The sequence below is a fragment of the Mycobacterium sp. NPDC006124 genome (assembly GCF_040614235.1).
Lineage (GTDB): Bacteria > Actinomycetota > Actinomycetes > Mycobacteriales > Mycobacteriaceae > Mycobacterium.
In genome coordinates, this window is the sequence record NZ_JBEXUA010000004.1 from 114,198 (window position 1) to 226,463 (window position 112,266).

The window sequence follows — 112,266 nt, forward strand, 5'->3', positions numbered from 1 at the left end:
GCCTGAACCCCACCCTCGCGCAGGCCTGGGCCGTCGGCTCCCGAAGCATCCTCGGCGGACTGCTGGGTGCTTACGTCGGCGTGCTGGTCGCCAAGCGAATCATCGGGTACCGCGGCAAGACCGGTGACCTGTTCGCGCCCGCGGTCGCACTGGGCATGGCCGTCGGTCGCGTCGGCTGCCTTCTCACCGAGGCCCCCGGCCGGCCGACCGGCCTGCCGTGGGGCGTTCACGCGCCGGCCAGCACACCGCAATGCCCGGGCTGTCTGACCGGGCAGGCCATGCATCCGTCGTTCGCCTACGAGATCGCCTTCCAGCTGGCGGCATTCGGCGTGCTGCTGTGGTTGCGCTCGCGCGTGACCCATCCGGGCGAGCTGTTCGTGCTCTACGTCGCGGCGTACTCGGTGTTCCGTTTCCTGGTCGAGTTCACCCGTGCCAACGAGACGGTCTGGCTCGATCTCACCCGGCCCCAATGGTTCCTGCTCGTCAGCCTGGTCGTCGTCGGATTCCGGCTACACCGCGGCTACCGCCGCGGTTACTACGAGGGACTCACCAGAAGGCAGAGGGTTGCGACATGACCGGTCCCCCGTTCGACCCACCGCCCCCGCCCGGCTGGCGTCCACTACCACCACCACCGAATGACGGCGGCACGGTCGCCGGTCTCGCCGTCGTCGGGGTTCTGCTGTACGGGGCGGTCAACCTGGTCGTCGGATTGGTGGTACTGGTCATCGCCTCGGGCCACGGCGGCGCCGTCGTGGGGGTGGGCGCGGCGATCTTGGCGCTCATCGCCTTCGGCGGCGGTGCGGGACTCATCGCCCTACGGCGACCGTGGACCAAGGGCCTCGGAATCGGGCTGATGATCGGCTGGGCTCTGCTGTCCATCACCACCGTCGGCTACTGCACCGGTCTCAATCCCGAGATGTACACCGGAGGAATCTGAGTCATGGGCATGCCGCTGCGCGACGATCGAATCCTCCGCTACGTCACGGCGTTCTGTCCGCATTGCCATGCCGATCGACCGGACCGACCGCTGGCCGAGGTCGCCCGGCTCTCGGGGTGGCTGGCCGCACGCGACGACGGGGTCTGGCTCGAACGGGCCTGCGCCACCCACGGTCTGGTCCGGACGATGTACGACGAGGACCCGGAGATCCTCGCCTACCTCGAGGAGTGGACGGCCCCGACCAAGACCCACACCCCCGACGTGGCGGGCAACTTCGACCCCGTCCCGTCGGCGTACCTGCGTGGCTTGCCCGAGATGCAGACGCAGCACACCTGCATCCTGCTGACCGACGTCACCGAGGCCTGCAACCTGCGGTGCCCGACGTGCTTCACCGAATCGGGTCCCGAGTTGCACGGGATCGTGCCCGTGGCCGACATCCTCGCCAACGTCGACCAGAGGTTGCGCCGCGAGAACGGCAAGCTCGACGTGGTGATGCTCAGCGGCGGGGAACCCACCGTGCACCCCGGTCTCGCCGAGCTGCTCGACGGCCTGGTGCAACGCCCCGTCACGCGAATCCTGGTCAACAGCAACGGTCTTCTCATCGCGCGGGACGACGAACTGCTCGACCTGCTCACCCGTCACCGCGAACGCGTCGAGGTGTACCTGCAGTTCGACGGCACCTCAGCCGAGGCGTCGCGGCACCACCGCGGCGGCGACCTGCGCCGGCTGAAGGCACACGCCATTCGGCGGCTGTCCGAACGCGAGATCTTCACGACCCTGGTGATGACGGCGACGCTCGGCGTCAACGACGACGAGATCGGTGACGTCGTGACACTGGCCCTCGACACTCCCTACGTGAGCGGAGTGTCCGTGCAACCGCAGTTCGGTTCCGGGCGTTCGGGAGTCATCGATCCGATGAACCGACTCACCCATACCGGTGTGCTCAAGCGTCTCGGTCCGCAGACGGGTGGGTTGGTGCAGTGGCGCGACCTGACCGCGCTGCCCTGCTCACATCCGCACTGCTGCTCGGTCGGATACATGATCCGCGACGACTCCGAGCAGTGGCGTTCCTTGACCGCCCTGATGGGACACGACCGGCTCAAGGAGAACCTTGGGCTGGTGTCCAACCGCATCGCCGACGCCGAGGTGCCGCGCGAGATGCGCCTGGCCGTGCGCGAGTCGCTGCTCGGCCTGCTCTCCGAGCAGTCCTCGCTGTCGCATCCCAGCATGGGCGAGGTATGGCGAAGCATCTGCGAGAGCTGCGATCTGGGGCTGTCGACACTGCTGACGCTGGCCGCCTCGGGCTTGCCGGGCCGGCATCGGCGGCTGCGGCGCATGCTGGGTGAGCGGGTCGTGCGGATCACCGTGAAGCCGTTCATGGACGTGTCCACGATGATCGAGGAACGGCTCACCCAGTGCTGCGTGCACGTGGGCACCCGGTCCGATCAAGACCAGTGCGCGCCGTTCTGCGCGGTGCAGGCATGGAATCCGCTTGGGCGACAGCGGTTGTCGGCCGCGGTCAGATCGGGCTCGCTGAGCCCGCTGCCGTTGGTGGAGATTGGCTGACGATCAGGCCGACAAGAGGCCGGCCCGCGCCGCGTTGAGCGCCACACCGACGGCGCGGCTGATCAGGGCCTCGTCGATGGGATCACCGGTGGTGACCATCCGGTAGAACAGCGGCGCCCGGAACGCGGTGAGAAGTGCGTCGGCGTCACATGTCTCGGGGAGCTCGCCACGGTCGACGGCTCGTCGGACGATCGGGACGGCGCGCAACCCCTGGTGGTCGAAGTAGCGCCGGGTGGCCTCACTGAGCCGAGGCGATCGCAGACCGCTGGTCAGGACGAGTGCCACGACCTGGCGCCCGACACCGTCGTTGAGCACCTGCGCCAGTTCGCGACCGAGTGCCACCAGGTCGGTGTCGATGCTGCCGGTGTCGGGAACCGGCAGCGCCTCCTGGGACCAGGTGGTCAGGGCGTCCAGCAGCAGGTCGTCGAGGGTGGGCCAGCGCCGGTAGACCGTCGTCTTGTGCACGCCGGCGCGCGACGCGACGGCTTCCATGCTCAGGGCGGCGTACCCGCTTTCGGCGAGCTCGTCGAACGTCGCGGCGAGGATGGCCTGACGCACCCGGGCGCTGCGTCCACCCGTCCGCTCCCCACGGTTCACCTGCCGATTCACCTCAATCGCTCCTACTTGTTGCTTTTATTGCGCAGACCTGGCACCGTGACTTTATCGCAACACTGAGTTGCGATAAAGGAGGTTGCCGACGTGCGCGTCGTGTTCGAGACCGACGAGTCCTTCTCCTTCGAGACCCTGCGCGCCCTCGGTTACGCCGTGTACGGCGGCGCCGACGTCGGCGAGATCCTCACCGCAGCGCAACGCATCACCCCCGGTGACGGCGAGTCCTGGTACCGGGAATGGCGGGCGTTGGCCGATCGCGTCGCCGACACCGCCGACGCCTGCGCGTCGGCCGGACACCCGGTCAGCGCCAACAGCGCTTACCTGCGCGCGTCGAACTACTACCGCACCGCCGAGTTCTTCCTTCGCGACGATCCCGCGCACGACCCACGGGTCGTGGACACCTCGGCCCGCGCCATCGCGGCCTTCCGCAGTGCGCCCGACGTCCAACGACAGTGGAGACACGTGCGGATCCCCTACGAAGGCGTCGATCTCGACGGCTACTACCTCGCCGTCACCGGCGGCGAGCCCGGGCCCACCCTGGTGGCGCACGGCGGCTTCGACTCGACCGTCGAGGAGATGTTCTTCACCGTCGGGGAGGCCGCTCGACGCTACGGGTGGAATTGTCTGATCTTCGAAGGTCCCGGCCAGGGCAGCGCGCTGCGTCACCACGGCTTGACGTTCCGCCACGACTGGGAGGCCGTCGTCACCCCGGTCGTCGACTTCGCCCTCACCCTGCCGGGCGTCGAGGCCAATCGCCTGGCCCTGCTCGGCATGAGCATGGGCGGCTACCTCGCACCACGCGCTGCCGCCTTCGAGCACCGCCTCGCAGCGTGCATCGCCTACGACGGGGTGATCAGCATGGCCGACGCCATGCCCACCACCGATGCGGCGGAGATGGACGCGCTGATCGCCGGCCGAAGCCACGCGCCGACCTCCCTACGGTGGATCCTGTCGAACGCCATGTGGGTGTTCGGCGTCGCCAGCGGAGCGGAACTCCTCGACGAGGTCGCCCACTACGACCTGACCGAGGTCGCCAGCCGGATCACGTGTCCGACACTGATCTGCGAGGCGGAGAACGACCAGTTCTTCGAGGGCCAGCCCGCCCGGCTCTACGAAGCCCTCGACTGCCCGAAGACGTTCCTGGCCTTCACATCCGAGGAAGGTGCGGGTGAACATTGCCACGAAGGAGCGCTGACATCGTTCCATCAGCGAATGTTCGACTGGCTCGACGACACGGTGAGGTGACCGCGATGAAGGCGATTCGACTGCACGAATTCGGCGGCCCCGAGGCCCTGCGCTACGAGACGGTGCCGACGCCGACCGTGGCGCCGGGCGAGGTGCTGGTAGCCGTGCACGCCGTCGGCCTCAACCCGCCCGACTGGTATCTGCGCGACGGCTATCGGCAGCAACACCTGCCCGCCGACCTGGTGCCGTCGATCCCGCTGCCCGCCATTCCCGGATCGGACGTCTCGGGCGTGGTGGCGGAGGTCGGTGCCGGCGTCGACGGCTTCTCGGTCGGTGACGAGGTCTTCGGCATGATTCGCTTTCCCAGCTTCGGCGACAGCGCCGCCTATGCCGAATACGTCTGCGCCCCAGCGCCGGATCTGGCGCCAAAGCCCTCCGGCGTCGACCACGTGCAGGCCGCGGCCGCCGCGATGTCCGGGCTGACCGCATGGCAGTTCCTGGTCGACGTCGGCCACGACGCTCCGAATCCGCTTCAGGCGCAGCCGCATCGACCGGTTCCGCTCGTCGGTCGCCGGGTGTTGGTCAACGGCGCCGCCGGCGGCGTCGGACACCTCGCCGTTCAGCTGGCGAAATGGCGCGGCGCCCACGTGATCGCGGTGGCCTCCGGCGGCCACGAGTCGTTCCTACGCGACCTCGGCGCCAACGAGGTCGTCGACTACACCGCGGTGCGTCCCGAAGAGGTCGTCGGCGATCTCGACCTCGTCGTCGACGCCGTCGGCGGACCCACCACCGGGCGCTTCCTCCGGACTCTGAAACACGGCGGGGCGCTGTTTCCCGTCTTCCCCGGCTTCACCGACTACACCGCCGCCGCCGAGCGGGGAGTCACCGTCTCGATGACCCAGGTCCGTTCGGACGGAGCGCGACTCGCCGAGCTCGGCCGCCTGCTCGACGACGGCACCGTGCGCGTCGCCGTCGACTCCACCTTCCCCCTCGCCGACGCCGCGGCCGCCCACGAACGCGCCGCCGAGGGACACCTGCGGGGCAAGCTCGTCCTGACCGTGACCTAGGCGAGCCGGCCCCGCATCGCCTCGAACGTCGGCAGCCGGTCGCGCTCGATGTGGGCATAGGCCACCGATTCGGCGACCCGCTCGTTGCCGGAGGCGATCGCGTCCCGAAGCAGCACGTGGTCGTGGAACGCCTCGTCGGCGGGCAGGCCGCTGGTGAGGAAGAACAACCAGGTGATGCGGCCCGAGATGTTCTGCATCAGCGTCGTCATGAGCGCGTTGCGAGACACCTCGATGACCGCCTCGTGAAAGGCGGTGCTGGTTCGGGCGATTGCATAGGCGTCCCCGTCGGCGACCGTGCGCTGCGCCTGTTCCAGCGCCTCGTTCAGCGCGTCGAGCGGCCCGCCCATGCCGACCTCGCGCGCCGCGAGCCGGGCCGCCCCGACCTCGAGGGACAGCCGCACGTCGAACAGGTCGTCGATGGCCTTGGCGTCCCACTGGGCCACCACGGCGCCCCGGCGCGGCCGCGACTGCACGAAGCCGTCGCGCTCGAGCCAGGGCACCGCCTCCCGCAGCGGAACGCGAGATACGTTGAGCTCCTCACCGATTCGCTGCTCGGGCAGGCGGCTGCCTTGCGGATACTGCCCGAGGATGATGCGCTCCCGGACCGTGGAGTAGACCAGCCGGGACAGCGACGGCGCAGGTTCGTCGGGCTCGGTTGCAATCACCCCCCGATGCCGAGCAACGAGAAGTTCAGCTCGTTGGCTCCGATGTTCTGGCTCTGCGGCACCCCCGTGAGCCACTTCTGCGCCACCACCCAGTCCTTGTTGTGCGACAGGTTCAGGAAGCATCCGGTCTGCCCGTACAGGTCGCCCGCCTTGACGTAGGTGGCGGTGTCGCCGGTGCCCAGGGCCTGGTTCAGCAGATCGTTGACCTCCGTGGACTGGCACCCGAAGTAGTTGATGCCACCCGAGGCGTCCCAGAACACGTGACCCCACATGTACGGGTCACCGCCGTCGGGTCCGTTGTTGCCGTCGATGAAGGCGTCGGGTCCGCTGGGTGGGTTGTTGATCCAGCCGAACACCGTCGAGGTGTCATACCCCTGCGCCGTCGCGGTGATCCCGTCGGTCTGCAGGTTCGCCACCACCAGGTTGGCCATCGACTGCGCGTTGACGTTGCCGTTGGCGTAGCCGATCACCAACGTCTTCGGGGCATTGGGCGGCAGCGCGGCGACGTAGGCCTTCAGCACTCCCGCGTCGTAGCTGATCGCCTGCCGGTCGGCATCCCCCGGGATCATGCCCTTGGCGTACATCGTGGTCGCGACCTCGGATCGCTTGCCCAGCACCTGATTCACCAGCTTGGCCTGGTCGATCGACTTGAGGAAGGCCACCCTCGCCTCAGGGGTCTTGAAGAAGTCGTGGCTGGAGTTGACCGTCACCAGGGCGCCCTGCAACGTCGGCAGGAAGTAGTTGGCGACCCCGTCCTTGGACGCGTACTTGTCCAGGCTGGACGACGGCAGCGCCGCCACGATGGTGTCGACCGTACCGCTGTCGAAGGCCAGCTCGAGCGCCGATTCGTCGGTGTAGACCGGCAATTCGATCTTCTTGAACGGGGACTTCGGGCCCCAGTAGCCGTCGAACTGGGTCATCTCGTACTTGACACCGGTCTGCGCGGTGGTCAGCTGGTACGGCCCGGTGCCCAAATCGTGTGAGGACAAATAGGTTTGGGCGTCATCGGAGCCGGCATTGGCCTTGAGCCCTTCCGGTGACTCCATCTTCGGGCCGAACGGCGAGGCCAGATAGCTCAGGAAGGCGGTGTTCGGCTTGGTGAGCGTGATCACCGCGGTGTAGTCGTCCGGAGTGGCGACGCTCTTGACCGCCTCGACCATGTAGGCCGCGCCGCCCTTGACGGCGATGCGCCGCTTGAAGGCGACGTCGACCGCGGCGGAGGTGAACGGGGTGCCGTCGTGGAACTTCACCCCCTTGCGCAGGTGGAAGGTGTAGACGTCGTTGCCTGGGTTGACCTCCCACGTCTCGGCCAAGCGAGGCGCGATCTTCACGGCCTCCGTGTCGTTCTGGTACTGCACCAGACCCTCGTAGGCGTTGATCATGATGGCCGTGCCGTTGTTGGCGTAGTAGACGTCGGGGTCGGGCGGCTGCCCGATGTCGCCGAGCAGACCCACGGTCAGCGTCCCGTCGGTGGGGGCCGCCCCACCTCCGCCGCCCCCGCCGCCGGTGGGCGTACCAGAGCTACAGCCCGCCACGACGAGAGTGATCGCGGCACAGGCGGCGACGCCTCGAAAACCCGGGCGGGTGATCTTTCGGTGTTCGGACATGGCGGTGCTCCTTCTCATTCGGCGGCTATGCGGGGGTCGGCGATCGCTTGCAGCAGGTCGACGACGACGTTGGACAGGACGTAGATCGCACCCAGCACGAGCGTGACGCCGGCGATCGCCGGGAAGTCGGCGACCGGGATGGACGCAGCGAGGTAGTTGCCGATGCCGGGCCAGGAGAAGATCTGCTCGACGACGACCACGCCGGCGAACATGAATCCGAGTTGCAGTCCGGCCATCGACAGGGCCGGGCCGATCGAGTTGCGCACCACGTGGTGGATCACCACCCGGGTCTCGCTCATGCCCTTGGAGCGGGCCGTCCGGACGTAGTCGACGCCCAGTACGCCCTGCAGGGACGACCGGAACACCCGCCCGATCGCGACCGCCGGGGCGATGGCCAGCACGACCGCCGGCAGGACGAGGTGTTTCAGCGCGTCCGCGACGGCGTCGGCCTGCCCGTGAATCATGGTGTCGACCAACTGCATCCCGAACGGCCCGGGATCCTGGAAGTCGCCCACCCCGCGGGCCGGCAGCCAGCCGAGCTGTCCGAAGAACACGATGATGCCGACGAGCGCGAGCAGGAACGGCGGCGCGGTGGCCAGCAGCAGCAGGACACCGCGGCCCACCGAGGCGCCTGGCCACCGCAGCGCCCCCGACAGGGCGTAGAGCGTGGCCAACGCCAGCGCGATGAGGAACGCGATGACGACCAATTCGGCCGTCGCCGGCAGATAGGTGGCCAGGTCGGCGGTGACGGGTTGGCGGGTGCGCAGCGACCGACCGAGGTCTCCGGTGAACAGTCCGCCGACGAACCGCGTGAACTGTTGCAGCATGGGATCGTTGAGGCCAAGGCGTTGCCGCTCGGCGGCCACCATCTCGTTGGACGCGTTGGCGCCGACGTAGGCGCGGGCGGGATCGCCGGGCGACACCGACTGCAACAGGAAGATCACGAACGAGAGGATCAGCAGGATCAGCACGGCCGTCGAGAACCTGCGGACGAGGAAGGACGTCATCGCCGTTACCTCCGAACCGGAATGAGACTGCGGATGGCGTCGCCACCGAGGTTTGCGATCAACGTCAGCAGCAGTACCGCCAAACCGGGGATGCCGGGCACCCACCACTGGCTCAACAACTGCGAGAGCGTGCGGGCGGTGTCGGCGCCGAGTTCCGGTGCGGGAGCCTGCTGCCCGAGGCCCAGGAACGACAACGCCGCCAGCAGCAGCACCACGTTGCCGATGTCCAGGCTCGCGGTGATCACCGCGGTCGGGACGACGCCGGGCAGCAGATGCCGGGTGAGGATGCGCCGGCGGCCGGCCTTTGCAAGCCGGGCGGCCTCGACGTGGGGACGGGCGGCCAGGGCCTTGACCTCGCCGCGCACGATGCGGGCGTAGTACGGCCACCAGACCAGGGCCACGCCGACGAGGGTGTTGGTCAGACCCGATCCCAGGGCGGCGACGATGGCGATCGCCACCAGGGCGCCGGGCAGCGCCAGGAACAGGTCGGTGATCCGCATCAGCAGCACCGAATCCACCCAGCCGCCGGTCGCGCCGGCGATCAGACCGACGGTGCCGCCGATCAGCAGTCCGCTCGCCACCACCACCAGCGCGCTGAGCCAGCTGACCTGGATGCCGATCAGCGTGCGGGACAACAGGTCCCGACCGATGCCGTCGGTGCCCAGCAGATGGCCCGGGCTCAGCGGAGGCAGGTTGAGCGCACCGACGGGCTGAATCGGGTCGTATGGCGCCAGCGTCTTGGCGAACAACGCCACCAGCGTCACCACGACGAGCAGACCGACCACCGCCCACGCCACCGGCCGAGCCAGGTGCGCTCCCCCGATGGCGACGGGCTTGAGCCGCCAGCGCGGCACCAGCGTGGTCATGCGATCTCCGGGACCGCGGCGAGCAAGGTTTGGGTGTACGGGTCGCGCGGTTCGGAGACCACCTGTTCGGCGGGACCCAGTTCGACGACGCGACCCGACTGCATCACCGCGATGCGGTCGCCCATGAGGCGCGCGACGGCGAGGTCGTGGGTGACGAAGAGGACCGTCATGCCGAGCCGCGCGCGCAGGTCCCGGATGAGGGCGAGCACGCTCTTGGCCAGCGACGCGTCCAGCGCGCTGGTGGGTTCGTCGCACAGCAGCACCGCGGGCGGGATCATCGTCGCGCGGGCCAGTCCGACCCGCTGGCGCTGGCCGCCGGACAGCTCACCGGGTCGGGCCTTGGCGACCTCGGGTGGCAGGTCGACCGCGGCCAGCGCCTCGGTGACCCGCTGCGCGACGTCGTCGCGGGAGAGCTTGAGTTCGCGCAACCGTTCGCCGAGGGTCTCGCCGATGCTCAACCACGGGGTCAATGACGAACCCGCGTCCTGGAAGACCATCTGCGGTCCGCCGTCGCCGGCCAGTTCCACCGATCCCGACGTCGGCCGTTCCAGCCCGGCGACCATCCGCAGGAGAGTCGACTTGCCCGAACGGCTCTCCCCCACGATGGCCAGCGCCTCGCCGGAGGCGATCTCCAGATCGACCCCGCCGACTGCGGTGATCTCGTGGCGACGGCGGCCCCGGCCCACCCCGAAGGTCTTCGTCAGGCCGCGGATCGACACGGCCGATTCACCTGACGCCGTGCCGGTTTCGGACGTGGTGAACCTTTCGTCGCGCGGCGTGGTCAGAGTGAGCCTCGACGCGAGCAGCGACCGCGTGTACTCGTGCTGCGGTCGGCGCACCACGTCGGCGGCGACACCGACCTCCACCAGCTCACCGTGGTGCAGCACCGCGAGCCGGTCGGCGATCTGATCGGCCACCCCGAGGTCGTGGGTGATCAGCAGCACCGAGCAACCGAAGTCGGCGCGCAATTCACGCAGCAGATCCAGCAGCTGCGCCTGCACGGTGACGTCGAGTGCGGTGGTCGGTTCGTCGGCCACGATCAGGCGCTGACGCGCGAGCTTGCCCTCACCCTTGTCGGCCACGGCGATGGCGGCCATCACCCGCTGCCGCAGTCCGCCCGAGAGTTCGTGCGGGTAGACGCGCAAGCGCCGTTCGGCGTCGCGCACCCCCACGGTCTCCAGCAGCCTCACCGACTCCGCGTCGTCACCAGTGGCCTCACCGATCTGCCTGCCGATCCGCATCGTCGGGTTGAGCGAGGTCATCGGGTCCTGGAAGATCGCACCGAGCACGTCGCGACGCACGCGCCTCAGCTCGTCGCGGCCGGCGTGCAACAGGTCGACTCCGCCAACGGTGATCCGGCCCTCGGTGACGGGATGGGACTCCGGTGGAAGCAGTCCCAGGAGGCCGAGTGCGAGAACGCTCTTGCCCGATCCGGACTCGCCGACCAGCCCGAGGATCTCCCCCGGACGGATCTCGAGGTCGACGTGGTGCAGCACCTGGCTGCGAACGCCGTTGCGCACCAGTGACACCGAGAAGTTCGCCACCTCCGCCACCGGAGCCACCGTCGCCTCACTCACCGAAGGACTCCGGATGCTCGACGACGGCGCGATGAATCTGGCGTGGCGTGGTCAGCCACACGCCGTCGGACGCGGCGATGCGCTCCAGCGCACGGCTGACCGCGCGCAGCCGGAACGGCACCCCGCTGATGAAGGAGTGCAGGACCACGCTCATCACCAGCGGCCTGTGCTCGGCCGCGGCGTGCAGCTCGGCGAACTCGTCGTCGATCATGTCGGCGAAGTCACGGGGCAGAACACTGCGGCCCACCATGGTCGACGAGTCGTTGAGCTCTGCGGCATACGGGATGGCCAGCAGCGGACCCGATTCGGTGCGCAGCCACACGGGCTGATCGTCGAACCGGAGGTCGAGGAGATACTCGTACCCGGTGTGGGCCAACAGCTTCAGGGTGGCCGGAGTATGCGTCAGCCACGGACTGGACCATCCGCCGGGCGCTTGGCCCTCCTCGGTACGGATGCGTTCGGCGACGTCGGCGAGATAGGCCCGTTCGCCCTCAGGCGTCAGGCCCGACAGCGAGTCGGAGTTGGAGCGGCCGTGGCCGACGATCTCGGCGGAGACCTTGCGGGCCGCCTCGACCACGTCGGGTGCCTCGTCGTAGACGTCGGTGTTGAGCAACACCGTCGGCGGAATGCCAAGGCGCCCCAGCAGATCGAACAGCCGGAATGCGCCGACGCGATTGCCGTAGTCGCGCCACGCGGTGTTGACCAGGTCCGGCGCGGGCACGTCGGCGAGCACGTCCTCGGTGTGGCCGGCGCCGAACCGGTAGGACTCCACGCCGACGCAGACGACGACGGCCAGCCGAGCGCCGTTGGGCCACGCTCCGCGGGGTCGCGCCGGCAGGGGGCTGTACGCGTAACCGGCGGGGTTCACGGCACCAACCAGCGGCTGAAGCCGACGTCGGTGGCCGCGGCGCGGCGCACGACGTGTTGATAGGCGGGCATCAGCTCGGCGGCCTCGCCCCGGGCCCGCGCAATGGCGGGCAACTTCGCGGCGAAGAGCTCGCGGGCCTCGTCGAGCAGCGCGGTCTCGTCCACGCTGACGACGTGCCCGTTCTCGGCGACGACGCGGCCCGCCACCATGGTCAGTACGACTCCGCGGCCGTCCTCGCAGTGCACCAGTTGCTCCCGTAGGTCGTTGAGTGGGGTGAACGCAATCGAATGAAGGTCGACGAGCGCGAGATCGGCGAGCCGGCCAGGGGCCACCACGCCGAGGTCGTCGGGCCGCCGGGTGGCACGGGCGCCGCCGGTCCACAATGCGTCGAGAACCTCAGTGGCGGTTGGCCATTCGTCGCTGTCGAGTCCCGCGACGTTGTGGATCAGCCCGGCGGTCTTCGCGACGGTCCACACGTTGACCGAGTCGTCGCAGATGGCCTCGTCGGTACCGAGGGCGACGGGGATGCCGCGGTCGATCATCGCCCGCCACGGCAGCACCCCGCTGCCGAGCCTCAGGTTGCTGACCGGGTTGTGCACCACGGTGGAGCCGGCGGCCGCGATCACGTCGAGATCGGCGTCGTCGACCCAGACGGCGTGAATCACGTTGGTGTGCGGCTTGAGTAACCCCGCGGCGGCGGTGTAGCCGACCAGGGATCGGCCGGCGAACCGCGGCTGCTCGGTCATCAGGGTGCGCTGCACCTTGGTCTCCAGCATGTGGGCGTACAACGGAAGCCCGTGGCGCTGGGCCAGATCGTCGAGGGCGGCGAAGTACTCGAGGCTGACGCGCTGCGGCGCCGAGATGGACACCGCGGCCCGGATGCGGTCCTCCGCGGCGCCATGCCAGGTGCCGATCAGGTGGTCGTAGGCCTCGAGCAGCTGGGCCGCCGGCGCGGGGGCCGGCGCACCGAAGGCGCGTCGGGCGGCGTCGTCGAGCTCGTCGACGAAGGGAAGCTTCTCGGCCTCGGTCAGCTCGGGTTGATCCAGCGCCAGGAAGGCGCGAATTCCGCTGTCGCGGTATGCCGACGCCACCGCGTCGACGATCTCGGGATCGGGGAAGGGCATCAGGAACGCGTCGTCCTGCACGCAGGTGATGCCGCGCTGCAGCATCTCGACGGCGCCCAGCATGGTCCGCAGGTACGCCTCTCGCGGCGTCGGGGCGAGGGCGGGGTCCGACGGCGACTCGAAGAGCATGAACAGCTCGAGCGGGAGGCTCCGCACCGAGCCCTTGAGATGGTTTGCCGGCGAGTGGAAGTGGGCGTTGATCAGACCCGGCAGCAGCAGGTGCCGGCCATCGCCCTCTACGATCCGGGTGCCGGGTGCGGCCGGCAGCTCCGGGCCGATCGCCCCGATCCGGTCACCGTCGACGAGTACGTCGACGGGCCCGGTCATTCCCGTCGGGGCGTCGGCGTCGTAGACCAGCACGCGACGAAGGAGCACGCTCACGGCAGCTCCACCGGGGCGAAGGTGCTGGCACGGGAGGTGTTCAGGCCCATCGCCACCAGACCGGTGGCGATGCCGACCGCCGCCGCGACCCCGTCGACGACCGGAACCCCGAGCGCCTGGGACAGCGGACCGACCAGGTCGGCGAGCCCGGCGCAGCCGAGCACGACGGCCTCGGCGCCGTCGTCGGCCATGGCAGCGCGGGCCGCCTCGGTGAACGCGTCGAGCAGATGGGTCGAGCCGCCGACCAGGTCGGCCACCGGTACGTCCACCGCGACGACGCGGCAGCGGTGTTCGAGACCCAGCGCCCGGATCACCCGGTCGCTGTGGGCGATCGTGCGGGCCGGCAGCGTGATGACCACGAACCGATGCGCGATGAGGCACGCGGTCTGCAGCGCGGCCTCGGTCATGCCGACCACCGGACACGTCGCCACCTCGCGGGCGGCGTCCACACCGGTGTCACCGAAGCACGCGATGACGTAGGCATCGGTGTCGGCCTGGTGCTCACGCACCTGACCGAGCACGCCGACGGCGGCGATCGCCTCTTCGGCATGACTCTCCACGCTGGGCACGCCGTCGGCGGGCTGTACGCCGCGTACCGCCACGCTCGGACCGCACACCCGTTGAGCCGCAACGGCGATGGCGTCTGTCAGCTCGACGGAGGTGTTGGGGTTGACGACGGTGATCCTGGTCATCGGGGGACCCCGCTACTCTCCTCGACCGCGGCCAGCAGTGCGCTGACGCCGGGTCCGCTCACCGCGACGCGGGCCGCCGCCGCCCCGACCCGCGCGGCGGCGACGGCGTCGCCACTGCGGAGGTGCTCGACGGCGAACGCGCCGCAGAACGCGTCGCCCGCACCGGTGCTGTCCACCGGGGTGACGGCGTCGGCGGGAACGACGACGGGTTCGGGCCGCTCCCGGGTGGCGACCAGGCAACCCGCCTCGGCGCGTTTGATGACGACCACGCGTGGCCCCACCGCGAGGAAGGTCGCGGCGGCGGCCTCCAGATCCGACGTGCCGGCCAGGGCGGCGGCTTCGATCTCACTGGGCAGGAACACGTCGCAGGCCCGCACGGCCTCGGTGAGGGCGGCCTCGTTGCCGGCCACGTAGTCCTCCTGCGGGTCGAAGTAGATCGTCGCGGCGGTTCGGGTGCGCAGCCACGCGGCCAGTTCCAACTGCGGGCGCAACGCCATCGCCGACAGCAGCACTCCGTCGGCGGTCAGGGCGTGGGGCCCGACGTCGCCCGGGAACACCGAGAGAGCCTCGAAGTGCTCCTCGCCGCGGACCAGGTCCCATACCCTGCCGCCCGCGGCGTCGTAGTGAATCACGTTGCGGATCAACGGAAGATCTCGAGTCGGCAGCGACGCCGGATCGGTGCCGGCGGACCGGATGGCGGCCAGCAGCGCAGGTGGTGCGTCGGTACCCAGCGGGGCGAGCAGGATGGAGCGGCCGCCGGCCACCCTTGCGGCCAGGGCAGCGAAGAGGGCGTCCCCACCGACGGACTCGACCCGCTCCCCGGTTGGGGACACGGCTTCGTCGACGGTGAGGTTGCCGACGCACACCAGGGTCGGCGACTCAGGCATCGCGCTCCGCCGCCGCGTAGCAGCTCAGCCCCAGGTGGTAGCCGACCAGCTGGGCGACGAGCAGGTAGAGCAGCGGCGAGAGCTGCTCGGGCACCGACGGCATGGTGATCACGGTGGCGTCGAACTCGTCGAAGGCGTGCTCGCCGTCGGTGGTGGCCACGTAGAGCCGGCCACCCCAGCGCAGCGCGTCTCGGGCGGTGTCGACCGCCCGTGGCACCGACGGACCGGTCGGCGCGACGAGGAACAGCGGCTCGCCGGCCTTCTGAGAGTTGTAGTGGTGGTATTCCTCGACCTGAATCTCGGCGGCGTGCAGCGTCGTGCACTCCTTGACCTTGGCGGCGCCGACGATCGCGGTGGCCAGATTCGGCCCCGCACCGGAGAACAGCACGTTCCGAACGCCCGCGGCGACCTCGGTCTCGGCGATCTCGGCGACGAGCGGGTCGACCCGCTCGAGCACCTCGGCCATCAGGTCCGGCAGGGCGTCGAATGCCGTACGCAGGTCGGCCGCCCGCTCGGGGACCCGACGCTCCCCGATCCGGATGGCGAGTTCCAGTAGCAGAGCCAGTGCGGCGGTGGAGGATTGGGTGGGCCAGCCGACGCGGGTGGCGTGGATCATCAGCGACGTGGTGGCCTCGGATTGCAGCGTCGACCCGGCGGTATTGGTGATGGCAACGGTATACGATCCGCGATGTTGAGCCATCAGCAGCGCTTCGACGGTGCGGGTCGTCTCCCCTGAACTCGACAGGGCCACCACCGCGGTTCGATCGTCGACGAGAGTGCCCTGGTAGTAGGCGAACTCGAGGCTCTGCACTGGCTCACACGGCACCCCGAGCATGGCCTCGAGCGCCTGCCGGGCGGCCACCATCACGGCGAGCGAGTCACCGCAGCCGACCAACACCACCCGGTCGACCCCGGTGACGAGACGGTCGGCGACCATATCGAGTGCGGATGCATTGGACAGCAACGTCTCTCGGATGGCTTGGGGCTGGCCGAACAACTCCGGGCCGGTCGCCTGCACCCGGAAGCGCAACTTGGCGTCCAGTGGGTCGTTGGTGGGCAGGGCCAGGATGTGAGCGCGCTCGGCGTCGGAGACCCGCTGCACGACCGCGCGCTGACGCGGGTCCAACGGGCTGGAGGTCGATTCGAGCAGCGGGCTCACGGGGGTGCTCATGAGAGGCAAGGGCCTCCGTCCTCGGTCACGACGCAAGGCGACCATCACCCGGCGATGAACAAACGGTATACCGTTTATGTTTCTTGGGTGTGACGATCGAGAACGTTCGTGTTACCTAGTCCCGGCGCTGCGCCGCCACGGCGTCGGCACCGCGGGCGTCACCCTCGCGTCGCAGCCCCGCGACCACACCGTCGATGTCGGCGTCGGGCCGGTTTTGGCTGAGCTTGAACTTGGCCTCGATGCGGGAGATCGCCACCTCGACGCCGACGATGGCGCGCAACTGTCCCTCGACGAACCGCGCGGGCGCGTCGTCCACCGACCACGGGACCGCGCGCCGGCCCTCGTGGTGGTCGGTGAGCCGACGGACCAGATCGCCAAGCCAGTCGGCGTCGTCGTGGATCGTCACCGTGCCGTGGACGTGGGCCACGACGTAGTTCCACGTGGGGACGACTCGGCCGTGTTCGGCCTTGGACGCGTACCAGCTCGGCGTCACGTAGGAGTCGGGACCGCGGACTATGACCAACCCCGCGACCCCGTCGGCGCGGCGCCAATGGTCGTTGTTGCGCGCGAAATGACCCTGTAGGACGCCACGTTCGCGGTCATAGAGGAACGGCAGCATGGTGGCTTCCAGCCCGTCCTTGCCCGCGGTGACCAAATCCGCCGCGGCGTTGCGCGACAACAGTTCGTGGACGGCCTCGTCGTCTGCGGAGAAGTGGGCCGGAACGTACATCGATCCATCCTCCCAGAGGAATATGCTCGCGACATCGGCTCGAAACGACTCGACACGGGATGGGTGAGATGGTCGACCAGACGCAGGCGCACCGGATGACCGAGGGCCGCGGCTTCATCGCCGCGCTGGACCAGAGCGGCGGTTCGACGCCCAAGGCCCTGGCGCTCTACGGCATCGACGAGAGCGAATACCCCGGCGAGGCCGAGATGTTCGACCTGATCCACCGCATGCGCGAGCGCATCATCACCTCACCCGCGTTCGGTGGCGACCGCATCCTCGCGGCCATCCTCTTCGAGCAGACCATGGACCGCGACGTGGAGGGCACGCCGTCGGCGACCTACCTCTGGGACGTCAAGGGCGTCGTGCCGTTCCTCAAGATCGACAAGGGTCTCTCCGACGCCGCGAACGGGGTCCAGTCGATGAAGCCGATTCCGGGCCTCGACGACCTGCTCGACAGGGCGACGGCCAAGGGCATCTTCGGCACCAAGGAACGGTCGGTGATCGGCGCCGCGGACTCCGCGGGCATCGAGGCGGTCGTGGCGCAGCAGTTCGAGATCGCCGACCGGGTGCTCTCCCACGGGCTGGTGCCGATCCTGGAACCCGAGGTCACGGTGACGATCACCGACAAGGCCGACGCCGAGGCGATCCTGCTCGACCAGCTCACCGCCGGCCTCGACGCCGTTCCCGACGGCCGGCAGGTGATGCTGAAGCTCTCGCTGCCCACCGTGCCCAATCTGTACCTGCCCCTGATCGAGCACCCCAAGGTGATGCGCGTGGTCGCGCTCTCGGGCGGCTACTCCCGCGACGAGGCCGACGAACTGCTCGCCAAGAACACCGGCCTGATCGCCAGCTTCAGCCGCGCCCTGACCGAGGGGTTGTCGGCCAAGCAGTCCGACGAGGAGTTCAACGCCACCCTCGACGCGTCGATCCAGGCCATCTACGACGCCTCCGTCGCCGGCTGATGGCCGACGACGACTCGCCCTCGGCGAAGATCGACCAGCGGATCGCGGAACTGGGCGACTGGCGCGGCGCCACACTCGCCCACGTCCGAGAGCTGATCACGACGGCCGATCCCGACGTCGTCGAGGAATGGAAGTGGCGCGGGGTCCCCACCTGGTGTCACGACGGGACGCTGTGCACCGGTGAGACGTACAAGGACAAGGTCAAGGTGACCTTTGCGAAGGGCGCGTCGCTGCCGGACCCGAGCGGGGTGTTCAACGCCAGCCTCGACGGCAAGGTCCGGCGGGCGGTCGACATCGGCGAGCACGACGTGCTCGACGACGCGGCGTTCATCGCGCTGGTGCGCGCCGCGGTGGAGGCCAACGCTCGCTGACGTTCGACGAATCGGCCGAGAGCCGGTTGACCAGTACTCTTCCCCCGTGACCGAGATCGACCCGGAGAAGCTCAGGGCGTGCCTGGAGGTGCTGTCCGAGGTCAGGGCGCTGCCCCCGGAACACCCCGATGCCGTGGCCGTTCGCCGCGCGACGGCAGGTGTGTTCAAGGCGGTCAAGCAGGCCCGCCGCCACGCCAAGCGCGATGCCGTCGCCCAAGCCGACCGCGCGGTGATCGCCGCCACCGCGACCGGTGCACCCGGTCGCATCGACGACGAGACCCAGGGTCTGCCCCTGGTCTCGACCGCGGCCGGCGCCACCGCCGGCACGCTGCTGCGGTCGCGCGCCTGCTACGCCTGCAAGAACCACTACACGCAGGTCGACGCGTTCTACCATCAGCTCTGCCCTCAGTGCGCCGCGTTCAACCGGGCCAAGCGCGAGGCCCGCACGGACCTCACCGGACGACGCGCGCTGCTGACCGGGGGCCGCGCCAAGATCGGCATGTACATCGCCCTGCGGCTGCTGCGCGACGGCGCCCACACGACCATCACCACCCGCTTCCCCAACGACGCCGTCCGCCGCTTCGCCGCCATGGAGGACAGCGCCGACTGGCTGCATCGCCTGCGGGTGGTCGGCATCGACCTGCGCGACCCCGCCCAGGTGGTCGCGTTGGCCGACGCAGTCTCCGAGCAGGGCTCCCTGGACATCCTGATCAACAATGCCGCGCAGACCGTGCGCCGCTCCCCCGGGTCCTACGCCGCGTTGGTCGAGGCTGAACGCGTCAGCCGGCCCGAACTGATCTCCCGGACGGCGGGGGTCATCACGTTCGACCACGTCAGCGACGCGCACCCGGCCTCCCTCGCCGGCAGCCTCGCCGAGCACCAGACCCCGCATGCGCTGACCCAGGTCGCGCTCACCGAGATGGCCCTGACCGCTCGCAGCGCGTCCCCCGAGCGCATCGCCGCGGGCACGGCGATCGACGCCGGCGGGTTGCTGCCCGACACCGCGTCGGTCAACAGCTGGACCCAACGCGTGCACGAGGTCGACGCGATGGAACTGCTCGAGGTGCAGCTGTGCAACCAGACCGCGCCGTTCATCCTCGTCAGTCGGCTGCGCCCGGCGATGGCGGCGTCCGCTGCCCGCCGCAAGTACGTGGTCAACGTCTCGGCGATGGAGGGGCAGTTCAGCCGCGCCTACAAGGGTCCCGGGCACCCGCACACCAACATGGCCAAGGCGGCACTGAACATGCTGACCCGCACCAGCGCGGGCGAGATGCTGGAGCAGGACGGCATCTTGATGACCGCCGTCGACACGGGCTGGATCACCGACGAACGCCCGCACCCCACCAAGATGCGGCTCGCCGACGAGGGTTTTCACGCCCCGCTGGATCTGGTCGACGGCGCGGCGCGGGTCTACGACCCGATCGTGCGGGGCGAGGCCGGCGAGGACGTGCACGGCTGCTTCCTCAAGGACTATTCACCGAGCAACTGGTAACCCGGCCGTGACCGACGGGGATGCCGACGACGACCTGCCCGTGCCGTCCACCCGGCGCGGCCACGTCATCCGGCTCGGTCTGTTCGTCGCGTTCCTGCTCGCGCTCTTCTACGCGGTGGCCGTCGCCCGGGTCGTCGACGTCGGCGACGTGCGCAGGGTGGTGATGGCGGCCGGGCCCGCCGCACCGCTGGCCTACGTCGGCGTGTCGGCGGTGCTCGGCGCCATCTTCGTGCCGGGACCCATCCTCGCGGCCGGCAGCGGCGTGCTGTTCGGACCCGTCCTCGGCACGTTCGTCACGCTCGCCTCCGCCGTCGGCACCGCCTGCGTCACCAGCCTCGTCGGCCGCCGGGCCGGGCATGACGGCGCGCGATCGCTGATGGGCAGCGAGCGAGCCGACCGGCTGGACGCCCAGGTTCGGCGACGGGGGTTGTGGGCCGTCGTCGGCCAGCGCTTCGTGCCGGGAATCTCCGACGCACTCGCCTCCTACGCCTTCGGCGCCTTCGGAGTTCCGTTGTGGCAGATGGCCGCCGGCGCCTTCATCGGGTCGGCTCCGAGAGCGTTCGTCTACACCGCGCTGGGTGCGTCCATCGGCGATCTGTCGGCACCACTGGCCTACACGGCGATCGCGGTGTGGTGCGTGACGGCGGTCGTCGGCGCCTTCGCCGCCCATCGTGGCTACCGGGCGTGGCGGGGCCGCAAGCCCTAGGAGGCCTGGCGGGCGCCGGTCAGCTGCTGAATGGTCTTGATCTCGGCATCGCGATAGGGCCGGCCGTCGGGCCGCAGCAGATCGCTGAACCACGTCTTGGGCTCCGACGGGTCCGGCTTGTCCCAGGTGTCCCACGGCAGGTAGGTCTGGGTCTTGCCGGCGACCAGTCCCCAGTTGTAGGCGGCGACGTTGCGGCGCTTGGCCACCGGCAGGATGCCCTCGATCGTGCTGCCCTGCGGGCGGGCCAGGTACTCGGTGCACAGGATGGGCCGCCCCAGCGGGGCCAGCTCCTCGATGCGGGACTCGAACTCCCCGGGCGAGGCGTAGGAGTGGAAGCTCACGACGTCGGAGTTGTCGAGCTGGATGCCGGCGATCGTGCTGCGGTTGCCCGCACCCCAACTGCCCTGCCAGACGCCACTTGTCAACGGTTGGGCGGGGTTCGCCGCACGGGCCCACTGGAACACCTGCGGCAGCAGCCCCGCCACGAGGTCGGGCTTGTCGCCGCGTTCGACCTTGCGGTAGACCTTGGCCGGATTGTCGGGCTCGTTCCAGACGTCCCACGCCAAGACGCGTGGATCACCGCGAAATTGGCTCACCACGCCCGTGACGTAGTCCTGCATCGTGGCGGCGTAAGTCGGGTCTCCCAGGCGGTCGGCGCCCGGTCCCTGCACCCATCCCGAATTGTGCACCCCGACGACGGGCGCGTGCTGCGGCCCGAGCTTGGGATGCGGATCCCAGCAGGAGTCGAACAGGACGAACATGGGTTTGATGCCGCGGCTCGCGGCGATGGCCACGAACTGCGCGAGACGACGCTGGAATCCTCCACGGTCCTGAGCCCACAGCAGATCGTGCAGGAACACGCGCATCGTGTTGAACCCGAGCTGACGGGCGATGGCGAACTCGGTGTCGATGCGCTTCGGATCGTAGGTGCCCTGCTGGAACATCTCGATCTGGTTGATCGCCGTGGCCGGCACGTAATTCGCCCCCACCAGCCAACCCTGGCCCTGATACCAGGCGTTGGCGCGGTCGGCCGTCCACCGGGCCGGATCGGCCGAGGCGACGGGGATGCGGGTGAGGGCGGCACCTGCTGCCAGCATCAGCGGAAGCTTCAGGGCAGTTCTGCGGTGCACAAGGCCACCGTAGGTTCCGCGCAACCGCCGACGCCGTCTCGCCGCCGCCGTGCCACGAATCGCAATCGTTCGGGTTCGGAATCGTTATCCGCCGCGCCGGGTCTCGCCGGCGCAGGCTGCCCGATGGCGACTCACAGGTGGCCGTCGGTAGCATTGGCGGTCCTCTGACCAGTCGTACGGGAAGGCCATCCGCGTGACGAAGATCCGCATCGCCGCACTGACGTCGACGATGGGCGCGTTGGCCCTCCTGCTGGCCCCGTCTGCGGCCGCAGACTTCGACCGGGCTGGCTATCTGCGGTGCATGGTGTCCGACTCGATGTCGGTCGGTGGGCTTGGCATCGACTCCAGCACGGCGGCCAAGATCGGTGCCGAGGCCTACGACGCCCTCGGCGGTGCCACCCCGACCAAGTCGGCTCAGGAGCAGGAGGTCGCCGCGCTGTCCAAGCAGCACGGGGTGTCCGAGCCCCTGGCCACGCTGATCGTGCGGTGCGCAACCAACCCTCGGGGTTGATCGACGACGAGTTCGGTGTGCCAGGCTGGACGCATGATCGTTGCCTTCAGCATCACCCCGTCCACCGGTGACGACACCGGCGGCGTGCACGACGCAGTCGCCGAGGCCGTCCGCATCGTGCGCGAGTCCGGATTGCCCAACGAGACCAATGCGATGTTCACCAACGTCGAGGGTGAGTGGGACGAGGTGATGGCGGTGGTGAAGCGGGCCGTCGACGCCGTCGCCGCGGTCTCGCCACGGGTGGGTCTGGTGCTCAAGGCCGACATTCGGCCCGGCTACACCGGTGAGCTCACGGCGAAGGTGCAGCGGCTCGAGGACGCCCTCGACCGGCCGTGACGCCGACCTCTCAGCGAGCGGCGGCCGACGCGTAGCCCACGCGGCTAAATCGCTTGGCCCTGGCGATCATTCGCATGTCGGCGTCCTGGGCGATCAGCTCGGCTAGCTCTCGGTGCAGAGCCGCACCGACCCGCTCGCAGAACTGCTGAGCCTCCTCGGCCGCGTCCGGGCGCTCGGGGATCACCAGGTCGACGATCCCGGCCCGCCGCAAGTCCAGCGACCGGATGCCCTGGCGGTCGGCCATCTCCGGGGCGTGCGCGACGTCGCGGTGCACGATCGCGCTGGCGCCCTCCGGCGGCAGCGGCGAGAGCCAGGCGTGCTGCGCGGCGAGCACCCGGTCCGCGGGCACCAGTGCCAGTGCGCCTCCGCCGGTGCCCTGCCCCAGCAGCAGTGACACCGTGGGGGTGTCGAGGTCCACCATGTCGGCGATGCACCGCGCGATCTCGCCGGCGAGACCACCCTCCTCGGCATCCTTCGACAGCGCCGCGCCGGCGGTGTCGATGACGGTGACCAGCGGCAACTGCAGGTCCTGAGCCAGTCGCATGCCGCGGCGAGCCTCCCGCAGGGCCGCGGGTCCCAGGGGCGTGGTCGGCGTCTGACCGCGCCGGTCCTGCCCAAGCAGCACGCAGGGCACGTCCCCGAACCGCACCAGCGCCAGGATCAGTCCCGGATCCGACTCTCCCTGCCCGGTTCCGTTGAGCGCCAACACGTCTGCTGCCGCGTTGAACAGCAGTTCGCGCACGCCGGGGCGATCACTGCGGCGCGACGCCAACACCGAGGTCCACGCGGGCACGTCGTCGACGACCCACTCGGGTGGGTCGACCACCAGGCGGCGACACGCTGGCGCGTCGGTCATGATGCGCAGCGCTCGGTCGACGATCTCGCCGAGTTGCTCCGGCGGACGCACGGCGTCGATGAGACCGTGGGCCTGCAGGTTCTCCGAGGTTTGGACCCCGCGCGGGAACTGGTCGTCGTAGAGGGCCTCGTATACCCGTGGCCCCAGGAAGCCGATCAGCGCGCTGGGCTCGGCGACGGTCAGATGACCCAGGGATCCCCAGGATGCGAACACCCCGCCGGTCGTCGGGTGGCGCAGGTAGACCAGGTAGGGCAGGTGCGCCGCCTTGTGCGCGGTGATCGCGGCGGTGATCTTGACCATCTGGAGGAACGCGACGGTGCCCTCCTGCATCCGGGTTCCACCGGAGGTCGGCAGCGCCAACAGCGGAAGTCCCTCGGCGGTCGCCCGGTGAATCGCCGTCACCAGCCGCTCCCCCGCCGCCACACCGATCGATCCGCCGAGGAAGGCGAACTCGCTCAGCAGGATTGCCACCCGGCGACCGCGGATGCTCACCGCCCCGGTGATCACCGACTCGTCGAGACCGGTCTTGGCGGTGGCTTCCTCCAGTTCGTCGGCATAGGACTGGTCGACGGGATACTGAACCGCCGGGGAGTCCCAGCTCTCGAAGCTGTCCACGTCGGCGAGGACCTCGAGCAGTTCGGCCGCCGTCAACCGGGTCCTCACACCGCCTCCTCGAGCCAGGCCCGCACCAGCTCGTCGTCGCCACCCAGGACGGGAGGCGAAAGATGCCGGGTCTCGGTCACTTCGGTGCCGTCGGCGTCGAAGAAGCGCAGCGGCGGGCCGGGCAGCGTCACCCGGCCGAGCGTCGGATGGTCGACGTCGACCAGCAGACCCTGGGACTTGGTTTGCTCCCACTCGTAGACCTCTTGGACGTTGCGGACCTTGCCCGCCGGGACGCCCATCTCGTCGAGGAAGGTCAGCAGCGGCTCGGTCTGCCAGGTGCCGAAGAGTTCCGAGACCACGTCGATCACGCGAGCGCGGTTGGCCACGCGTTGCGGATTGGTGGCCATGCCGTCGCGGTCCGAGTCGATGCCGAAGCCGTCACAGAAGCGATGCCACAGACCCTCGCTGCCCACCGAGATCTGCACGGCCCCGTCGGCGGTCGGAAACAGGCCGTAGGGACAAATCGACGGGTGGTGGTTGCCCTGGGCCTGCCCGACCTCGCCCGCGACGGTCCACCTGGTGCCTTGAAAGGCGTGCACGCCGACGACACTGGCCAGCAGTGACGTGCGCACCACCCGGCCCGTGCCGGTGCGGTCGCGTTCGCGCAGGGCGGCCAGGACGCCGAATGCGCCGTACATGCCGGCCAGCAGATCGGCGATCGGAACGCCCACGCGCTGAACGTCATCGGGCCCCGAGCCCGTGAACGACATCAGGCCGGCCTCGCCCTGGGCGATCTGGTCGTAGCCCGATCGGCCACCTTCGGGTCCGTCGTGGCCGAACCCGCTGATCGACAGCACGACCAGGCGCGGGTTGAGTTCTGCGAGTCGTTCGGTGGAGAAGCCGAGGCGGTCCAGCACGCCGGTGCGGAAGTTCTCGAGCAGGACGTCGGCCCGGCACACCAATCGTTCGAGCGCTTCCCTGCCGTCGTCGGTCTTCAGATCCAGGGCGATCGACCGTTTGTTGCGATTCGCCGACAGGAAGTAGGTCGACTCCCGCTCCGCGTCGGCCGGCTGGACGAAGGGCGGACCCCAGGACCGGGTGTCGTCGCCGCCCTTGGGGCTCTCCACCTTGATCACGTCCGCGCCCAGGTCACCGAGCATCATCGCGGCGTGCGGGCCGGCGAGCGCCCGCGTGAGATCGACGACCACGGTGCCGGTGAGCGGGCCGGTTCTCCCCGAGTTGAGTGACATGACGCGATCCTCCCATTGGATTGGTGACCTAGTGGCCTATCCAATTATCGATCGGCGTAGGAGCGATGTCAATGTGCGTTCCATGAGAATGAGCAGCTCAGACGGCCTTTCCATGGCGAAGCGGCGACACGCGCGATCGCGTGCCGCCGTCGCCGGACCAGGTCAGAGCCAGCCGGGGACCACCAGGAGTGCCCAGGCGATCGCCGGGCCGACGACCACGACGAGAGCGCTGTACTTGAGGATCTGCTTGTAGAACACGTCCCGGTCGACGCCCTGCGCGTTGGCCAGCACGAGCGCCCCGTTGGTCGAGAAGGGGCTGACGTCGACGATGGTCGAGGCGATGGACAGGGCCACGATGACGCCGATCGCGCCGACCTCGCCCGCCATCAGGAACGGGACCGCGAGCGGGATCGTCACACCGAGGATGGCGGTCGAGGAGGCGAAGGCCGAGACGATGGCGCCGATGTAGCACAGCAGCAGTGCCACGAGAAGCGGAACACCAAGGCCCGCAACGCCGTTGCCGACCCATTCGATCGTGCCCGCTTCCTGCAGAACCCCGACGAAGGTGAGGACGCCGCCGATCAACAGGACCGTCGACCAGCTGATCTGGTTGATCGCCCCCTTCTGCGCCTTGGGTGACGCGAGCGCCAGGATGACCGCGACGGTCATCGAGACGAAGCCGACGTCGAGATCGAGGATCAGCGAGAACACCGCGAGGGAGGCGAGTCCGATCAGGGTCAGGATCTGCTCGAAGGTGATGGCCTTGACGGCGGTGGCCAACGGCGGTGCGTTCTCGGCCGTCACCGCCTGCGAGGGCGCCTTCGTGGTGGTCGTCCCGAACCCCCGCATGACCGTGGTGGGCGTCTTGCCGCCACCCACCGAGCCGGTGTCGTCGTCGGGGCGGGTGTCGTCCTCGTCGTGCACGCTGCGACCGATGAGCGAGCGGCCGCCGAGGAAGACGAAGAGCAGGACCCCGATGGCGGCGTTGAACACCAGACTGCCGAGGAACAGCGTGAGCGGGCTGTTCTCCAACCCCGCCTTGGCCGCGATGTTGTTGACCGTGACGCCGTAGATGCTGATCGGCGAGAACCCGCCGGCCTGGGCACCGTGGATCACCATCATGCCCATGAGCAGCGCGTTGATGCGGTACCGGGCGGCGAAGCCCAAGGCGATGGGGGCGACGATGGCGACCGCGGCGGGCCCGAGCGCCCCGATCGACGTCAGGACCCCGGTGATGCCGAACATCACCCATGGGATGAGCGCGACCCGCCCCCCGACCAGGCGCACGGCACCTCGGACCAGGAGGTCGACGGTCCCGTTGTTCTGTGCGATCGCGAAGAGATAGGTGATGCCGACCAGGGTGAGGAAGAGGCTGCTGGGAAATCCGCCGATGATCTGGTCGGCGTCCATTCCGACGGCGACGGTGCCGACGAAGAACGCCGCGACGAAGCCGAGTGCGCCCATGTTGACCGGCAACACGGTGGCCGCGATGAACATGACGGCTAGCGCCAGGATCGGTATCAGTTCGGTGGGCATGTCGGTCTCCGCGTCGTCGGGTGGCTGATTGGCCTAGCCACTGGGTCACTTGGAGTGAATCAGCGAACCAGGTCACTGTCAAGGCCCCGGTGTGTCCGCCGTCATGCCGACGGCGGGCTACCCTGTGGTCCAGAGGAACAGAGAGCGAGTGACACAGTGGCTGAGCAAATTCGACCGGTGGCGCGGCCCCGGCTGTACGAGGTCATCGTCGAGCAGTTGTGCGAACACATGGCCAATCGCGACATGCAGGCCGGTGAGCGGCTGCCACCCGAGCGCGAACTCGCCGCTCAACTCGGGGTGAGTCGCGCGTCCCTCAGCCAGGCCCTGGTGGCGCTCGAGGTACAGGGCATCCTCTCGGTGCGCCACGGCGACGGCGCCGTCCTGATCCGGCGGCCCGTCGGCGACTCCGCCATCCGCGCGCTCCGCGAGCACGCCGACCGGCTGCCCGAGGTGATCGAGGCCCGCGAGGCGCTGGAGGTCAAACTCGCCGAGCTTGCCGCCGAACGTCGTAGCGACGCCGAGATGGCCGCGATCGACGACGCCCTGGCGATCATGGACATGGAGATCACCGAGGGCGAACGTGGCGTGTCCGGCGACGAGCACTTCCACCGTGCCATCACCGCGGCCGCTCACTCCCCACTGTTGGCCCGACTCATGGGCGAGATCGCCGAACTCGTCCGGGAGACGCGGATCGAGTCGCTCTCCCAGTCACAGCGGCCGCGCGCCTCGCTCGAGGGTCACCGGCGCATCGCCGAGGCGGTACGCAGGCGCGACTCGATGGAGGCGGGCCGCGCCATGGCCGAACACATCCGCCTGGTGTCCGACGTCGCCCTGCTCCGCGACGACGACGGCCGCGGAGCCTAGGTTCGCGTCCGAACCCGTTGTGACCCTTCGCTTCTCGCACGGATGGCAATCAACCCACCACCGATCACCAACGCCATCCCGCCGTAGGTGACCAGCGTCGGCGGACGGTTCCAGATCAGCCAGTCGGCAATCGCCGTGAAGACGATGACCGAATAGATGAACGGTCCCAGCTTCTCGGCCGGGGCGTGGCGATAGGCCAGCACGATGAGCACCTGCGACGTGAGCTGCGCCAGCCCGAGCCCGATCAGCCAGGCCCAGGCGGCCGGCGCCAGTCCAGCATCGCCACGGGCACCGACAACAGCGTCGACAGCGCGAAGAAGTAGAACAGCACCCGCAGGATCGGTTCGGTCGCACCGAGCCATCGCACCGACATCATCGCCACGGCCAAGAGGAGGGCGCCTGTGAAGGCGGCCACCTCGCCGACGTCGACCCGGTGCCCCTGAGGCTGCAACACCAGGACCACGCCGGCGAAGCCGACGACCGCGCCGACCCAGGTCGCCGTGGCGACCCGTTGGCGCGTCACCGCCCAGGCGATCAACGGCATCCACAGCGGCGCGCTGTACGTCAGAAGGGTGGCGTTGGCCAACGGAATTCGCCAATGGCGAAGAACAGCGCGTACCAGCACGCGGTTTCGGCGACGGCCCGAAGGAGGTGCAGGCCGATCTTGCCGGTGCGCATCGACGACCAACCCCCGCGGATCACCACCGGCACCACGAACAGCAGACAGATCGCGTTCTGGAAGAGCAGCGGCATTCCGGTCGACGCGTACCGACCGGACACCTTCGCCACCGTGCCGACCACTGCCACGCAGAAGAAGGCCGCCGTGGTCAAACACGCTCCGAGAACCAGGTTTTCGGGTCGACGACCCACGCCGGCCCCGGCGTTGGTCACCCCCGCGCCGCCTGCAGTGCGGTCTGCACGTCGGCCTGGGTCTCACCCAGGAAGTTCTGGAAGTCATCGCCCACCATGAACGTCGTGGTGAACTGGCCGCGCTCGGCGGCGTCCTTCCACGTCGCGGTGTCCACCATCCGGGCCAGGGCCTCGCGCCAGTAGTCCACCGCGTACGCCGGCATGTCGGGCGGCCCGTACAGGCCGCGCCAATTCGACAGCGTCACGTCGAACCCCTGCTCTCCGGCGGTCGGTACGTCCAGTCCTGGCAACCGGTCCTCGGCCAGCACGCCCAACCCCTTGAGTGCCCTGGTCCTCACCTGACCGATGAACTCGCTCACCCCACCGATCGCGACGCCGACCTGCCCGCTGGCGAGCGCGGCACTCTGATCCCCGCCGCCCTCGTGGGTGACGTAGTGCACCCTGGAGGGGTCACCGCCCGCCGCGGACACCAGCAGGTCGAACGGTGCCTCGTCGTCGAGGGCGGCGCCGATCGCGACGCGCGACGGATCGGACGCGACCGCGGCCAGCAGGTCACCGAGGTTCTGGAACGGCGCGTCGGGCCGCGCGACGACCACGAAGTACTCGGTCATCAGCCGGGCGATCATCGTGACGTCGCGGTAGCCGTACTTGGACGTGCCGCCGAGTTGGTTGGTCATCATCGACAGCGACGTCACCGAGATCTGGTCGTCGGCACCGCGATACCGCTCCACCATCGTGGCGAGGAAGTCCGCCCCGCTGCCGCCCGGCCGGTTCTGCACCGGCAGCGGCACGTCGACGATGCCCTCCTTCTGCAGCGAGTCCACCACCGCCCGGATGGTCAGGTCGAACCCGCTGCCCGGCGACGCGCCCGCCGTCATCGTCACCGGGCCGGCGGGGTAGCCGTCGGCGGAGGCGGAGCCCTGACATCCCGCCAGCACCAGACAGGCGGCGAGCAGTGCGAGGCAGGCGTGTCTCATCTTCAAAGGGGTTCTCCTGGTGTGGGTGTGGCCGCCTCGGCCACGCGGGCCCTGGCGTTCATGCGCGCAGTCTCGCGCGCCAGGACGGCGTTGAGCATCCGGGGCGCGACGACGTCGAGGGCCCGAAGCGCGAGCGCCTTTCGCGGCGCGATGCGGATGGGACGGGTCTTGGCGGCGGTGACAAGCCATCGGGCGGCCTCCTCGGCCGACAGCGCGGCGACACCGTCCTAGACCCGGGTCGGGGCGATCATCGGAGTGGCCACCAGCGGGAAGTACACCGTGGTCGAGTGCACGCCGGCCTGCCCCCACTCGGTGTCGACGACCCGACTCACCGCGCTCAACGCCGCCTTGGATGCGTTGTACACCGAGAACATCGGCGAGGACTCGGGCAACACCCGCCACGTCGCGACGTTGACCACGTGACCGTCACCGCGAGCCAGCATTCCGGGCGCCAACCCGCGCATCAGTCTCAGCGGCGCATAGTAGTTGAGCGCCATCACGCGTTCGACGTCGTGCCACCGCTCCAGCGAGTCGATCAGCGGGCGGCGAATCGACCTCGCCGCGTTGTTCACCAAGACGTCCACGGGGCCAACGGCATTGGCGAGCGCGTCGACCTGGTCCAGGTCGGCCAGGTCGGCCGTCATCGCGACGGCGTCTCCGCCGTCGGCGACGATCCGGGCCACCACCTCGGCCAGCAGGTCCCCCCGGCGGGCGACGGCGATGACGGTCGCGCCCTCGGCGGCGAACATCTCGGCGGCCACCGCTCCGATACCCGACGAGGCACCGGTGAGCAGTATTCGCTTGCCGCGCAAAACGACCGGCGCGCGGGTGGGCCACCGCGGGACGGGTCGCATGCCGGCCAACCGCAGCGCCCGCGATAATTCGGAGATCACGAGGCGACGTCGAACCCGGCCGTGCGACCGACCACCCTCAGTGCCGTCATCGGGACGTCCGATCCTCGCGGTCGTTGATGCGGCAAACTCTAGAGGACGTCGGGGCGCTTATTTGCAATAGCGTCGAAACTTCCGGTCCGGGGCGCGGCGGGTGACACCAGCTCCCAGATGCCCGTTACGACAACGGCGTCCGCAACGACGACTCGCCGGCCGCCCACTGCGACGACATGTGGGCCGCGAGCCGGCTCTCCACCACGTCGAAGGCACGCATACCGAAGACGACGTCGGACTCCAGATGTGGTTCCCGCGCCACCAGATCGGCGACGACGTCGGTGCGCACGACCTGCTCGTGCACGGCGTCGGCTTCCACGTGCTCGCGGTAGAAGCGCACGCACGCCTCGGGTGCCCTCATCCGTCGCAGTGCGTCGACGAGCCGCGCCGAACCCGGCGAGGACGTGATCTCGGTGGCGGCGAAGTGACCGACGGCGGCGCCCCGGAACTCGCGGTGCAGCCCGAACAGCGACATGACGTTCACCACTGCCAGGGCCTCGGCGGGCACCGCGGACAGGTAGTGCAGGTACCCCGAGTCCAGGCCGGCGGCCGACATGAGGTCACCGAAGAGCTGTTGGTGGGCGTGATCGGCTCGGCCGCCGCCGAACTCGTCGAACTCCACCGCCACGAACGCGGCCTTCGCCGCCCCGGAGAGGCGGGGGATGGCCCAGGCGTGCGGGTCGCCCTCCTTGAGGTGGTAGATCGATCGGTGCACGAAGTACTCGAGCATCTGCTCCCAGCTGCCCTCGTCGCGCAGGTAGTACGACAGCCCGGTGCCCTCGACCGGCGTGATGGACAACTCGGCCATCTCCTCCTCGGCCGTGGCGTCGACCGCGCCGACTTCCTGCTGCACCGCCGCGAGGAAGGAGTCCTCCAGCCGCGCCCGCAGATGAAGCACGCCCGGATCCCACTCCCAGCATGGCTCGACGTCGGCGAATCCGCGGTAGTGCAGTTCGTAGCAGACGTAGAGAGCCAGCTGCAGATCGCGACCCCACGGCGCCGAGTCGCCGACCGGCGCGTCGACCGGGATGAAGCTGCGACGCGGAGCGCGGCACTTCAGGTGCGCGATGAGGGCACCGGACAGTGGTCCGGCGGCGGTTGGGAGATCGGGCTCGAGATACGTGGCAGGTGACGTCACTTTCGGCATTTACCCGGTGGTGGGGCGCATAAACGGCAGTGCCCGCACCAGGTCGGGTCGTCGTCGCGACGACCCCGGCCGGGTTGCGTACAGTCGGGTCATGACCACAGCCGACGAGGTCGACGACGCGCAGATCAGTGAGATCGTCGAGCAGGAGTTGGCCACCGCGGTGGCCGATCCCGACCCGGTCTACGTGGTCTACCTCGAGTACGAGGGTGACGAGTACACCTCGGCCCACACCTCGCAGGAGGGGGCCGAGACTCGCGTCCGGGAGACCGCCTCGCAGTGGGGTTTCGCCGACGTCCTCGGCACGGATCTGGTGACCTACCGCATCACGAAGGTTCCGCTCGAGACACCCTGACCCCACACGTGGGTCGATCTTGATTGCCAGCGAACCGGTTTCGACTTTGCTGGCCGTTTCCGAAGCGTGATGATTCCTTCATCGAATTGCTCACGCACAGGCATATCCCGAAGTGACATGGCGACTCTACGATCAATTGACAACCATGTAATTTAGAAAGTCGGGAGCCATGCGTCAGGTGTTTCGGTGTGTTCTGGCAATGATCGGAGCCAGCGCACTCGTTGCTGCAGCCCCTGCGGGCACCAGCATGGCGGCCGCCGCCGCACCCCGCGGACCAGTCGTCGCATCCGTGCTCCCCCGCCCCGGAGAGGTGGTCGGCGTGGCACATCCGGTGGTGGTCACGTTCACCTCGCCCGTGTCCGACCGGCCCGCCGCCGAACGCTCGGTCGACGTGAGGTCCTCCCCCGCGATGACCGGTAGGTACGAATGGCTGGACGCCAGGTCGGTGCAGTGGGTCCCCGACCGCTTCTGGCCGGCGCACACCACCATCTCCCTGTCGATGGGTCGCTTCAAGACCGAATTCGCTACGGGCGCTTCGGTCGTCGGCGTCGCCGACCTCTCGGCGCACACGTTCACCGTCCGCATCGACGGCGTCGACGCGGGTCCGCCCTCGACCGTGCCCACCCCGCACCACCGGCCGCACTGGGGTGAACCCGGGGTACTCCCCGCATCGATGGGCAGGCCCGAGTATCCGACGCCCGTGGGCACGTATACCGTTCTAGGCAAAGACCGTTCGGTGTACATGGACTCGAGCAGCGTCGGCATCCCGGTCAGCGCGCCCGACGGATACCAGATGGACGTCGACTTCGCCGTCCGCATCACGAGCCGGGGCTTGTTCGTGCATTCCGCTCCGTGGGCGGTGAATTCACTGGGGTATGAGAACGTCAGCCACGGCTGCATCAACCTCAGCCCCGAGGACGCGGAGTGGTACTACGACACCGTCAACGTGGGTGACCCGGTGATCATCCAGGAGAACAGCATCGAAGTCCCTCACCCGGTGACGCCGTGACGCGGTCCCGCGGTCGTGGCGCCCGCGCCGCACCGCGACGTCACCATTTGGAAACGACTCGGCGTGGACGTGTCGCCAGCCGGGCTTTGCTGCCGATAATTGACAGAGTCGTCGATCGGCGGCCGTACGGCGTATCGCCGCTTTACATCACATGTGGAATGAGTACAGAAATGAAGGAGTCGACGTCGATGACGATCTTGGATCGATTCACCATCGGGTTGGTGGGTGCCGTTGCTGGGTTGTGCGGGGTCGCCGTCGCTGTGAGCCCGGGCGCCGCAGCCGTGCCCTTCAAGACGGGTGGCTACGAATGCCTCGCTCCGGCGGCCGGGGGCTCCGCACCCGCACCCGCGGCAGGTGGTGCGGCGGCCTGCGCCCCGGTGGGCGGCATGGGAGGCATTCCGATGGGGCTGCCCGGCCCGCCGCCCCCGATCGCACCGCCGCCGGTGGTCCCGCCGATCGCGCCGCCGCCGGTGGTTCCGCCCATCGCGCCACCTCCCGTCGTCCCGCCGATCGCGCCGCCCATCGTGCCCGCGGCACCCTTGGCCCCCGCGGTTGGCGGCATGGGTGGAGTCGCGCCGGCCGGCGGTTACGGCGGCAAGGGCGATCTGATCCTTCCGGCCGACCCAGGTGCACCGGCCTCCGGGCAACCGATCCTGCCGGGCCCGGCCGCCAGAGGCGCGAGCTAGCCGCTCGTCACCGACGGGTCGTGAACGCGTGGGCGCCACCCGCGACGTTCACGACCCGTCGTGCGTGCTGCGTAGGCCCAGCGTCCGCCGCCCGGCGGCGATCAACTGGTGGCGCAGAGCCCCTTCGTCGACGTCTCCGTAGTCGACGCTCACGGCAGACGCCAGTCCCGACATCACCATGACCGCCTTGACCTGACCGCCGAGGCCGGGTTCCACCTCCGCCAGCAGGCTCATCTGGCGACGCACCACGGCCGCCCACTCCGACCGCATCCGCAGCAGTTCCAGTACACCCGGATCGCCGCTCAACAGCGGAACCAGGTCGCGGTTGGCTGCGGCGAGGGTGGCGAAGCCGACCAGGAAGTGGTCGGCCCGCGCACGCACGCCGCGGCGCGCCTCGGCGGCCTCCAGGAGATCGCCCACCTCTGCCATGAGTGGCTCGATGACCGCACCCAGCAACTCCTCGCGAGTGCGGAAGTGGTGGTAGATGGCCGATTTCGTCAACCCAAGCTCGTCGGAGATCATCTGCAGCGACGTTCCCGCGACGCTGTGCCGAGTGAACAATTCGACCGCCACGTCGACCAGACGCTGACGGGTCGGTCCGGCCTCCACCGATCGTCGTGCCACGAAACCCCCCGTCGATTGGCGACCATCGTACGTCCACCGACCATTCGTACAGACGAGTACTGTACGGTTGGTCAGTAATTGCCCATACGATTGGTCAGTAAATCGCCGACCGCACCGGTCGTCAATGCCATGAGGGGAGCACCTGTGACTACTCGCGAACTCGACTTCTTCCACGACGACGCCCTGATCGAGAATCCGTATCCGGTGCTACACCGCATGCGAGCCGTCAGCCCCGTGCTGCGCGAGCCGGTGTACGGCGTCATGGTGGTCACCGGGTACGAGGAGGTGCTCGCCGTCGTCGGCGATCCCGACACGTTCTCGTCATGTCACTCCGTGACCGGGCCGATCCCCGGCTTCCCGGTTCCCCTCGACGGTCTCGACGGCGCCGAGGTCAGCGCGTTGATCGACGCGCACCGCGACGAGTTGCCGTTCAGCGACCAACTCCCCTCCTTCGACCCGCCCAAGCACACCGCGCACCGGGCGCTGCTGTCTCGGCTCATCACGCCCAAGAGGCTCAAGGAGAACGAGGAGTTCATGTGGCGCCTCGCCGACCGCGTGCTCGACCCGTTCCTGGCCGACGGCGGGGGCGAGTTCCTCGCGACGGTGGCCACGCCGTTCGCCCTCCTCGTCGTCGCCGACCTGCTCGGCGTGCCCGAGGAGGACCACGCCGAGCTGACCGCCGCCCTGACCGGTGACCTGGCCCTGGGCAACCCCGACCAGAGTGCCGTCATGGCGCACAGCCCACTGGAGTACCTCTACGCACGCTTCACCGACTACGTCGAGGATCGCCGTCGAACGCCGCGGGGTGACGTCATGACCGAGATGGCGCTCGCCACGTTCCCCGACGGATCTGTCCCCGAGGTGATCGACGTCGTCCGGGTGGCCGCCAACCTGTTCTCCGCCGGCCAAGAGACCACCGTCCGGCTGCTCTCCTCAGCACTCAAGCTGGTGGCCGAGGACTCGGCGCTGCAAGCACGACTGCGCGCGGACCCCTCGGTCATCCCCAACGTCGTCGAGGAGGCGCTACGCTTCGAGAGCCCGATCAAGGGCGACTTCAGACTGGCCCGGTCCGCGACGACGGTTGGCGGAGTCGACGTGCCCGCCGGCACCACCATGATGGTCCACTACGGCGCGGCCAACCGCGATCCGCGCGTCTTCGACGATCCCGACACGTTCGATCCGGACCGCCCGAATGCTCGGCGGCACATCGGTTTTGGCCGGGGCGTGCACAGCTGCATCGGCGCACCGCTGGCTCGCGCGGAGGGCCGGGTCCTCCTCCAACGGCTCCTGGAACGCACCACCGAACTCACCCTCGACGACGAACGTCACGGGCCTGCCACCGACCGCCGGTTCGACTACGTGCCCACCTACATCCTGCGCGGCCTGACCCGTCTGCACGTCACCGCCGAGGCGGCTCCGACCGAGGACACCGCGCGATGAGGGTCGTCGTCGACGACGGAGCGTGCGCCGGGCACGGCGCCTGCGTCGCGATCTGCCCGGAGGTGTTCGCGCTCACCGACGACGGTTACGCCGAGGCCGTTCTGTCGGAGATCCCACCGCACCTGCAGGCCTCGGTCGACGAGGCGATCGACGCCAGCCCCGAACGAGCCATCACGACCACGAAGGACTAAACCGATGTCGACTGACTTCAGCAACAAGGACCGCACCGCACTCGACCTGTCCGGCAAGGTGGTCGTCGTCGTGGGGGGTGGCCAGCAACCCGGGCCAGGCATGGGCAACGGGCGGGCCATCTGCCTACTGGCGGCGCGCCACGGCGCGGAGGTGGTCGTGGCCGACCGGAATCTCGCCGCCGCCGACGAGACCGTCGACCTGATCTCCGCCGAGGGCGGCCGCGCCTACGCGGTGGCGGCGGACGTCTCGGTCAAGGAGGACTGCGAGCGCATCTTCGACGTCGCCCTCGCGACGAGCGGCCGGGTCGACGGCATGGTCTACAGCGTCGCGGTCAACCCGCCGTCCGACCGCGACACCAACTCCATGACCGTCGAGGACTTCGACTACGGCGTCAACGTCAACATGCTCGGGTGCTATCACTGCAATCTGCTTGCCGCCCAATGCATGGAGCGCAACGACGGCGACACCACCGGCAGCATCGTCAACATCTCGTCGATCGCGAGCGTGAAGAACGAACTGGGGCTGAACATCGGCATCATGCCCTACGCACTGGGCAAGTGCGGGCTCAACCACATCACCGAACTGACCGCCGTCCAGTTCGCCGGTCGAGGGATCCGCGCCAACACCCTGATGCTCGGTCCCATCGACTCGGTGATCTCCCACAACGACTCTCAGTCGCTGTTCGGACTCGACTCCGACGAGGTCGCGGCCGCCTACGCGAAGGTCCTCAAATTGAAGATGGGCCGGGCGACGGTGTGGGAGTCCGCGTATGCCGCGGTGTATCTGCTGGCCGACGAGTCCCGATTCATGACCGGTCAGCAGATCCGTCTCGACGGTGGGGCCACGTTGGTGCGGTGAGTCACGACCGGTCCGACCACCGGAACACCGCCAAACACCCGATCAGCCCGCCGACGGTCCACGCCGTCAGCACCAGGAAGATGCGCCAGTGCTCCCAGCTTCCGGCCGGTTCGAAGGCCACCATCTCCGGGGGCAGCAGGACCGAGCGAAAACCCTGTGCCATCCACTTGATCGGAAAGATCGAGCCGATGGTCAGCATCCAGGCCGGCAACACCACCAGGGGCACGTAGGTCCCCGAGACGAATTGCAGTGCCACCGACGGACCGTTGGTGATCACCGCGGCCGACACGGCGTTGCTGGCGTAGTTGCTGATGAAGATGCCCAGCAGCGAACAACTCGTGGTGCCCAACACGAAGACCCACGCCAGGGTGAACCACCCTGCGGGGTCGCTGGGCAGGTGCAGGCCGAAGACGACCACCCCGACCGCGAGCAGGATCACGGCCTCGGCGAAACTGACCACCGCGACCAGGACGATCTTCCCGACGAAGTACGACGTGGCGGTCGTCGGGGTCCCCCGCAGACGGCGCAGGCCGCCGGTGTCACGGTCGGCGGCGATGCTGATGCCCAGGTTGATGAATGACGTCGACAGGATCCCGTAGGCCAGCATGCTGGCCGCGATCACCGACCCCGTGCTGGTGTCGCTGTTGGGCAGTTTCGCCGTGAAGATCGAGCCCAACAGCACGCAGATCACCGCCGGCATCGAGAACGTCAGCGCGACCTGCTCGGGCCGGCGGTAGAACATCTTCAGCTCGGGAACCACCCGCGACATCCCGATCCGCAGCGCCGAGGGCAGCGGCGCCTCGGCGGCCGGAGCGCGGTGCCGGGGCGGCGCGACCACGCGGGTGCGCTCGAGCGCCATCAGGCCTGACCGATCAGGCGCAGGTAGGCGTCTTCCAACGTCGGCCGGGTGACGGTCAATTCGGCCAGCTCCCCTTCGTCGTGGCCGAGCCTCCTGATCAGATCGGTGGGCCGGTCGGTTCTCTCGACGTGTACACCGTCGGCGTCGACCCATCGGACCGTGGCCGCCGCGTCGACGTGCCCGGTGAGTCTGCCCGGTGAGTCGACGGCGACCACACTGCCCCGGACGATCACCGCGACCCGGTCGGCAAGCGCCGCGGCCTCCTCCAGGTAATGGGTCGTGAGGACGATGGTGGTGCCGTCGGCGGCCAGCAGCCGGATCAGCTCCCAGAACTGCCGCCGGGCCTCGGGGTCGAAGCCGGTCGTCGGCTCGTCGAGGAACAACAGGTCGGGCATTCCGACGATGCCGAGCGCCACGTCCAGACGGCGCCGCTGCCCGCCCGAGAGCGTGCGCACCCTCTTGCCCGCGACACCGTCGAGCCCGACGAGTTCGAGGACCTCACCCGGAACCCGAGCGGTGCCATAGCAATTGGTGAACATCCGGACGGTCTCGGCCACGGTGAGCATCCCCGCGTCGCTGGCCTCCTGCAGCACGATGCCGACCTTCGCCCGCCAGCTGCGGCCCGCCGTTCCCGGGTCCTCCCCCAGCACCCGCACCTCGCCGGCGTCACGCTTGCGATTGCCCTCGAGGATCTCGATCGTGGTCGACTTGCCCGCGCCGTTGGGCCCGAGGATGGCGAAGATCTCCCCGTAGTTCACGTCGAGGTCGAGGTCCCGCACCGCCGGCACCCGCCGATACGACTTCGAGAGACCCCGAACCCGTACTGCGAAGGCGTCGTCCGCGCGTGTCGTCAACGGCCGGGTTCCTGCTCGGCCGTCTCCGCCTCCAGCTCCGAGAGCAGTCGCCGAAGGTCGTCCTCGGAGAGCCCGTCGATGAGGTCGTCGACGCCGTCGTCGGCCGGAGTCTGCTTCTCGGTGACGGCCGCCTCGCCGTCGGCGTCGTGGATCGCCTCGACTTCGGCGAGCACGCGTGCGGCCAACGAGTTCACGCTGACACCGCGCAGGATCTCCAGCACCGGAAGGTCGATGGCGAACGTCGCGTTGATCCGAAGGCGGAAGTCCATCGCCATCATCGAGTCCAACCCGACGTCGTCGAGCACGTCGTCGGGCTCGATGTCCTCCACCGCGCAGTCGAAGACCCCGGCGACCGTGCGCCGCAGCTGATCGGTGACCGCCCCGAGCCGCTCGGATTCCGGCAGTCCGGCGAGCATCTCCACCATCGACGAATCCGAGTCACCCTGGTGCGGAGCCACTTCGGTGGCCTCGAGTTCGGCGAACATCTTGGGCAACCCGGCGCTGAACCCCACCTGACGGGCTCGGCCCCAGTCCGCGGTGATCGCGATCACCTGCGGCGCCTTCTGGTTGAGCAACCGGTCGAGGATCTTCGCGCCCGCCGACGGGGTGATCAGCTCGATGCCCCGGTGCGCGTAGACCTTCTCCAGCCGCAACTCCTCCACCATTCCCACCGACCACGGACCCCACCCGATGGTCATGGCCGGCAAGCCTTGGGACTGGCGGCGGTGGGCGAACGCGTCGAGGAAGGCGTTCGCGGCGGCATAGTTGCCCTGCCCCGGCGACGCGATCGCCGAGCCGGCCGAGCCGAACATGACGAAGAACTCCAGATCGTGCTCGGCGAAGGCATCGTGCAGCGCGCGAGTGCCAATCATCTTGGGCGCCAGCACCTTCGCGAAGTCCTCTTCGCTCATGTTCATCAGCAACTGGTCGTGCACGGTGCCGGCGGCGTGGATGACGCCGCGGACGGGCCGGCCACCCTCGCGGACGTGATCGTCCAACCACGCGCGCACTCGGGCCGCGTCGGTGACGTCGACGCTGGCCGTGCTCACCTGGGCCCCGAGTCGCTCGACGGCGCGGATGGCGTCGACGGTGGCGAATCCCGGGTCGTCCTCGGTGAGCGCCGACCACTCGTGACGTGGCGGGACGGCAGTGCGGCTCAGCAGCACGATGTGCCGTGCGCCCTGCTCGGCGAGGTAGGTCGCCACGGTGCGGCCGAGCGCGCCGACACCACCGGTGACGACGTAGGTCGCGTCGGGGGTCAACGTGGTGGGCAGGGCCTTCGTGAGGCTCGTGGCGGGGCGGATGCGCGGGACGTACGTGGTCTGGCCACGGACCGCGATCTGGTCCTCCGGATCGTCGGCGAGCACGTAGTCACACACGCGCGCGGCAGTCTCCGCGGGTTCGTCGGCGTCGTCCACGTCGACCAGGCCGCCCCACCGCTCGGCGAACTCGTGGTGGCCCAGGACCCGGCCGAGGCCCCAGATCGTGGCTTGGTCGGCGACGCAGGACGTCGTGCCCGGGGCGGGCTGGGCATTGGCCGTGACGAGGTAGAGACGAGGTATGACGGCGTCGTGCTGGGCGAGCGCCTTGATCAGTCGCACCACCGTGAAGACGCCCAGGTGCAGATTGGCGTCGGCGGCCGCGGCGTCACCGGGGTCGGCCACGACGTCGACCGGCCAGCAGTCGACCACGCCGGTGAGGTCGCCGGTGCGTTCGAGGTGTCCGGTGAGCACCTGCGCCACGTGGTCGGCGCGTTCGGGATCGACCACGTAGCCGTCGTCGGTCTCGGCCACCGCGTCGACGGGCCCGTGGGTCACGATTCGGACGCGATGCCCGCGGCTGCGAAGCCCGTCGGCCACGGCGGTGCCGACACCACCTGCGTCGGCGAAGACGAGCCACGACTGGTCCTCGGCGTCGGCGGGTTCGGCGACGACGGCATCGGGCACCGATCCCCGGTCATACCAGTGGATTTCGTAGAGCCCCTTGTCCAGGCGCTCGGGTGAGGTGCGTGACGAGGAGGTGATGGACTCCACCGTGAACCCGTCGAAGACCGCGAGCGGCTCACCAAGCTGGTTGGTGACGGTGATGTCGGCCTCGATGCGCTCCCTGGTCGCCGAGACGACCCGCACCTCGACGGTCATCTTCGCCTCCGGGGCCCCGTAGACGGCGACATGTGCGATGCGCGCGGGCAGGTACTGCTCGCCGGTGTCGCCCTGGTCCAGAAGCGTCGTGCCGAACAGGGTTTGGAACGCCCCGTCGACGAGCGCCGGGTGGAAGCGATACGGGTCGAGGTCGTCGGCGATCGCTTCCGGCACGGCGAGGCGGGCGACCGACCAGTGGTCGCCGCCGGCGATCTCGGTGACGGGACGGAATGCGTCGCCGTAGTCGAAGCCGAGAGTCGCCGTGCGGGCGTAGAACTCGTCACCGGAGGTGGGGCTCACCTCGGCGTCACCCGGGGTCTCGCGTCGACGCGGCGCTGCGGGCAGGGCGCGCAGGGCGGCGGTGGCGGTGACGGTCCACTTGACCTCACCGTCGGGCGTTGCGGTGAACGCGGCGAACTCGACGGTGCCGTCGTCCTCGTCGAGCGTGGTCCGCAGGATGGGGTCGCAGGTGTCGTCGAGGATCACCGCACGGTGGAACCGCAAGTCGTCGATGGCGAGGTCGGTGCCGTAGTGCTCGCGCGCGGCGGCCATCGCCATCTCGACGTACACCGCCCCCGGCACCACGACACTGCCCTGGACACGGTGATCGGCGAGGAACGGGAAGTGCGACGCGCTGAGTTCGGCCTCCCAGGTGGGGCGCACACCGGTGACCGGTTGCCCGAGAAGTGGGTGAACCGGGTCGTAGTGCAGGTCCTCGGCCGCCTCGGGCGTCTCGTTCCAGTACCGCTTGTTCTGCCACGGATAGGACGGCAGCTTGACCCGTCGGGCGGAACCACGCGGGTGTACCGCGGCCCACGCGACGTCGTGACCGTTGCAGTGAAGTGCACCAACGCAATTGAGCAGTGTGCGAACGTCGTCGTCGTTGCGGCGCTGGGTGGCCAGAACGAGCGCCTTCTCGGTTCCCGCGGTCTCGAAGATCGACGCCGCCAGCACGGGATGCGGACCCAGTTCGACGAAGTGGGTGTATCCGTCGTCGAGCAGCCGCCGCATCGCCGGCTCGAACAGGACGGTGGCACGGGTGTTCTGCCACCAGTAGGCGGCCCCGGCGGCGTAGCCGTCCAGCCGCTCACCGGTGACCGTCGAGTACAGCGGTGTCGTCGGTTGGCTCGAGGCCAGCCCCTCGAAGGCGGCGAACAGTTCGTCCCTCACCAGGTCCATGTAGTGCGTGTGGTACGGAACCTTCACCGCGAGATGGCGATTGAACACCTGCGCGGCGTCCAGCTGACGGGCGACGTCGTCGAGCACCTCGGCGTCACCGGCGATGGTCACCGACGACGGACTGTTGATCGCGGCGATCGACACTCGGCTCTGGAATTCGGCGCGGGTCCGGTCGTCGAGGATCCCCATGAGCGACTCGGCGTCGAGCCCGACCGCGAGCATGCGGCCCATCCCGCTGGTGCGCTGCTGCAACCGGCTCCGGTGGTAGATCACGCGCACGGCGTCGGAGAAGCCGAGCACACCGGCCAGGTAGTGGGCGGCCACCTCGCCGGCACTGTGTCCGACCACCGTGTCGGGCCGCACTCCGAAGTGTTCGAGCTGGGCCGCCAGCGCGATCTGGACGGCGAAGTTGGCCGGTTGGGCCACGTCGGTCTCGCCAAGTCGCGACGTCGTCTCGTCGCGCCGAAGCTCCTCGAGCAGTGACCAATCCGTGTACCGGGACAACTCGCGGTCAGTGCGTTCGATGCTCTCGGTGAAGACGGGAAACACGTCGAGCAGCCCGCGGCACATTCCCCACCACTGCGGGCCCATGCCGGTGCAGACGAACGCCAGCTTCGGCGTCACCGGGTTGGTGCGTCCCGCGGCGATCTGTCCGCCGTCGGCGAGCGCCTGGAGTTGGTCTCGTGCGTCGGCGATGCCGTCGGCGATCAGGGTGTGGCGGTGGTTGAGGTGGGCGCGTCGCAGTCCGAGGGTGTACGCGAGATCGTCGAGCGTGACCTCGGGATGGTCGCCGAGGTGGTCGGCGAGTTGGCGGGCCGTGGCCACCAGGGCCTCTTCGCTGCGGGCGGAGATCGGCAGGATCGTCGACGACGAAATCCCCGAACCGCTTTCGACGGTCTCGGCAGCGGCGGGCGGCTCGGCGAGCACCACGTGGGCGTTGGTCCCGCCGAATCCGAACGAGTTGACCCCGGCGACGCGACGCTCGCACGCGGGGTACGGACGGCCGGTCGTCGGAATGTCGATGCCCATCTCCGCGAGGTCGAGACCTCCACTGGGCGAATCGAAGTGAAGATTGGCGGGGACGAAGCCGTGCTTGAGCACCAGCGCCGTCTTGATCAGACCGGCCACCCCCGCACCGGCCTCGAGGTGTCCGATGTTGGTCTTGACCGACCCGATGAGCAGGGGCTCGGCGTCGGACCGACCCGAGGCCAACGCACTGGCCAGCGCCCGAATCTCGATGGGATCGCCGACCGGCGTGCCGGTTCCGTGCGCCTCGACGTAGCCGATCTCGGCGGGCTCGACGCCGGCGCGGTGCAGCGCGGTGACGATGGCGGCCTCCTGGGCCTCCTTGCGGGGCACGGTGATGCCGTCGGTGTGTCCGTCCTGCGACACCGCGGTGCCGAGGATCTGGGCGTACACCTCATCGCCGTCACGCAGGGCCTGGGCCAGGGGCTTGACGATCACGACTGCACCGCCCTCGCCGCGGGCGTAGCCGTCGGCCGACTCGTCGAAGGCCTTGCTGCGTCCGTCGGGACTGAGGAACCCACTCTTGGACTCCGCGATGGCCGTGTTGGGTCCCAGCATCACGTTCACGCCGCCGGCCAGGGCGACGTCGCATTCACCGTTCCAGATGCTCTGGGCCGCCAGGTGAACCGCGACCAGCGAACTCGAACAGGCGGTGTCGACGGTCATGCTGGGACCGCGGAAGTCGAAGGCGAACGAGATCCGGTTCGCCAGCATCGTCATCATCATTCCGGTCGACGAGTGGGTCTTGAACCGGTAGCGGCTGGTGCGCCCCTGATTTTGGAGCAGTTGATAGTCCAGGGTGAAGCCGCCGATGAAGACGCCGACCGGGGTGCCGGCCAACGAGTCGGCGGCGATACCGCCGTCCTCCAGGGCCTCCCACGTGACCTGGAGCAGGAGGCGTTGCTGCGGGTCGAGCAGGTGGGCCTCGCGCGGCGAGATCCCGAAGAATTGTGGGTCGAACTGGTCGACGTCGGCGAGGAATCCGCCTCTGCGCGTGACCATCTTGCCGACCTTGCCCGGGTGGGGGTCGTGGAAGCGCGCCGCGTTCCAGCGTGCGTCGGGCACGACGCGCGTGGCATCGGTGCCGCTGCACAACAAGTCCCAGTAGCTCTCGGGCGAACCGACGTCGCCCGGCAGGCGGCATCCGATTCCGACGATCGCCAAGGGTTCCTGACGGCTTCGTTCAGTCGGCATGTGGTGTCCTCGTCCCCCAGCATCTGTGGTCATTCATTGTCTACGTCCCCACGACCGGTCACCCTGCCGCGTGTGCGGTGCAGGGCTCACCACTGGTTCGTATTGACGGCCGCGTCGGATGGGTCGTCGTCAGGTCAGTTCAAGAGAGCTGGTGAGGATCCACTCCGAGCTGACCGGATTGACGGCCTGCTCGGTGCGGAAGACCGACCGCAGTTCGCGCAGCAGCGGGTCACGCTGCCAGGCCTGCACCTGCCGCATGACGTCGTCGTCGGCGAAGACCTTGGCCTTCTCCGCGAGGACCGTCTCCATCAGCTGGCCCGCGACCTGGCGCAGCAGCCGCGCGTTGGCGTCGAACCGCTCGGCGAACCTGGGTGCGGTTCCCATCATCGCCCGGTGCAGGGTCTCCATGAAGTTCAGCGGGACGTACAGGTCGACGAACCGGGCTGACGCCGCGGCGCCCTCCACCGCCGCCCACTCGCGGAAGAACCGTTGCACGCGGTTGCTGAGCTCGATCAGCCCCTCGAGGTACGGCACGATCTCGGGGTCGTCGGCGACGGTGACGAATCGACCGTTGGCGTAGAGGTAGCCGACGAAGCCCCAGTAGAACGCGATGTCCCAGACGACCTTCGCCGCCATGACGTTGGGGGCACCCATCAGCGTGTACTGGTCGCGGTAGATGGCCAGCCACATCTCGGTGAGCGACCGGAACAGCGAATCGGCGATGGCCCCCCGCGCGACGACGTCCTCACCGTCGAGCTCGCGGATGACCATGTCGGTGATGAGCCCGTTGCCGATGGCGACGAGATCCAGTCCCGAGGAGTACAGCGGGTCGAGGAAGATTCCGGCGTCTCCGGTGATGGCCCATCGTTCGCGGCCGTCGAAGATCTTGCTGACGCCGTGGCTGTACTTCTTCATGACCCGGAAGTCCTTGATCAGGTCGTCGAACTTGGCCAGCTCGGCCGCGCACTGCGGCTCGTGCTCGCGCAGCCATGCCTTGGCCTTCTCGAGGCTGTTGAAGCCGTCCATGTCGTGGAACGCCGGGTCCGCCACGATGCCGACGCTGGTGGCACCAGAGGCCAGCCGGATCAGCCAGACCCAATACCCTTCTCCCATGAGGTGATTGGTCGACATCGACCGGTCACCTTCGGTGAGGCGGCCCTGCCACTGCGGGTCGTCGCTCCAATTCCCCAGGTCGATCTCGGCGGCGACCCGAAACCACACCGCGTTGCAGTGGTGCTCGTTGGGGAGCCTGAGGTCGAGTTGGCGGGGCAGCTTGCGGGTGCGTCCGGACGCGTCGACCACCCAGCGCGCGGTGACCTCGGCGACGGCGTCACCGTTCTGGGTGGTGATCACGTGGGGTCGGCCCTCGGAGCCGAACTCCACCGAGCGGACCCGCCCCTGGGAGAACTGGACGCCCGCGGCCACGGCCCGGTCGGTGAGCTCGTTCTCCAGCCGGCCACGGTCGATCTGATAGGTCGGCTGCGGCACGAAGCTCGAACTGCCGACCTCCATCCGCTCGGTGATGTCGGTATTGCCGTCGTGGGTGAAGAACATGCGCAGACCCATCTTGCGGATCTGCGAGCTCTTGAGGTGGTCGGCCAGTCCAAGGCGTTCACCGAGGTACAGCGCCGACACCTCGACCGTGGACTCCCCGACGGTGTGGGTGATCTCGGGAACGGGGCGCACGGTGGGCTCGACGACGACGATGCGCGTCGCCGGCCGCGCGCGGCGGATCTCCAAAGCGAGGGTCAGCGCCGCGATGCCGCCACCGATGACGGCGACGTCGTGGTCGGCGTCATTCGCCGGCACGGCCTCGGCAGCAGTGGTGTCCGCCTCCGCCAACTGTGCTCGGATCCGGCGCGCCAGCGCGGCCCGTGTCTCGGCATTCATCTCTGAGACGTCCATGCGTTCCCCTTCCACGAGACGACGGGAATCTCACTGCGGCCGACGTTATCGGACGCTGCGGCCTCGACTGGCCCGAACGGACGCCCGGCGCGGGTGCGAGCACCGGGCCTCGACCGACCGGTCGCATCTCGATCGTGCTGCGTGCAGACCTCGGTGCGCCCACCACGGCAAGGCCGGGCGGCGTGGCCGACCGTCGGTGTCGTCAGCATTTCGTCACACCGTCGTCGGCCAACGGAGCCGCGGTGGCCGGTGGTGCGAGCACGCGGTGCCGGCCGTAGACGTATTCGAAGATGGGCGAGGCCATCAGGGTGGTGACGATCGCGACCAGCACCAGGATGGTGAACAACGTGGGGCTGATGATGCCCGCCTCCAGCCCGATGTTCAGCAGGATCAGACCGATCAGGCCGCGAGCGTTCATCAACGACCCGAGGGCGACGGCCTCGCGCAGAGGCACCTTCTTGAGCCGCGCGGCGACCGTGCAGGCGATGCCCTTGCCGGCGATCGCAACGGCCACCAGGCCCAGCGTCACCGCCCACAGCGTCGGGGTGTTCACCAGCCCGATCTGGGTGTTCAGCCCGGAGTAGACGAAGAACATGGGCAGCAGGAAGGTGGTGACGAGCGGCTCGAGCCGGGAGGTCAGGTGCCGTTCGAAGAACCCGGACGGCATGGCGACACCCAGGATGAAGGCGCCGAAGATGGCGTAGATGCCGATGACGTCGGTGAACCACGCGGCGGCCATCAGCAGGATCAGCACGACGCTCAGCATGGGCGGGGTGACGGTGCCCTGGCGTTCGGCCATCGGCCCGAGCACGCGCAGTGCCCGTCGACCGATCGTCATGACCACCACGGTGTAGACCACGCCGCCGCCGATCGCCACGACCGCCATCATGGGATCGTCGCGGTTCATGGCGAGCACCACGGCGAGGATGCACCAGGAGACGGCGTCGTCGGTGGCGCCGCAGGCCAGGGCCAACGTGCCCAGCGACGTCCCCGACAGGCCCTTCTCGAAGATGATGCGGGCCAGCATCGGGAAGGCGGTGATCGCGATCGCCGCGCCGAGGAACAGCATCGCCATCACCGGTGTGACGCCGTCTTCGAAGTACTCCCCACTGGACAGCAGCGGCACGGCGACGAGGGCGCCGAGCGCCAGCGGCGCGAGGATGCCGGCCGCGGAGACCGCCACCGCGGTGCCCGCACGATGCTTGATCAGGTCGACGTCGAAGTTGAGTCCGATGAGGAACATGTAGAGGACCAGGCCGATCTGGGCCACGGTGTAGAGCACCACGTTGGACGGCCCGGGCGGGAAGAGCGCCTGCTGGACCCCGGGAGCGATCTGGCCCAGCAGCGACGGTCCCAGCACGACTCCGGCGATCATCTCGCCCACCACCTGCGGCTGCCCGACCCGCTTGGCGACGATGCCCACCACTCGGCACGTCGCGAGGATGACGGCCAACTCCAGGAAGAAGTGGATCGCAGTGGCTGCGGGCATGTCGGGTTCCTACGGGTCGCCGGGCGTGGGCACGTCTAACGGTCCGAGCTCCGCAGGCCGCGGCACCGGTGCCGCGGTCAGTCCAACTCGGGGCTCAGGAGTCTATTCGCCGACGACGACCCTTCGGATGGGTGTCGGGGCCGACCCTCGGGCGCCGTGCTGCGCTGACCCAGCCGGTCGCCGAGCCACACCATTAGCCAGATGCCGCAGGCGACGGTGACGACGAGGAAGCTGGGCGGCACGTTGAACATCGCCGACCCGGCGAGCCCCACCCACACCGAGAACACGCTGATCACCGCCGAGATCGCCATTGCCGCCGACGGGCGCGGGGTCAGCGTGATGCCCGCGGCGGCGGGCGTGACCAACAGAGCGAACAGCAGCAACGTCCCGACGGCCTGCACCGCCATCGTCACGGCCAGCGCGAGCAAGAGCATGAACACGACCGAGAGCGCGCGCACGGGAATGCCCTTCGCCTCGGCGACCGAGGGGTTGACCGAGCCGTAGAGCAACGGCCGGTAGATCACCCCCACGCACAGCACGAGCACTGCGAACAGCGACGTGAAGCCGACCAGCTGGTCGTGGGTGATGGCGAGAAGGTTCCCGAACAAGACGTTGGTCATCGTGCTGGAGCTCTTGGTGGCCAGGGAGTTGAGGAACAACCCCAGCCCCGTGGCGAACGCCAGCGTGGTTCCGGTGACGACGTCGCGGTCGGAGGCGCGCGCGCCCAGCGCCCCGATGACGAGCGCTCCGGCGGCGCAGAACAGCCCGAGGCCGAGCACCGGAGGCAGACCGAGCAGCACCGCTCCCGTCGCACCCGGCAGGCCCATGTGGGCCAGGGCGTGCGAGGCAAAGGCGTTGCGCCGCACCACGATGAAGTACCCCATCAGCCCGGAGGCCAGCGCTACGACCGTGCCGCCGATGAGCGCGTTGCGCATGAACGGCGAGCCGAGGATCGCCCACCAGTCGTGCTGATAGCCCAGGGCCGCGGCTCCCGCCGTCACGGCACGCACCGGGTGTACAGCTCGCCCTGCGGCGTGTGCATCACGTGGATCGGGGTGCCGTAGAGGTGTGAGAGCAACGCGTCGTCGGCCACCTCGTTCATCGGTGCGTAGTGCGGGTGGCCGTCGAGCAGGTAGATCGCGCTGTCCAGCAACGGCAGTACGGGATTGAGGTCGTGGGCGACGACCAGAATGGTCACGCTCAACTCGCGGTGCAGGCGCGCCAGGAGCGTGACGATCTCGCGCTGACTACGAAGGTCCAGCGACGCCAGGGGTTCGTCCAGGATCAACATTCGCGGGCGGGAGACCAAGGCCTCGGCGACGGCGATGCGCTGCCGTTGTCCGCCGGAGAGTTGGGCGAGGCGCCGGTCGGCGAAGTCGGTGGCGTCGACCGCGGCCAGAGTCTCCCGAACCCGTTGGCGCTGAGCAGATGTCGCCCGCCCGAAGGCCCACCGACGACCGGTCAGCCCAAGCATCACCATGTCGCGGGCGCGGATCGCCTCACCCGCGGTGGCGGCGTAGTCCTGCGGCACGTAGCCGATGCCGTCGTTGTCCGCACCGGGGCGGGCGCCGAAGACGCGCACCTCTCCGGCCGCCGCCGGGATCAGCCCCAGGATCATGTGCAGCAGGGTCGTCTTGCCCGCACCGTTGGCTCCGATCAGCGCCACGATGCCACCGGCGGGCACCTCGAACGTGGCCTGCGACCAGATCAGTCGCCGACCGCGGACCGCACTGACCCCGGTGAAGGCAAGCGCGGGCGGCTCGGTGTCAGGTCGAGACACCCAGGGCCTTCGCCAGGGCGGTGAGTTGTCCGTCCTGCCATGCCTCGAATGAGCTCTGCCCGGGTGGCACGGTCTCGGTGACGTCGACCACGGGCACGCCCGCCCCTTCCGCCGCGGCCCGGATCTGTTGCGGGACGGCACCTTCGGTCTGGGTGTTGTAGATCAGAACGTCGACCTGCTTGGCGGCCAACAGGGTGGTGAACGCGTTGATGTCGGCCGGCGTCGGGTCGGATTCGTTGGCCGAGGCCCGTTGGTAGCCCTCGGGGGTCTTGTCGACCAATCCCATCGCCTGGGCCTGGTAGTCGAAGATGCCCTCGGTGGCGGCGTAGCTCTTGCCCGACGCGCCGGCCTTGATCGTGGCGATGAGGCCGTCGTAGGGCTTGAGCGCGCTGGTCAGCGCCGCGCGGCGGTCGCCGAAGAAGCCGGCCGCCTCTGGGTCGAGCTTGCTCAGCTCGGCGGTCACGGCGTCGGCGACGGCGGTCACCGCCGACGGGCTGTACCAGAGGTGCGGATTGGCGCCCTCGGTGGTCTTGGTGACCTCCGCGGCGCTGACCACTGGTGCCCCGGGCGCCGAGGACGCGGCGAGCTTGGCGGCCCAGGCGTCGTAGTCCGCGCCGTTGACGACGACCATCTTGGCGCCGGCGAAGGAGGCCGCGTCCGCGGGTGACGGTTCGTAGTCGTGGGGGTCGACCGAGGAGCTGGCGAGGATCGTCTTGACCCGAGCGCAGGCTCCGCCGAGCTCGGAGACGATGTCACCCCATTGGTCGACGCTGACCACGACGTCGACCGGTGCGGTGGGGCACGCAGCACCGGACGTCGTGGCGGCCGGTGCTGCGGCGGTGCTCGACGAGTCGGACGGAGTGGACTGCCCCGAGCCACAGGCGGACAGCGCGCCGGTCAGGGTCAGGACGAGGGCGGCGGCGAACGGGGCCGGACGGCGTAACGGATGGGTCATAACGCTAACGATAATCATTTCCATGTAGATGGCGCCACTCGGGTGGGAGTCTTCGATTTCCGCGGCCGATCAGTCCCGGACGCGGGTGCGGCGCGGCCGCCCCCGCCGTGACGAAAAGCCCGCGGCCGGAGCGCGTTTGAGGCCCTTTTGGCTAGCCTTGGTTTGCTAGCGCAAAGGCGGGCCGGTGGCTACCGTCTTCGCCATGACGACGGCACCCCATCCCGCCGAGCCCCACACCGGTTCGGTGTCATCGAAACTGAACTGGCTGCGGGCCGGTGTCCTGGGCGCCAACGACGGGATCGTCTCGACCGCAGGCATCGTCGTCGGCGTCGCCGCGGCCTCCGCGTCGTCGGGCCCGATTCTCACCGCGGGCATCGCCGGACTCGTCGCCGGTGCGGTCTCGATGGCCCTGGGCGAGTACGTGTCGGTGAGCACGCAGCGCGACACCGAGAAGGCCCTGCTGAGCAAGGAACGCCGCGAGTTGCGGGAGGACCCCGGCGCCGAACTCGACGAGCTCGCGAACATCTACCAGGCCAAGGGATTGTCCGCGGCCACCGCGCGCACGGTGGCCCAGGAACTCAGCGACCATGACGCGTTCGCCGCACATGCCGAGGTCGAGCTGGGGATCGACCCGGGTGACCTGACCAACCCGTGGCAGGCGGCGTTCTCCTCGGCGCTGTCGTTCACCGTGGGCGCACTGCTGCCGCTGATCGCAATCATGTTGCCGCCGAACGGCCTTCGCGTCCCGGTCACCGTCGTCGCCGTCCTGCTCGCGCTGGCCGTCACCGGTGCGACGTCAGCTCTGATCGGCGGCGCACCCGCGGGCCGGGCAGTGGCCCGCAACGTACTCGGAGGCGGCCTTGCCCTCGCCGTCACCTATCTGATCGGACATCTCGTCGGCACGGTCGTCTGAGCACGCCGCGCGCGGCTCAGTAACCGAAGTAGACCGCCGCCATGTCCTCGTCGCCGTGGCCGGCCTCGCTGGCCGCGTCGAACGCGGCGCGGACGCCGTCGACCAGTGCGGTGGACAGTCCCGCCGCGGCGATCGCCTCCTGGATCAGCCCGGTGTCCTTGCGAACGCCGTCGACGCTGAACTGCGGCGCGAACGACGACTCGATGATCGCCTTGCCCTTCATCTGCAGGTAGGGCGAGCCCGCCGCGGATCCGTCGAACGCGTCGAGCATCAGCTGCTGGTCCAACCCGAGCCCTTTGGCAAGGGCCATCGACTGTCCGACGGCTGCGGCCAGGGCGCCGATCCATGCGTTGCAGACCAGCTTGAGCTTGGACCCGAGACCCAGTTGGTCGCCGACCCAGACCGTCTTGGCCGACATGGCGTCGAACGCCACCTCGACCTTCTCGCGCAACGCCGGATCACCCGATGCCAACATCACCAGCTTGCCTTGCTCGGCGGGTGCCTTGGTCCCCAGTACGGGACAGTCCAGGAAGGCGACGCCGTGCTCGGCGGCGAGGGCGGCCGTCCGCTCGGCCCCGTCGACGCCGACGGTCGCGCACTGCACGAATACCGCGCCGTCCCCCATCGCGGGCAGCACCGTGGCCATCAGTTCGAGGGTCGAGGCCGCGTCGAACAGCATCGCCACCACGACGTCGGCGTCGGCGACGGCCGCGGTCGGATCCAGGGCGACCACGGCGCCGTCGTCGGCGAGGGGTTCCGACCGTTCGGTCGTGCGGTTCCACACCGTCACCTCGATGCCCTCGCGCAGCATCGACTGCGCCATTCCCGCGCCCATGGCGCCCGTACCTAGAACCGTCACTAGCATGGGGGCCATTCTGCCCGGCCCCCGCCGGGACGCCGCGTGCAGCGCGTTAACCTGTCGTCTGCGGCGCAGTGCCGCGTTTGCCAGGAGGATCACCATGCGCTCTGTCAGCGTGGCCGTACTCGCCACGATCGCCACCATCTTCGGCTCGTCGGCCGTGGCGCAGGCGGCACCGAAGGACTACTGCGCCGACCTCAAGGGCGCCAGCACCGGTAGCTCGTGCGTCATCCAGCAGTCCGATCCTGCCTACACCGTGAACATCAGCATTCCGCAGGACTACCCCGACCAGAAGTCGGTCGCCGACTACGTCTCCCAGACCCGCGACGCGTTCGTGAACACGGCCAAGTCGGGCGGCGGGCAATCCTCGCTGATCATCGCGCCGACGGAGTACACCTCGGCGGTGCCCCCGCGCGGCACGCAGGCCGTGGTGTTCAAGGTGACGCAGAACGTGGGCGGCACGCAGTCGAAGACGACGTTCAAGGCGTTCAACTGGGACCAGTCCTACCGCAAGTCGATCGTCTACACACCGGTGAAGGACGACAAGACGTTGACGCCGCTGTGGCGGGTGGACGATCCGCTGCCGACCGTGGCGCCACTGGTCCAGAGCGGACTGCAACAGCAGTTGGCACCCCCGCCCGCCGCGCCCGCGACCCCGACGGTCGCGCCCGGCCAGCCGACTCCGACCACGTCGACGACGAGCACCGCCCCGCCGCCCCCGCCGGCGCCGCTGCCGATCTCGTCGGCCGCGCTGTACAACCCGGCCAACTACCAGAACTTCGCGGTAGTGAACGACGGGGTGATCTTCTTCTTCGACCAGGGCGTGCTGCTGCCCGATTCGGCCGGGCCGCTGCAGGTGCTGGTCCCGCGGTCGGCGATCGACCCGATGATCGCCTGACGGGTCCCCGGTCCTCACGTTAGATCTCGGCCCCGGGGGCCAGTTGCCAACCGCAGGTCTATCGACGACCGTGATGCGCCCAGCTGGGATCAGTGGTCAACAACGTGGCCGCATCGGGGCGGGCGGCGAGAGCACCGTCGTCGGTCGTGCCCGGCTGCCGGAGAGCTCGTCGAATCGACGTGCGGTAGGTGCTCAGTCCACGCGGCGGCGGAGCGATGATGGTGTCTATGTCACGGTCCTTCATCACCGCGTCGTGCCGCAGTGACTCCACCAGGGGACGCACCAGATCGGGTGACATGGGTGTGAGGAACGCTATGCCGCGGGTGCTCAGCGACGGGGTGACGAGCGGGACCGGGACGAAGCGGCGGCGAGACAACCCGGCCTCTTCGGCGAAGTCACCCAGCATGTCCCGATAGCGAAGGACGTTGGGGCCGCCGACGTCCCAGGTTCGGGATCCGGGTAGATCCGCGGTTGCCGATGCCACGAGATAGTGCAGGACGTCGTCGACGGCAATGGGTTGGACCAGATGATTCGTCCACGTGGGCACCGGCAGCACCGGCAGGGCGACGGTCAGCAGGCGGATCATCTCGTAGGACGCCGACCCGGCGCCGATGACGACCCCGGCCTGAAGGACTACGGTCTCGATTCCCGAATCGATCAGGGTGTCGCCGACCGTGGTGCGCGACTTCAGGTGTGCGGACAGTTCCCCCGTCCTGGGGTGCAAGCCGCCGAGGTAGACGAACCTGCCGACGTCGGCCCGGCGGGCCGCCGTGACGGTGTGGTTGGCCGATTCCGCTTCGGCGCTGCTGAAATCGGTTGAGCTGCCCATGGAATGGACCAGGTAGTACACGACGTCGATCCCCGTGAATGCCTTGGCGAGGGAGTCAGGGTCAGTCAGGTCGGCGGTGACGACCTCGACGTCGTCCACCCATGACATCTTTTGCAGATCGTGCGGGTCGCGCGCCATCGCACGCACCCGATGGCCCGCCTCCAGAAGCCGTGGGATCAGTCGGCCGCCGATATAGCCCGTGGCCCCTGTCACCAGACAATTCAACCCATCGTCTGACACCTGATGATCCTCTCGACCGCGCTCGCAGCAGCTCGCCGGGTCGGGAGCGACTTGAAGGTGATACCCCGCCGCCGGTCTCCTCACGCCTGGTTCGGCCATGCCAGGGTTGGGCCATCTTCCTCGACACGCCGAGCGGGCTCGACGATCGCGGCGTTGGGGGGCATTGTCCTGCAATCGGTTTCACCGCGGTGATGGCGCGCACGTGTCGACTACGGCTGCTCCGCTGCCATGCGAACCGGCTTTCGACTCAACCCAGGCCCACGGGTGGCTGTTTGGCTGCCTGGCGCACGGCGATCTCGGCGACGCGTTGATACGCGGTCATGAGGAGTAGGCGGGAATGCGGCCGGTCGAGGGCGGCCTTGGACCGGGACAGGTCGACCAGATCAGCTATCACTTGCTCCGCCAGATACGTGAGTTGGACGTTGTGGTGTAGCGACTGCGTTCGCAAGACGTCGAATGCGGCATCGGCGTCGATGCCGCACACGAACATCAGGATTCCCTTGGCCTGCTCGATGGTGGCCCGTTCGGCGACGATGCGGTGTACGCGCGCTGCGATCCGCAGATCTTCGTCGACGCCGGAGGACTCGCCGCGGCTCTCGGCGTTCATCATCATGCAGCTCCTTCACGACTAGCGTCGGTTCGTTGCCGTGCTACATGCCGTGGTCTGGGACGAGTCCTGCCGGTGACTGACGCGCTGTGGACAGTGGATATGCCTACCCCGTCAATTCAACCGTGAATCACCTAAATGTGCTCGCCGTTCGACATTTCTGCAACGAGATGAGAGAAGTGTTAGCGGGGTGCGGCGGAGGTTCGGGAAACGGGCGATGTGCATGATTCTCGCGCGAGCACCAGCTTTGCTCCCCTCCCGGGCGAAGGCCACTGCGACGCCTCCGCCGGTGCAACCGCGGCCAGCACGTCAGCGGCGGCGCGGTCCGAGGTGATCGCGGTCCAGGCTTTCGGTTACCAGGTCTGCACGTCAGCTGCGATCGCCTCGGCCACCGAGGCTGCACGGGCCGGGGCGAAACGCGCAGTGATCATCAGGCCCATCTGAGCCGCACTGAGTATTTCGGCCTTGGCCTCCCCGTTCTGAATTCCTTCGACCGCGTGAAGCGCGTGAAGGAGAGCCCGGCGCAACCGCTTGCGAAAGGCTCGGACCGACTCGGTGGCCGCCGCGTCGAGAATGGCCAATTCCGAGGCGGTGTTGGCCATCAGACACCCGCGCGACGCTACCGACGCCGGCCCTCGCAGATGGTGCGCGAGGGCCCGGAAGTAGGCGACGATCTCGTTGCGGCCGGCCGTGGCGGCCTCCATCGGTTCGATGATCGGCCACATGAAGTCGTCGCAGTAGCTCTGCATCGCGCGGTCGAAGAGGCCCTGCTTGCTGCCGTAAGCCTGATAGAGACTCGAGCGGCTCAGTCCGGTCACCGTTTCCAGATCGGCCAGCGGGGTGGATGCGTATCCGCGTTCCCAAAACACGTCGCGTGCGGCGCGCACGACGTCCAGGTCGTCGAACTGTCGGCGACGCCCCATGGCCGTTCCCTCGATCCTAGTGGTCCGGTTGACAATATGAATCGCTCGGTCCACTATACAAATCAGAACTGATCAGTTCAGAAATTTGGAGAGGTCAAGGGCTATGTCGCTCATCGTCGACACCCGCCAGATACCGGCAGCAGACCGGGCAGAGGCCGTCACCCAGGTGGTGGGTGACACCCTCGTCGCAGTTGACATCGACTTCACCGAGGGGCTTCCCGTCACGGCGGCCGGCACGATCCACGAGTTGGGTGACCTGAAGAACTTCTCGGTGCAATCCAATGCGCTCACCGTGGAGCGCACCCCTTGTCAGGCCCGCGACGATTTGCGCCCAAGCCTGTTCCTCGGAGTACAGCGCTCCGGCACCAGCATCGTTGTCCAACACGGCCGCGAGGCGCTGCTTCGGCCGGGTGAGCTGGTGCTCTGGGATACGACGTCGCCGTACACGTTGTCCGACCCCGATGGGATTAGACATCATTTCTTTCGGCTGCCGATCGAGCGTTTGGCACTGCCACACGACCTGATCACGCAGCTGTGCGCGGTAACCCTGAGCCCGGCGCATCCGATGGCCGACCTCGCAGCAACCTATTTCCGGCGCCTCGCGGCTCGCTTGGATGTCTTCGACTTGCCCGACGCCGATGCGATTGCCGCACCCAGCATTGAATTGGTGCGAGCGTTGATCACCACACACGTCGATGCAACCGAGCTGGGCAAGGATGCGATGCACGCCACCCTTGCGCTACGGATTCTCGAGTACTTGCGAGCTCACCTGCACGACCCCGATCTCAACGCCTCGCAGGTGGCCTGCGAACACCACATCTCGGTGCGGCAGCTCTACAAAGTGCTCGCTGCCGCCGGGGTGACCTTGGGTGACTGGATCCGCGCTGAACGCCTGGCAGGGTGCCGGGGCGACCTGGCCAACCCCGCAACGCACGCCACCTCGATCGCCTCGATCGCACGGCGCTGGGGTTTCACCGATGCGTCGAGCTTCGCGCGGATGTTCCGCACCACGTACGGCATCTCCCCCCGCCAGTGGCGCGACACCCGAGCGGCCGCGCTCGGCTGACACCCGGCGGTATCACCAAGTCGCGACGTCGGCGGCGATGTTCTCGGCCAGCATTGCCGCAGGGATCGGGTCATATCGCGCCGAGATCATCAGCCCGATCTGAGCTGCCGCCAGCACGTCGGCCTTTTGCTCGATGTCGTCGATCCGACCGGCGAGCGGGGCGAGGCAGCCGACGAACGCGCTGTAGACGCGGTCACGAAACTCACGGACCACCTTCGCCGTCGGCTCATCGAGCACGTTGAGTTCTGAGGCGGTGTTGGCGATCATGCAGCCGCGGGCGGCCACGTCGTACGGGGAATCCCGTAAATGCCGCGCGAGTGCCAAGAAGTAGGCGACGATCTCGTCGCGTCCGGCCCCCTCGGCCTCCATGGGCACCACGATGGGCCAGATCACGTCGTCGCAGTAGCTGGACAACGCGCGGCCGAACAGGCCCTGCTTGCTGCCGTAAGCCTGGTACAGGCTGGAGCGACTCAGACCGGTAGCGGCTTGCAGGTCAGCCAGGGACGTCGAGGCGTACCCGCGTTCCCAGAACAGGTCGCGAGCGGCACGGACGACGCTGGCGTCGTCGAACTGCTTGGGGCGCCCCGCGGCCATCGCCGGGACCCTACCGTCGCCCAACTCGACCAGAAGCCATCCGACCAGGCTACACTTCCGGACCGATCGGTTCACTCCGTCCGACGCGGGCGTAGTAGGTCGGATTAGTGCCGCACCGCGTAAGGGGTCGAGGACGGTTAGAGCGTGCCCGTCCGAAGGTCCGCGCTCCCCTTGAGGATGGCCGACTCCAGCGTTTGGTTCTCGGGTTGGATCCGGTCCCAGAGAGTGCCCTTGCCGAGTTCTGCGCCGCGCTGCTCTTCTCGCCTGAACCACTGCTCGGCGGTCTTGATGCGATCAGGGTGAATCTCGTCCAGCAGTGCGTAATCACGACCGATCTTGCGGTACTTCCAGACATTCCAGAAGCCGGTGAAGTTGTCGCGGAAGCTCATGGTGCTCTTGTCGTTCGGGTCGGCGTTGTACCCGGCGGGCAGGTCGGCCAGGCCCTTTAGGGGACCGTTCCAGTAGTCCTCGAGGCTGGTGTCGACGTACTGGGCTGGGTGGCCGGTGACGGTCGTGAAGGCTTCGGCGATTTCGGTGTAGGTCAAGTCGGCGATGGCGACTTCGAGGTTGACACCGTTGGACCGTTCGGGGTGATCGAAGATCCAGCGTGCGTAGTAGCCGCAATCCTCCAGTGAGACATGGGGAACCGCGCCGTCGCCCAGCGGTACCCGCCAGGTGGCGACGCCGTCTTCGACGGTAGGGGTCATCGCGGTCAGCGGCGAGATCACCATCTCCATGTACGGGCCGGAGGTGAACACCGCGGCTCCCATCCGATCGCTATTGTCCTGGTTTTGGAACAGGATCCACTCCCCCATGCGGCCCTTGCCGTCGTAATGGCCGCTGCGAAAGGTGGAGTCATAGCCCGACTTCTTCAGGGCGTAATCCAGGTTTCCGTAGACGAAGAACTCGATGCCTTCCTCGATCGCGATCTCGTAGGTGCGGATGGCCCAGTAGGTTTCGGTCTTCTCGCCGGTGTTGAAGCCGTCGATGTTGACGTAGGCGCCGTCGCAGCCTCGAAACCCGGCCCGCAGGACGGCCTCGTCGGCGAAGGAGCCTTCCACCAGCGTCACATTGCCCAGGGCGAGCAGTGCTTGAGCCCGCGGCGAAGTCGTGTCACGGGTCAGGACGCGCACGGAGTACTTCTCGTCGGCGACGAGCGCGGCGACGATGGGCATCCCTTGGGCTCCGGTGCCGCCGATGAAGAAGATCGAGGAGGTGGTGTGGGTGGCGGTCATGGTCGTCGACTCCTGACGTTGCAGCGGTGAATGGGGTGGGCTGAGATGTCTAGGACCATCTGCCGAATGCGCTGTGCACCAATGAATTGCGGATCGCTCGCGACGAGTCCGGCGATCCGGTGGGCCTGGCGACGCATCCCGGTGGGAATGTCGAGCCGGGACACGACGTGCTCGGTGCGGGGCTCAGACACCCTTGTGCGTCAGCCACTGCAACGCGACGTCGGCGACGTCCTTCCAACCGTTGTCGATGGTCAGGGAGTGTCCCTTGCCCTCAAACTCGTGGAAGTCGGTCACCGAGGGCCCCTTCGCGTAGAGGGCGACGACTTCCTTGGTGACCTTGAGGGGCACGACGTGGTCCTCGGTGCCCGAGGTCAGCAACAGCGGGCCGCGGTCGGCGACGTGAACGTCGACGGTGGCCGCGGAGTGGCGGGACAAGTTGGCGCCGGCTTCCTCGAACAGGGGACGGCCCGCACCGGGGATGGCCCAGTTGGCGTGCAGCGCATCGGATTCCTCTTCGGTGAGGGTGTTGCCGAACGCGTAATGGAACTGCTTGGCGGTGAGCGCGACGGCACGGTGACGGTTCGCGGGGTTGCCCAGGACGGGGAACGCCGACTTCAGTTGCGCGAACGGCAGCGCCTTGGCGCCCTTGATCGCGGCTGGGTCGATGGCCACTGCTGCAGCCGCATGACCGGTGGCCAACAACTCCTGGGCGATGAGACCGCCGAACGAGTGGCCGACGATGATCGGTTTGACCTCCGGTTCGCCGATGACGGCGGCGTAGTGGTCGACGATGTCGGCGATGCCGATGTCGTTCATCGCGTCGGGGTTGGCCCGGGTCTCCGCCACGGTGGGTGAGTCACCGGGCCATCCCGGCGCCGACGCCGAGTAGCCGTTCTGGGCGAACAGGTCCAACCACGGTTGCCAGGCGCTGGAGTGGATCCACAGTCCGTGGATGAAGATGACCGAGTGGGCCTTGGTGGGTGAGGTCACGAGATGCCTTTCAGGTGAGGTGACCGGATCGGTCATGTGTTGCAGCAGAGGTCTTTCCGATGGGGGTCAGGCTGTCGTCGTGGCGGACTGGCCGGGCGCGAACTGGTCGAGGTGCAGGCGGACGAAGTCCTGGATGCTCATCGGCGCGACGCCGGTGATGTCCTGCACGGTGGTGTTGGTGGCCTCGAAGACGCCGTGGATCAGGTCATTGGCGACCGCGCCGATGTGCTGGGCGAAGAACGGCCCCAGATAGGGGATGTCGGTGACGATGGCCTGGAAGTCCGCGATCGGCATCGGGCAGTAGGCGATGGTGCGTCCCAGCACCTCGCCGACGGCCTCGGCGATGCTCTTGCCGGTCATCACCTCGGGACCGTTGAGGTAGTACACCTGACCGGCGTGCGGAGCCGGATCAGTGAGGATGGTGGCGATCACTCTGCCCTGGTCTTGGGAGGAGATGGGGGCGAATTTGCCGTCGCCGAACGGCAACGCGAGCATGCCGGCATCGACGATGCGGTCGACTTGCCCGGCGTAGAGCAGCCAGTCGGCGAAGAGGCTAGACCGCAGATGGGTGGCTGGCACCTCGGCGCGTTCGAAGACCTGCTCGCTGATCCAATGATTGAGCGAGGCATGACTCTTCGCCTCACGTCGGGCAGGGCGCTGGGACATGTTGACGATGGCACCGACGCCGGCCTCGGTGGCCGCTTGAGCGAAGTAGGCGGTGGCGTCGATGAGCCCGGGGCGCACCGGGTAGACGAAGTAAGCGGCGTCCACGCCGTCCATGGCCGCTGCGACGCTGTTCATGTCGAGGAGGTCACCGGTGACGACCTCGGCGCCCAACGCGCGCAGCGGATCCGAGCGGGCGTCGTCGCTGTGGACCAGTGCGCGCACCGGCACGTCGCCCTCGTGCAGGGATCGCACAGCGGCCAGGCCGGTCGCTCCGGTCGCGCCGGTCACCAGTACCCGCCTCACGCCCTGCTCCGATCATCGCACGCGCGGAGGTGACGGCGTGGATGCCAACCCTGGTGATTTCCGGGTAACCGCAGGACGCTACTAGACGCAAACTCGTGGCTGGCCAATGTCATTCGTTGGTCTCCCGTCAGCGGATGCGAAGCCTCCGCTGTCTGCGGGCCTCTCGCCTCGACGGTAGGTCGAGCGGGGCCCGATGACCCCGGCCGCGGTCGGGTCGTGCGCACGGCGCACGAGACCGAGCACGGGGTGAGGCACGGTGAACTCGCCTGCGCCACGGGAGTCATGGTTACGGCGCTCACGGCGAATCTCCGCTCGGAACGGGGAAACAAGACTCGACCGTCGTGGATCCCGTCGTGGGCACGGGCGGGTACACGCGGACGTACTCCTCGACGCGGCCGTTCGGTCCCGCCGGCGTATCGAAGATGCGTAGCAGCGCCGCGGCATCGGCCTGGCTGGCGTGCGCGCCGAGGGCCCGAAGTTTGTGCGTCCAGAACGCGGCGACGTCGACCGCGGTGGTGATGTCTTCGTCGGCGACCGCCATGGCCTCCGGTGGCACCCAGGTGTCCTCCCCCAGCGTGGCGCGCGCCCAGTCCGCCACACCGCGCAGCCGCGTCCGTGACAGTGCGATGTGATAGAGGTACGGGCCCCGCCCGTCGTTCGGTGGTTGCCCCGGAATCGACTCTTGGACTTCGGCGTTGGCTATGACGTTCCCGTGAGCGGCCTGCACGAGATCGTGGGTACGTATGTGATCGGGGTGTCCGGAGAGGCCGTTGGGCGGGTAGGTCACCAGCACGTCGGGTCGGTACATCCGGATCAGGCGGACGAGGCGGATCAGCATGGGTCGCGCGGGTCGTCGGCTGAACGCGGCGTCATCCGCGGCGGCTGCAGCGCCGGGAGTGGCCCCGGAGTCGGGGTACCCGAGTTTGACGACGTCGTGAACGCCCAGGGCGGCTGCGGCGAGGTCGAGTTCTCGAGAACGTGCGGCGGCGACGAGGCGCGGGTCATGGCCAGGATCACCAGGTTTCAGTCCGTCGGCGGTGTCGCCTTGCCCGCCGTCGGTACAGGTGACCAGCACGGTGCGCCAGCTGGCGGCGCTGTATCGGGCCAGGGTGCCGCCGGTGAGACTGGACTCGTCGTCGGGGTGGGCGTGCACCATCATCAGGACCGGCACCGGGTGGTGCCCGTGGGTCATCGGTGTTCGGCTAGCGACTTGATGGCCGCCAGGTTCCGTGTCATGCCCTCTCGGAAGTTGCGCAGCCGGCCGGCGACGATCGCCGCCTCTTGGTCGGGGCGCGAAGCGATCGCCATGCTCACCCCCGATCGGCCCGGTCCCATCTGCACCCACTGGCTCAACCGGGTTCCACCGCTCTCGGGTGCGAGGGTGAACCGCCAGATCGCACCGGGCTCGTCGACGTTGCCCACCGCCCAGGCGAACACCTGACCGGGGTCGTAGTCGACGACGTAGGACACGGTGCACCACTGCCCACCCTCTTGTTGGTTGTAGCCGCGGAACGCCGCGCCGACCGCAGGCCCGTTGGCGGGCTCGACCCACTCCACCGAGCACAGTTCGTCGCTGAGCGTCGGCATCAGTTCAATGTCGGCGACGAGTGACCACACCACTTCAGGAGTCGCGTCTATCCACGTCGACGCCTCGGTGGTCGGTTTGTCGGCGTAGCGCGTGCGCATCATGTTCACGGAACGTCCTCTCCAGGCGCGGTGCTGCGACGAGCAGCGCACGGCGGTGTCACGCCGGTACCCCGGTCAGGGTGAACGCGGTCCCCACCGCATTGGGGACGAAGGCCGCCGGCAGCGCGGCGGCGAGCCGGTGCTGGGCCTTCCACCCCGTGCAGTGCGCGGGCACCAAGAGGTCCGGTGCCATGGCGGTGAACGCGGTGACCGTGGGCTCGATGACGGGTTCGAAGGCGGCGCCGCTGAGATGCAAGCCTCCCAGTAGCGCGTGTAGCCGATCGATACCGGTCAGGCGCATGGCGTGGCGGGCGATGTTCACCGCACCGGCATGCCCGCATCCGGTCAGCACGACCAGTCCACGGCCCCGGACATGAACTATCAAGGCCTGTTCGTCGAGGATCAGCGGGTCGGGTTCCCAGCGCCCATCGCGCCACGCCTCGTGGCCGGGCATGCCGTGCTCGAAGTCGGTGGTGCGGTCGACCTCGCCGGTGATCAGGATCGAGTCGTCCATCAGCAGTGAGGGCTGTCGTCGCTCGATGACCTCCAGACCCTCGGCCTCCAGTCCCCGTCGGGTCAGAGTCGGCATCTGCCAATGCATGTCATGGGGCAGCAGGACACGCCGGCGGCTCCACACCAGCGGATGCACGATCAGCGGCATGCCACTGCGGCGCCGAAGCCGGGCCAGGCCCGGAAACCCGCCGGCATGGTCGAAGTGCCCGTGGCTGAGCACCACCACCTCGATCGACGCCGCGTCGAGGCCGAGACGCTCGAAGTTCGCTGCCATTCCTTCCGGGGACACCCCGGTGTCGAAGAGGATGTTGTGCAGGATCTGCGCGCGCCGGACGGTGACCAGAGCGGAGAAACCGTGTTCGGCGACCAACCCTGGAGCGGTGCATCCTTGGGTGAACTGCGGCGCCGCGACGGTCGGTGTCGCGGGGAACGTCGTCCGGTGGGCCGTGGCGGTGTCACCAAGCAGCGCGTCGTAGGCGTTGTCCATCAGGGTGGTGACGACGACCTCGTCGACCGGCTCCAACGCGATGGGGTCGACCGCGGCACCCTCTGCCGTGCGCGGCTGGGAGACGCTTGCCTCGGTGTGTGATCCGCAGCCGTCACACATCGGAGGGGTCGGGACGCAGCACGGCCGGCCCGGTGACCGTCTCCACCCGTCCGGTGGCGACGTCGTAGACCATGCCGCTGACCCGGAACGAGCCCGGGATGTGGGGGGATGCCCGCAAGGCGGCGACGTCGGCGTCGACGGCTGCGCGCGGATCACCAACATGCTTGTCGCCCAGCGAGATCGGGTCGATGTCGAAGATGTCGGCAAGCTTGTCGGGCGGATCCTGCAGGCGCAGGATGCCGCAGTCGGTGTGCTGCAACACGATTAGGTCCCAGCCCGGGCCGAGCGCGCCGCCGAGCGTCTTGGTCAACGTCACCAGCAGCGCGATCTCGGCGATGACGTCGGGGGTGACCCGGCCGCCGATGTTGCGGATCACCGCGACCTCCCCGAGCTGCACGCCGAGGACTTGCGCGGGGTCCACCCGTGGGTCGACGCAGCCGATCAGCAGCGTCTTCAGTTGCGGCACGATCTTCAACCCGGCGGTGAACTGCGTCTCGGCGAAGTGGGTGTTGCGTTCGGTCAGGTCCTCGATGGTGCTCATTGGCGTTGGCTCCCGTGAGTGGTGGTGTGTGTGCTGTGTCAGACGGTTTGCTCGTGGGCAAACTCTGCGCTGTGGGCGCGGGCGAAGTCCTGAATGCTCATCGGCGCCGTCCCGGTGAGCTGTTGCACGGTGTCGTTGGTCTCCGACAGCAGGCCGTCGTTGAGTTCGGCGACCACCGCGCCGATGTGCTGGGCGAAGAAGTCCGACAACTCGGGGATCGTCGCGGCGACGGCCTGGAAGTCCTCGATGGGGAACGGGAAGTAGGTGATCGGCCGGCCCAGCCCTTCGCCCAGAGCGGCGGCGACTCCTTCGCCGTCGAGGACGGCCGGGCCGTTGAGCAGATAGGTTTGCCCGGCGTGCGGCGCGGGATCGGACAGCACGGTGGCGATCACGCGGCCCTGGTCGTAGGCGGCGATCGGCGCGAACTTGCCGGTTCCGAACGGCAACGCCAGGGTGTCGTTGTCGGTGACGCCCTGCACGGCGAACGGGTACAGCATCCACTCGGCGAACAACGTCGGACGCAAGTGGGTGACGGGGACTCCCGACCAGTCGAAGACCCGCTCTGCCATCCAATGGTTCTGCGCCGCATGACTCTTCGAGTGCCGGTGCGAGGTCCGCTGCGACAGGTTCACGATGGCACCTACCCCCGACTCCTTGGCGGCCTGGGCGAAGTAGGCCGTCGCGTCCAATAGCCGGGGCTTGATCGGATAGACGAAGTAGGCGGCGTCGACACCCTGCATGGCCGCTTCGACGCTGTCGATGTCGAGCAGGTCGCCCACGACGATCTCGGCACCCAAGTTGCGCAGTCGGTCCGCGCGAGAGTCGTCGACGTGGACGAGAGCGCGCACCGTGTTACCCGTGCCCTGCAACGCTTCCACGGCGGCATGACCGGTCGCGCCGGTGGCGCCGGTGACCAGGAGTTGTGAAGGAGCCATGACGAGCCTTTCTGGTGGCCTGAGTCCGGCGTTCCCACCTGCTCAGGTGCATCACTGGATCGGATGACCCGATGCTGTCACCCCAACCCCGTCCCATCGATGCTCGAGACGCCGTCGTGCACGGCGGGACTACGCCTGTGCACGCCACACACACCGCAGCTCAGCTCCACACTGCGACGCGGTATGGGAATGGCCTCAAACCGTGCACACCTCTATGCCGGGCTTGCACGTCGCCGCTGCACCGCGCCATCCGGGCGTAGCTTTTGGCCGTGTCCCCTTCACACCCGAACGACGTCTGTCACAGTGGAGCGAAAACTTGCCGTTCTCAGCCGAATTGGAGGACCCGGCCATGACCGAGCGCCCGCTTCACCTCATCACCGGCGCCGCCGCCGGCTTCAGCAGCGTCAGCCGCCTGGTCGCCGATGGCCTTCTCGCCAGTGGCGAGGCGGTGCGGGTCATGGTGCACCACGACGACGGCCGCGCCGATGCGCTCCGCGACCGCGGCGCGCACATCGTGGTCGGTGACCTGACCGATCCCGCCGCAGTCACCGCGGCCTTGACCGGCGCACACCGCGTCTTCTTCAACATGGCGGTCTCCGCGGACTATCTGGAGGCCGCCGCAGTGGTCACCGCGCTGGCCACCGAACACGGCGAGTTGGACGTGCTGGTCAACATGTCGCAGATGACGGTGTCCGAGATGACTTCGACCAGCAGCGAGGAATCCAACCATCAACGGTGGCACTGGCTGGCCGAGCAGATGATGAACTGGTCGACGGTTCCCACCGTCCACGTGAGACCCACCGTCTTCCTTGACAATCCGCTGTTCACGCTGCTGTCACGACAATCGATCGGTGAACGCGGCGAACTAGTGCTGCCCTTCGGCGACGGCCGGACCTCACCGGTGGCAGCCACCGACGTCGCCCGCGTCGTGACTACCATCCTGAGGGACCCGACCGACCGAATCGGACACGTCTACGAACTGACCGGCCCACAGATCCTGGACGCGAACGGACTTGCCGACCAATACGCCGCGGCACTGCGCCGTCCCGTCACCGCCGTGGACACGTCACTGGACGACTTTCGCACCGTCATAACGTCGTTGGGTATCTCCGAGCACATCACCGACCACATCGTCACCGTCGCGCGACTACATCGCGCCAACCGATACGACCGCCTGACCACCGACGTCGAGACGGTCACCGGGCAACCCGCCGAATCCGTCGAGCACTACATCTCCGAGCACCCCGACCTCTTCCAGTAGCGCGCCAGCCACCACGCGTGGCCACGGCGACCGCCCCACCCACAAGCCGATAGGACACCAACATGACTGCCTCCCAGATCCTGGTCACCGGAGCGAGCGGATCAACCGGCCGCGAGATCGTGCGCGCACTACGACACACCGACCACGAGGTGCGGGCAATGGTGCACCGCGAAGACGCGCGCGCCGACACGCTGCGCGAACTGGGCGCCGACATCGTGATCGGCGACCTGCTCGACGTCGACGGTGTCGGCGCCGCACTGGAGGGCGTCGACGCGGCGTACTTCGTCTATCCCATCGTCCCCGGAATCATCGACGCCACTACCTACTTCGCCCAGGCCGCACACGAAGCCGGCGTCGGGGCCATCGTCAACATGTCCCAGGGCACCTGCAGGCGTGACTCGAAGAGCCATGCCTCCCAAAACCATTGGATGGCCCAGCAAGTCTTCGACTGGGCGGAGGTCCCCGTAACCCACATCCGGCCCAACCTGTTCGCCGAGTGGCTGCTCTACCCCTTCACCCTGTGGCCGCTCATCGGCAACGACATTCTCACCCTGCCCTTCGGCAATGCCCATTTCGCACCGTTGACCGCATTCGACCAAGGCCGCGTCATCGCCACCATCTTGGCCGACCCAGCCCCGCACGCCGGGAAGGCCTACCAACTCGACGGGCCCGCCGACATGGACGGCACCGCCATCGCCGAGGCCCTCACCGAGGTCCTCGGCCGCAGCATTCGCTATGCCCCCATGTCGGTCGAAGAATTCAGTGCCTTCGTCACGCCCATCCCCATCCTGGGCGAGTTCTTCGCCCAGCACATCGGCGGTGTCATCGAGGACCTCCACGACGGTCTGTGGGTCTCCAAGACCGACACCGTCGAAGAACTCACCGGCACGCCCCCCATGGACCTCACGCAGTTCATCGCCGAACACCGTGACGAATTCGCCTCGACGAAGGCGTCGACCGCGTCGACCGCGTCGACCGAATGAAGCGACCACGCCCATGACCTATGACGAACACGACGTGGCCGACCGAATCATCGCCATGCTCGACTCCGGCCGGTCCGAGGAGTTCTTCACACCCGAACAGACCGGACTCCTCGACCAGTATCACGCCGGTGGCGTCGGCGCCGTCGACGAACTCATTCCCAGTCTGGCCCTCTCACCCGGCGACCTGGTGATCGACGTCGGGTCCGGGTTCGGCGGGCCGGCGCGACGAATCGCCGAACAGACCTCTGCCACGGTAGTGGGGGTCGACATCACCGCCGGCTACGTCGAGGCTGCCCAAACGCTCTCCCTACGAATGGGTTATGGCGATCGAGTGCGCTTCCAACACGCCGCTATCACCGCCTTGTCTGCCGATCACATGATGGAACTGGGCGTCGAACGGCGATTCGACGCCGCGATCACGATGCATGTCCAAATGAACGTCGACGACAAGTACGGATGGTTCTCGGCGATCGCACGACTTCTCGTACCCGGCGCCCGCCTCGCGGTCTGGGAGGTGTGCACCACGACCGGACAGCAGCCACCGTGGCCTATGCCCTGGTCCCTCGACGGCACCGACAGCTTCCTCAGCACCCCGCACGAACTCGAACAGGCAATTCGTTCAGCAGGTTTCACGACTGTTGCGTGGGAGGACCAGACTGCATGGGTCAACGACTGGTCCGCCGCGACCCTCGGCGACGACGCGCCTCGGCCGGATCTGATCCTGCCGATGCTGATCGACGACGGAATGACCAGGGTCGTGAACTTCAGCACCGCATTGCGCGACGGAACACTCACGGTGATGCGGGGTGCCTTCGTGAAAGCGGAATTCGCCACGGCGCCAACGCCCGCCGTCCCCGCCTGAGACCGAGGAGACCCACGTGCCTCGACCGGCCGGCACCGTCCCTGGGCGTCAACGTCTTCACTGCACCCGAGAAGCCCCTTGCCGGTGCGCCGCCCTACCCGTTCGGCCCCGCGCTCAGCTGGGACCCCATCACCGCAACGCTCAGCTACGGCGAGACGGACGCCGTGCTCGTCGATGCTGGCTGGCCAACGGTGGACACGCGCTCCGTGGCCTGACGCTCATCTCACCGTGGCTCGACATCGCGCTGTGCAATCCCGACATCGACACCGTCGCGCCAAGCGACCCCTGGTTGGCGCGCGATGGCCTTCGTCTATGCGGACGTCGCTGGGCAGCCGACCTGCCCCTCGACGACCCCCGAGTCAGCCCGATCTTCGGAGATCCTTCCGGCCTGCCGCCCGTCCATCTCTACATCGGCACCGACGACATCCTCGCGCCGGACTGCCGAAGACTCCGCGACGCCATGCCGTCCAGCACTCTCACCTATCAAGAAGAGCCGGCTGCCATCCACGTCTATCCGTTGCTTCCGACCCCTGAAGGCCGCGCCGCGCGCCGTGAGCTGCTCGACGACGTGGCGGCCCGAATCTCCTGACCGGACAACCATCGACGACGAGCGCCACGGTCATGACGTATCGACGCCTGAGTGCACATTTGACTGAGGATCCAGGCGCATGTGACGATTTCGTCACTCGGAGGTGAGGTGGGAATCGTCGGCCCCGTTGGCTCGAACGTCTACGCGTCACCCTGGGACCCCGCGAAAGGTGAGCACTGATGCCTGAACACGAGCGCCCGGCCCTCATCGACGTCCACGCGCACTTCGTCACCGACGACTACGTCAGCGCAGCCCGCGCCGCCGGCATAGATCAGCCCGACGGCATGCCCATGTGGCCGTCATGGTCCGTTGACGAGCAGCTTCGATCCATGCGGGACAAGCAGATCGGTCATGCAGTTCTATCCCTGTCCTCGCCCGGGGTGACATTCGCCGGAGAAGCAGCGTCCCCCCTGGCTCGAGAGATGAACGTGTTCGCCGCCACCGCCGTCGCCGAGCACCCCCGCCGCTTCTCCTATTTCGCCACTCTCCCGCTGCCCGACGTCGATGCCGCCGTGAGCGAAGCGACTCACACCGCCGCCCGCGGCGCCGTCGGTGTCGTCGTCATGAGCAATTCTGGCGGTCAGTACCTCGGCGATGCCGCTCTCGATCCGCTGTGGGAACGCCTCAACGCTCTGCGGTCTCTGGTGTTCGTGCACCCCACCTCGCCGCCGGATGCGGAATCCGTGGCACTGGACCGACCACGACCAGTCGTCGAGTTCATGTTCGAAACCACCCGCACGATTACCGATCTCATCTTCGCCGGCGTTCTTGCCCGCTACCCCGACATCCGCTTCGTGATTCCGCACTGCGGAGCCACTCTGCCCCTACTGGCCGCACGCATCGAACTGTTCCGAAGTGTGTGGCCGGGCCCAGGCGGCGAGCCACCAGGGCCCCTCACGACGAGCGACCAGCTGCAGCGGATGTGGTTCGACCTCGCCGGGCATCCACTCCCGACCCACGCCGCCGTTCTACGGGACGTGGTCGGCGCCGGACGCATCCTCTACGGCAGCGACTCTTGCTGGACACCGGACTTCGCGGTCGGCAAGCAGATCGCCTCCCTCGACGACGATCCCACGGTTGACTGGCGGGGCGTAACGTACGAGAACGCGGTGGGTCTGATTCCCCACATCGCCGACCCCGTGTAGTCCGATCTCGTTGCGACCGCATCCGCAATCACCCGACGACGGCCAGCCGGGTTCCATCCGACGCTCACGGGTTGCGGCAGGGTCTACTCTTCCTCGGCGAACAACAGGTGATCTTCCCGCCGACCGCGGGCACCTGGCGCGCCCGAACAACGTCAACCAACAATGGCGCCAGGTGTGGCATGCCTCTGACGTAGGGCGACTGGGACTTGAACCCAGGACCAACGGATTATGAGTCCGCGGCTCTAACCAACTGAGCTATCGCCCCCTAATGCTTCTAGCTGCTATAACGCCGCTTTCAGCAAATTCTTACATCCATCTGTACCGTTTGAATACCGCAGTGGTTTCGATGGCCTTGCCCAACGCATCGGCCACACCGGACAGGTCATCGTCTAGAAGATGCCCATATAGGTCCAGAGTCATCGCCGCCGTGGCGTGCCCGAGCATGCGTTGCACGACCTTGACATTAGCGCCAGCACTGATCGACAAGGACGCGCAGGTATGCCGTAGCCCGTGGGGGACCAAGCCTTCGATGCCCACCTCTGCGCATGCCTTATCAACGCGCGGCGGTACTCCTCAATCGGGAGCATGCCGCCCCGCTGCCTTGGGAACACCAGAGCGTTCGGGTCCTCTGGTAGTTCGTCTCGTGGGCGGTCCCAAACAGGGGCCGGAACGGGAACGTGCCGAACGCGCTTGCCCTTGGTCGTCGGTGACTCCACGATGCCCTTACCCGTGACAGGAGTGGCCGATGCACGCAGCGTCAGTTGCCGGTCACCTACATGCTTGCGCCGCAACGCGATGGCTTCTCCAACCCCAGACCGCAGTAGCCGAGGACCAAAGTCAACGTCTCGAAACGACCCATCGCCCCGGCCAGCTGGAGTAGTTGCGTATGGGTCAGATACACCCGCTCGCGTTCAACCTGTTGGGGTAGGTCCTCACTGCAGTTTAATCTCCGGCGCCACGTTCCGAGTGATCTTCCCGGTACGTTGCGCGTACTTCAGCACCGCGCCCGCTAACTGGTGACACTGCGTGATCCGGCTCGCCGACAGTGCGGTTCCCTTCTGCGAACCCTCCGCAGCTAGAACGCCAAGCCACGTCGAGTACTTCTCATAGTTGATCTGGTTGAGCGGCACCCGTCCCCACTGGGGCAGCACCACGAGGTCGAGAATGCTCCGATACCCGGCGACAGTCTTCGGGGCGTGGTGAGACTTCGACTTGAACCACTGTTCGGCCACCGACTCGAACGTCTCGCGTCCAAGGCTATTGTGTTGCACCCGAGCGACTTTGAGGGAATCGAGTTGCTGCTATCAACGACTAATGCCGTAGAGCACATGGGGCTACCTTGATCCTGCGACCCGTCGCCTCTACTGTTGCCACCACGGTTGCGCAGACCGCTGGCGTCGGTCACGTCATCGCCAATGGCGCGTGCGCCTTGGATACCGACTCGCTCGGCGTGCAACTGCGCTGGACCGACGTCGGAACCGACAGCGCGGGGGTTGACATGTTCAGCCACAACTATCAGCGCGCTCGCATGGAGGCTCGCTACGCCACGTCGGTGTATCAGCCTGCCGGTGTCGTAGTCGCTGAAGTCACCGCTTAGTGGAGACACTCACCTTCCTCGGTGACATCACCGAGGACGGCGACACCACCACACCGGCTATTCCCGGTAAGCGTGGCCGCCGTCCCGGTCGTCCCGGCGACGACACCGTCACCCCGCTACTCCCCGACACGCGCACCGTCACGGTGCGCGACCCGTGGCGCGTAGTCGACGGTGACGGCAAGGTCTACACCCCCGGTGAGACCGCAACCGTTCCCCTGGCCTTGGCCGAGGAATGGTTACGGAATCAGTGGGCTGTGTAGACGAACGAATTTTCATCCCCGTTTTCAGCGAGAGGGCGGGGATGAAGCGCTACTTGCTCACTTCGGGCGCGGACTGAAGCCGCGACGGAGGGGTGTGAGCACGTAGTGGAGACCGGGGCCGGTTTTCCGGCCGGTCCCGGTCTCACCCCCACGAACTTGACATCTTCCGTGCTCGTCGGTTTTAAAGAGTGTCGACGGGAACGGAACGCTACGACCTGTCGGTGCAGCAGAGAACGCTCACCTTCGCGCCCGACCTTCGTGTCGTAGCAGGAACCGGGTGGGGCTGGTACTGGCTTGCCAGCCCCCACCCGGATTCCGCCCCACACCCACAATGCATCCCTCCCCCGTTGCTCGCCATGACGACGGGTGAGGGACGGCTACGAAGCTCACCGGGCCGTGGAGGGGGTTCCTCCAACCTCCCCCTTGCGCGGCATCACAGTCGCGGAGCACGTAGCCGGGGACCGGGTGCGGGCTGGTGACGCCTGACCAGCCCCCCGGTCCTACCAAAACTCAAGTGACCAAACAACTTAATAGAGGACAGTCGCCATGTCGCTGATCGGAATTCTGGGAGAGCTGGCCGAGGTCGGCCTCACGCCCGAGAAAATCAACAAGTCTCTCAGTGAGAACGCCGAAGTCCGCGCCAAAGTCATCGAGACAGCCCAAAGAGCTGCGCAAATGTGGCAGGAGATTTGGGACGCCGAAGGCCCACACCGCTACCACACCGGCGAGTACCGCGATTCGTTCACGATCACATACGAGACCGACGAACACGGCGAGTTCAAAGCCACGGTCAGGACCAAGCGGCCTGACGCGCACTATCTCGAATGGGGCACCGCCAAGATGCGCGAGTTCGCACCCGCCCAGAAGACCATCGAACTCCTGAACGGTGAACTGTCGGGTGCTACGTCGAAGAAGTCGGGTGGCGGACGGGTAGGCCAGATCGGCGGCTGAACACGTCGAGTGTTGATCGGCGCGCAAGATGCGCCATCGCAGATAAGCCCGCCCACCGGCCGACTGCCTCCCAAACGCCCCTAGACCGTGCGTCATCGCTGAGGTGAATTGCGCGCTGCCCACCAACGGCTCAACTGACGACCACCAGTCAGCACGAGGAAGACCACGACCACCCACACGAACCGGTCTCGGGCATCAATGACAGCGACGACAGCAAGAACCACCGCCCCGACCAGCGGGATGACGGCGTAACCGAGAAGCTGATTCCGGTGGGCGTCGGCCGGGTTGCCGCGCCGACCCGCCACGACGCTGGTCGCACCAGCGAGCAACAGGCCCGCCGCGATCATGGCTACGACTACCCACGTGACAGCAACCAACACGCACCGCCTCACCTGTCCAGTACCGACAGACTTCCCGCCGCCCACGGCCACTAACCAGGGTGTCCACCACCACGAACACCCCTCAGGTCAGCGACGACGACACCCCAGCAACCATGAGACGCCGACACGAACGCGCCCAGCAAAGGCCCAAGAGCGAACCCACCCACACGGTCACTACCAGCGGAAACGTCGGAACACCAGCATAACCCCAGGTCAGATGGGGTGGGGGTGGGTCGGAATCTCCATAGAGGCCTCCGCTCGGACCGCTTGCCGGCGGCCCCTCGGTAAACACGACTTATCGAAATATCTCAACCCTACGAAGGACCACCCCAACGGAGCAAAAGCAATACCGCACGCAAACTACATCCGGAGGGCCCGTCTCGGCATTGCACCCACTTGCACGTAGCCTTCAAGCTCCGAAATGGGGGCTGTTAGGTTCGCCGATTGGAGTTCTTAGCCTCGGTGCGTGGGATTCGAGATCATGTCGCCTTTGCCTCGCGGGTGCCTAGGTACGTTCGAAACATAGGGTGTATTGGGAAGCGGTTGATTTTATTCAGGCTCAGCGAGGCGACCTGGTATGCACCCAAATACGTGCTCCCACTCCGCACGTGACCCTTTATCCCACCAACTGCTTGCGCTCTTAGAAAACCTATGCGCCACAAAACGTCTATGAGGCTGTGCGGTTCCATCTCGGTGACCCACTTGAGCAAGTCGCCTTCAGTTCGGTCTTGAACTATCACGTCCATGCAGACTTTTTCGAGGTCTTCTCGGTCTAAAGTGTGAGGCATTCCACGGAACGCCTCGAAAACTTTCAGAAGCTGCGGGTACTGGAGGCGGAACTCGGCCGCAATATCTTTGGCTCTCTCCTCTGAATAGATCGGTTCGGCTAGTGAAATTAACCCATAATCGAGGGGGAGCTCTTGCGCAGCTTCCCTTGCCGCCTCGGCGACTTGACTGCAGAATTGAATTATTTCACGGGGGCGATACAGGGTGCGATCGACTAAGTAATTGAACGCTTTGGTTTGTCTGCAATTAAGCGTTTCCGTAAAGAATTGACCCCAGAGAAAATCGTCGGATGGTAAAGGATTCCAGTAGTTCTTAGGATAACGCCTCACTAAACTGTAGCGCAGGCGTGCGCAAATCAGTTTACGAAGACCATCCTCGTCCCACCGAATATATTCGATGAGATCTCGGTACTTTTGTGCGTCTTCATACAAGGCTGGGATATTCTCGTAAAGCTCTTGTCGCAGGCTCATGTACGCAGTAAGGTTCGGCGAAAGTTCATTTATCGAAAGACATGCTTGGAAGAGCCCTGCGACAAACGCCTGCGCATCCTCACTGGCGTCCCAGCCACGGTCTAGCTCATCGACAAAGACAATCACTTTCTTAGAGGCAAGAACTTCTTTCAAAGCAGGAAGAAGGGTATTGATTTCTTCAAGCTTGTAAAGCTTTTCGAGCTCGCGAGTTTGCAGAGCGGCTTCGTACTTCCCAATTTTCACGCCCTCAATTCGCTTCAGGTAAGAAATCAGCGCTGAAAGCTTGCTCGGCTGCCCTTGAGCGTGATTGTCGCGAATGTAACGAGTAATTTTTCCTATGGCATTCTTCTTTGTCACGCCGCTGGTGTTGGTCGCTATACTTTTCATGACCGAGACATATATGAGATACTTCCACGCGACCGAGTAAGCCCCGTGCTTCGCCCAGGATCCTTCTTGTTCGGAAGCCATGGATTGGCGAAGTAATGCGTAGCTGTAATCTTCGGGAGCCAGATCAATGATCAGCGTTCCTTGAGTTTTTGCTTTTTTGGCCAACATCTGGAAAATTGCGCTCTTACCCGCTCCTCGGTTGCCGATGATAATAGTCTTTGTTCGGTCGGCAACTCGTCGATACGCTTCGCTTTCAACGAAATATTGTTCTAGGCCTTTTTCGATATCGCGTTCTGCGGCAGGCGCCCCAAGATTGACGTGAACCAGTTTCATAGACTGCAATTTGGCCAATTTCGTTCCCCTCCGATTCGGACCGCATCTCGCATGAGAAGGCGTTCACTGCCGATGGCGGCGGAGGTCGCCGAAGACTTACGAGGACGTTAGGTACGGCTGCCCGGGGGTAGCTACACATCTCCAAGCAACGGTGGCAAACTTAACAGTCTAGCGATATCTACTTGGTACCGCAGTCGTACCGCAGTTGCGCCATAAGCTTCCAATCGAACCAAACGCTGTTCATTCATCTATCCGCAGCTAGAAGCGGAAAAATCAATATCAGTCAATCCTTGTCACAACATCCAGATCAGCAGGAGTGCGGATTATGAGTCCGCGGCTCTGACCAACTGGGCTATCGCCCCCTCGCGCTCACGCGCGGCACCCATGATCGCACGGCCACTCACGGCCGAGGACGACGGCGCGGACTCAGCGCGGCGCGTCGGCCAGGAACGTGTGGACGATGTCGCGCTGCCAGCCCGGCACCGTCTCGCTGACCGCGGAGGCGAACCCGGCGTCGATCAGGCGCTTCCGCAGCGCCGACGCCCCGTCGAACGTCGCGACACTGCGCCGCAGGTGGCGGTAGAGAGTGGCGTCCCTGGTCCGGTACCAACCCATCGGGATGATGATGCCCGCGCAGACCGCGTTCCAGACGGCGGTCGCCAGCTTCGAGTCCGCCACCGAGTATTCGTGCAGCGCCAGCGTCGCCCCGGGGTTCAGTAGCGAGCGGAACCGCCGCAGTTGGGCGTCCGGGTCGGCCAGGTTGCGCAGCAAGTACGCCGCGAGGATGCCGTCGAACGGGCCCTCGACGCCAGCCTCGGCGATGTCCTCGATCGGGCTGTGCACGAACGTCACCGTGCCCGGCCACGACTTCTTGGCGGCCTCGGCCAGCATTCCCGCCGACGCGTCCACCGCGACGATCTCGGCCTCCGGGGCCGCATCGAGTAGCGCGGCCGTCGACGCACCGGTTCCACACCCGGCATCGAGCAGCCGAAGTCCGCGGCCGCCGTTGGGAATTCGCATCCGGCGCGCCGACATCCGCAGGTGTTCGTGGTACCCCGGGTTGGCGCCGGTCAGCTGGTCGTAGGACGGCGCCTCGACGTCGAAGGTGCTCGGCACGACTGCCCTGGGCAGGCCGGAGGAGTTCATGCTCATGACGGCCAGTATGGCCTATCGGTCCTCGGCCGGATCCTCAGCCGTAGACCGGCTGGCCGTCTACGCCCAGCAGGTACCGCTCGGTGCCCTCGTCCACCCGCGCCGCGTCGGCGCCAAGCGACACGGCGATCTTGTTGGTCGCGTTGCGCATGACGTCGAGCACGAGTTCCAGCGCCTCGGCGTCGGAGAAGTGCTCCCGCACCCCGCCCGCGACGTCCGCCTCGATCGTCGACGGCGTCCAGATCATCGCGTCCACGAACCGCAGCGCGGCCTTGTGCCGATCCTCGAGCAAGCTGGAGGACTCGAACCGTTCGATGTCGGCGTACATCGACTCCGACCCGCCGGCGTCGAGCGCCGCCCCCTCGCGCAAGGATTTGCACAGGCGGCAATCGTGCGCGACGGCGCCCCGCAGCCGCACGACCTCGGTGGTGATCGGGTCCAGGGCACGCAGCGCGCCGACGGTGGGGACGAACTCGTTGAGCAGCAGGTCGAGCGGATCGGTGTCGCGGTCCCACACCACCGGCTCGACGACGGGCGCGAAGCCCAGCGCGGACAGACCTGCCCGCACGCGGGGCACGAAGTCGGCGATGAAGATCAGTGCGACCATCCGAAAGGCCTTGTCGCCCAACGCCGACAGGAATGCTTCGCGTTGGGCTGCACTGATTTGCGACACGTCGACGGCGAACTGCTCGGCGAACTCGGCGAGCACCGGGTCGTGGTCGGGCTCGCCCGGTGCGGGCAGTGGGGGCAGCGACGTGGCGTCGGCGCACACGCCCCGCACCAGCGCGCCACGGCCGGATTCGCCCTCGGGTGACAACGCCATCATCCGCGTCAACAATGCGTACAGCCGGTCGTCGTCCATGGCGGTGATTATTGCGCGTGAATCGTCCGCCCCGCACCGAACGGGGATACCGTTCGATCATGATCAACAATCCGGCGGAGCGCATCTTCCACGGCGGCACCATCCTCACCATGGACGACGCACGCCCCCGCGTGGAGGCCGTCGCCGTTGCCGGCGGTCGGGTGCTCGCCGTCGGCACCGAGGCCGAGGTCATGGCCACCCGGGGCGAGGACACCACCGTCGTCGACCTGGGCGGCCACACGCTGCTCCCGGCGTTCATCGACGCACACGGCCACTTCGCCAACGCCCTACAAATCGTCAAGTGGGCCAACGTGTCCGGCGAGCCCGCGGGTCCCGTCACGTGCATCGCCGACATCCAGCGGGTGCTCGTCGACTTCGCGACCGTCAACGCGGTGGCACCCGACCAGTGGGTCGTCGGCTACGGCTACGAAGTGTCGAATCTCGCCGACGGCCGCCAGTGCACGCGTGACGATCTCGACGCCGCGCTGCCGAACAATCCCGTCATGCTCATCCACAGTTCGAATCACGGAGCGGTCCTCAACTCGATGGCCTTCGCGGCAGTCGGCTACGACGCGTCCACTCCGACGCCTCCGGGCGGGCTGATCCTGCGCAGGGCGGGTGACGACGAACCCGAGGGCCTCATCATGGAGACCGCCTTCGTGCCGATCTTCGCCAACATGCCCCAACCGTCCACCGACGAACTTCTGGCCACCTTCGACGCGGCACAGCAGCTCTACGCCTCCAAGGGCACCACCACGGTGCAGGAGGGCGCCACCCATGCCAAGGACCTCGCGCTCATACGCACCGCCGCCGAACAGGAGCGGCTGTATCTCGACGTGGTGGCCGTACCCCTGGTGCTCGAGGTGCCCAAACTGGTCAAGGAGTACTTCCCCGACTTCACGGGCGGACCGACCGAGATACCCGATGAGGCTGCCGAATCGTTCGGCACCTACCGCAACCGGTTGAAGCTCCAGGGGATCAAGTGCATCGTCGACGGCTCCCCGCAGGGCAAGACGGCGTTCTGGACGGAGCCACTGCTCACCCCTGGGCCCAACGGTGAGGCGAACTGGTGCGGCCAGCCCGTGTTCCCCAAGGAACTGATCGAGACCATGGTCAAGCAGATCGCCGACGCGGGCATCCAGATCTTCTGCCATTGCAACGGCGACGCCGCGATCGATTTGATGATCGGCGCCTGCCGGGCGGCGGGCATGAGCGCGGGCGACGACCGCCGCACCATCGTCATCCACTCGCAGTTCATGCGGCCCGACCAGCTCGACGACTACGTCGAATTGGGTTTGTCCCCAAGCTTCTTCACGGTGCATGCCTACTTCTGGGGTGACCTGCACGAGCAGAACCTAGGCCGCGAACGCTCCCACTATCTGAGCCCCATGGCCTCGGCGGTCAAGGCTGGACTGCACTGCTCGAACCACAACGACTTCTCCGTGACACCCATCGATCCCATGCGCATGGTGTGGAGCGCCGTCGCGCGGACGTCGCGCACCGGTGTCGTCATGGGACCCGACGAGCGGGTAGACCCCTGGCAGGCACTCAAGGCGCTGACCGTCGAAGCGGCCTGGCAGATCCACGAGGAGGACGAGAAGGGCACTCTCGCAGCCGGCAAGCTGGCCGACCTCGTCATCCTCGACCGAGACCCCACGGCGGTACCCACCAACGAGATCCTAGACATCGCGGTGGTCGAGACCTTCAAGGAAGGACGCAGCGTCTACTGCGCCTGACTCACCGAGGACATGTGGAAGTCGGGAATGCGTAGCGAGGGCATCTTGGCCCGGGTCGCCCAGTCGCCCCACTCCCGCGGCAGGGTGACCTCGCTGACGCCGGCCTCCGTAGCCCGGCGCAGCAGATCCAGCGGGCTCTCGTTGAAGCGGAAGTTGTTCACCGCACCGGTGACCTGCCCGTCCTCGACGAGATACACGCCGTCACGGGTCAGGCCCGTCAGCAGCAGCACGGTGGGGTCGACCTCGCGGATGTACCAGAGCGTGGTCAGCAGCAGCCCACGCTCGGTGCGCCGGATCATGTCCGACAGGCTCGCCCACCCGCCCGTCATCAGCATGTTGTCCGCCGGGATTGCGACCGGCACGTCGAACTCGGCGGCCGCCGCCCGCGGGTAGGCCAGGGCGTTGATCGTCCCGTCCCGGATCCAGTCGACCCGCTCGACGTCGAGGCCGTTGTCGAACACCGACACCCGCTCGGAGGAACTGGCCGCCGCCACGAACGGTGCACACTCCAGGCCCGCCGCCGTCGGATCGGAGTACAGCGTCAACCCCAGGTCGCCGAGCTTCTCCCCCACCCGGGTGCCGCCCGGCGCCGAGAGCGCGGTGCGCCCCTCCTGCGCGCCTCGGCCGTCCATCGTCCAGCCGAGGTAGATCATCATGTCGGCCACCGTCGACGGCGGCATCAGCGTCTCGTAGCGGCCTGCGGGCAGCTCGACGGTCCGGTTCGCCCAGCCCAGCCGGGTCGACAGCTCCTCGAGCATGGAATCGGTTGGCACGTCGACGAAGTCGGGTGTGCCCACCCCTACCCAGGCGCTGGCGCCGCTGCCCTTGGCGTTGACCTCGACCGAACCGGTCGGCTGGGTGTAACGCCGCCGCAAACCGGTCGACGTCGCGACGAAGGTCGTGTCCAGTTCGTGGCGGGCGAAGCCGTAGAGCTGGTCGGCGCCGCGGAAGCCCTTGGCCAGACTCTTGGCCACGCCGGCGAAGACGTCGGCCCCGGTCTCGGGCACCGGCGCGTCCCAGTCGTCTGGAACGTCCTCCCCCGTCAGGATCGGCGCACCGTCGCGGGCTTCCGGCGCCGATCGGGCGGCGTCCTGCGACGCGGCGACCACACCGGCGATCGCGGACGCGTCGACCTCGCTGGACTTCACCGAACCGACGTGCGCGCGGCCCGCCTTGCGCACGATGGAGACCACCGTGGTGTCCCGGCTGCGCGTCTCACCGTTGGTGGTCATCGAGTTGCCCGCCCATCGCAGCGAGGCGGTGGCCCGGTCGGTGACCACCACGATCGTCTCGTCGGCTCCGCCACGGCGGGCAGCCTCGGCGAGCACGAGATCCACGACCTCGGGTGCGCTGATCATTCTTGCCGTCCTGATTCTTCCCGCGTGTTCAGCACGTTGACGCCACGAAACAGCGCCGACGGGCAGCCGTGGCTGACGGCGGCGACCTGCCCGGGCTGCGCCTTGCCACAGTTGAACGCCCCACCCAGCCGCCACGTCGACGGCCCGCCGACCGCCTCCATGGCGCCCCAGAAGTCCGTGGTGACCGCTTGGTAGGCGACGTCGCGAAGCTGGCCGTCGAGGCGACCGTCGCGGATGCGGAAGAACCGTTGGCCGGTGAACTGAAAGTTGTAGCGCTGCATGTCGATCGACCACGACTTGTCGCCGACGACGTAGACGCCGTCCTCCACCTTGGCGATGAGGTCCTCGGTCGTCGAGTCCTCCGCGCTCGGCTGCAGCGACACGTTGGCCATCCGCTGGATCGGCACGTGGTGCGGTGAATCGGCGTACGAGCAACCGTTGGAGCGGCTCTCGCCCAGCCGCGGGGCGAACACCCGGTCGAGTTGGTAGCCGACGAAGACCCCGTCGCGCACCAGGTCCCACTTCTGGGCGCGCACCCCCTCGTCGTCGAAACCGATCGTCGCCAAACCGAAGTCGACGGTCCGGTCGGCGGTCACGTTCATCACCGGCGAGCCGTAGCGCATGACTCCGAGCTTGTCCGGCGTCGCGAACGACGTGCCGGCGTAGGCGGCTTCATAACCGATGGCCCTGTCGTACTCGGTCGCGTGGCCGATCGACTCGTGAATGGTGAGCCACAGATTGGTCGGGTCGATCACCAGGTCCGTCGGGCCGGCCACCACCGACGGCGCCTTGGTCTTCTCGGCCAGCAGCGACGGCAGCTCGGCGAGCTCGCCAGACCAGTCCCACACGTCGTCGCCGGTGACGTACTCCCAGCCGCGCGCGGTCGGCGGGGCCAAGGTGCGCATCGTCTCGAACGTGCCCGCCGCGGCGTCGACCGCGACCGCGTCGAACGTGGGCTGCAGCCGCACCCGCTGCTGGGTGGTCGACGAGCCGAACGTGTCGGCGTAGAAGGACTGTTCCTTGACCGCCTGCAGACCGGCGGACACGTGGTCGACGCCGTCGGCGGCCAGCAGCCGGCCCGAGTACTCGTCGAGCACGGCGATCTTCTCCGCGGCGGGGACGTCGAAGGGGTCGACGAGGTAGTCCGACACCCACGTCACGTCGGAGTACACCGGCTCGGGTGCGAGCTCGATGCGCTCGGCGTTCAGTGGCGCCAGCGTCGTGGCGACGCGGACGGCCCGACGTGCGGTCTCGGCGGCGACGGTCGGGTCGAGCTCGGCGTGCGAGGCGAATCCCCACGTCCCGTCGACGATGACCCGCACCGCGAATCCAACCTCGCGGCTGATGACCGAGGTCTCGAGCTCACCGTCGCGCAGCTGGAGGATCTCGGTGGTGATGCGGTGAATCCGCAGGTCTGCGTAGCTGGCACCGGCGGCCGTGGCCGCCGACAGTGCCGCATCGGCGAGCTGGCGTCGCGGCAGGCCGAGGAAGTCCGCGTCGACGCGTCTGAGCGCTGTCACGTCCTCCACCGTAGTGGCACATAATGACGCCGTGGGTCGCGAGCCGGTACGCCTTGACGTTCGCAATGCCGTTGCGGGCTACGCCCTGCTCGCACCCAGCCTGTTCGGCGTGGCGGTCTTCCTGCTCCTGCCGATGCTCGTCGTCCTGTGGTTGAGCCTGCACAGCTGGGATTTGCTCGGCCCCATCCGCTATGTGGGCCTGGACAATTGGCGGTCGGTGCTGACCGACGCGACGTTCGGCACGTCGATGGTCGCCACCGCTGGATTCATCGCATTGGTGGTGCCGCTGCAAACCGTGCTCGGACTGTTCGCCGCGACCATGCTGGCCAGGAATCTGCCCGGCAGCGGCGTGCTGCGGACCCTCTACGTGCTGCCGTGGATCTGCTCACCGCTGGCGATCGCCGTGCTGTGGAAGTGGATCCTGGCGCCCACCGATGGCGCGGTCAGCACCGTTCTGGGCCGTCCCGTCGAGTGGTTGACCGATTCCGCGTTGGCGTTGCCCGTCGTGTCCGCGGTGACGGTGTGGACCAATGTCGGCTACGTGACGCTGTTCTTCCTCGCCGGCATCCTGGCCATCCCCCGGGACGTCCAGAACGCCGCGCGCCTCGACGGCGCCACCTCCTGGCAGCGGTTTCGGTACGTCACCCTGCCCATGCTGCGGCCGACGCTGTTCTTCGTGCTGGTCACCGGAATCGTCAGCGCCGCGCAGGTTTTCGACACGGTATATGCGCTGACCGGCGGCGGGCCCCAGGGCCGCACCGATCTGGTCGCGCACCGCATCTACGCCGAGGCCTTCGGTGCCGCAGCGGTGGGTCGAGCGGCGGTGATGGCGGTCGTGCTGTTCGTCCTGCTGCTGGGTGTGACCGTCGTCCAGCACGTCTACTTCAGCCGCAGGATCACCCATGACCTGGTCTAGGAACGCGGCGATCTACGTGTCACTCGGCGTACTGGCCGTCCTCACGCTGGTCCCGTTCGGGCTCGGGCTGCTGACGTCGTTCACCTCGGCACGTCAGTTCAACACCCAGTCACCGCTGTCGATGCCGTCGCCACCCACGGTGGCGAACTACCTCGGGCTGGCCGGCGCGGGCTTCGGCCGGGCGATCCTGGTGACGGCGTTGACGACGGCGGTCATCCTGCTCGGCCAGCTGGTGCTCTCCGTATTCGCCGCGTATGCGTTCGCGCGGATGGAGTTTCCCGGTCGCGACGGGTTGTTCTGGGTCTACGTGGCGACGCTGATGGTGCCCCCTACGGTGACGGTGATCCCGCTGTATCTGATGATGGCCGAGGCAGGTCTGCGAAACACGTTCTGGGCGTTGGTGTTGCCGTTCATGTTCGGTTCGCCGTACGCGATCTTCCTGTTGCGCGAGTACTTCCGGACCATCCCCGACGACCTGATCCGCGCGGCCCGCATGGACGGCGCGTCCACCCTCGACGTCATCGTGCACGTGGTCCTACCCGCGAGCCGGCCGATTCTGGTGACCCTGGCGCTGATCACCACGGTGGCGCAGTGGAACAACTTCATGTGGCCGCTGGTCATCACCAGCGGGCGCACGTGGCAGGTGCTCACCGTGGCGACCGCCGGCCTGCAGTCCCGCTACGACGCGCAGTGGACGTTGGTGATGGCGGCGACGACGGTCGCGATCGTCCCGCTCATCGTGTTGTTCGTGGCGTTCGGCCGCCACATCGTCGGTTCCATCGTGGTGACGGGGCTCAAGTGACGCGGCCCAAGTTCTCGACCCTGTTCGTCGGCGGGCTGGCCCTCGGAATGGTCGTCTTGCTCGGGGCTGCGGTGCTCCTCGGCGGGTCGGCGGAGCCGTCGGGCAAGACGGTGGTGACGGTGCGGCTGTGGGACGAGAAGGTCGCCGCGGCCTACCGGCAATCGTTCGACGAGTTCAGCCGTCAGCACCCCGACGTCGAGGTCCGGCTCGACGTGGTCGCGTACTCGTCATACTTCGACACGCTGCGCACCGACGTCGCCGGTGGCGGCGCCGACGACGTGTTCTGGCTGTCCAACGCCTACTTCGCCAACTACGCCGACAGCGGCAGGCTGCTCGACGTGGGGAAGACCCTCGGCACGGACGCAGCCCGGGCCTGGGACGGCTCGGTGGTGCGGCAGTTCACCCGCAACGGAGTGCTCTGGGGCGTCCCGCAGCTCACCGACGCCGGCATCGCGGTCTACTACAACGCCGATCTGCTCGATCGGGCAGGCGTGACACCCGCCGACCTACGAAGACTCCGATGGTCCCCCGACGGCGTCGACGACACGCTACGGCCGCTGCTGGCCCGGCTGACCGTCGATACCAACGGAAACCGCTCCGATGCAACGGCATTCAATCCCGACCTGACCCGGCAGTGGGGTTACAACGCAGCCAACGACCTGCAGGGCATCTATTTGAACTTCGTCGGCTCGGCGGGTGGCACATTTCAGGACGGCGACCGCTTCGCCTTCGACGACCCCGCAGCCGTCCAGGCGTTCGAGTACGTGGTGGGCCTGATCGACCGCGACCACGTCGCTCCCCCGGCGGCGGACACCAACGGCAACGGCGACTTCTCCCGCAACCAGTTCCTCCAGGGGCGGATGGCGCTGTTCCAGTCGGGCACCTACAACCTGGCCGCGATCGCCGATCAGGCCTCCTTCCGGTGGGGCGTGGCGATGCTGCCGAGCGGCCCACGGGGGCGAGTCAGCGTCACCAATGGCATTGCCGCCGCGGGCAATGCGGCCACCCGACATCCCGACGCCGTACGCCAAGTCCTCGAATGGATGGGCAGCACGCGCGGCAACGAATTCCTCGGCAGCGGTGGTACGGCCATCCCGGCGGTCCTCGCGGCTCAACAGTCGTACTTCCGGCACTGGGCCGCCCGCGGCGTCGACGTGAGCCCGTTCTTCGAGGTACTCGACGGGCCCCGCATCCCGGCGCCCGGCGGCCCGGGTTTCGCCGCCGGGTATCAAGCGCTGACTCCGTACTTCGACGAGATGTTCCTCGGCCGCCGAGACGTGCCCAGCAGCCTTGCCGCTGCCCAGCTCGCGGCGAACACCGCCGCCGATCGTTGACGGCCTCTTCTTGTCGGACCCCTGTGCTGTGATGGGTTCATGTCCACGACCGCGACGCCTTTGGTGACTGAGCTCAGTCCCCAGGACCGGTTGGAGGTGTTGTTCGAGGAGTTGGCGGAGCTGACCGGGCAGCGCAACGCCATCGACGGTCGCATCGTGGACATCGTCGCCGACATCGACGGCAACCGACTCTGGGGAAACACCGGGTGCACGTCGATCTCCGCGCTGGTGGCCTGGCGCACCGGCATGTCCCCGCACAACGCGCAGACCATCACCACCATCGCCGAACGGCGCGAGGAGTTCCCGTCGTGCGTCGAGGCGTTGAGAGAGGGCCGGCTGTCCCTCGATCAGGTCGGGGTGATCGCCGAACGCGCCGGCGACGGATCCGACGCGCACTACGCCCAATTGGCATCGGTCGCGACGGTGACCCAGTTGCGCACCGCCATCGCGCTGGAACCCCGTCCCGACCCGAAGGCGAAATACCAACCGGACCGCTCGATCACCCGAACCGAGACCGCCACCCACACCACCTGGCGGATCCAACTGCCGAAAGTGGAGGCCGCCAAGGTCGACGCCGGGCTGCAGTCCCATCGAGACAGGCTGATCGCCGAATGGACGACCGACCACGGCGACACCGACCACCCCGAGGACCCGACCGGTCAGACCCCACCGTTCCCCACCACCGTCGACGCGTTCCTCAGCCTCGTCGACGCTGGGTGGGATTCCGACGTCGCGGCCCGCCCGCACGGGCAGCACACCACCGTCGTGGTCCACGTCGACGTCGACGCACCCGTCGCCTCACTGCATCTGGGGCCGCTGCTGACCGACGCCGACCGCCGATACCTGCTCTGCGACGCCACCTGCGAAGCCTGGTTCGCACGCGACGGACGGGTCATCGGCTCCGGCCGGGCCACCCGCACCATCAGCCGCCGCCTGCGCCGGGTGCTCGAGCACCGCGACCGCTGCTGCGTGGTTCCCGGCTGCGGAGCCACCCGCGGACTGCACGCCCACCACATTCGGCACTGGGAGGACGGCGGACCCACCAATCCGGACAACCTGGTGCTGCTGTGCCCCTTTCACCACCGGCTGCACCACCGCGGTGGCATCACCATCGCCGGCACCGCCACCCACCTCGTCGTCACCGACGCCGACGGCAACACACTGACCGCGGCGTCCCTGGCCCGACCACCCACCACACCACCACCGGACGTGCCACCCTGCACCGGCCCACTCGGCGAACGCGCCGACTGGTGGTGGTACGACCCCTACGACCCCGCAACCCCTCGGCGGGTCGGCTAGCTCGTCGCCAGCGGGGTGAACACTTCGACGTAGACCGACACTGCGCACAACACGAGGACGGCCGCGAAGGCCACGGCGTCAGCACGTTTCGGTCGCGACGGCAGTGCGGAGATCTGCCCGGCCCCACCACGGGCGGTGATGGCGTCTCCCATCTCGTCGGCGCGGCGCAACGCCACGGTGACCGCGGCGGCGAGCAGGTCGACGATCTCGCGGTTCAGCCGGTGGTGGCGTTCCTTGGCCGTCGTCGCCGGGTCGCGCGGTCTGAGCTTGCGCGCCGCGAACAAGACGCGGAATTCGTCGATCAGCATCGGAAACGCCCGCAGCGCAAGCGCAAGCGCCACGGCGTAGTCGTCGACCGGCAGGCGCAACAAGCGCAGCGGTCGACCGATCTTGGAGACCGCCGGAGCGATCTCGGCGACGTTCGTCGTCCACGACACCAGACCGCCGAGACCCAGCAGCACGACCGAGAGCACCGTGATCTGGAGGAACTTCAGCAGCCCGCCGAGCCCGAAGTCGACCGAGGCGACGGTGAGGTGGGGACTGCCGCCGGCGAACGAGGCCGTCAGCGCGCCGAGGAACAGCAGGAACCACAGCCATCGAGGCACCGACGGCAACACACCGCGGGGAATGTGGGCGATCTTCGCGGTCACCAGGACGAAGATGCCGACGAGGATGATCGGCACCCATCCCGGATACAGGGTGAGCAGCACTCCGATGAGCGCGACGACGAGAAGCTTGGTGCCGGCCCACAATTCGTGGATCACGGTGCGGCCGGGGACTGGTCGCAGCAACACGACCGGCCGGGACTGACGCCGTGGAGCGGTCATCCGACGCCTCCCGCCGTCGTGGGGGCGGCCATCACGCCGCCGTCGAGCAGGTGCAACGTCCGCGGACACAGTTCCTCCAGCCCGGAGAAGTCGTGCGAGATGACCACGACCGTCAGTCCCGCGTCGCGCCGCAGCGACGTCAGCAGCCCCAGCAGCCCACGCTGGCTGGCGGCGTCCAGACCGGCCAGGGGCTCGTCGAGGATCAGCACCCGCGGCTTGCGGGCCAGCAGGCCTGCCAGCACCACCCGACGCATCTGCCCACCGCTGAGCTGGTCGATGCGCCGCAGGCCGATCGCCGGGTCGAGGCCCACCATCCCGAGCGCCGCGACGATCTGGGAGTGGTCGTAGTAGTCGAGACCGGCGGCCGACGCGATCTCCATGTCCACTCGACCACGCATCAACTGCAACCGGGCCGCCTGGAACGAGATGGCCACCGCGCCAACCTGTTCGGCGACGGGCTTGCCGTCCAGCAGGCACGTGCCCGTGGTCGGCGTCAGCAGCCCGGCCATGATCCACGCCAGCGTCGACTTGCCGGATCCGTTGAGGCCGTGGATCAAGACGCCGTCACCCTCGTTGACCACGAGGTCGACGTTGCGCAGCGCGGTCGACGCCCACGGCGTGCCCAGCCCGTATTCGTGACCGACCCCGGTGAGTTCGAGGATCGGCGATCCGCCGCGGCGCGTCTGGGCACTGGTCGCAGCGGGTGCAGGCGCGGTGTCGACCATCTCGACGTTGTCGGCGCTGCCGCCGTTGCCGGTCAGATCGATCACCCGGTCGGCCGACGCGGCCTCGTCGTTGTAGTGCGTGATGTGCACCAGCGACATTCGGTGGTTCTTCGTCAGCCCGGAGAGCACCTCGATGAGTCCCTCGCGGCCCTGCTGGTCCACCATGCTGGTGACCTCGTCGGCGATGAGCAGCGCCGGCTGCCGGGCCAAGGCGGCGGCCACTGCGAGCCGCTGCAGTTCGCCGCCGGACAGGTTGCCGGTGTCGCGCTCGGCCAGCCCGTCGAGCCCCACCTCCGCGAGCAGTCGGTCGACGTCGGTCGCGGCGCCCGGGGGCAGCCCGAACACCACGTCGTCGGCGACTCGGCTGCCCAGAACCTGACTCTCGGGATGCTGCATCACCACCGCGGTGCCGCCGGCCTTCCCCAGGCCGACCGCCCCGGGCCGCTCGACGGTGCCCGCGGTCGGTTCCCGTCCGGAGAGCACCAGCATCAGCGTCGTCTTGCCCGACCCGTTGGGCCCGGTGACGGCGACGTGCTCGCCCTCCCCGATGGTCAGGGACACCGGTCCGAGCGCGTCCTGGGCCGCGCCGTCGTACCGGAAGCGGACGTCGTGGAAGTCGGCGGGCACCGGCCCGACGGGCTCGACGGAACCGTCGTAGTCGAGCTTGTGGACGTCGGGGACCCCGGAGAGCCGCGCCAGCACGCGGGACAGTGCCCACCACCCGATGAGGGTCACCGAGCCGATGCTGAGGATGCTGGACCCGATGATCAGCACGGGCCAGTAGGTCAGTACTGTCCCGAAGCCGTCGCGCAGTTCCTGGGCCGTTCGCTCCATTCCGGAGATGCGGTCGAGCACCGCGGCGATGCCGTTCATGTTCGCGGTGATGGAGGCGAAGATCAGCTCGCGAATGCGATAGAACACCAGCAGGAAGCCGACACCCAGCACGCCGAACGCCGCCCCGGCGACCAACGCCGCACCGGTGATCGTGGCCAGTCCACGGCCGCGGCGCTTGACGATGCCCACCAGGCCGCCGATGTAGGCGCAGTTGACCACCGTCATCAATCCGCCGAACCCGGCGATCAGGAAGGCGATGATGCCACCGGCGACCGTCGCGGCGACCAGCACCCGGAAGCGGTGGCGGTAGGCCAGCAGCCCCATCGGTACGGTGCCCAGCACCGACAGACCAGCCGCGAACGGGACGACGACGGCGATGATGGCGGTGGCGGCGCAGAGGGCGGCCATGATCGCGGCGTGCGCCAGCTCGTCGGGCTTCATCGAGCCAGCTCGTCGAGGTGCGCCGCCGCCGGTCGCGCTGCCGGTCTTGGCCATTTCTCGATTCTGCCAGCTGTCGACCAAGAGCCATCTCAGCGGCGTGTGAGGAGCGCCACGATTGGACCCTCGGTGGTGTACATAGGGATTCTATGTAAAAATGGCCGCATGTCATCGCGCTCAGCCACGCGTGCCACCGCAGACACCACGCTCTCCGCGGACCTGCTGTCGGTGGTCGCCCGCCTCAACCGCCTCGCGACCCAGCGGGTCAAGCTGGAACTCCCCTTCGCCCAGGCCCGGCTGCTGTCCACCATCGAGGACCAGGGCGCCGCCCGCATCTCCGACCTGGCCGCGTTCGACCACTGCTCGCAGCCCACGATGACCACTCAGGTCCGCCGGCTCGAGGAGGCCGCCCTGGTCTCCCGCGTCACCGACCCCGCCGACGCCCGTGCCGTGCTGATCAGCATCACCGCGAAGGGACGACAGGTCCTGGCCCGCGTACGCGCCGACCGCGGCGCCGCCGTCGACCCCTACCTGGAGCGGCTCACCCCGGCCGACCGGCAGACCCTCACCGACGCAGTCGAGGTCATGCGCACCATCCTGGCCAACGCTCAACAGTCCGACTGACCCCAACCAGAAGAGGAGCAGCCGCCCATGTGGCGCCAACCCAAGGCCGTCTGGGCCGTTGCGTTCGCATCCGTCGTCGCATTCATGGGCATCGGGCTCGTCGACCCGATCCTCAAGCCCATCGCCGACAACCTGAACGCCACCCCGTCGCAGGTGTCCCTGCTGTTCACCAGCTACATGGCCGTCATGGGCGTCGCAATGCTGATCACCGGCGTGGTGTCCAGCCGCATCGGACCCAAGCGCACCCTGCTGATCGGGCTGGTCGTCATCATCGCCGGCGCCGGCCTGGCGGGCCTGTCCGACACCGTCACGGGCATCGTCGGCTGGCGCGCGCTGTGGGGACTGGGCAACGCCCTGTTCATCGCCACCGCGCTGGCGACCATCGTCAACTCGGCCCGCGGCTCGGTGGCCCAGGCGATCATCCTCTACGAGGCCGCCCTGGGCCTGGGCATCGCGGTCGGTCCCCTCGTCGGCGGGGTCCTCGGCTCCATCTCGTGGCGCGGCCCGTTCTTCGGAGTCTCGGCGCTGATGGCGATCGCGTTCGTCGTCACCGCCTTCCTGCTGCCCGCGACGCCGCGCGCCGAACGCGCCACCAGCCTGGCCGACCCACTCCGCGCCCTGCGGCACCGCGGCCTGCTCGGCGTCGGAATCACCGCTCTGCTGTACAACTTCGGGTTCTTCACCCTGCTCGCGTTCACGCCGTTCCCGCTCGACATGACCGCCCACGAGATCGGTCTCATCTTCTTTGGCTGGGGCTTGGCGCTGGCCTTCACCTCCGTGGTCGTCGCGCCGCGGTTGCAGCATCGGTTCGGCACCGTACGCGTCCTGGTCCTCAACCTGCTGGCCTTCTCCGCGCTGCTGGCCGTGATGGCCGTCGTCACCGACGTCAGGCCGGCCCTGGCCGCGTGCGTGGTAGTCGCCGGCTTGTTCATCGGCGTCAACAACACGCTGATCACGGAGACGGTCATGAAGGCGGTTCCGGCGGGCAGGAGCGCAGCGACCGGGAAGTCGACCGGAGTCGAGCGCGGCGTGGCCTCGGCGGCCTACAGCTTCCTGCGGTTCGGCGGCGCCGCGGTGGCACCGTGGCTGGCCGGCGTCCTCGGCGAGACGTTCGACGCCCACGTGCCGTTCTGGGTCGGCGCGGCCGCCGTCCTGCTCGGCGCCGGGGTCCTGTTGCTGACGCGTCCCCACCTGCGCCACCTCGACGACGCCGAAGAGGACCTGGCCGACGAGGCCGCGGCGATCACCGTCGGCAGCGACAGCTGACCCCTCCCACCGGAAATCCTGCCGCCACGGCGTCGTCCGGGGAGACTGATCCCCCATGACCTGGTTGAGCACCCTCGCGACCGTCCTCGTCCCCGTGGTCTCCGTGGTGTCGACGGCGACCGTCGCGATCTGGACCAAGCGCATCGACGTCCGAAGCAAGCGCGACGACCGCGAACACGCGCTGCGCTTGGATTTCGAGCAGCGGGCGGGCGAGGAGAAGAAGATCGCCCTCAAGACCCTCCTGGCCGCGACCATGCGTGTCCGGCGGGGTGCCGAGCCGCTCGCCGGTGGCCATCAGACCGTCGAGGAGCGGCGGGCCGAGGCCATCGAGGAGCTCTACGCGTTCCGCGGCCGGCTCGGTCTGGACGACGGCGTCGCGGAGGTGCTGATCTACACCGCCGAGCCCGTCCGCCAGCTCACCGAACAACTGCTCGACGAATGGGACCGGCAATTCCGCGACCACGGCTACTCCCTGGCACAGCTGGACGCGTGCAAGCAGCAGCTCAGCACGCCGTGCGACGACCAGGCGACGTGGACCGCACTCAAGGAAGAAGAGGCGTCGTGGCTGCAGCGGCTCGGTGCGGAATCAGACCTCGACGTCGACGCCCTGCTGGCTCTGTGCGATCGCACGACCGCTGCCGCCCGCAAGGATTTGCGCGGCGGTTACGGCCTGGAGACGACGTGAGCGGCCCTACCCGACCGCCGCGCCGATCAGGTGACCGACCAGATAGGTCACGGCGATCGCGATTCCGCCAAAGGCCAACTGCCGCAACGATCCGAGCCACGGCGCCTTCTTGGTGACGTAGGCGGCCGCGCCGCCGACGACCAGCAGCCCGACCCCACCGCAGGCCAAGCCCAACCACAGCGACCCGTAACCCAGCAGGTATGGGATCAAGGGGATCACCGCGCCGATCGCGAACATGGCGAACGAGGATCCCGCCGCCACCCACGGCGACGGCTTCTCGTCGGGGTTGACACCCAACTCCTGGACGAGGTGGAAGTTCAGCGCGCGAGTCTCGTCGCGGTGAATCTCCTCGGCTGCCTTGGTCGCGGTGTCGACGCTCATGCCCATCTCGGTCAACGTCTCGACCAATTCGGCCCGTTCCTCGTCGGGGTACTTACGGAAGCTGCGGCGCTCCACCCGCACCTCGGACTCGAGTTGTTCGTTGGCGGTGGTGACAGAGGTGAATTCGCCGAGCGCCATGGAGAACGACCCCGCCAACATGCCGGCCACCCCGGCGAGCACGACGCCCTGGGTGCTCGCGCTGGCGGCGACGCCTGCGATGAGCGCCGTGTTGCTGACCAGGCCGTCCATCGCCCCGAACGTGGCGGCGCGCAGCCACCCGCCGGTGACGTCGGGGTGCCGATGGTCGATCTGATGGGGCATCCCGGCGAGTGGCGGTACGGCATCCGGATCGGTCATGACGACGATTCAACGCCAGCCGCGGAGGCGGGTTTCAGTGAGGATGGCCTGGGTTTGCCACATCACAGTTTCGTAGGCGGTTTCGAGGGATACCGTGGCCTCATGACCACCACTGCGGATCACGTTCGTAATGCTCTCGACGGTCGTTGGCGCGACATGAAGAACCGGATGCGCCAAGAACTGTCCTCCGAAGTGTTCAAGCCGCACTACACGCCCAACACGGTGATCGCCCGTACGAAGGTCACCGAGCAGATGCGCATCATGGCCGCCAACGGCGCCGCCGAGGACGGCTTCAAGAAGGAGCACGGCGGCAACGGCGACGTCGGCGCGGCGGTGACGCAGATCGAGATGCTGGCGATGTCGGACCTGTCCCTGATGGTCAAGGCCGGCGTGCAGTGGGGGCTCTTCGGCGGCGCGATCGAGAACCTCGGCACCAAGCGCCACCACGACGCCTACGTGCGCAAGCTCATCGACCTGGAACTGCTGGGCTGCTTCGCGATGACCGAGACCGGCCACGGCAGCGACGTCCAAGCCCTGGAGACCACGGGAACCTACGATCCCGAGACCCAGGAATTCGTCATCGACTCCCCCACCCCGTCCGCACGCAAGGACTACATCGGCGGCGCGGCCAACACGGCCAGGGTCGCGGCGGTGTTCGCGCAACTGATCACCAAGGGTGAGGGCCACGGCGTGCACTGCTTCGTCGTCCCGATCCGCGACGACGAGGGCAACGACCTGCCCGGGGTCACGACGTCGGACTGTCAGTACAAGGGCGGTCTGCCCGGGGTCGACAACGGTCGCATCCAGTTCGACCAGGTGCGCATCCCGCGCGAGAACCTGCTCAACAAGTACGCCGACGTGGCCGAGGACGGCACCTACACCTCGCCGATCGAGAACCCGGGCCGACGCTTCTTCACCATGCTCGGCACGCTGATCCGCGGCCGGGTCACCGTCGGCGGCAGCGCCGGCGCCGCGGCCCGCGTGGCACTGGACATCGCCACGCGATATGCGTTGGAGCGCAGGCAGTTCGAGGCCCCGGGCGCCGAGGACGAGGTGCTGATCATGGACTACCTGGTGCATCAGCGCCGGCTCTTCCCGCTGATCGCCAAGTCCTATGCCCTGCAGTTCGCCCAGAACGAGCTCGTCGCCAAGTGCCACGAGCTGCAGACCTCCGACGACCCCGACGCCGAGGAGCAGCGCGAGCTGGAGTCCCGCGCCGCCGGGCTGAAGGCCGCCAACACCTGGCATGCCACCCGCGCCATCCAGGAGGCTCGCGAAGCCTGCGGCGGCGCAGGCTATCTGGCCGAGAACCGGTTGATCGCACTGAAGGCCGACACCGACGTGTTCACCACCTTCGAGGGCGACAACCACGTGCTGACCCAGCTGGTCGCCAAGGAACTGCTGACCGCCTACGCCGACGACGTCAAGAGCATGAGCCCCGCGCAGTGGGTGCGCTTCGCGGCCAACTTCGCCGGTGAGCGGGTGCTCAAGCGCACCGCGGCGCAGACCATCATGCAAACCATCGTCGACACGCGTCAGGACAACGAGGAAGAGGGCTCGCTGTTCAACCGCGGCACCCAGGTGAAGATGTTCGAGGACCGCGAGGAGTACATGCTCGCGTCCGTCGCGCGCCGACTGCAGGGCAAGTCCAAGGAGATGTCGCCGTTCGACGCCTTCAACTCTGTGCAGGACCACGTGCTGCACGCCGCGAAGGCGCACGTCGACCGGATCATCCTGGAGGCGTTCGTCGCCGGCATCGACACCTGCGAGGACGAGAAGGCCCGGGAGATCCTCGGGATCGTCTGCGACCTCTACGCGCTCTCGGTGATCGAGGACGACAAGGCGTGGTTCATCGAGCATCGCTTCCTGTCCACCGAGCGCTCCAAGGCCGTCACCCGGGGCATCAACGACCGGTGTCGCAAGCTGCGGCCCCACGCCGAGCTGTTGGTGGAGGGGTTCGGGATTCCTGAGCAGCTGCGGTACGCCGAGATGCTGCACCCGGAGCACATCCCCGACGCCGACGAGCACCAGGAGCAGAACGCGGAGTAACGGAGCGGAGTAACGAGGTGTGAAGCTCCCCCGCGTGGACTCGAACCACGAACCTGCCGATTAACAGTCGGCTGCTCTGCCAATTGAGCTACAGGGGAATAGCACTCGGTCCGCGGGACGCGCCCGATGACCGAGCGTTGACTCTAGCGCATGGAGTCCGGAAGTCCGATATCGGGCAGGTGAGTGGGGGCGGACGGCCTCGTTCCGCCACCACTGGCCCGCACGAGGCAGGATGGACGCAATGCACCACCGCGAGAGAGGGACCCCGTGATCCGCGTCGCCGCCGTCATGGCCGTTGGGTATGTCTTGGGCGCGAAGGCGGGCCGCCGCCGCTACGAACAGATCGCGGGGACCTTTCGTGCCGTCACGGCGAGCCCGGCCACCAAGGCCGTGCTGGATGCGGGGCGACGCAAGATCGCCGACCGCGTGTCACCCGACGGTTCGATGGGGACGCTGACGGCGATCGACGCCGATACCGCGGTGTGGCAGCCGGAGAAGAAGCGCTAGGAGAGCGGCTGACGCCAGGTCTGGCCGGGGGCCAGATTGCCGGTGGAGACACCCAGGCCGTTGTTCGGTCCGAAGGTGCCGAAGTTCGGCGTGCCGATGTTGGTGGGGTTGCCGTTGGAGTAGCCGACGCACACGGGGTCGGAGCCGTTGGTCGTCACGGTCGCCAAGCAGGGTGCGGCAACGGCCTGACCTGCACCGCTGGTGAATGCGATCGCGAGCGGAGCGGCGACGGCGGTGACCGCCAAGGCTCCCGCGGTGGCGATTCGGCGTGCGCTGGTGGTCATGACGTGCCCTTCCATAGAACTGACGGCGAGCTCACCATAGCGCGGTGAGGCGTTTCACGCAGTAAGGTCGTCGCCGCTGGCCCGCTCCAGCAGGCTGCGCCGATAGGTCTCCATCGCCACCAGATCGCCGAACAACGCGTTGTACTCCTCGTCGTTGTCGACCGGCGACATGCGCTGCAGCTTGGACTTCATCTCGGCGATCTGCCTGCCGACCCACACTTCCTGCAGTCGGGCCAGTACGCCACCGATGTAGCGCGCCAGACGGTCGTCGTCCTCGACGCGGAACGCCTCGACCCCCAACTCGTTGATCAGATTCGCCACCTGCGGGGAGGCCGCCTGCTCGCGGACCGCGTCGATCCATTGCCCACCCGAGCCACCGGCGGACATGCCGCCCGCCGACGTGATCGCAGCGCGCACCGCCGCGTAGGCGGGATGGGTGAAGCTCTCCACGGTCAGCGTGTCGAAGACCGGGCCCGCCAGGGCCGGGTACTGCAGCGCCGCCTTCAGCGAATCGCGTTGCGGCCAGAGCGTCGGGTCCTTCGGATCGGGTCGGGGCACGACGACGGCGGCGTCGGCCGGGCCGGCGGTGGCGGCACTGGCTCGGCGATTGTCACGCCGCTGTGGGCTGCCGCCCGCCTTCGCGGTCTCGCGCACCCGGCCGATGACCTGGGCGACGTCGTCCCACCCCACCCAGCCGGCGAGCTGACGGGCGTACTCGTCGCGCAGGGTCGGATCCTTGATCCTGGCCGCCATCGGCACGCAGCGTCGCAACGCCGACACCCGGCCCTCGGCACTGTCGAGGTCGTGGTCGGCCAAAGCGGTGCGAATCACGAACTCGAACAACGGAGTTCGACGGGCCACCAGGTCGCGCAGCGCGGCGTCCCCGGACTTCAACCGAAGGTCGCAGGGGTCCATGCCCTCGTCAGCCACCGCCACGAACGACTGACCCGAGAGGTTCTGCTCACCCTCGAACGCCTTGACCGCCGCCGCGCGGCCCGCCGCGTCACCGTCGAAGACGTAGATCAGCTCACCGCGAAAGAAATTGTCGTCCATCATGAGTCGGCGAAGCATCGACAGGTGCTCCTCGCCGAAGGCGGTGCCGCACGAGGCGACCGCCGTCGTCACCCCTGCCATGTGCATCGCCATCACGTCGGTGTAGCCCTCCACCACTACGGCCTGGTGGCCCTTGGCGATGTCGCGCTTGGCCAGATCGAGCCCGAAGAGCACGTTGGACTTCTTGTAGAGCACCGTCTCCGGGGTGTTGAGGTACTTGGCGGTCATCGTGTCGTCGTCGAAGATCCGGCGCGCACCGAACCCGATGACCTCATTGCTGCTTGCCCTGATCGGCCACAGCAGGCGCCGGTTGAAACGGTCCCGTGGGCCGCGGCGCCCCTCCATCGACAACCCCGCAGCCTCGAGTTCCTTGAATTCGAAACCCTTGCGTAGCAGGTGCTTCGTCAGGGTGTCCCAGCCCGACGGCGCGAATCCGCAGCCGAAGTGCGCGGCCGCGGCAGCGTCGAAGTTGCGTTCGACGAGGTACTGCCGCGCCGGTGCGGCCTCGTCTGATTGCAAGGCCTCGGCGTAGAAGGCCTGGGCGGCGGCGTTGGCAGCGATGAGCCTGCTGCGGCTGCCCTTGTCCCGCTGCACGTTGGTGGTCGAGCCACCGGTGTAGGTGACGGTGTAGTTGATGCGGTCGGCGAGCATCTCGACGGCCTCGACGAAGCTGACGTGTTCGATCTTCTGTAGGAAGGCGTAGACGTCACCGCCCTCGCCGCAGCCGAAGCAATGGAAGTGACCGTGGTTGGGACGGACGTGAAACGACGGTGACTTCTCGTCGTGGAACGGGCACAGCCCCTTCATCGAGTCCGCGCCCGCGCGGCGCAACTGCACGTAGTCTCCGACGAGGTCCTCGATGCGGGTGCTCTCGCGGATGGCCGCGATGTCGCGGTCGGGAATGCGCCCGCCCCGCGTCCCATCGCTCCTGCCTGCTGCCACCGGCTCAGTCTAAGGGCCGGGGCGAGCGCGCCCGATGCACGCGTTCCAGCCGACCCTCGGTGTAGGACGCGATCTGGTCGATCACCACCCGCAGGCGGGCTCCGTCGTCGGCGGCCGCGGCGAACTCCGGGGCGAACTGCGGGTCCAGGCTGCTGGGAGCCTGCGCCCACAACGCCAGGGCAACCTCGTGGACGAGGGTGCGCTGATCGGCTTGGACCTGCAGGTGCTGATGGTCGGACATGATGAACTGCAGCGCGAGCATCTTGAGCACCGCGACCTCGGAGCGCACCAGGGCGGGCACCGCGAGGTCGGTGTCGAAGCGCGTCAGCCGAACGTGACCCGCGACCTCGCGGGTCGCCATGATCGCCGCGGTGGCGAACCGGCCGACCAGTTCGGAGGTCAACCGCTTGAGGGCCACCGACGCCGAGATCGAGCCGTCGTACTTGCCCACCGCCGCGACCACGGGAATCTCGGACAACCGTTGGGCGGCGGCCAGCAGGTCCTCGGAGCGCACCCCGTCGAACGACTCGGCACCCAGGCGGGCCAGCGAGGTGGCCGCATCGGTGTCGGCCAGCACGCGCAGGTCGATGCGCCCGGAGATCACGCCGTCCTCGACGTCGTGCACGGAGTAGGCGACGTCGTCTGCCCAGTCCATCACCTGCGCCTCGAGGCAGGACTTACGCTCAGGAGCACCCCGGCGCATCCAGTCGGCCCACGGGGCGTCGTCGTCGTAGAACCCGAACTTCCTGCGGTCCCCCCGCCGCCACGGGTACTTCGTCACCGCGTCCAGCGATGCCCGAGTCAGGTTCAACCCGACCGAACGCCCCTCGCCGTCAAGCACTTTGGGCTCCAGCCGGGACAGGATCCGGAAGTTCTGCGCGTTGCCCTCGAAGCCACCGAAGGGCTTGGCGATCTCGTCGAGCGCGCGCTCCCCGTTGTGGCCGTAGGGCGGATGGCCGATGTCGTGGGCCAGTCCGGCCAGGTCGACCAGGTCGGGATCACAACCCAGGCCGACGGCCATCCCGCGGCCGATCTGAGCCACCTCCAGCGAATGAGTCAGCCGGGTGCGCGGGGTGTCACCCTCCCTGGGGCCGACGACCTGGGTCTTGTCCGCCAACCGCCGGAACGCCGCACTGTGCAGCACCCGGGCCCGATCGCGGGCGAAGTCCGTACGGCTCTCCGAGTCGGTCCCTGGCAGGGCAGCACCCTTCGGCGCCTCGGCCACCGGGCGTTCCCGGTCGAAGGCGTCATAACCGTCACTGGAGTGCGTCACCGACGGACAGTCTGCCAGGGCGGTGCCGCGGTCTCGGGCGGCCGTCGGCCGTGGCGCACTACATTGGCGGTCATGAGCAGGAATCCAAGGGCAGCCCGCGTTCTCGGCATGCTCCTCGCCGTGCTGACCGTGGGTGCACTGCTGACGCCCACACTCCCCACCGCCAGCGCGTCACCGCCACTTCGGCTGACCAACTACGTCACCGACCAGGCCGGGGTACTGGACGCCGCCGCGCTCGCCACCGTCACGGGCGCCGTCGACGATCTGTACAACGCGCGGCGGGTTCGCCTCTGGGTCGTCTACGTCCCGTCCTTCTCCGGTGAGAGTGGAGTGCAATGGGCGCAAAGGGCCATGGAGATCAACGACTTCCAGCCCGACCAGGATGCGATCCTCGCCGTGGCCACCCAGGATCGCGACTACGCGCTGTTGGCCGGCAAGGCCATCCTGGGCAATTCCGAACAGGCCGATCTTCGGCGCAACGAGGTGGAACCGGCCCTGCGCCAGGGTGACTGGGCCGGTGCCGCCACCGCCGCCGCCACCGGGTTGAGCAATGCAGGATCGCCGACCTCGAGTGTGTCGTGGGTGGGCATCGTCGCCGTTCTCGCGGTCATCGTCGCGGCAGTCCTCGCACTCCTGGTCTGGCAGCGCCGTCGGCGCCGCCAGCGGCGCGAGGCCGAGTTCGAAGCCGCGAAGCGAGTCGACCCGGCCGATCCGAACGCACTGTCGTCGTTGTCCCTCGACGCCCTCGACGACCTGTCCAAGTCGATCGTGGTGGAGGTCGACAACGCGGTGCGCACCAGTGACAACGAATTGACGCTGGCGGTCGAGGAGTTCGGCGAGCGGGACACCGCGCCGTTCACCAAGGCGGTCGACGGCGCCAAAACCGCACTGACACAAGCCTTCAACGCCCGTCAAATCCTCGACGACACGATCCCCGAGACACCGCAGCAACGCCGCGACCTGCTCACCCGAGTCATCGTCGCGGCCGCCAGGGCCGACGACGAACTCGAGGCGCAGCGGGAGGCCTTCGGCAAGCTGCGCGACTTGGTCATCAACGCACCCGACCGCCTCGACACCCTCACCCAGCAGATGGTCGACCTGACCGCACGCGTCGAACCCGCCGAGCGCACCCTCGCCGCGCTGCACTCGCAGTTCGCCGAGACCGCGCTCGCGTCGGTGGCCGACAACGTCGAGCACGCCCGGCAACGGTTGGCGTTCGCCGACCAGAGCATCGGCCAGGCCCGCGCGCTCGTCGCCAAACCCGCCGGCAGCCAAGGCGGACTGGTCGACGCCATCCGGTCGGCGGAGTCCGGACTGGGCCAGGCCCGCACGCTGCTCGACGCGGTCGACAGTGCGTCCACCGACATCAACCGTGCGGTGACCGCACTTCCCGCGGCGATCACCGACATTGGCAATGGCATCGCCGCCGCGGCCGGCCACCTTGCCAAGGCCGACGTCCCGCGCGCCGACGAGTTGAGCAAGGCCCGCGATGCGGCCGTCGCAGCCGTCGCGGCCGCCCAGAGCGCCGGAACGTCCGACCCGCTGGGCACCTTCACCCAGCTGACGCAGGCCGACGCCACGCTGGATCGGCTGCTTGCGGCGATCAGCGACGAAGTCGAGGCCGCCGCCCGGTTGAGCCGCGCGTTCGACCAGGCCCTGCTCAACGCCCAAGCCCAGGTGCGCTCGGTGTCGGACTTCGTCGACACGCGTCGCGGCAGCGTCGGCCCGGAGGCCCGCACTCGATTGGCCGAAGCCGTACGGCAATTGGACGCCGCCGCGGCGGTACGGGCGAGCAACCCGGCCGAGGGCATCCAACGCGCCAACGGTGCGGCGATGTTGGCGGTGCAGGCCCAGTCGATGGCCAACGCCGACGTCCAGGCCGCCCAGCGGCAATACACCGGTCGCTACGGTGGCGGCGGGTTCGGTGGCGGAGGCGGCGGCAACATGGGCGCCGTGCTCGGCGGCATCCTCATCGGCAACATCCTCTCCGGCGCGATGCGCGGCGGCATGGGAGGAGGCGGCGGCGACTGGAGCCCGGGATCGTTCGGCGGTTCCGGCGGCGACTGGGGTGGCGGCGGCGGGCGGTTCTAGCAGCCCTTGAGGCGCACCGCGAGGTAGTCCGACACCGCGTCGATCGCCACGCGCTCCTGGGTCATCGCGTCACGCTCGCGGATCGTCACCGCGTGGTCTTCGAGCGAGTCGAAGTCCAGCGTCACGCAGAACGGCGTGCCGATCTCGTCCTGGCGGCGGTACCGGCGACCGATGGCCCCGGCGTCGTCGAACTCGATGTTCCACGACGCGCGAAGTTCCGTGGCGAGATCCTTGGCCTTCGGTGACAGGTCGGCGTTGCGCGACAACGGGAGCACCGCGGCCTTGACCGGGGCAAGCCGCGGATCGAGCTTGAGCACCGTGCGCTTGTCGATGCCGCCCTTGGCATTCGGGGCTTCGTCCTCGTGGTAGGCGTCGACGAGGAAGGCCATCAGCGAGCGGGTCAGACCGGCCGCCGGTTCGATGACGTACGGCGTGTAGCGCGTCTCGGTGGCCTGGTCGTAGAACGACAGGTCGGTGCCGGAATGCTTGCTGTGCGTGGACAAGTCGAAGTCGGTGCGGTTGGCGATGCCCTCGAGCTCACCCCACGGGTTGCCCGCAAAGCCGAACTTGTACTCGATGTCGGTGGTGCCGGCGCTGTAGTGCGACAGCTTCTCCGGTGCGTGCTCGTAGAGCCGCAGGTTGTCCGGGTCGATGCCGAGGTCGACGTACCACTGCAGGCGCGTGTCGATCCAATACCTGTGCCACTCCGGAGCCGTCGACGGCTCGACGAAGAACTCCATCTCCATCTGTTCGAACTCACGGGTGCGGAAGATGAAGTTGCCCGGCGTGATCTCGTTGCGGAAGCTCTTGCCGATCTGGCCGATGCCGAAGGGCGGCTTGCGTCGCGACGTGGTGACCACGTTGGCGAAGTTGACGAAGATGCCCTGCGCGGTCTCGGGGCGCAGGTAGTGCAGACCCTCCTCGGACTCGATCGGCCCGAGGTAGGTCTTGAGCATCATGTTGAAGTCGCGCGGTTCGGTCCACTGGCCCTTGGTGCCGCAGTCCGGGCAGACGATCTCGGCCATCGGCACCGCATCGGGATCGTCGAGGCCCTTCTTGACGGCGTAGGCCTCCTGGAGGTGATCCTGCCGGTGGCGCTTGTGGCAGTTGAGACATTCGATCAGCGGGTCGTTGAACGTCGCGACGTGACCGGAGGCCACCCACACCTCGCGCGGCAGGATGATCGAGCTGTCCAGTCCGACGACGTCCTCGCGACCGGTGACGACCGACCGCCACCACTGCCGCTTGATGTTCTCCTTGAGCTCCACGCCCAGGGGTCCGTAGTCCCACGCCGACTTGGTGCCGCCGTAGATCTCGCCCGCTTGGTAGACCAGACCACGGCGCTTCGCGAGATTGGCAACGGTGTCGATGATGGAGGCCACGGGTGAACAGCGTAGCGGGCGGCGCGGAGTCGATTGACATGCGCGTCGACGCATGTATTCTGGCCTAGATGAAAACGGTTTCCAAGTCGACCGTGCCACTGGCCGCCGACCCGTCGGTGACGGATGTAGAGCACGCCGAGCACCTGCACGGTGCCAGTCCGGCGCTCGACGTGCCGCCCCGGGCGGTCCTGGACCACTCCGGCGACCTGTTGCGCGCGCTGGCCGCACCGGTCCGCATCGCAATCGTGCTGCAATTGCGGGAATCCTCCCGGTGCGTCCACGAGCTCGTCGACGCCCTAGCCGTGGCGCAGCCCCTGGTCAGCCAGCACCTGCGCATCTTGAAGTCCGCCGGCGTCGTCGCCGGGGAACGCACCGGACGCGAGGTGCGCTACCGCCTCGTCGACCACCACCTCAGCGACATCGTGCTGGCCGCGGTGGCCCACGCTGGTGAATACGCCCACCACCACGAGGGGGGCGAGGTCCGATGAGTACCACCGCCGTGCGCTCCACCCGCCAGCGCGCCGCCATCGCGGCGCTCCTGGAGAACGTCGAGGAGTTTCGCTCTGCCCAGGAACTGCACGACGAACTGCGCCGCCAGGGCGAGGGCATCGGCCTGACCACCGTCTACCGCACGCTGCAGTCGATGGCCTCGGCCGGGCAACTCGACACGCTGCGCACCGATACTGGCGAGTCCGTCTACCGCCGGTGCTCGGAACACCATCACCATCACCTGGTGTGCCGGACCTGCGGCTCGACCGTCGAGGTGGAGGGCGCCGCGGCCGAGGCCTGGGCCACGGAAGTGGCTGCGCTGCACGGCTTCTCCGACGTCAGCCACACCATCGAGATCTTCGGGGTGTGCGCGGACTGCGCCTCGTAAGTCAGCTGAGGCGGTCGCGCGCCAGCGTCAGCACCGTCTGCGCCGTCAGGGGGGCCAACGGCAGGTCATCGGGCGAACGAGGGTCCACCCAGCGCATCTCGTCGATCTCGGCCGCCGCTCTCGGCACGCCGACGAGATCGACGAAGAACAGATCGGCGTCGACGACGTAGCCGGGTTCGTTGGCGGCCGCCGCGGTGAAACGGCCCAGCGATCGGGCCGACGACTCGTCGACGCCGGTGCCGAGTTCCTCGCGAACCTCGCGGACGAGCGCCTCCAGCGGGCGCTCCCCCGGCTCGATCTTGCCGCCGGGCTGCATGAACGCCGACGTCCCCCGCTTGCGGACCACCAGCACGTGGTTGCGGCCGTCGAGGACGACGGCCGCGACGATCCGGATGACCTTCACCGGGTCAGGGCGCGCCGCACCTCGGCGCCGGTGGTGAGCACCAGCAGGATCAACGTGCGCAACGCCTCCTCCGACAAACCCGCGGCGGGAAAGTTGTACCGCAGCATCACGTCTGCGACGCCGTCGTCGGCCGCCTTGCCCACCAGCGTGACGGTCCCGAGCATCACCTGACCGGCCTGCTCGATGATCAGATCGCGAATCCCGTGGGAGAGCGACAGATCCCACGCCAGTGGAGACGTCAGCGACACCATCTCCAACCCGTCGGCGATCACCACCACGCGCAGCGAAGCCACCATGCCGTCCACCGTGATGGTCAGGGCGCCGTCGGGTTCTGCGACGAGCGTCGTAGCCTCCCCCAGCGCCGAGGTCAGCCGTTCCAGCAGGCTCATTCGGCCCGACCGAACCGTCTGTTGCGGTTCACGTACTCCATGCACGCCTCCCACAGATCCCGCCGGTCGTAGTCGGGCCACAGCTTGTCCTGGAACACGAACTCGGCGTACGCGGCCTGCCACAGCAAGAAGTTGCTGGCGCGCTGCTCACCGGAGGTGCGGATGAACAGGTCCACGTCCGGTATGTCGTCGCGGTGCAGGTGCTTGGCGAACGAGGCCTCGTTGATGCGGTTCGGCTTGATCTTGCCGTCGGCCGCCAGCTGCGCCAATTCCTGTGCGGCCTCGATGATCTCGGTGCGACCACCGTAGTTGACGCAGTAGTTGATGGTGATGACGTCGTTGCCGACGGTCATCTTCTCGGCGATGTCGAATTCCTTGATGACGCTGCTCCACATGCGCGGCCGCGATCCGACCCACCGCATTCGTACGCCCATCGCGTTGAGATTCTCGCGGCGCCGGCGCACCACCTCGCGGTTGAAGCCCATCAGGAACCGCACCTCTTCGGTGCTGCGCTTCCAGTTCTCGGTCGAGAAGGCGTAGACGGTGAGGTGCTTGACGCCGAGCTCGATCGCTCCGCACGTGATGTCGATCAACACCGCCTCGCCCATCTTGTGGCCCTCGGTGCGGCCAAGCCCCCGCTGGGTGGCCCACCGACCGTTGCCGTCCATGACGACCGCGACGTGGTGGGGCACCTGGCCCGCGGGGATCAGCGGCGCAGATGCCTTCGACGGGTGCTGCGGCGGTCGGGAGAACCTGCCGTTGGTGTGGGGCGGAAGCTCCGGGAAGACCACCGGCCAGGAGGACGTGTCCGGAAACGTCGGATAGTCCTCAGGCGCCGGAGGCAACTGCGGGAACGTCTCCTTCTTGCCCCTGCCCCGTGTCGTAGCCATGTGCCTCATCCTGCCCGAAAGGGCCACTCGGCGGTTCGGCGGGCAGCAGCGGAGCGACTCGGGATCTGAGGGAGTCGACCATCCGGTCGGCCCGGTAGGCACGCTCGACCAGCGGCAACGTCCGCAACTGGCGTTCGAGGTGCCACTGCAGATGCGCGGCCACCAGCCCACTGGCCTGGCTGCGGTAGGACGCCGTCGAGGCCTCGGCGGCAGCCCAGTCCCCGTCGTGCAGGGCCGACATCAGGTCGAGCACGCCCTGCGGTGGGGTGATCGATCCCGACGGCCGGCAGTGCATGCACACACTGCCGCCCGCGGCGACGTGGAAGGCGCGGTGTGGCCCGGGCGCCGCGCAACGTGCGCACTCGGTGAGCGACGGGGCCCAGCCCGCAATTCCCATGGCCCGCAACAGGTATGCATCCAGGACCAGTTCCCGGGGCCGGGTGCCGTCGGCGACCGCCCGCAGCGCCGCGACGGTGAGCCGGTGCAGGGCGGGCGACGGGGCGCGTTCCTCACCGGCCAGCCGCTCGGCGGTCTCGAGTACCGCACACCCACTGGTGTACCGCCCGTATTCGCTGACGATGTCCCCGGCAAACGCGTCGATGGCCTGCACCTGGGTCACGACGTCCAGATTGCGCCCCGGATAGAGCTGGACGTGGATGTGCGCGAACGGCTCCAGCCGGGCCCCGAACTTGCTCCTGGTCCGCCGCACGCCCTTGGCCACGGCGCGGACCAGCCCGTGCTCGAGGGTGAGCAGCGTCACGATCCGGTCGGCCTCGCCGAGCTTGTGCTGGCGCAGCACGACCGCTCGATCCCGGTACAACCGCATGACGACAGTGTTCCACCTCGGTCCGACCACCCGCACCGACCACGCCGGGGTGAGCGTGCCGGATATTCTCGATGCAAATGTCAGCCACCTCCTCTCACGGGTCGAGCACGCGGCCCCCCGGCAAGCACCTCCCCACCCTGACCCAGCTGCAATTTCGACTCGCCAGCGGCAGGGTCTCCTCCGTCGACCTCGTCACCCGCTCGCTGAAGGCGATCGAGGCGAGTCAGTCGACGCTCAACGCCTTTCGCGTGGTCCTGACCGAGCACGCGTTGGCCGATGCCGCCGCCGCAGACCGCAAACGTGCTGCGGGACAAGATCTCCCCTTGCTGGGCATCCCCATCGCGGTCAAGGACGACGTCGACGTCGCGGGGGTGCCCACCCGCTTCGGCACCTCGGGCGAGGTGCCACCGGCCACGGCCGACGCCGAGGTGGTCCGACGGTTGCGCGCCGCGGGTGCGGTCATCGTCGGGAAGACCAACACCTGCGAACTCGGACAGTGGCCGTTCACCAGTGGGCCGGCCTTCGGGCACACCCGCAACCCGTGGTCGGCCGAGCACACGCCCGGCGGATCCTCCGGCGGCAGCGCTGCGGCGGTGGCCGCCGGCCTGGTCACCGCGGCGATCGGCTCCGACGGCGCCGGCAGCGTCCGGATCCCCGCGGCCTGGACCCACCTCGTCGGAATCAAGCCCCAGCGGGGCCGGTTGTCGACGTGGCCGCTGCCCGAGGCGTTCAACGGGATCACCGTCAACGGCGTGCTGGCACGCACCGTCGTCGACGCCGCGCTGGTGCTCGACGCGGCCTCGGGGAACGCCCCTGGTGACCTGCACCAGCCGCCGCCAGTCACCGCCGCCGAGTACGTCAGCCAGCCACCGGCACCGTTGACGGTGGCAATGTCGACGAAGTTTCCCTTCACCGGCTTTCGGGCGACGCTGCATCCCGAGATCCGGGCCGCGCTCGAGCGGATGGCCGGACACCTCGAGCACCTCGGCCACACGATTCGCACCGCCGACCCCGACTACGGGCTGCGCACGTCGTGGAACTTCCTGTCCCGGTCGACCTCGGGCCTGCTGGAGTGGGTGGACCGGCTTGGGCCCGGGGTGCAGTTCGACGAGCGCACCGTCGCCAACACCAGGATGGGGCGCCTGCTGTCGGAGAAGATCCTGCGCGACGCCCGTGCGCGCGAGGCGGAGTCCCAGCGTCGGATCGGGTGGATCTTCAACCTCGCCGACGTCGTCCTGGCCCCGACGACGGCTCAGCCGCCGCCGAAGCTGCATGACTTCGACGGCCGCGGCGGGTTGTCCACCGACCGCGCGATGATCCGCGCCTGCCCGGTGACGTGGCCGTGGAATCTGCTCGGGTGGCCGTCGGTCAACGTGCCGGCTGGGTTCACCTCCGACGGGTTGCCGATCGGCGTTCAGCTGATGGGGCCGGCCGGCAGCGAACCGCTGCTGGTGTCGCTGGCGGCCGCGCTGGAAGCCAGTGGTGCGTGGCGGGCCGATCAGCCCGAGGTCTGGTGGGGCACCCCGGAGGACTAGCTAGAAGCCAAGCCGCCCAAGCTGTTTGGGGTCGCGCTGCCAGTTCTTGGCGATCTTCACGCGCAGGTCCAGGTAGACCTTGGTGCCGAGCAGCGTCTCGATCTGCTGCCGGGCCGCCGTCCCGACCTCGCGCAGTCGCGCCCCGCCCTTGCCGATGACGATGCCCTTTTGGGAGTCCCGTTCGACGTAGAGGATGGCGTGCACGTCGATGAGGTCGTCTCGACCCTCGCGCTGCTCCACCTCGTCGATGACGACGGCCAGCGAGTGCGGCAGTTCGTCGCGAACGCCCTCCAGCGCGGCCTCGCGGATCAGCTCGGCCATCAGGACTTCCTCGGGCTCGTCGGTCAGCTCCCCGTCCGGGTAGAACGCCGGACCGGGCGGAAGTTGCGCGGCCAGTACCCCGGTGAGCACGTCGACCTGCTCGCCCGAGATCGCCGACACGGGAACGATCTCCGCGGCACCGCCGGTCAGCTCACTCACTGCCAGCAGTTGGGCGGCCACCTTCTCCCTGGACACCTTGTCGACCTTGGTCACGATGACGGTCAGGGCGGTCCGCGGCGCCACGGCCCGGATCTGCTCGTAGATCCAGCGGTCCCCCGGGCCGATGGTCTCGTCGGCGGGGATGCAGAGCCCGATCACGTCGACCTGCGAGTAGGTCGCCTTCACCAGCTCGTTGAGGCGCTCCCCCAGCAGGGTGCGCGGCCGGTGCAATCCCGGGGTGTCGACGAGGATGATCTGGAACTCGGGGCGGTGCACGATGCCGCGAATGGTGTGACGGGTGGTCTGCGGTCGATTCGAGGTGATCGCGACCTTGGCGCCCACCAGGGCGTTCGTCAGCGTCGACTTGCCGGTGTTGGGCCGGCCGACGAAACAGACGAAGCCGGAACGGAACTCACTGGTCATTCGTCTTCTTCCCGATCGGTGGGTTTGACCAGGACGGTGCCGATGCGCACCCGGCCGCGGTGGTCTCGGCCACCCTCGGCACGCAGGCGCAGCGCGTCCCAGGTCACCTCGACACCGGGCAGCGGCACGCGACCCAGCTCGTGGGCCAGCAAGCCACCGACGGTGTCGACGTCGAGATCGTCGTCGAGCTCGAGCTCGTAGAGTTCGGCGAGGTCCTCGAGCGGGAGCCGGGCGCTGACGCGAAACTGCTTGTCGCCCAATTCCTCGACGGGCGCCACCTCGTCGGTGTCGTATTCGTCGGCGATCTCCCCGACGATCTCCTCCAGCACGTCCTCGATGGTGACCAGCCCGGCGATGGCGCCGTACTCGTCGACCAGCAGCGCCATGTGGTTGCGGTCCTTCTGCATCCCGCGCAGCAGGGCGTCCAAGGGCTTTGAGTCGGGCACGAACACGGGCGGTCGCATGACCTCGCCGACGCGGGTGTCGATGCCGCCGTTGCTGTAGTAGGTCTGCTCGACCAGGTCCTTGAGGAAGACCACGCCGACGACGTCGTCGACGTTCTCGCCGATCACGGGCAGCCGGGAGTGCCCGCTGCGCACCGCCAGCGACGTAGCCTGCCCCGCGGTCTTGTCACTCTCGATCCACACCATCTCGGTGCGCGGCACCATCACCTCGCGGGCGAGGGTGTCGCCGAGTTCGAAGACCGACTGGATCATCCTGCGCTCGTCGTCGGCCACGACGCCGCGCTGCTGGGCGAGGTCGACGACCTCCCGCAGTTCGATCTCCGAGGCGAACGGGCCGTTGCGAAAGCCCACGCCCGGGGTGAGCGCGTTGCCGATCAGCACCAGCAGCCGGCTGATCGGGGTCAAGAGCACCGAGATCGCTTGCAGCGGAAGGGCTGCGCCGAGCGCGATGCTGTAGGCGTGCTGCCTGCCGAGCGTGCGCGGCCCCACGCCGATCGCGACGAAGCTGACCACCACCATGATGGCCGCGGCGGCGAGCAGACCCCACTTCAGGCCGAGGTCCTCGTAGAGGAACGCGACGAGCAGGACCGTCGCCGCCGTCTCACACGTGATGCGCAACAGCACGATGAGGTTGACGTAGCGCGGCCGGTCGTCGATCAGGCGGGCCAGCCGGGCGGCACCCGGGCGCTCCTCGCGGACCATCTCCTCGATCCGGGCGATGGACACCGTGCTGATGGCGGCGTCGACCGCGGCGAACACGCCGCCGAGGGCGATCAGCGCGAGAGCGCCGACGAGAGAAGCCAATCCGGTCACGGTTGATCGAAGAACTGGGACTTGTCCAACAGTCTGCGGTCCTTCTCGCTCTGGCGGTCCTGGTGGTAGGCGGCGACCTGGTCGGCCACCCACTCCTCGAGCAGTTCGCGCTGCAGGGCGAACATCTCCTTCTCCTCGTCCGGCTCGGCGTGGTCGTAGCCGAGGAGGTGCAGCACGCCGTGCACGGTGAGCAGGGCCAGCTCCTGGCCGAGCGAATGTCCCGCCTTCTCAGCCTGTTTGGCCGCAAACTCGGGACACAGCACGATGTCGCCCAGCATCGACGGCCCCGGCTCCGGGGCGTCGGGACGACCGCCTGGCTCGAGCTCGTCCATGGGGAAGCTCATGACGTCGGTCGGCCCCGGCAGGTCCATCCACCGCATGTGCAGGTCGGCCATGGCGGGGGTGTCGAGCAGGACCATCGACAGCTCGGCACCGGGGTTGACGTCCATCTTGGCGATGACGAATCGTGCGACGCTGACCAGTTCGTTCTCGGCGACGTCGATACCCGATTCGTTGGACACCTCGATGCTCATCGGCGCTGCCTCCCGGTGCCCGATCGGCGCTCGGCCCGGTTCGCCGAGGGCGCCTCGGACCTGGCGTAGGCGTCCACGATCTCGGAGACCAGGCGGTGGCGCACCACGTCGGCGCTGGTGAGCTCCGAGAAGTGGATGTCGTCGATGTGGTCGAGGATCTCCATCGCAGCGCTCAGACCCGACTTGGCGCCGTGCAGGTCGACCTGGGTGGAGTCGCCGGTGACGACGATCTTCGAACCGAAGCCAAGGCGGGTGAGGAACATCTTCATCTGTTCGGGCGTGGTGTTCTGCGCCTCGTCGAGGATGATGAACGCGTCGTTGAGCGAGCGTCCGCGCATGTAGGCCAGCGGCGCCACCTCGATCACGCCCGCGCTCATCAGCTTCGGAATCAGCTCGGCGTCCATCATGTCGTGCAGCGCGTCGTAGAGCGGCCGCAAATAGGGGTCGATCTTCTCGCTGAGGGTGCCGGGCAGGAAGCCGAGACGCTCGCCGGCCTCCACCGCGGGCCGGGTCAGGATGATGCGCGAAACCTGTTTGGTCTGAAGGGCGTTGACGGCCTTGGCCATCGCGAGGTAGGTCTTGCCGGTGCCGGCCGGCCCGATGCCGAAGACGATGGTGTGGGCGTCGATCGCGTCGACGTAGTGCTTCTGGTTGAGCGTCTTGGGTCTGATCGTCTTGCCGCGCCGCGACAGGATGTCGAGGGTCAACACGTCCGCGGGTGACTCGTTGCCGGTGCCGGTGATCATGCCGACGCTGGTCCGCACGGCGTCGGGCGTCAACGTCTGTCCGCGGGAGACCACCGCGATCAACTCGGTCAGGACACGCTCGGCAAGCGCGACGTCGGCGGACTCACCGGACAGGGTCACCGCATTGCCCCGCACGTGGACGTTGGCGGTCAGCAGGGCTTCGAGGGCACGGAGGTTCTCGTCGGCGGAGCCGAGCAGTCCCACCACGAGGTCGGGCGGAACACTTATGTTGCTACGCACGGTGTTGTCCGAGGCGGTGCTGTTGGCGGCGGTCGTCTCGCGGGGCGTCACGTGGTGTTCAGTGCCTGCTTTCCGTGCTCAGATACGTATTGCGTACTGCGAACAGCTTACCGCTGGTCACCGTGCCAACCCAAAGAAGAAGGGGCACCCGAGCGGGTGCCCCTTCGTCGCGTGGTGCCGTGTCAGCGGCTCTGCTGCACGGTGTTGTCGGCGTGCGCGATGTTGACGGCCGGCAGTACCGACTTGACCTTGCGGTCGTGGTCGACACCGGCGGAGTAACCCGGCATTTCCAGCACCGGCAGCGTTTCGGCGGATGCGGTCGCTTGCATCGGAGCCGCTACCCCAAGAATGCCCGCAGCAAAGCCGCTGGCAACGAGGGTGGCAAGTCCGAACTTCTTCGTGTTCTTCATTTCTTCTTTCGTGCCCTCTGTGGTTGCGTCGACCGGCGGTGGAGCCATCCAACCGGTCTGCTAGCACGAACGCACTGATCAGACGATTAATTCCGACGGAGTACAACCGTGGGCGTTTCGCCGAGATCGAGGTCACAGATTCCAGCGCGGCGTCAGCACGCCGAGTGCGCCAAGCGCCACTGCGGCCGCCGATGTGGTCCGCAGCACACTCGGACCGAGCCGCACGGCGGTCGCCCCGGCGTCGGTCAACACCCGCAGCTCGTCCTCGCCGATGCCGCCCTCGGGGCCGATCAGCAACATCAGCGAACCAGCCTGGCCGAGGCTCGCCGCCGCCAGCGGAACGGTCGCGGACTCGTGCAGCACCAGCACCGAGGTCACCTCGGCGACCGACCGCACGTGGGCGGCCAACTCCCTGGTCGACACCAACGAGGTGACCGGGGGGACGTACGGGCGCCGCGACTGCCGGGCCGCGGACCGGGCCACCGCCTGCCAGCGGCGAAGCCCCTTCTCGACCTTGGCGGCTCCGTCCCAACGAGCCACGCAGCGGTCGGACTGCCAGGCGAGGAACGCATCGGCACCCGCCTCGGTGGCCAATTCGACCGCCAGCTCCGAACGATCCGACTTCGGCAGGGCCTGCACTACGGTGACCACGGGCGAGGGTGGCGCGACGACACGCCTGCTCAACACGCGGGCGGTCAGGGTGCCCTTGCCGACGCCGTCGACCACCACGTGCGCGACCGTGCCCGCCCCGTCACCCAGGTCGAGCTCCTCCCCGACGCGGATGCGCCGGACGGAGGCAGCGTGAAAGCCCTCGTCACCCTCCACGCTGAGAAGGCCGCCGACTTCGGGGACCGCGTCGACGTAGAACAGTGCGCGACTCACGGCGCTACGAACCCGACGTGACTAGCGGCCGGTGAACGTCTCGCGGAGCCGGCTGAAGAGCCCACCGCCGGCGGGTGCGGCCTGCGTCGACTTGACCTCGGCCACGTCGCGCACGCGATGCTCCTTGAGCTTGTGCAGGAGATCGGTGTCCTGATGGTCCAGCCGGGTTGGCACCACGACCTCGATGTGGGCGTGCAGGTTGCCCCGAACGCCGGACCGCACGTTGGGCATGCCGTGGCCACGCAGGGTCGTGACCGCCCCCGGTTGCGTACCCGGTGCGACGACGATGTCGGTGTCGCCGTCGAGGATTGCGTCGACGGTGACCGTGGTGCCCAGCGCTGCGTCCACCATCGGCACGGACACGCTGAAGTGCAGGTCGTCACCGTCGCGGATGAACACGTCGTGCGGCGTCTCGTGCACCTCGACGTGCAGGTCGCCCGCGGGGCCGCCACCGGGGCCCACTTCGCCCTGGGCGGCCAGCCGCACCCGCATGCCGTCGCCGACCCCGGGCGGGATCTTGACGCTGATGTCGCGCCGCGCGCGCACCCGGCCGTCGCCGCCGCAGCGGTGGCACGGGTCGGGGATGACCTCGCCCACGCCCGCGCACACCGGGCACGGACGCGACGTCATGACCTGACCGAGCAGGGACCGCTGCACGGACTGCACCTCGCCCTGACCATGGCAGGTGTCACACGTGACCGGCTTGGAGTCACCGTGGGTGCCCTTGCCCTGGCACAGATCGCACAGGATCGCGGTGTCCACGGTGACGTGCTTGGTGACGCCCGTCGCGCACTCGGCCAGATCGAGTCGCATCCGCAGCAGGGAGTCCGATCCCGGACGCACCCGGCCCACCGGTCCGCGACCACCGCCCCCGCCGCCACCGAAGAACGCCTCGAACACGTCGCCGAGGCCGCCGAAGTTGGCGCCGCCGAAGCCGTTTGCGAACCCGCCCGCGCCGGCGCTCTCCATCGGGTCACCGCCGAGGTCGACGATGCGCCGCTTCTCCGGGTCGCTCAGCACCTCGTACGCGACACCGATCTCGCGGAACTGCGCCTGCGCCGCCTCATCGGGGTTCACGTCGGGATGCAGTTCGCGCGCCAGCTTGCGGTAGGCGCGCTTGATCTCCGAGTCGCTCGCACCCTTGCTCACACCGAGCAGGCCGTAATAATCCCGTGCCACGCCAAACCCTTCTTCGCTTCGTGAAGCCGC

Annotated in this window: 111 protein-coding genes, 3 tRNA genes and 2 pseudogenes (1 of these 116 cut by a window edge); 43 read left to right on the forward strand and 73 right to left on the reverse strand. The window is 68.1% G+C overall.

Annotated elements, in window-relative coordinates:
• The 3 genes in view from ABZ195_RS10145 to ABZ195_RS10155 are tightly spaced (at most 9 nt apart) and all read left to right on the forward strand, a layout consistent with a single transcriptional unit that may run on beyond the window.
• Positions 1-575: the 3' portion of a prolipoprotein diacylglyceryl transferase family protein gene (locus ABZ195_RS10145; protein ID WP_355217855.1), read on the forward strand. 205 nt of this gene lie to the left of the window's left edge; only the last 575 of its 780 coding nucleotides appear in the window; its start codon lies beyond the left edge, outside the window; it ends in the stop codon at positions 573-575.
• Complete coding sequence (locus ABZ195_RS10150; RefSeq protein WP_355217238.1) at positions 572-937, forward strand: hypothetical protein; 366 nt, start codon at positions 572-574, stop codon at positions 935-937. Before ABZ195_RS10145 ends, ABZ195_RS10150 begins: the two co-directional genes overlap by 4 nt.
• Positions 938-946: 9 nt before the next feature.
• A complete protein-coding gene (locus ABZ195_RS10155; RefSeq protein WP_355217857.1) occupies positions 947-2,503 on the forward strand; it encodes a radical SAM protein in 1,557 nt (518 codons plus the stop codon).
• A 3-nt stretch (positions 2,504-2,506) separates the two neighbouring features.
• Here the strand turns inward: ABZ195_RS10155 and ABZ195_RS10160 are convergent, their stop codons facing one another.
• The gene (locus ABZ195_RS10160; protein WP_355217240.1) at positions 2,507-3,112 is read right to left on the reverse strand and encodes a TetR/AcrR family transcriptional regulator; all 606 of its coding nucleotides are present in this window, start codon (positions 3,110-3,112) and stop codon (positions 2,507-2,509) included.
• Between the two features lie 90 nt (positions 3,113-3,202).
• Here ABZ195_RS10160 and ABZ195_RS10165 point away from each other — a divergent pair, with 90 nt between their 5' ends.
• Both ABZ195_RS10165 and ABZ195_RS10170 read left to right on the forward strand, forming a co-directional pair.
• A complete protein-coding gene (locus ABZ195_RS10165; RefSeq protein ID WP_355217242.1) occupies positions 3,203-4,360 on the forward strand; it encodes an alpha/beta fold hydrolase in 1,158 nt (385 codons plus the stop codon).
• Positions 4,361-4,365: 5 nt separating this feature from the next.
• A complete protein-coding gene (locus ABZ195_RS10170) occupies positions 4,366-5,367 on the forward strand; it encodes an NADP-dependent oxidoreductase (protein ID WP_355217244.1) in 1,002 nt (333 codons plus the stop codon).
• On the opposite strand, the gene ABZ195_RS10175 is transcribed toward ABZ195_RS10170, so the two are convergent.
• The 11 genes from ABZ195_RS10175 to ABZ195_RS10225 all read right to left on the reverse strand — a co-directional run bounded on the left by ABZ195_RS10175 (position 5,364) and on the right by ABZ195_RS10225 (position 16,942).
• On the reverse strand, positions 5,364-6,032 hold the full coding sequence (locus ABZ195_RS10175; RefSeq protein WP_355217246.1) for a GntR family transcriptional regulator: 669 nt from the start codon (positions 6,030-6,032) through the stop codon (positions 5,364-5,366). The genes ABZ195_RS10170 and ABZ195_RS10175 overlap by 4 nt on opposite strands.
• A complete protein-coding gene (locus ABZ195_RS10180) occupies positions 6,029-7,639 on the reverse strand; it encodes an ABC transporter substrate-binding protein (RefSeq protein WP_355217248.1) in 1,611 nt (536 codons plus the stop codon). The genes ABZ195_RS10175 and ABZ195_RS10180 overlap by 4 nt, the downstream gene beginning before the upstream one ends.
• A 14-nt stretch (positions 7,640-7,653) precedes the next feature.
• Positions 7,654-8,646: an ABC transporter permease gene (locus ABZ195_RS10185; protein WP_355217250.1), complete on the reverse strand. Its 993-nt coding sequence runs from the start codon at positions 8,644-8,646 to the stop codon at positions 7,654-7,656.
• Positions 8,647-8,651: 5 nt separating this feature from the next.
• Positions 8,652-9,512, reverse strand: a complete 861-nt coding sequence (locus ABZ195_RS10190; protein ID WP_355217252.1) for an ABC transporter permease — start codon at positions 9,510-9,512, stop codon at positions 8,652-8,654.
• Entirely contained in the window at positions 9,509-11,089 is a 1,581-nt protein-coding gene (locus ABZ195_RS10195; protein ID WP_355217253.1) for an ABC transporter ATP-binding protein, read from the reverse strand. Before ABZ195_RS10195 ends, ABZ195_RS10190 begins: the two co-directional genes overlap by 4 nt.
• Positions 11,082-11,957 carry a polysaccharide deacetylase family protein gene (locus ABZ195_RS10200; protein WP_355217255.1) on the reverse strand — a complete coding sequence of 292 codons (876 nt, stop codon included), beginning with the start codon at positions 11,955-11,957 and terminating at the stop codon, positions 11,082-11,084. Before ABZ195_RS10200 ends, ABZ195_RS10195 begins: the two co-directional genes overlap by 8 nt.
• The gene (locus ABZ195_RS10205; RefSeq protein WP_355217256.1) at positions 11,954-13,462 is read right to left on the reverse strand and encodes an amidohydrolase family protein; all 1,509 of its coding nucleotides are present in this window, start codon (positions 13,460-13,462) and stop codon (positions 11,954-11,956) included. Before ABZ195_RS10205 ends, ABZ195_RS10200 begins: the two co-directional genes overlap by 4 nt.
• Positions 13,459-14,154, reverse strand: coding sequence for an aspartate/glutamate racemase family protein (locus tag ABZ195_RS10210; RefSeq protein WP_355217258.1), 696 nt, complete (start codon positions 14,152-14,154; stop codon positions 13,459-13,461). Before ABZ195_RS10210 ends, ABZ195_RS10205 begins: the two co-directional genes overlap by 4 nt.
• Entirely contained in the window at positions 14,151-15,041 is an 891-nt protein-coding gene (locus ABZ195_RS10215) for a carbohydrate kinase family protein (protein WP_355217260.1), read from the reverse strand. The genes ABZ195_RS10210 and ABZ195_RS10215 overlap by 4 nt, the downstream gene beginning before the upstream one ends.
• On the reverse strand, positions 15,034-16,212 hold the full coding sequence (locus ABZ195_RS10220; protein ID WP_355217261.1) for an SIS domain-containing protein: 1,179 nt from the start codon (positions 16,210-16,212) through the stop codon (positions 15,034-15,036). Before ABZ195_RS10220 ends, ABZ195_RS10215 begins: the two co-directional genes overlap by 8 nt.
• A 115-nt stretch (positions 16,213-16,327) precedes the next feature.
• On the reverse strand, positions 16,328-16,942 hold the full coding sequence (locus ABZ195_RS10225; protein WP_355217263.1) for an FMN-binding negative transcriptional regulator: 615 nt from the start codon (positions 16,940-16,942) through the stop codon (positions 16,328-16,330).
• Between the two features lie 68 nt (positions 16,943-17,010).
• Between ABZ195_RS10225 and ABZ195_RS10230 the strand changes: the two genes are divergently transcribed.
• Genes ABZ195_RS10230 through ABZ195_RS10245 form a run of 4 tightly spaced genes read left to right on the forward strand, consistent with a single transcriptional unit; the run spans position 17,011 to position 20,473 of the window.
• Positions 17,011-17,904, forward strand: coding sequence for a fructose bisphosphate aldolase (locus tag ABZ195_RS10230; protein WP_355217265.1), 894 nt, complete (start codon positions 17,011-17,013; stop codon positions 17,902-17,904).
• Positions 17,904-18,275 carry a DUF1801 domain-containing protein gene (locus ABZ195_RS10235; RefSeq protein WP_355217267.1) on the forward strand — a complete coding sequence of 124 codons (372 nt, stop codon included), beginning with the start codon at positions 17,904-17,906 and terminating at the stop codon, positions 18,273-18,275. Before ABZ195_RS10230 ends, ABZ195_RS10235 begins: the two co-directional genes overlap by 1 nt.
• Before the next feature lie 46 nt (positions 18,276-18,321).
• A complete protein-coding gene (locus ABZ195_RS10240) occupies positions 18,322-19,767 on the forward strand; it encodes an SDR family NAD(P)-dependent oxidoreductase (RefSeq protein ID WP_355217269.1) in 1,446 nt (481 codons plus the stop codon).
• A gap of 7 nt (positions 19,768-19,774) precedes the next feature.
• Positions 19,775-20,473 (forward strand): TVP38/TMEM64 family protein, encoded by a 699-nt coding sequence (locus ABZ195_RS10245; protein ID WP_355217270.1) that lies wholly within the window; start codon positions 19,775-19,777, stop codon positions 20,471-20,473.
• On the opposite strand, the gene ABZ195_RS10250 is transcribed toward ABZ195_RS10245, so the two are convergent.
• A complete protein-coding gene (locus ABZ195_RS10250) occupies positions 20,470-21,603 on the reverse strand; it encodes a cellulase family glycosylhydrolase (protein WP_355217272.1) in 1,134 nt (377 codons plus the stop codon). The two genes, ABZ195_RS10245 and ABZ195_RS10250, sit on opposite strands and share 4 nt — an antisense overlap.
• Before the next feature lie 193 nt (positions 21,604-21,796).
• On the opposite strand from ABZ195_RS10250, the gene ABZ195_RS10255 reads away from it, so the two are divergent.
• Together ABZ195_RS10255 and ABZ195_RS10260 are read left to right on the forward strand one after the other, a co-directional pair.
• Positions 21,797-22,114 (forward strand): hypothetical protein, encoded by a 318-nt coding sequence (locus ABZ195_RS10255; protein WP_355217274.1) that lies wholly within the window; start codon positions 21,797-21,799, stop codon positions 22,112-22,114.
• A 33-nt stretch (positions 22,115-22,147) separates the two neighbouring features.
• Positions 22,148-22,450 (forward strand): thiamine-binding protein, encoded by a 303-nt coding sequence (locus ABZ195_RS10260; protein WP_355217275.1) that lies wholly within the window; start codon positions 22,148-22,150, stop codon positions 22,448-22,450.
• A gap of 10 nt (positions 22,451-22,460) precedes the next feature.
• On the opposite strand, the gene ABZ195_RS10265 is transcribed toward ABZ195_RS10260, so the two are convergent.
• The 3 genes from ABZ195_RS10265 to ABZ195_RS10275 all read right to left on the reverse strand — a co-directional run bounded on the left by ABZ195_RS10265 (position 22,461) and on the right by ABZ195_RS10275 (position 26,695).
• Positions 22,461-23,969 carry a carboxyl transferase domain-containing protein gene (locus ABZ195_RS10265; RefSeq protein WP_355217277.1) on the reverse strand — a complete coding sequence of 503 codons (1,509 nt, stop codon included), beginning with the start codon at positions 23,967-23,969 and terminating at the stop codon, positions 22,461-22,463.
• Positions 23,966-25,159 (reverse strand): CoA transferase, encoded by a 1,194-nt coding sequence (locus tag ABZ195_RS10270; protein ID WP_355217279.1) that lies wholly within the window; start codon positions 25,157-25,159, stop codon positions 23,966-23,968. Before ABZ195_RS10270 ends, ABZ195_RS10265 begins: the two co-directional genes overlap by 4 nt.
• A gap of 162 nt (positions 25,160-25,321) precedes the next feature.
• Entirely contained in the window at positions 25,322-26,695 is a 1,374-nt protein-coding gene (locus ABZ195_RS10275) for an SLC13 family permease (RefSeq protein ID WP_355217281.1), read from the reverse strand.
• Positions 26,696-26,851: 156 nt separating this feature from the next.
• Between ABZ195_RS10275 and ABZ195_RS10280 the strand changes: the two genes are divergently transcribed.
• Positions 26,852-27,559 (forward strand): FCD domain-containing protein, encoded by a 708-nt coding sequence (locus tag ABZ195_RS10280; RefSeq protein ID WP_355217283.1) that lies wholly within the window; start codon positions 26,852-26,854, stop codon positions 27,557-27,559.
• Here ABZ195_RS10280 and ABZ195_RS10285 read toward each other — a convergent pair.
• The 6 genes and pseudogenes from ABZ195_RS10285 to ABZ195_RS10310 form a co-directional block, all read right to left on the reverse strand.
• Positions 27,556-27,921: a DMT family transporter gene (locus ABZ195_RS10285; protein WP_355217285.1), complete on the reverse strand. Its 366-nt coding sequence runs from the start codon at positions 27,919-27,921 to the stop codon at positions 27,556-27,558. The genes ABZ195_RS10280 and ABZ195_RS10285 overlap by 4 nt on opposite strands.
• Entirely contained in the window at positions 27,804-28,145 is a 342-nt protein-coding gene (locus ABZ195_RS10290; RefSeq protein WP_355217286.1) for an EamA family transporter, read from the reverse strand. Before ABZ195_RS10290 ends, ABZ195_RS10285 begins: the two co-directional genes overlap by 118 nt.
• Positions 28,124-28,390 carry a hypothetical protein gene (locus ABZ195_RS10295; RefSeq protein WP_355217287.1) on the reverse strand — a complete coding sequence of 89 codons (267 nt, stop codon included), beginning with the start codon at positions 28,388-28,390 and terminating at the stop codon, positions 28,124-28,126. Before ABZ195_RS10295 ends, ABZ195_RS10290 begins: the two co-directional genes overlap by 22 nt.
• 56 nt (positions 28,391-28,446) lie before the next feature.
• Entirely contained in the window at positions 28,447-29,406 is a 960-nt protein-coding gene (locus ABZ195_RS10300) for a tripartite tricarboxylate transporter substrate-binding protein (protein ID WP_355217289.1), read from the reverse strand.
• Positions 29,407-29,408: 2 nt separating this feature from the next.
• Positions 29,409-30,260 (reverse strand): annotated as a pseudogene (locus ABZ195_RS10305) (SDR family oxidoreductase).
• 214 nt (positions 30,261-30,474) lie between these two features.
• Entirely contained in the window at positions 30,475-31,497 is a 1,023-nt protein-coding gene (locus ABZ195_RS10310; protein WP_355217291.1) for an iron-containing redox enzyme family protein, read from the reverse strand.
• Positions 31,498-31,588: 91 nt separating this feature from the next.
• Here ABZ195_RS10310 and ABZ195_RS10315 point away from each other — a divergent pair, with 91 nt between their 5' ends.
• The 3 genes from ABZ195_RS10315 to ABZ195_RS10325 all read left to right on the forward strand — a co-directional run bounded on the left by ABZ195_RS10315 (position 31,589) and on the right by ABZ195_RS10325 (position 33,544).
• The gene (locus ABZ195_RS10315) at positions 31,589-31,849 is read left to right on the forward strand and encodes a hypothetical protein (protein ID WP_355217293.1); all 261 of its coding nucleotides are present in this window, start codon (positions 31,589-31,591) and stop codon (positions 31,847-31,849) included.
• A 169-nt stretch (positions 31,850-32,018) separates the two neighbouring features.
• Complete coding sequence (locus ABZ195_RS10320) at positions 32,019-32,858, forward strand: L,D-transpeptidase (RefSeq protein ID WP_355217294.1); 840 nt, start codon at positions 32,019-32,021, stop codon at positions 32,856-32,858.
• Between the two features lie 188 nt (positions 32,859-33,046).
• A complete protein-coding gene (locus tag ABZ195_RS10325; RefSeq protein ID WP_355217296.1) occupies positions 33,047-33,544 on the forward strand; it encodes a hypothetical protein in 498 nt (165 codons plus the stop codon).
• 48 nt (positions 33,545-33,592) lie between these two features.
• On the opposite strand, the gene ABZ195_RS10330 is transcribed toward ABZ195_RS10325, so the two are convergent.
• A complete protein-coding gene (locus ABZ195_RS10330) occupies positions 33,593-34,168 on the reverse strand; it encodes a TetR family transcriptional regulator (protein WP_355217298.1) in 576 nt (191 codons plus the stop codon).
• A gap of 144 nt (positions 34,169-34,312) precedes the next feature.
• On the opposite strand from ABZ195_RS10330, the gene ABZ195_RS10335 reads away from it, so the two are divergent.
• From ABZ195_RS10335 to ABZ195_RS10345, 3 genes are read left to right on the forward strand one after another with little or no spacing between them, the layout of a single operon-like run.
• Positions 34,313-35,608: a cytochrome P450 gene (locus ABZ195_RS10335; protein ID WP_355217300.1), complete on the forward strand. Its 1,296-nt coding sequence runs from the start codon at positions 34,313-34,315 to the stop codon at positions 35,606-35,608.
• Positions 35,605-35,799, forward strand: a complete 195-nt coding sequence (locus ABZ195_RS10340; protein WP_355217302.1) for a ferredoxin — start codon at positions 35,605-35,607, stop codon at positions 35,797-35,799. Before ABZ195_RS10335 ends, ABZ195_RS10340 begins: the two co-directional genes overlap by 4 nt.
• Positions 35,800-35,803: 4 nt before the next feature.
• The gene (locus tag ABZ195_RS10345) at positions 35,804-36,658 is read left to right on the forward strand and encodes an SDR family oxidoreductase (RefSeq protein ID WP_355217304.1); all 855 of its coding nucleotides are present in this window, start codon (positions 35,804-35,806) and stop codon (positions 36,656-36,658) included.
• A gap of 1 nt (position 36,659) precedes the next feature.
• On the opposite strand, the gene ABZ195_RS10350 is transcribed toward ABZ195_RS10345, so the two are convergent.
• The 8 genes from ABZ195_RS10350 to ABZ195_RS10385 form a co-directional block, all read right to left on the reverse strand.
• Complete coding sequence (locus ABZ195_RS10350; protein ID WP_355217306.1) at positions 36,660-37,517, reverse strand: ABC transporter permease; 858 nt, start codon at positions 37,515-37,517, stop codon at positions 36,660-36,662.
• Positions 37,517-38,371 (reverse strand): ABC transporter ATP-binding protein, encoded by an 855-nt coding sequence (locus ABZ195_RS10355; RefSeq protein WP_355217308.1) that lies wholly within the window; start codon positions 38,369-38,371, stop codon positions 37,517-37,519. Before ABZ195_RS10355 ends, ABZ195_RS10350 begins: the two co-directional genes overlap by 1 nt.
• A complete protein-coding gene (locus ABZ195_RS10360) occupies positions 38,368-43,911 on the reverse strand; it encodes a type I polyketide synthase (protein ID WP_355217310.1) in 5,544 nt (1,847 codons plus the stop codon). Before ABZ195_RS10360 ends, ABZ195_RS10355 begins: the two co-directional genes overlap by 4 nt.
• A gap of 129 nt (positions 43,912-44,040) precedes the next feature.
• The gene (locus ABZ195_RS10365; protein ID WP_355217311.1) at positions 44,041-45,816 is read right to left on the reverse strand and encodes a lycopene cyclase family protein; all 1,776 of its coding nucleotides are present in this window, start codon (positions 45,814-45,816) and stop codon (positions 44,041-44,043) included.
• Positions 45,817-46,018: 202 nt separating this feature from the next.
• Positions 46,019-47,305: a cation:proton antiporter gene (locus tag ABZ195_RS10370; RefSeq protein WP_355217313.1), complete on the reverse strand. Its 1,287-nt coding sequence runs from the start codon at positions 47,303-47,305 to the stop codon at positions 46,019-46,021.
• A gap of 77 nt (positions 47,306-47,382) precedes the next feature.
• Positions 47,383-48,240, reverse strand: coding sequence for a metal ABC transporter permease (locus ABZ195_RS10375; protein ID WP_355217859.1), 858 nt, complete (start codon positions 48,238-48,240; stop codon positions 47,383-47,385).
• A 62-nt stretch (positions 48,241-48,302) separates the two neighbouring features.
• Positions 48,303-49,085: an ABC transporter ATP-binding protein gene (locus ABZ195_RS10380; RefSeq protein WP_355217315.1), complete on the reverse strand. Its 783-nt coding sequence runs from the start codon at positions 49,083-49,085 to the stop codon at positions 48,303-48,305.
• Positions 49,072-49,863, reverse strand: a complete 792-nt coding sequence (locus tag ABZ195_RS10385) for a zinc ABC transporter substrate-binding protein (protein WP_355217860.1) — start codon at positions 49,861-49,863, stop codon at positions 49,072-49,074. Before ABZ195_RS10385 ends, ABZ195_RS10380 begins: the two co-directional genes overlap by 14 nt.
• Positions 49,864-50,242: 379 nt before the next feature.
• Between ABZ195_RS10385 and ABZ195_RS10390 the strand changes: the two genes are divergently transcribed.
• Positions 50,243-50,953: a VIT family protein gene (locus ABZ195_RS10390; protein ID WP_355217316.1), complete on the forward strand. Its 711-nt coding sequence runs from the start codon at positions 50,243-50,245 to the stop codon at positions 50,951-50,953.
• Between the two features lie 16 nt (positions 50,954-50,969).
• On the opposite strand, the gene ABZ195_RS10395 is transcribed toward ABZ195_RS10390, so the two are convergent.
• Positions 50,970-51,956: an NAD(P)-dependent oxidoreductase gene (locus tag ABZ195_RS10395; protein ID WP_355217318.1), complete on the reverse strand. Its 987-nt coding sequence runs from the start codon at positions 51,954-51,956 to the stop codon at positions 50,970-50,972.
• Here ABZ195_RS10395 and ABZ195_RS10400 point away from each other — a divergent pair.
• On the forward strand, positions 51,913-52,710 hold the full coding sequence (locus ABZ195_RS10400) for an RsiV family protein (protein WP_355217320.1): 798 nt from the start codon (positions 51,913-51,915) through the stop codon (positions 52,708-52,710). The genes ABZ195_RS10395 and ABZ195_RS10400 overlap by 44 nt on opposite strands.
• Before the next feature lie 58 nt (positions 52,711-52,768).
• On the opposite strand, the gene ABZ195_RS10405 is transcribed toward ABZ195_RS10400, so the two are convergent.
• The 3 genes from ABZ195_RS10405 to ABZ195_RS10415 form a co-directional block, all read right to left on the reverse strand.
• Positions 52,769-53,752: an NAD(P)H-binding protein gene (locus ABZ195_RS10405; RefSeq protein WP_355217322.1), complete on the reverse strand. Its 984-nt coding sequence runs from the start codon at positions 53,750-53,752 to the stop codon at positions 52,769-52,771.
• A gap of 274 nt (positions 53,753-54,026) precedes the next feature.
• Entirely contained in the window at positions 54,027-54,392 is a 366-nt protein-coding gene (locus ABZ195_RS10410; protein ID WP_355217324.1) for an ANTAR domain-containing protein, read from the reverse strand.
• Between the two features lie 347 nt (positions 54,393-54,739).
• Positions 54,740-55,309, reverse strand: coding sequence for a helix-turn-helix domain-containing protein (locus tag ABZ195_RS10415; RefSeq protein ID WP_355217326.1), 570 nt, complete (start codon positions 55,307-55,309; stop codon positions 54,740-54,742).
• A 103-nt stretch (positions 55,310-55,412) separates the two neighbouring features.
• Between ABZ195_RS10415 and ABZ195_RS10420 the strand changes: the two genes are divergently transcribed.
• Positions 55,413-56,375 (forward strand): helix-turn-helix domain-containing protein, encoded by a 963-nt coding sequence (locus ABZ195_RS10420; protein ID WP_355217328.1) that lies wholly within the window; start codon positions 55,413-55,415, stop codon positions 56,373-56,375.
• A gap of 12 nt (positions 56,376-56,387) precedes the next feature.
• On the opposite strand, the gene ABZ195_RS10425 is transcribed toward ABZ195_RS10420, so the two are convergent.
• From ABZ195_RS10425 to ABZ195_RS10465, 9 genes are all read right to left on the reverse strand, one after another.
• A complete protein-coding gene (locus tag ABZ195_RS10425; RefSeq protein WP_355217330.1) occupies positions 56,388-56,969 on the reverse strand; it encodes a TetR/AcrR family transcriptional regulator in 582 nt (193 codons plus the stop codon).
• Positions 56,970-57,106: 137 nt separating this feature from the next.
• Positions 57,107-58,204, reverse strand: a complete 1,098-nt coding sequence (locus ABZ195_RS10430; protein WP_355217332.1) for an NmrA family NAD(P)-binding protein — start codon at positions 58,202-58,204, stop codon at positions 57,107-57,109.
• A 183-nt stretch (positions 58,205-58,387) separates the two neighbouring features.
• Positions 58,388-59,230, reverse strand: a complete 843-nt coding sequence (locus ABZ195_RS10435; RefSeq protein WP_355217334.1) for an alpha/beta hydrolase — start codon at positions 59,228-59,230, stop codon at positions 58,388-58,390.
• 30 nt (positions 59,231-59,260) lie between these two features.
• Positions 59,261-60,163: an NmrA family NAD(P)-binding protein gene (locus ABZ195_RS10440; RefSeq protein WP_355217336.1), complete on the reverse strand. Its 903-nt coding sequence runs from the start codon at positions 60,161-60,163 to the stop codon at positions 59,261-59,263.
• Between the two features lie 295 nt (positions 60,164-60,458).
• Positions 60,459-61,355 (reverse strand): PIG-L family deacetylase, encoded by an 897-nt coding sequence (locus ABZ195_RS10445; RefSeq protein WP_355217338.1) that lies wholly within the window; start codon positions 61,353-61,355, stop codon positions 60,459-60,461.
• Entirely contained in the window at positions 61,352-61,852 is a 501-nt protein-coding gene (locus ABZ195_RS10450) for an SRPBCC family protein (RefSeq protein WP_355217862.1), read from the reverse strand. Before ABZ195_RS10450 ends, ABZ195_RS10445 begins: the two co-directional genes overlap by 4 nt.
• Positions 61,853-61,907: 55 nt before the next feature.
• Positions 61,908-62,969 (reverse strand): MBL fold metallo-hydrolase, encoded by a 1,062-nt coding sequence (locus ABZ195_RS10455; protein ID WP_355217339.1) that lies wholly within the window; start codon positions 62,967-62,969, stop codon positions 61,908-61,910.
• Complete coding sequence (locus tag ABZ195_RS10460; protein WP_355217341.1) at positions 62,962-63,510, reverse strand: carbonic anhydrase; 549 nt, start codon at positions 63,508-63,510, stop codon at positions 62,962-62,964. The genes ABZ195_RS10455 and ABZ195_RS10460 overlap by 8 nt, the downstream gene beginning before the upstream one ends.
• A gap of 38 nt (positions 63,511-63,548) precedes the next feature.
• Positions 63,549-64,445: an NmrA family NAD(P)-binding protein gene (locus ABZ195_RS10465; RefSeq protein ID WP_355217343.1), complete on the reverse strand. Its 897-nt coding sequence runs from the start codon at positions 64,443-64,445 to the stop codon at positions 63,549-63,551.
• A gap of 349 nt (positions 64,446-64,794) precedes the next feature.
• On the opposite strand from ABZ195_RS10465, the gene ABZ195_RS10470 reads away from it, so the two are divergent.
• The 5 genes from ABZ195_RS10470 (at position 64,795) to ABZ195_RS10490 (ending at position 69,285) form a co-directional block, all read left to right on the forward strand.
• Positions 64,795-65,706 (forward strand): NAD(P)H-binding protein, encoded by a 912-nt coding sequence (locus ABZ195_RS10470; RefSeq protein ID WP_355217345.1) that lies wholly within the window; start codon positions 64,795-64,797, stop codon positions 65,704-65,706.
• Between the two features lie 62 nt (positions 65,707-65,768).
• Entirely contained in the window at positions 65,769-66,689 is a 921-nt protein-coding gene (locus tag ABZ195_RS10475) for an NmrA family NAD(P)-binding protein (RefSeq protein ID WP_355217346.1), read from the forward strand.
• 13 nt (positions 66,690-66,702) lie between these two features.
• The gene (locus ABZ195_RS10480; protein WP_355217348.1) at positions 66,703-67,551 is read left to right on the forward strand and encodes a methyltransferase domain-containing protein; all 849 of its coding nucleotides are present in this window, start codon (positions 66,703-66,705) and stop codon (positions 67,549-67,551) included.
• Positions 67,552-67,567: 16 nt separating this feature from the next.
• Complete coding sequence (locus ABZ195_RS10485; RefSeq protein WP_355217350.1) at positions 67,568-68,140, forward strand: alpha/beta hydrolase; 573 nt, start codon at positions 67,568-67,570, stop codon at positions 68,138-68,140.
• Between the two features lie 179 nt (positions 68,141-68,319).
• Positions 68,320-69,285, forward strand: coding sequence for an amidohydrolase family protein (locus ABZ195_RS10490; RefSeq protein WP_355217352.1), 966 nt, complete (start codon positions 68,320-68,322; stop codon positions 69,283-69,285).
• Between the two features lie 191 nt (positions 69,286-69,476).
• Here the strand turns inward: ABZ195_RS10490 and ABZ195_RS10495 are convergent.
• The 3 genes and pseudogenes from ABZ195_RS10495 to ABZ195_RS10505 form a co-directional block, all read right to left on the reverse strand.
• Positions 69,477-69,550, reverse strand: a tRNA-Ile gene (locus tag ABZ195_RS10495).
• A gap of 41 nt (positions 69,551-69,591) precedes the next feature.
• Positions 69,592-70,040 (reverse strand): annotated as a pseudogene (locus ABZ195_RS10500) (tyrosine-type recombinase/integrase).
• Between the two features lie 177 nt (positions 70,041-70,217).
• On the reverse strand, positions 70,218-70,517 hold the full coding sequence (locus ABZ195_RS10505; protein WP_355217354.1) for a hypothetical protein: 300 nt from the start codon (positions 70,515-70,517) through the stop codon (positions 70,218-70,220).
• 107 nt (positions 70,518-70,624) lie between these two features.
• Between ABZ195_RS10505 and ABZ195_RS10510 the strand changes: the two genes are divergently transcribed.
• From ABZ195_RS10510 to ABZ195_RS10520, 3 genes are all read left to right on the forward strand, one after another.
• A complete protein-coding gene (locus ABZ195_RS10510) occupies positions 70,625-70,882 on the forward strand; it encodes a hypothetical protein (protein ID WP_355217356.1) in 258 nt (85 codons plus the stop codon).
• On the forward strand, positions 70,882-71,142 hold the full coding sequence (locus tag ABZ195_RS10515) for a hypothetical protein (protein WP_355217358.1): 261 nt from the start codon (positions 70,882-70,884) through the stop codon (positions 71,140-71,142). Before ABZ195_RS10510 ends, ABZ195_RS10515 begins: the two co-directional genes overlap by 1 nt.
• Before the next feature lie 546 nt (positions 71,143-71,688).
• On the forward strand, positions 71,689-72,093 hold the full coding sequence (locus tag ABZ195_RS10520; RefSeq protein WP_355217360.1) for an HK97 gp10 family phage protein: 405 nt from the start codon (positions 71,689-71,691) through the stop codon (positions 72,091-72,093).
• 92 nt (positions 72,094-72,185) lie between these two features.
• On the opposite strand, the gene ABZ195_RS10525 is transcribed toward ABZ195_RS10520, so the two are convergent.
• From ABZ195_RS10525 to ABZ195_RS10545, 5 genes are all read right to left on the reverse strand, one after another.
• Complete coding sequence (locus tag ABZ195_RS10525; RefSeq protein WP_355217362.1) at positions 72,186-72,440, reverse strand: hypothetical protein; 255 nt, start codon at positions 72,438-72,440, stop codon at positions 72,186-72,188.
• A gap of 512 nt (positions 72,441-72,952) precedes the next feature.
• Positions 72,953-74,449, reverse strand: coding sequence for a P-loop NTPase fold protein (locus ABZ195_RS10530; RefSeq protein ID WP_355217364.1), 1,497 nt, complete (start codon positions 74,447-74,449; stop codon positions 72,953-72,955).
• Between the two features lie 260 nt (positions 74,450-74,709).
• Positions 74,710-74,811 (reverse strand) — tRNA-Ile (locus tag ABZ195_RS10535).
• A gap of 64 nt (positions 74,812-74,875) precedes the next feature.
• Positions 74,876-75,601 carry a class I SAM-dependent methyltransferase gene (locus tag ABZ195_RS10540; RefSeq protein ID WP_355217366.1) on the reverse strand — a complete coding sequence of 242 codons (726 nt, stop codon included), beginning with the start codon at positions 75,599-75,601 and terminating at the stop codon, positions 74,876-74,878.
• A 37-nt stretch (positions 75,602-75,638) separates the two neighbouring features.
• Positions 75,639-76,463, reverse strand: coding sequence for a carboxymuconolactone decarboxylase family protein (locus ABZ195_RS10545; protein WP_355217368.1), 825 nt, complete (start codon positions 76,461-76,463; stop codon positions 75,639-75,641).
• Between the two features lie 59 nt (positions 76,464-76,522).
• On the opposite strand from ABZ195_RS10545, the gene ABZ195_RS10550 reads away from it, so the two are divergent.
• Entirely contained in the window at positions 76,523-78,199 is a 1,677-nt protein-coding gene (locus ABZ195_RS10550) for an amidohydrolase (protein WP_355217369.1), read from the forward strand.
• Here ABZ195_RS10550 and ABZ195_RS10555 read toward each other — a convergent pair.
• On the reverse strand, positions 78,187-79,557 hold the full coding sequence (locus tag ABZ195_RS10555; protein WP_355217371.1) for a TldD/PmbA family protein: 1,371 nt from the start codon (positions 79,555-79,557) through the stop codon (positions 78,187-78,189). The genes ABZ195_RS10550 and ABZ195_RS10555 overlap by 13 nt on opposite strands.
• Positions 79,554-81,077 (reverse strand): TldD/PmbA family protein, encoded by a 1,524-nt coding sequence (locus ABZ195_RS10560; protein WP_355217373.1) that lies wholly within the window; start codon positions 81,075-81,077, stop codon positions 79,554-79,556. Before ABZ195_RS10560 ends, ABZ195_RS10555 begins: the two co-directional genes overlap by 4 nt.
• Positions 81,078-81,108: 31 nt before the next feature.
• Here ABZ195_RS10560 and ABZ195_RS10565 point away from each other — a divergent pair, with 31 nt between their 5' ends.
• From ABZ195_RS10565 to ABZ195_RS10580, 4 genes are read left to right on the forward strand one after another with little or no spacing between them, the layout of a single operon-like run.
• On the forward strand, positions 81,109-81,993 hold the full coding sequence (locus ABZ195_RS10565) for a sugar ABC transporter permease (RefSeq protein WP_355217375.1): 885 nt from the start codon (positions 81,109-81,111) through the stop codon (positions 81,991-81,993).
• On the forward strand, positions 81,980-82,795 hold the full coding sequence (locus ABZ195_RS10570; protein WP_355217376.1) for a carbohydrate ABC transporter permease: 816 nt from the start codon (positions 81,980-81,982) through the stop codon (positions 82,793-82,795). The genes ABZ195_RS10565 and ABZ195_RS10570 overlap by 14 nt, the downstream gene beginning before the upstream one ends.
• Positions 82,792-84,129 (forward strand): sugar ABC transporter substrate-binding protein, encoded by a 1,338-nt coding sequence (locus ABZ195_RS10575; RefSeq protein ID WP_355217377.1) that lies wholly within the window; start codon positions 82,792-82,794, stop codon positions 84,127-84,129. Before ABZ195_RS10570 ends, ABZ195_RS10575 begins: the two co-directional genes overlap by 4 nt.
• A 39-nt stretch (positions 84,130-84,168) precedes the next feature.
• Complete coding sequence (locus tag ABZ195_RS10580; RefSeq protein ID WP_355217378.1) at positions 84,169-85,428, forward strand: DUF222 domain-containing protein; 1,260 nt, start codon at positions 84,169-84,171, stop codon at positions 85,426-85,428.
• Here ABZ195_RS10580 and ABZ195_RS10585 read toward each other — a convergent pair.
• Together ABZ195_RS10585 and ABZ195_RS10590 are read right to left on the reverse strand one after the other, a co-directional pair.
• The gene (locus ABZ195_RS10585) at positions 85,425-86,255 is read right to left on the reverse strand and encodes a CbiQ family ECF transporter T component (protein WP_355217380.1); all 831 of its coding nucleotides are present in this window, start codon (positions 86,253-86,255) and stop codon (positions 85,425-85,427) included. The genes ABZ195_RS10580 and ABZ195_RS10585 overlap by 4 nt on opposite strands.
• A complete protein-coding gene (locus ABZ195_RS10590) occupies positions 86,252-88,309 on the reverse strand; it encodes an ATP-binding cassette domain-containing protein (RefSeq protein WP_355217382.1) in 2,058 nt (685 codons plus the stop codon). The genes ABZ195_RS10585 and ABZ195_RS10590 overlap by 4 nt, the downstream gene beginning before the upstream one ends.
• A 108-nt stretch (positions 88,310-88,417) precedes the next feature.
• Here ABZ195_RS10590 and ABZ195_RS10595 point away from each other — a divergent pair, with 108 nt between their 5' ends.
• Genes ABZ195_RS10595 through ABZ195_RS10605 form a run of 3 tightly spaced genes read left to right on the forward strand, consistent with a single transcriptional unit; the run spans position 88,418 to position 90,827 of the window.
• A complete protein-coding gene (locus ABZ195_RS10595; RefSeq protein ID WP_355217384.1) occupies positions 88,418-88,876 on the forward strand; it encodes a MarR family transcriptional regulator in 459 nt (152 codons plus the stop codon).
• A gap of 27 nt (positions 88,877-88,903) precedes the next feature.
• Positions 88,904-90,142: an MFS transporter gene (locus ABZ195_RS10600; protein WP_355217386.1), complete on the forward strand. Its 1,239-nt coding sequence runs from the start codon at positions 88,904-88,906 to the stop codon at positions 90,140-90,142.
• A 55-nt stretch (positions 90,143-90,197) separates the two neighbouring features.
• The gene (locus ABZ195_RS10605) at positions 90,198-90,827 is read left to right on the forward strand and encodes a hypothetical protein (protein WP_355217388.1); all 630 of its coding nucleotides are present in this window, start codon (positions 90,198-90,200) and stop codon (positions 90,825-90,827) included.
• 6 nt (positions 90,828-90,833) lie between these two features.
• On the opposite strand, the gene ABZ195_RS10610 is transcribed toward ABZ195_RS10605, so the two are convergent.
• A complete protein-coding gene (locus tag ABZ195_RS10610) occupies positions 90,834-91,565 on the reverse strand; it encodes a VIT1/CCC1 transporter family protein (protein WP_355217390.1) in 732 nt (243 codons plus the stop codon).
• 102 nt (positions 91,566-91,667) lie between these two features.
• On the opposite strand from ABZ195_RS10610, the gene ABZ195_RS10615 reads away from it, so the two are divergent.
• On the forward strand, positions 91,668-93,614 hold the full coding sequence (locus ABZ195_RS10615) for an acyl-CoA dehydrogenase (protein ID WP_355217392.1): 1,947 nt from the start codon (positions 91,668-91,670) through the stop codon (positions 93,612-93,614).
• A 25-nt stretch (positions 93,615-93,639) separates the two neighbouring features.
• Here ABZ195_RS10615 and ABZ195_RS10620 read toward each other — a convergent pair.
• A tRNA-Asn gene (locus tag ABZ195_RS10620) sits at positions 93,640-93,712 on the reverse strand.
• Positions 93,713-93,881: 169 nt separating this feature from the next.
• Here ABZ195_RS10620 and ABZ195_RS10625 point away from each other — a divergent pair.
• Complete coding sequence (locus ABZ195_RS10625) at positions 93,882-94,121, forward strand: hypothetical protein (RefSeq protein ID WP_355217393.1); 240 nt, start codon at positions 93,882-93,884, stop codon at positions 94,119-94,121.
• Here the strand turns inward: ABZ195_RS10625 and ABZ195_RS10630 are convergent.
• The 3 genes from ABZ195_RS10630 to ABZ195_RS10640 are packed head-to-tail and all read right to left on the reverse strand — an operon-like array spanning position 94,118 to position 97,673.
• Positions 94,118-94,405 carry a hypothetical protein gene (locus tag ABZ195_RS10630; protein WP_355217395.1) on the reverse strand — a complete coding sequence of 96 codons (288 nt, stop codon included), beginning with the start codon at positions 94,403-94,405 and terminating at the stop codon, positions 94,118-94,120. The two genes, ABZ195_RS10625 and ABZ195_RS10630, sit on opposite strands and share 4 nt — an antisense overlap.
• 54 nt (positions 94,406-94,459) lie before the next feature.
• Complete coding sequence (dnaG, locus tag ABZ195_RS10635) at positions 94,460-96,400, reverse strand: DNA primase (protein WP_355217397.1); 1,941 nt, start codon at positions 96,398-96,400, stop codon at positions 94,460-94,462.
• Positions 96,401-96,404: 4 nt separating this feature from the next.
• Entirely contained in the window at positions 96,405-97,673 is a 1,269-nt protein-coding gene (locus ABZ195_RS10640; protein ID WP_355217399.1) for a deoxyguanosinetriphosphate triphosphohydrolase, read from the reverse strand.
• Between the two features lie 72 nt (positions 97,674-97,745).
• On the opposite strand from ABZ195_RS10640, the gene ABZ195_RS10645 reads away from it, so the two are divergent.
• Positions 97,746-99,764 (forward strand): TPM domain-containing protein, encoded by a 2,019-nt coding sequence (locus ABZ195_RS10645; protein ID WP_355217401.1) that lies wholly within the window; start codon positions 97,746-97,748, stop codon positions 99,762-99,764.
• Here ABZ195_RS10645 and ABZ195_RS10650 read toward each other — a convergent pair.
• Positions 99,761-101,200: a glycine--tRNA ligase gene (locus tag ABZ195_RS10650; protein WP_355217403.1), complete on the reverse strand. Its 1,440-nt coding sequence runs from the start codon at positions 101,198-101,200 to the stop codon at positions 99,761-99,763. The two genes, ABZ195_RS10645 and ABZ195_RS10650, sit on opposite strands and share 4 nt — an antisense overlap.
• A gap of 14 nt (positions 101,201-101,214) precedes the next feature.
• Here ABZ195_RS10650 and ABZ195_RS10655 point away from each other — a divergent pair, with 14 nt between their 5' ends.
• Positions 101,215-101,634, forward strand: a complete 420-nt coding sequence (locus ABZ195_RS10655) for a metalloregulator ArsR/SmtB family transcription factor (RefSeq protein ID WP_355217405.1) — start codon at positions 101,215-101,217, stop codon at positions 101,632-101,634.
• Positions 101,631-102,023 (forward strand): Fur family transcriptional regulator, encoded by a 393-nt coding sequence (locus tag ABZ195_RS10660; protein ID WP_355217407.1) that lies wholly within the window; start codon positions 101,631-101,633, stop codon positions 102,021-102,023. The genes ABZ195_RS10655 and ABZ195_RS10660 overlap by 4 nt, the downstream gene beginning before the upstream one ends.
• 1 nt (position 102,024) lies before the next feature.
• Here the strand turns inward: ABZ195_RS10660 and ABZ195_RS10665 are convergent, their stop codons facing one another.
• The 4 genes from ABZ195_RS10665 to recO are packed head-to-tail and all read right to left on the reverse strand — an operon-like array spanning position 102,025 to position 104,531.
• The gene (locus ABZ195_RS10665; protein ID WP_355217409.1) at positions 102,025-102,426 is read right to left on the reverse strand and encodes an NUDIX domain-containing protein; all 402 of its coding nucleotides are present in this window, start codon (positions 102,424-102,426) and stop codon (positions 102,025-102,027) included.
• On the reverse strand, positions 102,423-102,815 hold the full coding sequence (locus ABZ195_RS10670) for a hypothetical protein (protein ID WP_355217411.1): 393 nt from the start codon (positions 102,813-102,815) through the stop codon (positions 102,423-102,425). Before ABZ195_RS10670 ends, ABZ195_RS10665 begins: the two co-directional genes overlap by 4 nt.
• The gene (locus tag ABZ195_RS10675; RefSeq protein WP_355217413.1) at positions 102,812-103,705 is read right to left on the reverse strand and encodes a decaprenyl diphosphate synthase; all 894 of its coding nucleotides are present in this window, start codon (positions 103,703-103,705) and stop codon (positions 102,812-102,814) included. Before ABZ195_RS10675 ends, ABZ195_RS10670 begins: the two co-directional genes overlap by 4 nt.
• The gene (gene recO / locus ABZ195_RS10680; protein ID WP_355217415.1) at positions 103,644-104,531 is read right to left on the reverse strand and encodes a DNA repair protein RecO; all 888 of its coding nucleotides are present in this window, start codon (positions 104,529-104,531) and stop codon (positions 103,644-103,646) included. Before recO ends, ABZ195_RS10675 begins: the two co-directional genes overlap by 62 nt.
• 77 nt (positions 104,532-104,608) lie before the next feature.
• On the opposite strand from recO, the gene ABZ195_RS10685 reads away from it, so the two are divergent.
• The gene (locus ABZ195_RS10685) at positions 104,609-106,066 is read left to right on the forward strand and encodes an amidase (protein ID WP_355217417.1); all 1,458 of its coding nucleotides are present in this window, start codon (positions 104,609-104,611) and stop codon (positions 106,064-106,066) included.
• Here the strand turns inward: ABZ195_RS10685 and era are convergent, their stop codons facing one another.
• The 7 genes from era to dnaJ form a co-directional block, all read right to left on the reverse strand.
• Entirely contained in the window at positions 106,067-106,969 is a 903-nt protein-coding gene (gene era, locus ABZ195_RS10690; RefSeq protein WP_355217419.1) for a GTPase Era, read from the reverse strand. It lies immediately after the preceding gene.
• A complete protein-coding gene (locus ABZ195_RS10695) occupies positions 106,966-108,246 on the reverse strand; it encodes a hemolysin family protein (protein ID WP_355217421.1) in 1,281 nt (426 codons plus the stop codon). Before ABZ195_RS10695 ends, era begins: the two co-directional genes overlap by 4 nt.
• Complete coding sequence (gene ybeY / locus ABZ195_RS10700; protein WP_355217422.1) at positions 108,243-108,779, reverse strand: rRNA maturation RNase YbeY; 537 nt, start codon at positions 108,777-108,779, stop codon at positions 108,243-108,245. The genes ABZ195_RS10695 and ybeY overlap by 4 nt, the downstream gene beginning before the upstream one ends.
• On the reverse strand, positions 108,776-109,816 hold the full coding sequence (locus ABZ195_RS10705) for a PhoH family protein (RefSeq protein ID WP_355217424.1): 1,041 nt from the start codon (positions 109,814-109,816) through the stop codon (positions 108,776-108,778). Before ABZ195_RS10705 ends, ybeY begins: the two co-directional genes overlap by 4 nt.
• 131 nt (positions 109,817-109,947) lie before the next feature.
• Entirely contained in the window at positions 109,948-110,175 is a 228-nt protein-coding gene (locus tag ABZ195_RS10710; protein WP_355217426.1) for a hypothetical protein, read from the reverse strand.
• A 132-nt stretch (positions 110,176-110,307) separates the two neighbouring features.
• Positions 110,308-111,057, reverse strand: a complete 750-nt coding sequence (locus tag ABZ195_RS10715) for a 16S rRNA (uracil(1498)-N(3))-methyltransferase (protein ID WP_355217427.1) — start codon at positions 111,055-111,057, stop codon at positions 110,308-110,310.
• A gap of 21 nt (positions 111,058-111,078) precedes the next feature.
• Complete coding sequence (dnaJ, locus tag ABZ195_RS10720) at positions 111,079-112,236, reverse strand: molecular chaperone DnaJ (RefSeq protein WP_355217429.1); 1,158 nt, start codon at positions 112,234-112,236, stop codon at positions 111,079-111,081.
• Positions 112,237-112,266: the final 30 nt, after the last annotated feature.

Coding starts and splice junctions, on each gene's coding strand:
- ABZ195_RS10150 (WP_355217238.1), top strand. CDS start 572: ATGACCGGTCCCCCGTTCGACCCACCGCCCCCGCCCGGCTGGCGTCCA.
- ABZ195_RS10155 (WP_355217857.1), top strand. CDS start 947: ATGCCGCTGCGCGACGATCGAATCCTCCGCTACGTCACGGCGTTCTGT.
- ABZ195_RS10170 (WP_355217244.1), top strand. CDS start 4,366: ATGAAGGCGATTCGACTGCACGAATTCGGCGGCCCCGAGGCCCTGCGC.
- ABZ195_RS10180 (WP_355217248.1), bottom strand. CDS start 7,639: ATGTCCGAACACCGAAAGATCACCCGCCCGGGTTTTCGAGGCGTCGCC.
- ABZ195_RS10185 (WP_355217250.1), bottom strand. CDS start 8,646: ATGACGTCCTTCCTCGTCCGCAGGTTCTCGACGGCCGTGCTGATCCTG.
- ABZ195_RS10190 (WP_355217252.1), bottom strand. CDS start 9,512: ATGACCACGCTGGTGCCGCGCTGGCGGCTCAAGCCCGTCGCCATCGGG.
- ABZ195_RS10210 (WP_355217258.1), bottom strand. CDS start 14,154: ATGACCAGGATCACCGTCGTCAACCCCAACACCTCCGTCGAGCTGACA.
- ABZ195_RS10215 (WP_355217260.1), bottom strand. CDS start 15,041: ATGCCTGAGTCGCCGACCCTGGTGTGCGTCGGCAACCTCACCGTCGAC.
- ABZ195_RS10220 (WP_355217261.1), bottom strand. CDS start 16,212: ATGAGCACCCCCGTGAGCCCGCTGCTCGAATCGACCTCCAGCCCGTTG.
- ABZ195_RS10225 (WP_355217263.1), bottom strand. CDS start 16,942: ATGTACGTTCCGGCCCACTTCTCCGCAGACGACGAGGCCGTCCACGAA.
- ABZ195_RS10230 (WP_355217265.1), top strand. CDS start 17,011: ATGGTCGACCAGACGCAGGCGCACCGGATGACCGAGGGCCGCGGCTTC.
- ABZ195_RS10235 (WP_355217267.1), top strand. CDS start 17,904: ATGGCCGACGACGACTCGCCCTCGGCGAAGATCGACCAGCGGATCGCG.
- ABZ195_RS10260 (WP_355217275.1), top strand. CDS start 22,148: ATGATCGTTGCCTTCAGCATCACCCCGTCCACCGGTGACGACACCGGC.
- ABZ195_RS10270 (WP_355217279.1), bottom strand. CDS start 25,159: ATGTCACTCAACTCGGGGAGAACCGGCCCGCTCACCGGCACCGTGGTC.
- ABZ195_RS10275 (WP_355217281.1), bottom strand. CDS start 26,695: ATGCCCACCGAACTGATACCGATCCTGGCGCTAGCCGTCATGTTCATC.
- ABZ195_RS10285 (WP_355217285.1), bottom strand. CDS start 27,921: ATGGCTCGGTGCGACCGAACCGATCCTGCGGGTGCTGTTCTACTTCTT.
- ABZ195_RS10300 (WP_355217289.1), bottom strand. CDS start 29,406: ATGAGACACGCCTGCCTCGCACTGCTCGCCGCCTGTCTGGTGCTGGCG.
- ABZ195_RS10310 (WP_355217291.1), bottom strand. CDS start 31,497: ATGCCGAAAGTGACGTCACCTGCCACGTATCTCGAGCCCGATCTCCCA.
- ABZ195_RS10315 (WP_355217293.1), top strand. CDS start 31,589: ATGACCACAGCCGACGAGGTCGACGACGCGCAGATCAGTGAGATCGTC.
- ABZ195_RS10320 (WP_355217294.1), top strand. CDS start 32,019: ATGCGTCAGGTGTTTCGGTGTGTTCTGGCAATGATCGGAGCCAGCGCA.
- ABZ195_RS10325 (WP_355217296.1), top strand. CDS start 33,047: ATGACGATCTTGGATCGATTCACCATCGGGTTGGTGGGTGCCGTTGCT.
- ABZ195_RS10340 (WP_355217302.1), top strand. CDS start 35,605: ATGAGGGTCGTCGTCGACGACGGAGCGTGCGCCGGGCACGGCGCCTGC.
- ABZ195_RS10345 (WP_355217304.1), top strand. CDS start 35,804: ATGTCGACTGACTTCAGCAACAAGGACCGCACCGCACTCGACCTGTCC.
- ABZ195_RS10350 (WP_355217306.1), bottom strand. CDS start 37,517: ATGGCGCTCGAGCGCACCCGCGTGGTCGCGCCGCCCCGGCACCGCGCT.
- ABZ195_RS10360 (WP_355217310.1), bottom strand. CDS start 43,911: ATGCCGACTGAACGAAGCCGTCAGGAACCCTTGGCGATCGTCGGAATC.
- ABZ195_RS10365 (WP_355217311.1), bottom strand. CDS start 45,816: ATGGACGTCTCAGAGATGAATGCCGAGACACGGGCCGCGCTGGCGCGC.
- ABZ195_RS10370 (WP_355217313.1), bottom strand. CDS start 47,305: ATGCCCGCAGCCACTGCGATCCACTTCTTCCTGGAGTTGGCCGTCATC.
- ABZ195_RS10375 (WP_355217859.1), bottom strand. CDS start 48,240: ATGCGCAACGCGCTCATCGGCGGCACGGTCGTAGCGCTGGCCTCCGGG.
- ABZ195_RS10390 (WP_355217316.1), top strand. CDS start 50,243: ATGACGACGGCACCCCATCCCGCCGAGCCCCACACCGGTTCGGTGTCA.
- ABZ195_RS10400 (WP_355217320.1), top strand. CDS start 51,913: ATGCGCTCTGTCAGCGTGGCCGTACTCGCCACGATCGCCACCATCTTC.
- ABZ195_RS10395 (WP_355217318.1), bottom strand. CDS start 51,956: ATGGTGGCGATCGTGGCGAGTACGGCCACGCTGACAGAGCGCATGGTG.
- ABZ195_RS10410 (WP_355217324.1), bottom strand. CDS start 54,392: ATGATGATGAACGCCGAGAGCCGCGGCGAGTCCTCCGGCGTCGACGAA.
- ABZ195_RS10415 (WP_355217326.1), bottom strand. CDS start 55,309: ATGGGGCGTCGCCGACAGTTCGACGACCTGGACGTCGTGCGCGCCGCA.
- ABZ195_RS10420 (WP_355217328.1), top strand. CDS start 55,413: ATGTCGCTCATCGTCGACACCCGCCAGATACCGGCAGCAGACCGGGCA.
- ABZ195_RS10425 (WP_355217330.1), bottom strand. CDS start 56,969: ATGGCCGCGGGGCGCCCCAAGCAGTTCGACGACGCCAGCGTCGTCCGT.
- ABZ195_RS10430 (WP_355217332.1), bottom strand. CDS start 58,204: ATGACCGCCACCCACACCACCTCCTCGATCTTCTTCATCGGCGGCACC.
- ABZ195_RS10435 (WP_355217334.1), bottom strand. CDS start 59,230: ATGACCGATCCGGTCACCTCACCTGAAAGGCATCTCGTGACCTCACCC.
- ABZ195_RS10445 (WP_355217338.1), bottom strand. CDS start 61,355: ATGACCCACGGGCACCACCCGGTGCCGGTCCTGATGATGGTGCACGCC.
- ABZ195_RS10450 (WP_355217862.1), bottom strand. CDS start 61,852: ATGATGCGCACGCGCTACGCCGACAAACCGACCACCGAGGCGTCGACG.
- ABZ195_RS10455 (WP_355217339.1), bottom strand. CDS start 62,969: ATGTGTGACGGCTGCGGATCACACACCGAGGCAAGCGTCTCCCAGCCG.
- ABZ195_RS10460 (WP_355217341.1), bottom strand. CDS start 63,510: ATGAGCACCATCGAGGACCTGACCGAACGCAACACCCACTTCGCCGAG.
- ABZ195_RS10465 (WP_355217343.1), bottom strand. CDS start 64,445: ATGGCTCCTTCACAACTCCTGGTCACCGGCGCCACCGGCGCGACCGGT.
- ABZ195_RS10470 (WP_355217345.1), top strand. CDS start 64,795: ATGACCGAGCGCCCGCTTCACCTCATCACCGGCGCCGCCGCCGGCTTC.
- ABZ195_RS10475 (WP_355217346.1), top strand. CDS start 65,769: ATGACTGCCTCCCAGATCCTGGTCACCGGAGCGAGCGGATCAACCGGC.
- ABZ195_RS10480 (WP_355217348.1), top strand. CDS start 66,703: ATGACCTATGACGAACACGACGTGGCCGACCGAATCATCGCCATGCTC.
- ABZ195_RS10490 (WP_355217352.1), top strand. CDS start 68,320: ATGCCTGAACACGAGCGCCCGGCCCTCATCGACGTCCACGCGCACTTC.
- ABZ195_RS10520 (WP_355217360.1), top strand. CDS start 71,689: ATGTCGCTGATCGGAATTCTGGGAGAGCTGGCCGAGGTCGGCCTCACG.
- ABZ195_RS10525 (WP_355217362.1), bottom strand. CDS start 72,440: ATGATCGCGGCGGGCCTGTTGCTCGCTGGTGCGACCAGCGTCGTGGCG.
- ABZ195_RS10530 (WP_355217364.1), bottom strand. CDS start 74,449: ATGAAACTGGTTCACGTCAATCTTGGGGCGCCTGCCGCAGAACGCGAT.
- ABZ195_RS10540 (WP_355217366.1), bottom strand. CDS start 75,601: ATGAGCATGAACTCCTCCGGCCTGCCCAGGGCAGTCGTGCCGAGCACC.
- ABZ195_RS10545 (WP_355217368.1), bottom strand. CDS start 76,463: ATGGACGACGACCGGCTGTACGCATTGTTGACGCGGATGATGGCGTTG.
- ABZ195_RS10550 (WP_355217369.1), top strand. CDS start 76,523: ATGATCAACAATCCGGCGGAGCGCATCTTCCACGGCGGCACCATCCTC.
- ABZ195_RS10555 (WP_355217371.1), bottom strand. CDS start 79,557: ATGATCAGCGCACCCGAGGTCGTGGATCTCGTGCTCGCCGAGGCTGCC.
- ABZ195_RS10570 (WP_355217376.1), top strand. CDS start 81,980: ATGACCTGGTCTAGGAACGCGGCGATCTACGTGTCACTCGGCGTACTG.
- ABZ195_RS10580 (WP_355217378.1), top strand. CDS start 84,169: ATGTCCACGACCGCGACGCCTTTGGTGACTGAGCTCAGTCCCCAGGAC.
- ABZ195_RS10585 (WP_355217380.1), bottom strand. CDS start 86,255: ATGACCGCTCCACGGCGTCAGTCCCGGCCGGTCGTGTTGCTGCGACCA.
- ABZ195_RS10590 (WP_355217382.1), bottom strand. CDS start 88,309: ATGGCCAAGACCGGCAGCGCGACCGGCGGCGGCGCACCTCGACGAGCT.
- ABZ195_RS10595 (WP_355217384.1), top strand. CDS start 88,418: ATGTCATCGCGCTCAGCCACGCGTGCCACCGCAGACACCACGCTCTCC.
- ABZ195_RS10600 (WP_355217386.1), top strand. CDS start 88,904: ATGTGGCGCCAACCCAAGGCCGTCTGGGCCGTTGCGTTCGCATCCGTC.
- ABZ195_RS10605 (WP_355217388.1), top strand. CDS start 90,198: ATGACCTGGTTGAGCACCCTCGCGACCGTCCTCGTCCCCGTGGTCTCC.
- ABZ195_RS10610 (WP_355217390.1), bottom strand. CDS start 91,565: ATGACCGATCCGGATGCCGTACCGCCACTCGCCGGGATGCCCCATCAG.
- ABZ195_RS10615 (WP_355217392.1), top strand. CDS start 91,668: ATGACCACCACTGCGGATCACGTTCGTAATGCTCTCGACGGTCGTTGG.
- ABZ195_RS10630 (WP_355217395.1), bottom strand. CDS start 94,405: ATGACCACCAGCGCACGCCGAATCGCCACCGCGGGAGCCTTGGCGGTC.
- ABZ195_RS10645 (WP_355217401.1), top strand. CDS start 97,746: ATGAGCAGGAATCCAAGGGCAGCCCGCGTTCTCGGCATGCTCCTCGCC.
- ABZ195_RS10650 (WP_355217403.1), bottom strand. CDS start 101,200: ATGCGTCGACGCGCATGTCAATCGACTCCGCGCCGCCCGCTACGCTGT.
- ABZ195_RS10655 (WP_355217405.1), top strand. CDS start 101,215: ATGAAAACGGTTTCCAAGTCGACCGTGCCACTGGCCGCCGACCCGTCG.
- ABZ195_RS10660 (WP_355217407.1), top strand. CDS start 101,631: ATGAGTACCACCGCCGTGCGCTCCACCCGCCAGCGCGCCGCCATCGCG.
- ABZ195_RS10670 (WP_355217411.1), bottom strand. CDS start 102,815: ATGAGCCTGCTGGAACGGCTGACCTCGGCGCTGGGGGAGGCTACGACG.
- ABZ195_RS10675 (WP_355217413.1), bottom strand. CDS start 103,705: ATGGCTACGACACGGGGCAGGGGCAAGAAGGAGACGTTCCCGCAGTTG.
- recO (WP_355217415.1), bottom strand. CDS start 104,531: ATGCGGTTGTACCGGGATCGAGCGGTCGTGCTGCGCCAGCACAAGCTC.
- ABZ195_RS10685 (WP_355217417.1), top strand. CDS start 104,609: ATGTCAGCCACCTCCTCTCACGGGTCGAGCACGCGGCCCCCCGGCAAG.
- era (WP_355217419.1), bottom strand. CDS start 106,969: ATGACCAGTGAGTTCCGTTCCGGCTTCGTCTGTTTCGTCGGCCGGCCC.
- ybeY (WP_355217422.1), bottom strand. CDS start 108,779: ATGAGCATCGAGGTGTCCAACGAATCGGGTATCGACGTCGCCGAGAAC.
- ABZ195_RS10710 (WP_355217426.1), bottom strand. CDS start 110,175: ATGAAGAACACGAAGAAGTTCGGACTTGCCACCCTCGTTGCCAGCGGC.